The organism is Embleya sp. NPDC025285, assembly GCF_055558835.1.
Map to the genome: position 1 here is coordinate 1 of NZ_JBVHLU010000034.1, position 101,148 is coordinate 101,148.

The 101,148-nt window shown below is 72.1% G+C and carries 93 protein-coding genes, 1 pseudogene and 1 riboswitch; of the genes and pseudogenes, 36 read left to right on the forward strand and 58 right to left on the reverse strand.

Features of this window, described 5'->3' with window-relative positions:
- Nucleotides 1–72 precede the first annotated feature (72 nt).
- Nucleotides 73–1,347 carry an ATP-binding protein gene (locus ACZ4FV_RS23170; RefSeq protein ID WP_395858640.1) on the reverse strand — a complete coding sequence of 425 codons (1,275 nt, stop codon included), beginning with the start codon at nucleotides 1,345–1,347 and terminating at the stop codon, nucleotides 73–75.
- 254 nt (nucleotides 1,348–1,601) lie between these two features.
- On the opposite strand from ACZ4FV_RS23170, the gene ACZ4FV_RS23175 reads away from it, so the two are divergent.
- Nucleotides 1,602–2,474, forward strand: a complete 873-nt coding sequence (locus ACZ4FV_RS23175; RefSeq protein ID WP_395858641.1) for an aldo/keto reductase — start codon at nucleotides 1,602–1,604, stop codon at nucleotides 2,472–2,474.
- A gap of 221 nt (nucleotides 2,475–2,695) precedes the next feature.
- Here the strand turns inward: ACZ4FV_RS23175 and ACZ4FV_RS23180 are convergent, their stop codons facing one another.
- The 5 genes from ACZ4FV_RS23180 to ACZ4FV_RS23200 all read right to left on the reverse strand — a co-directional run bounded on the left by ACZ4FV_RS23180 (nucleotide 2,696) and on the right by ACZ4FV_RS23200 (nucleotide 6,897).
- Nucleotides 2,696–3,004 (reverse strand): family 4 glycosyl hydrolase, encoded by a 309-nt coding sequence (locus tag ACZ4FV_RS23180; protein WP_465323187.1) that lies wholly within the window; start codon nucleotides 3,002–3,004, stop codon nucleotides 2,696–2,698.
- A gap of 57 nt (nucleotides 3,005–3,061) precedes the next feature.
- Nucleotides 3,062–3,997: an alcohol dehydrogenase catalytic domain-containing protein gene (locus tag ACZ4FV_RS23185; RefSeq protein WP_465323188.1), complete on the reverse strand. Its 936-nt coding sequence runs from the start codon at nucleotides 3,995–3,997 to the stop codon at nucleotides 3,062–3,064.
- A 123-nt stretch (nucleotides 3,998–4,120) separates the two neighbouring features.
- Nucleotides 4,121–5,020 (reverse strand): SMP-30/gluconolactonase/LRE family protein, encoded by a 900-nt coding sequence (locus ACZ4FV_RS23190; RefSeq protein WP_465323189.1) that lies wholly within the window; start codon nucleotides 5,018–5,020, stop codon nucleotides 4,121–4,123.
- On the reverse strand, nucleotides 5,017–5,868 hold the full coding sequence (locus ACZ4FV_RS23195) for a fumarylacetoacetate hydrolase family protein (RefSeq protein WP_465323190.1): 852 nt from the start codon (nucleotides 5,866–5,868) through the stop codon (nucleotides 5,017–5,019). The genes ACZ4FV_RS23190 and ACZ4FV_RS23195 overlap by 4 nt, the downstream gene beginning before the upstream one ends.
- A gap of 255 nt (nucleotides 5,869–6,123) precedes the next feature.
- On the reverse strand, nucleotides 6,124–6,897 hold the full coding sequence (locus tag ACZ4FV_RS23200; RefSeq protein ID WP_395858646.1) for an IclR family transcriptional regulator: 774 nt from the start codon (nucleotides 6,895–6,897) through the stop codon (nucleotides 6,124–6,126).
- A gap of 115 nt (nucleotides 6,898–7,012) precedes the next feature.
- On the opposite strand from ACZ4FV_RS23200, the gene ACZ4FV_RS23205 reads away from it, so the two are divergent.
- The 3 genes from ACZ4FV_RS23205 to ACZ4FV_RS23215 all read left to right on the forward strand — a co-directional run bounded on the left by ACZ4FV_RS23205 (nucleotide 7,013) and on the right by ACZ4FV_RS23215 (nucleotide 10,419).
- On the forward strand, nucleotides 7,013–7,777 hold the full coding sequence (locus ACZ4FV_RS23205; protein ID WP_395858647.1) for an SDR family NAD(P)-dependent oxidoreductase: 765 nt from the start codon (nucleotides 7,013–7,015) through the stop codon (nucleotides 7,775–7,777).
- Nucleotides 7,778–7,864: 87 nt separating this feature from the next.
- On the forward strand, nucleotides 7,865–9,250 hold the full coding sequence (locus ACZ4FV_RS23210) for an FAD-binding oxidoreductase (RefSeq protein ID WP_465323191.1): 1,386 nt from the start codon (nucleotides 7,865–7,867) through the stop codon (nucleotides 9,248–9,250).
- Nucleotides 9,247–10,419, forward strand: a complete 1,173-nt coding sequence (locus tag ACZ4FV_RS23215; protein ID WP_465323192.1) for a (Fe-S)-binding protein — start codon at nucleotides 9,247–9,249, stop codon at nucleotides 10,417–10,419. Before ACZ4FV_RS23210 ends, ACZ4FV_RS23215 begins: the two co-directional genes overlap by 4 nt.
- A 262-nt stretch (nucleotides 10,420–10,681) precedes the next feature.
- Here ACZ4FV_RS23215 and ACZ4FV_RS23220 read toward each other — a convergent pair whose 3' ends face one another.
- Entirely contained in the window at nucleotides 10,682–11,062 is a 381-nt protein-coding gene (locus ACZ4FV_RS23220) for a TetR/AcrR family transcriptional regulator C-terminal domain-containing protein (protein ID WP_395858650.1), read from the reverse strand.
- Here ACZ4FV_RS23220 and ACZ4FV_RS23225 point away from each other — a divergent pair.
- Nucleotides 11,061–11,336: a hypothetical protein gene (locus tag ACZ4FV_RS23225; RefSeq protein ID WP_402230975.1), complete on the forward strand. Its 276-nt coding sequence runs from the start codon at nucleotides 11,061–11,063 to the stop codon at nucleotides 11,334–11,336. The two genes, ACZ4FV_RS23220 and ACZ4FV_RS23225, sit on opposite strands and share 2 nt — an antisense overlap.
- 131 nt (nucleotides 11,337–11,467) lie before the next feature.
- Here the strand turns inward: ACZ4FV_RS23225 and ACZ4FV_RS23230 are convergent, their stop codons facing one another.
- Nucleotides 11,468–12,691, reverse strand: a complete 1,224-nt coding sequence (locus ACZ4FV_RS23230) for a YncE family protein (protein ID WP_395858652.1) — start codon at nucleotides 12,689–12,691, stop codon at nucleotides 11,468–11,470.
- The gene (locus ACZ4FV_RS23235) at nucleotides 12,691–13,536 is read right to left on the reverse strand and encodes a polysaccharide deacetylase family protein (protein ID WP_395858653.1); all 846 of its coding nucleotides are present in this window, start codon (nucleotides 13,534–13,536) and stop codon (nucleotides 12,691–12,693) included. The genes ACZ4FV_RS23230 and ACZ4FV_RS23235 overlap by 1 nt, the downstream gene beginning before the upstream one ends.
- 267 nt (nucleotides 13,537–13,803) lie before the next feature.
- Here ACZ4FV_RS23235 and ACZ4FV_RS23240 point away from each other — a divergent pair, with 267 nt between their 5' ends.
- Nucleotides 13,804–14,457, forward strand: a complete 654-nt coding sequence (locus ACZ4FV_RS23240) for a Type 1 glutamine amidotransferase-like domain-containing protein (protein WP_465323193.1) — start codon at nucleotides 13,804–13,806, stop codon at nucleotides 14,455–14,457.
- A 114-nt stretch (nucleotides 14,458–14,571) separates the two neighbouring features.
- On the opposite strand, the gene ACZ4FV_RS23245 is transcribed toward ACZ4FV_RS23240, so the two are convergent.
- Nucleotides 14,572–15,600, reverse strand: a complete 1,029-nt coding sequence (locus tag ACZ4FV_RS23245) for a hypothetical protein (protein ID WP_465323194.1) — start codon at nucleotides 15,598–15,600, stop codon at nucleotides 14,572–14,574.
- Nucleotides 15,601–15,971: 371 nt separating this feature from the next.
- Between ACZ4FV_RS23245 and ACZ4FV_RS23250 the strand changes: the two genes are divergently transcribed.
- Entirely contained in the window at nucleotides 15,972–17,288 is a 1,317-nt protein-coding gene (locus ACZ4FV_RS23250; protein WP_465323195.1) for a hypothetical protein, read from the forward strand.
- A gap of 108 nt (nucleotides 17,289–17,396) precedes the next feature.
- Here the strand turns inward: ACZ4FV_RS23250 and ACZ4FV_RS23255 are convergent, their stop codons facing one another.
- On the reverse strand, nucleotides 17,397–19,652 hold the full coding sequence (locus ACZ4FV_RS23255; RefSeq protein WP_465323196.1) for an MMPL family transporter: 2,256 nt from the start codon (nucleotides 19,650–19,652) through the stop codon (nucleotides 17,397–17,399).
- A gap of 102 nt (nucleotides 19,653–19,754) precedes the next feature.
- Here ACZ4FV_RS23255 and ACZ4FV_RS23260 point away from each other — a divergent pair, with 102 nt between their 5' ends.
- Both ACZ4FV_RS23260 and ACZ4FV_RS23265 read left to right on the forward strand, forming a co-directional pair.
- Nucleotides 19,755–20,237 (forward strand): MarR family winged helix-turn-helix transcriptional regulator, encoded by a 483-nt coding sequence (locus ACZ4FV_RS23260; RefSeq protein WP_395858658.1) that lies wholly within the window; start codon nucleotides 19,755–19,757, stop codon nucleotides 20,235–20,237.
- Between the two features lie 286 nt (nucleotides 20,238–20,523).
- Nucleotides 20,524–21,588 carry a glycerophosphodiester phosphodiesterase family protein gene (locus tag ACZ4FV_RS23265; RefSeq protein WP_402230986.1) on the forward strand — a complete coding sequence of 355 codons (1,065 nt, stop codon included), beginning with the start codon at nucleotides 20,524–20,526 and terminating at the stop codon, nucleotides 21,586–21,588.
- A 153-nt stretch (nucleotides 21,589–21,741) separates the two neighbouring features.
- Here ACZ4FV_RS23265 and ACZ4FV_RS23270 read toward each other — a convergent pair whose 3' ends face one another.
- The 5 genes from ACZ4FV_RS23270 to ACZ4FV_RS23290 form a co-directional block, all read right to left on the reverse strand.
- Nucleotides 21,742–22,971 (reverse strand): transglycosylase family protein, encoded by a 1,230-nt coding sequence (locus ACZ4FV_RS23270; RefSeq protein ID WP_395859303.1) that lies wholly within the window; start codon nucleotides 22,969–22,971, stop codon nucleotides 21,742–21,744.
- A 32-nt stretch (nucleotides 22,972–23,003) separates the two neighbouring features.
- A riboswitch (cyclic di-AMP (ydaO/yuaA leader) is annotated at nucleotides 23,004–23,199 on the reverse strand.
- Between the two features lie 345 nt (nucleotides 23,200–23,544).
- Nucleotides 23,545–24,183, reverse strand: coding sequence for a hypothetical protein (locus tag ACZ4FV_RS23275; RefSeq protein ID WP_465323197.1), 639 nt, complete (start codon nucleotides 24,181–24,183; stop codon nucleotides 23,545–23,547).
- 188 nt (nucleotides 24,184–24,371) lie between these two features.
- Nucleotides 24,372–24,866 (reverse strand): DUF1203 domain-containing protein, encoded by a 495-nt coding sequence (locus ACZ4FV_RS23280; RefSeq protein ID WP_402230990.1) that lies wholly within the window; start codon nucleotides 24,864–24,866, stop codon nucleotides 24,372–24,374.
- A 68-nt stretch (nucleotides 24,867–24,934) separates the two neighbouring features.
- The gene (locus tag ACZ4FV_RS23285; RefSeq protein WP_465323214.1) at nucleotides 24,935–26,125 is read right to left on the reverse strand and encodes a glycoside hydrolase family 18 protein; all 1,191 of its coding nucleotides are present in this window, start codon (nucleotides 26,123–26,125) and stop codon (nucleotides 24,935–24,937) included.
- A 289-nt stretch (nucleotides 26,126–26,414) separates the two neighbouring features.
- Nucleotides 26,415–27,281 carry an SCO6745 family protein gene (locus ACZ4FV_RS23290; protein ID WP_395858662.1) on the reverse strand — a complete coding sequence of 289 codons (867 nt, stop codon included), beginning with the start codon at nucleotides 27,279–27,281 and terminating at the stop codon, nucleotides 26,415–26,417.
- Between the two features lie 144 nt (nucleotides 27,282–27,425).
- Here ACZ4FV_RS23290 and ACZ4FV_RS23295 point away from each other — a divergent pair, with 144 nt between their 5' ends.
- From ACZ4FV_RS23295 to ACZ4FV_RS23310, 4 genes are all read left to right on the forward strand, one after another.
- Nucleotides 27,426–28,850: an aminotransferase-like domain-containing protein gene (locus ACZ4FV_RS23295; protein ID WP_402230995.1), complete on the forward strand. Its 1,425-nt coding sequence runs from the start codon at nucleotides 27,426–27,428 to the stop codon at nucleotides 28,848–28,850.
- A gap of 99 nt (nucleotides 28,851–28,949) precedes the next feature.
- Nucleotides 28,950–29,939 (forward strand): aldo/keto reductase, encoded by a 990-nt coding sequence (locus ACZ4FV_RS23300; RefSeq protein WP_465323215.1) that lies wholly within the window; start codon nucleotides 28,950–28,952, stop codon nucleotides 29,937–29,939.
- Between the two features lie 188 nt (nucleotides 29,940–30,127).
- A complete protein-coding gene (locus ACZ4FV_RS23305) occupies nucleotides 30,128–30,820 on the forward strand; it encodes a TetR/AcrR family transcriptional regulator (protein WP_402230998.1) in 693 nt (230 codons plus the stop codon).
- 157 nt (nucleotides 30,821–30,977) lie between these two features.
- The gene (locus ACZ4FV_RS23310; protein ID WP_395858665.1) at nucleotides 30,978–32,507 is read left to right on the forward strand and encodes an MFS transporter; all 1,530 of its coding nucleotides are present in this window, start codon (nucleotides 30,978–30,980) and stop codon (nucleotides 32,505–32,507) included.
- A gap of 98 nt (nucleotides 32,508–32,605) precedes the next feature.
- On the opposite strand, the gene ACZ4FV_RS23315 is transcribed toward ACZ4FV_RS23310, so the two are convergent.
- The 3 genes from ACZ4FV_RS23315 to ACZ4FV_RS23325 all read right to left on the reverse strand — a co-directional run bounded on the left by ACZ4FV_RS23315 (nucleotide 32,606) and on the right by ACZ4FV_RS23325 (nucleotide 36,466).
- Complete coding sequence (locus ACZ4FV_RS23315) at nucleotides 32,606–34,255, reverse strand: alpha/beta fold hydrolase (RefSeq protein ID WP_402231001.1); 1,650 nt, start codon at nucleotides 34,253–34,255, stop codon at nucleotides 32,606–32,608.
- A gap of 201 nt (nucleotides 34,256–34,456) precedes the next feature.
- On the reverse strand, nucleotides 34,457–35,251 hold the full coding sequence (locus ACZ4FV_RS23320) for an SDR family NAD(P)-dependent oxidoreductase (RefSeq protein WP_395858667.1): 795 nt from the start codon (nucleotides 35,249–35,251) through the stop codon (nucleotides 34,457–34,459).
- A 180-nt stretch (nucleotides 35,252–35,431) separates the two neighbouring features.
- The gene (locus ACZ4FV_RS23325; protein WP_402231005.1) at nucleotides 35,432–36,466 is read right to left on the reverse strand and encodes an LLM class flavin-dependent oxidoreductase; all 1,035 of its coding nucleotides are present in this window, start codon (nucleotides 36,464–36,466) and stop codon (nucleotides 35,432–35,434) included.
- A 189-nt stretch (nucleotides 36,467–36,655) separates the two neighbouring features.
- Between ACZ4FV_RS23325 and ACZ4FV_RS23330 the strand changes: the two genes are divergently transcribed.
- On the forward strand, nucleotides 36,656–37,546 hold the full coding sequence (locus tag ACZ4FV_RS23330; protein WP_395858670.1) for a Gfo/Idh/MocA family protein: 891 nt from the start codon (nucleotides 36,656–36,658) through the stop codon (nucleotides 37,544–37,546).
- 31 nt (nucleotides 37,547–37,577) lie between these two features.
- Here the strand turns inward: ACZ4FV_RS23330 and ACZ4FV_RS23335 are convergent, their stop codons facing one another.
- Entirely contained in the window at nucleotides 37,578–38,423 is an 846-nt protein-coding gene (locus ACZ4FV_RS23335; protein WP_395858671.1) for an SAM-dependent methyltransferase, read from the reverse strand.
- Between the two features lie 178 nt (nucleotides 38,424–38,601).
- Nucleotides 38,602–38,883 carry a type B 50S ribosomal protein L31 gene (locus tag ACZ4FV_RS23340; RefSeq protein WP_395858672.1) on the reverse strand — a complete coding sequence of 94 codons (282 nt, stop codon included), beginning with the start codon at nucleotides 38,881–38,883 and terminating at the stop codon, nucleotides 38,602–38,604.
- A 177-nt stretch (nucleotides 38,884–39,060) separates the two neighbouring features.
- On the opposite strand from ACZ4FV_RS23340, the gene ACZ4FV_RS23345 reads away from it, so the two are divergent.
- Nucleotides 39,061–39,858: a maleylpyruvate isomerase family mycothiol-dependent enzyme gene (locus tag ACZ4FV_RS23345; protein ID WP_395858673.1), complete on the forward strand. Its 798-nt coding sequence runs from the start codon at nucleotides 39,061–39,063 to the stop codon at nucleotides 39,856–39,858.
- Between the two features lie 89 nt (nucleotides 39,859–39,947).
- On the opposite strand, the gene ACZ4FV_RS23350 is transcribed toward ACZ4FV_RS23345, so the two are convergent.
- The 4 genes from ACZ4FV_RS23350 to ACZ4FV_RS23365 form a co-directional block, all read right to left on the reverse strand.
- A complete protein-coding gene (locus ACZ4FV_RS23350) occupies nucleotides 39,948–40,589 on the reverse strand; it encodes an SGNH/GDSL hydrolase family protein (RefSeq protein WP_402231011.1) in 642 nt (213 codons plus the stop codon).
- A gap of 126 nt (nucleotides 40,590–40,715) precedes the next feature.
- Nucleotides 40,716–42,827: a HelD family protein gene (locus ACZ4FV_RS23355; RefSeq protein ID WP_465323198.1), complete on the reverse strand. Its 2,112-nt coding sequence runs from the start codon at nucleotides 42,825–42,827 to the stop codon at nucleotides 40,716–40,718.
- Between the two features lie 33 nt (nucleotides 42,828–42,860).
- Nucleotides 42,861–43,496: a TetR family transcriptional regulator gene (locus tag ACZ4FV_RS23360; protein WP_465323199.1), complete on the reverse strand. Its 636-nt coding sequence runs from the start codon at nucleotides 43,494–43,496 to the stop codon at nucleotides 42,861–42,863.
- Between the two features lie 107 nt (nucleotides 43,497–43,603).
- A complete protein-coding gene (locus ACZ4FV_RS23365; RefSeq protein WP_395858678.1) occupies nucleotides 43,604–44,239 on the reverse strand; it encodes a hypothetical protein in 636 nt (211 codons plus the stop codon).
- Nucleotides 44,240–44,587: 348 nt separating this feature from the next.
- Here ACZ4FV_RS23365 and ACZ4FV_RS23370 point away from each other — a divergent pair, with 348 nt between their 5' ends.
- The gene (locus tag ACZ4FV_RS23370) at nucleotides 44,588–45,190 is read left to right on the forward strand and encodes an HD domain-containing protein (RefSeq protein ID WP_395858679.1); all 603 of its coding nucleotides are present in this window, start codon (nucleotides 44,588–44,590) and stop codon (nucleotides 45,188–45,190) included.
- A 222-nt stretch (nucleotides 45,191–45,412) separates the two neighbouring features.
- Complete coding sequence (locus ACZ4FV_RS23375) at nucleotides 45,413–45,880, forward strand: pyridoxamine 5'-phosphate oxidase family protein (RefSeq protein WP_395858680.1); 468 nt, start codon at nucleotides 45,413–45,415, stop codon at nucleotides 45,878–45,880.
- An 86-nt stretch (nucleotides 45,881–45,966) separates the two neighbouring features.
- Here ACZ4FV_RS23375 and ACZ4FV_RS23380 read toward each other — a convergent pair whose 3' ends face one another.
- The 9 genes from ACZ4FV_RS23380 to ACZ4FV_RS23420 form a co-directional block, all read right to left on the reverse strand.
- A complete protein-coding gene (locus ACZ4FV_RS23380) occupies nucleotides 45,967–46,848 on the reverse strand; it encodes an LLM class flavin-dependent oxidoreductase (protein WP_402231017.1) in 882 nt (293 codons plus the stop codon).
- A 202-nt stretch (nucleotides 46,849–47,050) separates the two neighbouring features.
- Nucleotides 47,051–49,141 carry a fibronectin type III domain-containing protein gene (locus tag ACZ4FV_RS23385; RefSeq protein WP_402231020.1) on the reverse strand — a complete coding sequence of 697 codons (2,091 nt, stop codon included), beginning with the start codon at nucleotides 49,139–49,141 and terminating at the stop codon, nucleotides 47,051–47,053.
- A gap of 150 nt (nucleotides 49,142–49,291) precedes the next feature.
- A complete protein-coding gene (locus ACZ4FV_RS23390) occupies nucleotides 49,292–51,250 on the reverse strand; it encodes a fibronectin type III domain-containing protein (protein WP_395858683.1) in 1,959 nt (652 codons plus the stop codon).
- 232 nt (nucleotides 51,251–51,482) lie between these two features.
- Nucleotides 51,483–52,304, reverse strand: a complete 822-nt coding sequence (locus ACZ4FV_RS23395) for an ABC transporter ATP-binding protein (protein ID WP_395858684.1) — start codon at nucleotides 52,302–52,304, stop codon at nucleotides 51,483–51,485.
- Complete coding sequence (locus ACZ4FV_RS23400; protein WP_465323200.1) at nucleotides 52,301–53,311, reverse strand: ABC transporter ATP-binding protein; 1,011 nt, start codon at nucleotides 53,309–53,311, stop codon at nucleotides 52,301–52,303. The genes ACZ4FV_RS23395 and ACZ4FV_RS23400 overlap by 4 nt, the downstream gene beginning before the upstream one ends.
- Nucleotides 53,311–54,189, reverse strand: a complete 879-nt coding sequence (locus ACZ4FV_RS23405) for an ABC transporter permease (protein ID WP_331770766.1) — start codon at nucleotides 54,187–54,189, stop codon at nucleotides 53,311–53,313. Before ACZ4FV_RS23405 ends, ACZ4FV_RS23400 begins: the two co-directional genes overlap by 1 nt.
- Nucleotides 54,186–55,136 carry an ABC transporter permease gene (locus ACZ4FV_RS23410; protein WP_395858686.1) on the reverse strand — a complete coding sequence of 317 codons (951 nt, stop codon included), beginning with the start codon at nucleotides 55,134–55,136 and terminating at the stop codon, nucleotides 54,186–54,188. The genes ACZ4FV_RS23405 and ACZ4FV_RS23410 overlap by 4 nt, the downstream gene beginning before the upstream one ends.
- Before the next feature lie 43 nt (nucleotides 55,137–55,179).
- Nucleotides 55,180–56,826 (reverse strand): ABC transporter substrate-binding protein, encoded by a 1,647-nt coding sequence (locus ACZ4FV_RS23415; RefSeq protein WP_395858687.1) that lies wholly within the window; start codon nucleotides 56,824–56,826, stop codon nucleotides 55,180–55,182.
- A gap of 162 nt (nucleotides 56,827–56,988) precedes the next feature.
- A complete protein-coding gene (locus ACZ4FV_RS23420) occupies nucleotides 56,989–58,134 on the reverse strand; it encodes a C45 family autoproteolytic acyltransferase/hydolase (protein ID WP_395858688.1) in 1,146 nt (381 codons plus the stop codon).
- Between the two features lie 200 nt (nucleotides 58,135–58,334).
- Here ACZ4FV_RS23420 and ACZ4FV_RS23425 point away from each other — a divergent pair, with 200 nt between their 5' ends.
- Entirely contained in the window at nucleotides 58,335–59,264 is a 930-nt protein-coding gene (locus tag ACZ4FV_RS23425; protein WP_395858689.1) for a MurR/RpiR family transcriptional regulator, read from the forward strand.
- Between the two features lie 242 nt (nucleotides 59,265–59,506).
- Here ACZ4FV_RS23425 and ACZ4FV_RS23430 read toward each other — a convergent pair whose 3' ends face one another.
- Nucleotides 59,507–59,839, reverse strand: a complete 333-nt coding sequence (locus ACZ4FV_RS23430) for a hypothetical protein (RefSeq protein ID WP_402231028.1) — start codon at nucleotides 59,837–59,839, stop codon at nucleotides 59,507–59,509.
- 372 nt (nucleotides 59,840–60,211) lie between these two features.
- On the opposite strand from ACZ4FV_RS23430, the gene ACZ4FV_RS23435 reads away from it, so the two are divergent.
- Nucleotides 60,212–60,724, forward strand: coding sequence for a VOC family protein (locus ACZ4FV_RS23435; protein ID WP_395858698.1), 513 nt, complete (start codon nucleotides 60,212–60,214; stop codon nucleotides 60,722–60,724).
- 106 nt (nucleotides 60,725–60,830) lie between these two features.
- Here ACZ4FV_RS23435 and ACZ4FV_RS23440 read toward each other — a convergent pair whose 3' ends face one another.
- From ACZ4FV_RS23440 to ACZ4FV_RS23455, 4 genes are all read right to left on the reverse strand, one after another.
- Nucleotides 60,831–61,397, reverse strand: coding sequence for a dihydrofolate reductase family protein (locus tag ACZ4FV_RS23440; protein ID WP_395858699.1), 567 nt, complete (start codon nucleotides 61,395–61,397; stop codon nucleotides 60,831–60,833).
- Between the two features lie 172 nt (nucleotides 61,398–61,569).
- Nucleotides 61,570–62,820 (reverse strand): RNA polymerase sigma factor, encoded by a 1,251-nt coding sequence (locus ACZ4FV_RS23445; protein WP_465323201.1) that lies wholly within the window; start codon nucleotides 62,818–62,820, stop codon nucleotides 61,570–61,572.
- The gene (locus tag ACZ4FV_RS23450; RefSeq protein ID WP_331770782.1) at nucleotides 62,817–63,179 is read right to left on the reverse strand and encodes a YciI family protein; all 363 of its coding nucleotides are present in this window, start codon (nucleotides 63,177–63,179) and stop codon (nucleotides 62,817–62,819) included. The genes ACZ4FV_RS23445 and ACZ4FV_RS23450 overlap by 4 nt, the downstream gene beginning before the upstream one ends.
- 399 nt (nucleotides 63,180–63,578) lie before the next feature.
- On the reverse strand, nucleotides 63,579–64,826 hold the full coding sequence (locus tag ACZ4FV_RS23455) for an MFS transporter (protein WP_395858701.1): 1,248 nt from the start codon (nucleotides 64,824–64,826) through the stop codon (nucleotides 63,579–63,581).
- An 88-nt stretch (nucleotides 64,827–64,914) separates the two neighbouring features.
- Between ACZ4FV_RS23455 and ACZ4FV_RS23460 the strand changes: the two genes are divergently transcribed.
- Nucleotides 64,915–65,922 (forward strand): ArsR/SmtB family transcription factor, encoded by a 1,008-nt coding sequence (locus ACZ4FV_RS23460; RefSeq protein WP_395858702.1) that lies wholly within the window; start codon nucleotides 64,915–64,917, stop codon nucleotides 65,920–65,922.
- On the opposite strand, the gene ACZ4FV_RS23465 is transcribed toward ACZ4FV_RS23460, so the two are convergent.
- On the reverse strand, nucleotides 65,912–66,724 hold the full coding sequence (locus tag ACZ4FV_RS23465; RefSeq protein ID WP_465323202.1) for an SGNH/GDSL hydrolase family protein: 813 nt from the start codon (nucleotides 66,722–66,724) through the stop codon (nucleotides 65,912–65,914). The genes ACZ4FV_RS23460 and ACZ4FV_RS23465 overlap by 11 nt on opposite strands.
- Before the next feature lie 137 nt (nucleotides 66,725–66,861).
- On the reverse strand, nucleotides 66,862–67,860 hold the full coding sequence (locus ACZ4FV_RS23470) for a GlxA family transcriptional regulator (RefSeq protein ID WP_395858704.1): 999 nt from the start codon (nucleotides 67,858–67,860) through the stop codon (nucleotides 66,862–66,864).
- A gap of 156 nt (nucleotides 67,861–68,016) precedes the next feature.
- Here ACZ4FV_RS23470 and ACZ4FV_RS23475 point away from each other — a divergent pair, with 156 nt between their 5' ends.
- Together ACZ4FV_RS23475 and ACZ4FV_RS23480 are read left to right on the forward strand one after the other, a co-directional pair.
- A complete protein-coding gene (locus ACZ4FV_RS23475; protein WP_465323203.1) occupies nucleotides 68,017–68,952 on the forward strand; it encodes an NADP-dependent oxidoreductase in 936 nt (311 codons plus the stop codon).
- 218 nt (nucleotides 68,953–69,170) lie between these two features.
- Nucleotides 69,171–69,713, forward strand: a complete 543-nt coding sequence (locus ACZ4FV_RS23480; RefSeq protein WP_395858706.1) for a YqeB family protein — start codon at nucleotides 69,171–69,173, stop codon at nucleotides 69,711–69,713.
- 32 nt (nucleotides 69,714–69,745) lie between these two features.
- Here ACZ4FV_RS23480 and ACZ4FV_RS23485 read toward each other — a convergent pair whose 3' ends face one another.
- Nucleotides 69,746–70,537, reverse strand: coding sequence for an SDR family NAD(P)-dependent oxidoreductase (locus tag ACZ4FV_RS23485; RefSeq protein ID WP_402231047.1), 792 nt, complete (start codon nucleotides 70,535–70,537; stop codon nucleotides 69,746–69,748).
- A gap of 219 nt (nucleotides 70,538–70,756) precedes the next feature.
- Between ACZ4FV_RS23485 and ACZ4FV_RS23490 the strand changes: the two genes are divergently transcribed.
- The 3 genes from ACZ4FV_RS23490 to ACZ4FV_RS23500 all read left to right on the forward strand — a co-directional run bounded on the left by ACZ4FV_RS23490 (nucleotide 70,757) and on the right by ACZ4FV_RS23500 (nucleotide 75,309).
- Nucleotides 70,757–72,307 carry an alkaline phosphatase D family protein gene (locus ACZ4FV_RS23490; protein ID WP_465323204.1) on the forward strand — a complete coding sequence of 517 codons (1,551 nt, stop codon included), beginning with the start codon at nucleotides 70,757–70,759 and terminating at the stop codon, nucleotides 72,305–72,307.
- A gap of 340 nt (nucleotides 72,308–72,647) precedes the next feature.
- Nucleotides 72,648–74,276: an ABC transporter substrate-binding protein gene (locus tag ACZ4FV_RS23495; RefSeq protein WP_402231052.1), complete on the forward strand. Its 1,629-nt coding sequence runs from the start codon at nucleotides 72,648–72,650 to the stop codon at nucleotides 74,274–74,276.
- A gap of 85 nt (nucleotides 74,277–74,361) precedes the next feature.
- Nucleotides 74,362–75,309, forward strand: a complete 948-nt coding sequence (locus ACZ4FV_RS23500) for a MerR family transcriptional regulator (protein ID WP_395858710.1) — start codon at nucleotides 74,362–74,364, stop codon at nucleotides 75,307–75,309.
- Nucleotides 75,310–75,489: 180 nt separating this feature from the next.
- On the opposite strand, the gene ACZ4FV_RS23505 is transcribed toward ACZ4FV_RS23500, so the two are convergent.
- Nucleotides 75,490–77,622 (reverse strand): MMPL family transporter, encoded by a 2,133-nt coding sequence (locus ACZ4FV_RS23505; RefSeq protein ID WP_395858711.1) that lies wholly within the window; start codon nucleotides 77,620–77,622, stop codon nucleotides 75,490–75,492.
- A gap of 309 nt (nucleotides 77,623–77,931) precedes the next feature.
- A complete protein-coding gene (locus ACZ4FV_RS23510) occupies nucleotides 77,932–78,657 on the reverse strand; it encodes a TetR/AcrR family transcriptional regulator C-terminal domain-containing protein (RefSeq protein WP_465323205.1) in 726 nt (241 codons plus the stop codon).
- Nucleotides 78,658–78,919: 262 nt separating this feature from the next.
- On the opposite strand from ACZ4FV_RS23510, the gene ACZ4FV_RS23515 reads away from it, so the two are divergent.
- Nucleotides 78,920–79,357 carry a hypothetical protein gene (locus ACZ4FV_RS23515; protein ID WP_465323206.1) on the forward strand — a complete coding sequence of 146 codons (438 nt, stop codon included), beginning with the start codon at nucleotides 78,920–78,922 and terminating at the stop codon, nucleotides 79,355–79,357.
- 164 nt (nucleotides 79,358–79,521) lie between these two features.
- Nucleotides 79,522–79,968: a hypothetical protein gene (locus ACZ4FV_RS23520; protein WP_465323207.1), complete on the forward strand. Its 447-nt coding sequence runs from the start codon at nucleotides 79,522–79,524 to the stop codon at nucleotides 79,966–79,968.
- Between the two features lie 69 nt (nucleotides 79,969–80,037).
- On the opposite strand, the gene tsaA is transcribed toward ACZ4FV_RS23520, so the two are convergent.
- Both tsaA and trpS read right to left on the reverse strand, forming a co-directional pair.
- On the reverse strand, nucleotides 80,038–80,454 hold the full coding sequence (gene tsaA, locus ACZ4FV_RS23525; RefSeq protein ID WP_395858715.1) for a tRNA (N6-threonylcarbamoyladenosine(37)-N6)-methyltransferase TrmO: 417 nt from the start codon (nucleotides 80,452–80,454) through the stop codon (nucleotides 80,038–80,040).
- A gap of 104 nt (nucleotides 80,455–80,558) precedes the next feature.
- Nucleotides 80,559–81,611, reverse strand: a complete 1,053-nt coding sequence (trpS, locus tag ACZ4FV_RS23530) for a tryptophan--tRNA ligase (protein WP_465323216.1) — start codon at nucleotides 81,609–81,611, stop codon at nucleotides 80,559–80,561.
- 950 nt (nucleotides 81,612–82,561) lie between these two features.
- Between trpS and ACZ4FV_RS23535 the strand changes: the two genes are divergently transcribed.
- Nucleotides 82,562–83,407 carry a serine/threonine protein kinase gene (locus tag ACZ4FV_RS23535; RefSeq protein WP_395858716.1) on the forward strand — a complete coding sequence of 282 codons (846 nt, stop codon included), beginning with the start codon at nucleotides 82,562–82,564 and terminating at the stop codon, nucleotides 83,405–83,407.
- 74 nt (nucleotides 83,408–83,481) lie between these two features.
- On the opposite strand, the gene ACZ4FV_RS23540 is transcribed toward ACZ4FV_RS23535, so the two are convergent.
- The gene (locus ACZ4FV_RS23540; protein WP_465323208.1) at nucleotides 83,482–84,666 is read right to left on the reverse strand and encodes an ROK family transcriptional regulator; all 1,185 of its coding nucleotides are present in this window, start codon (nucleotides 84,664–84,666) and stop codon (nucleotides 83,482–83,484) included.
- Nucleotides 84,667–84,725: 59 nt separating this feature from the next.
- Between ACZ4FV_RS23540 and ACZ4FV_RS23545 the strand changes: the two genes are divergently transcribed.
- A complete protein-coding gene (locus ACZ4FV_RS23545) occupies nucleotides 84,726–86,225 on the forward strand; it encodes an MFS transporter (RefSeq protein WP_465323209.1) in 1,500 nt (499 codons plus the stop codon).
- Nucleotides 86,226–86,285: 60 nt separating this feature from the next.
- On the opposite strand, the gene ACZ4FV_RS23550 is transcribed toward ACZ4FV_RS23545, so the two are convergent.
- A complete protein-coding gene (locus ACZ4FV_RS23550; protein WP_395858719.1) occupies nucleotides 86,286–86,981 on the reverse strand; it encodes a type 1 glutamine amidotransferase domain-containing protein in 696 nt (231 codons plus the stop codon).
- Nucleotides 86,982–87,261: 280 nt separating this feature from the next.
- Here ACZ4FV_RS23550 and ACZ4FV_RS23555 point away from each other — a divergent pair, with 280 nt between their 5' ends.
- A complete protein-coding gene (locus ACZ4FV_RS23555) occupies nucleotides 87,262–88,236 on the forward strand; it encodes a LysR family transcriptional regulator (RefSeq protein ID WP_402231065.1) in 975 nt (324 codons plus the stop codon).
- Nucleotides 88,237–88,269: 33 nt separating this feature from the next.
- On the opposite strand, the gene ACZ4FV_RS23560 is transcribed toward ACZ4FV_RS23555, so the two are convergent.
- A complete protein-coding gene (locus ACZ4FV_RS23560) occupies nucleotides 88,270–89,322 on the reverse strand; it encodes a 2-dehydropantoate 2-reductase (RefSeq protein ID WP_395858721.1) in 1,053 nt (350 codons plus the stop codon).
- 680 nt (nucleotides 89,323–90,002) lie between these two features.
- On the opposite strand from ACZ4FV_RS23560, the gene ACZ4FV_RS23565 reads away from it, so the two are divergent.
- Both ACZ4FV_RS23565 and ACZ4FV_RS23570 read left to right on the forward strand, forming a co-directional pair.
- Nucleotides 90,003–90,767, forward strand: coding sequence for an SDR family NAD(P)-dependent oxidoreductase (locus tag ACZ4FV_RS23565; RefSeq protein ID WP_395858722.1), 765 nt, complete (start codon nucleotides 90,003–90,005; stop codon nucleotides 90,765–90,767).
- Between the two features lie 112 nt (nucleotides 90,768–90,879).
- Nucleotides 90,880–91,245: a MerR family transcriptional regulator gene (locus ACZ4FV_RS23570; RefSeq protein WP_402231069.1), complete on the forward strand. Its 366-nt coding sequence runs from the start codon at nucleotides 90,880–90,882 to the stop codon at nucleotides 91,243–91,245.
- A 313-nt stretch (nucleotides 91,246–91,558) separates the two neighbouring features.
- Here the strand turns inward: ACZ4FV_RS23570 and ACZ4FV_RS23575 are convergent, their stop codons facing one another.
- On the reverse strand, nucleotides 91,559–92,395 hold the full coding sequence (locus ACZ4FV_RS23575; protein ID WP_402231071.1) for a hypothetical protein: 837 nt from the start codon (nucleotides 92,393–92,395) through the stop codon (nucleotides 91,559–91,561).
- 243 nt (nucleotides 92,396–92,638) lie between these two features.
- Nucleotides 92,639–93,465: pseudogene (locus tag ACZ4FV_RS23580) on the reverse strand (DMT family transporter).
- Nucleotides 93,466–93,509: 44 nt separating this feature from the next.
- Here ACZ4FV_RS23580 and ACZ4FV_RS23585 point away from each other — a divergent pair.
- Complete coding sequence (locus tag ACZ4FV_RS23585) at nucleotides 93,510–93,812, forward strand: hypothetical protein (protein WP_465323210.1); 303 nt, start codon at nucleotides 93,510–93,512, stop codon at nucleotides 93,810–93,812.
- A 41-nt stretch (nucleotides 93,813–93,853) separates the two neighbouring features.
- Here the strand turns inward: ACZ4FV_RS23585 and ACZ4FV_RS23590 are convergent, their stop codons facing one another.
- The 3 genes from ACZ4FV_RS23590 to ACZ4FV_RS23600 all read right to left on the reverse strand — a co-directional run bounded on the left by ACZ4FV_RS23590 (nucleotide 93,854) and on the right by ACZ4FV_RS23600 (nucleotide 96,724).
- Nucleotides 93,854–94,429 carry a GNAT family N-acetyltransferase gene (locus ACZ4FV_RS23590; protein WP_465323211.1) on the reverse strand — a complete coding sequence of 192 codons (576 nt, stop codon included), beginning with the start codon at nucleotides 94,427–94,429 and terminating at the stop codon, nucleotides 93,854–93,856.
- 125 nt (nucleotides 94,430–94,554) lie between these two features.
- Entirely contained in the window at nucleotides 94,555–95,334 is a 780-nt protein-coding gene (locus ACZ4FV_RS23595; protein ID WP_402231078.1) for an SDR family NAD(P)-dependent oxidoreductase, read from the reverse strand.
- A gap of 172 nt (nucleotides 95,335–95,506) precedes the next feature.
- On the reverse strand, nucleotides 95,507–96,724 hold the full coding sequence (locus tag ACZ4FV_RS23600; RefSeq protein ID WP_395858730.1) for an MFS transporter: 1,218 nt from the start codon (nucleotides 96,722–96,724) through the stop codon (nucleotides 95,507–95,509).
- Between the two features lie 64 nt (nucleotides 96,725–96,788).
- Here ACZ4FV_RS23600 and ACZ4FV_RS23605 point away from each other — a divergent pair, with 64 nt between their 5' ends.
- From ACZ4FV_RS23605 to ACZ4FV_RS23615, 3 genes are all read left to right on the forward strand, one after another.
- Nucleotides 96,789–97,175: a MerR family transcriptional regulator gene (locus tag ACZ4FV_RS23605; protein ID WP_331770809.1), complete on the forward strand. Its 387-nt coding sequence runs from the start codon at nucleotides 96,789–96,791 to the stop codon at nucleotides 97,173–97,175.
- A 200-nt stretch (nucleotides 97,176–97,375) separates the two neighbouring features.
- Entirely contained in the window at nucleotides 97,376–98,755 is a 1,380-nt protein-coding gene (gene hisS, locus ACZ4FV_RS23610; RefSeq protein ID WP_402231083.1) for a histidine--tRNA ligase, read from the forward strand.
- Nucleotides 98,756–98,846: 91 nt separating this feature from the next.
- Nucleotides 98,847–99,512: a LysE family translocator gene (locus ACZ4FV_RS23615; protein WP_395858732.1), complete on the forward strand. Its 666-nt coding sequence runs from the start codon at nucleotides 98,847–98,849 to the stop codon at nucleotides 99,510–99,512.
- A gap of 16 nt (nucleotides 99,513–99,528) precedes the next feature.
- On the opposite strand, the gene ACZ4FV_RS23620 is transcribed toward ACZ4FV_RS23615, so the two are convergent.
- From ACZ4FV_RS23620 to ACZ4FV_RS23635, 4 genes are all read right to left on the reverse strand, one after another.
- Nucleotides 99,529–99,879: a GNAT family N-acetyltransferase gene (locus ACZ4FV_RS23620; RefSeq protein ID WP_395858733.1), complete on the reverse strand. Its 351-nt coding sequence runs from the start codon at nucleotides 99,877–99,879 to the stop codon at nucleotides 99,529–99,531.
- 180 nt (nucleotides 99,880–100,059) lie between these two features.
- Nucleotides 100,060–100,308 (reverse strand): hypothetical protein, encoded by a 249-nt coding sequence (locus tag ACZ4FV_RS23625; protein WP_465323212.1) that lies wholly within the window; start codon nucleotides 100,306–100,308, stop codon nucleotides 100,060–100,062.
- Nucleotides 100,309–100,405: 97 nt separating this feature from the next.
- Nucleotides 100,406–100,720 (reverse strand): GNAT family N-acetyltransferase, encoded by a 315-nt coding sequence (locus ACZ4FV_RS23630; RefSeq protein WP_395858735.1) that lies wholly within the window; start codon nucleotides 100,718–100,720, stop codon nucleotides 100,406–100,408.
- 176 nt (nucleotides 100,721–100,896) lie between these two features.
- Nucleotides 100,897–101,052 (reverse strand): hypothetical protein, encoded by a 156-nt coding sequence (locus ACZ4FV_RS23635; RefSeq protein WP_465323213.1) that lies wholly within the window; start codon nucleotides 101,050–101,052, stop codon nucleotides 100,897–100,899.
- Between the last annotated feature and the right edge of the window lie 96 nt (nucleotides 101,053–101,148).

Below are 101,148 nucleotides of genomic sequence, written 5' to 3' on the forward strand. Positions count from 1 at the left end.
TCCCCCTCCCCCTCCCCCCCCCCTCCTCCCCCCCCCCCCCGCCGCCCCCCCCCCCCCCCCCCCCCGAAGCCGTCACACCCGGGCGTGGGTGGTGATGTCCTCCTCGAAGAGCTCGACCATGCTCGCGGTCACCGTGGGGCGGGACTGGGCGAGGGCGTCCAGGTAGTCGTCGGTGCCCGCGCCCGGACCGTCGCCGCCGGCGGCCTCGTCGAACAGGTCGCGTTCGAAGGAGGCCTGGGCGGCGATCCGCGCCGCGTGGCCGATGTCGGCGGGCGTGAGCAACTCGCTCGCCGCCACCAACGCGTCCAGGTCCACGTCCGGACGGGCGGACGCGTACCGGGTCCACATCGCCCGGCGCGCGTCCGCGTCCGGCGTGCCCACCGGGATGATGTAGTCGAACCGGCCGGGCCGCAGGAACGCCGGGTCCAGCGAGCGCACCGAGTTGGTCGCGCAGACCAGCAGCCGGTCGCCGTGTTCGCGGAACGCCGGGATCAGCTTGAGCAGTTCGTTGGTCACCGCGTGCACGGCGCCGGCCCGGGCGTGCCGTACCGGCGCGATCTCCTCGACCTCGTCGATGAACACCACGATGCGCTCCAGCCGGGCCAGCCGCCCGAACGCCTCGCGCAGTGCCGCCGCCAGGTTGCCGCCGTCGGCCAGTCGCGAGGGCAACAACTCCACGAACGGCCAGCCCAGGCGCGAGGCGATGGCCCGGGCGAAGGTGGTCTTGCCGGTTCCGGGCGGGCCGAACAACGCGATCGCGCTGGGCGGTTCCACCCCGTGCCGAAGCGCGCGCTCGGGGTCGGCCAACGGCAGCACCACCCGCCGCTCGATCAGGTTCTTCTCCACCTCCATGCCGGCCACCTTCGACCACAGGTCGCCCGGCAACATCCGCCCGCCGAGCCGGTCCAGGGTCTCCGCCGCGTGGTCGTCGACCGGCTCCACCTTCTCGAAGTAGGCGACCGCCGGGCGCCGTTCGTAGCCCGCGTTGCGCAGGCCCTGCTCCCGCGAGTCCTCCTCGGGCAGCACGTAGGCGATCCGCCGCACCCGCTCCTCGACCAGCCTGCGCTCCAGCGCGAGCAACAGCGTGCTGGTCAGGCCCAGACCGCGCGCGGCGGGCGAGATGGCGATCCGCATCACCCAGGCCCGCCCCTCGGACACCGTGGCCAGCGCCGCCCCGACCACCGCGCCGTCCCGGCGCGCCACCATCGCGGGCTGCCGCGAGGTCAGCGCGTTGATGCACTCCGACAGCGAGAAGACCGACTCCTGGCCGAGGCCGGTCGTGGTGTCGATGAGGTGCACCACCGCTGCGAGGTCCTCCTCGCGGTAGTCCTGTATGAGCCAGACCATGAACAGCTCCATCCGTGGATCGAGTGCCTCGACGAGTGGCAAACAGTAGGGAGGGTAGCGGTGCCGCGAACGCGTCGTTGTGTACAAATAGACACGCGAACTTGGTCACCGTGCGGATGGACATTCCGGCCCGTAGCCGTGACATGCGAGTCGGTGACGCCCAGCGACCGCACCCGCCCCACCGGTGCACAATGGCCACGACCTCGTCCGAACCGTCCGGCCCGCCCGGGCCGCCCGACCCCTACGGAGCACACATGACCGTCTCGTCCGCGTCCGGCCCCGCCCACGCGTCCGGTGTCTTTCCGATCGGCGGCGACCTGCCGGTGCGCCGACTCGGGTTCGGCGCGATGCAGCTCACCGGGGCCGGTGTCTGGGGCGAGCCCAAGGACCGCCGGGAGGCGATCCGGGTATTGCGCCGCGCCGTCGAACTCGGGGTGAACCTGATCGACACCGCCGACTCGTACGGCCCGTTCGTCAGCGAACAGCTCATCCGCGAGGCCCTGCACCCGTACGCCGAGGACGTGGTGATCGCCACCAAGGGCGGCTTCGCCCGCACCGGGCCGGGCGAGTGGCGCGTGCTCGGCCGGCCCGAGTATCTGCGCCAGCAGACCGAACTGAGCCTGCGGCACCTCGGCCTGGACCGGATCGACCTCTACCAGCTGCACCGGATCGACCCGCAGGTCCCGCTCGCGGACCAGCTCGGCGAACTCGGCCGGCTGCGCGAGGAGGGCAAGATCCGACACATCGGCCTGTCCGAGGTCACCGTCGAGCAACTGCGCGAGGCCCGGGAGATCGTCGAGATCGTCTCCGTGCAGAACCTGTACAACCTGGCCGAGCGCAAGGCCGAGGCCGTGCTCGACTACGCGGCGCGGGAGAACATCGCGTTCATCCCGTGGTTCCCGATGGCCACCGGCGAACTCGCCCGCCCGGGCGGACCGTTGGACCAGGCCGCCAAGGAACACGGCGCGGCGCCGTCGCAGTTGGCACTGGCCTGGCTGCTGCACCGCTCCCCGGTGATGTTGCCGATCCCGGGCACCTCCAGCGTCGCGCACCTGGAGGAGAACATCGAGGCGGCCGGGATCGATTTGTCCGACGAGCAGTTCGAGGCGCTGTCGGCCGCGGTCTGAGGACCAACCGTCGGCCCGGGCCGGCCCGGCCGGTGCCGCGTTCCGTCCCGCCGGACGGGACGCCCCCACCCGCGCCGGCCACGAGCGGGTCGGCCGTGACACGACAACGCCTGCCCGGCCCCGAGGTTCCGGGGCCGGGCAGGCGTTGTCGTGTCGTCGAGGGCATCCCGGCCATGGACGGCGGCCGGGATGCCCGTTCGGGGCCTACTGCTGGACGACGGTCAGGTTGGGCACCCAGCTCTCCGGCAGGCTGCCGTGGAAGGCCACCCGCTGCGTGCCGGTGTTTTGATCACGTAGTCGGCGCCGGCCAGCGCCCGGCGGCGGCCCAGGTGCGCCTCGACCCGGGCCCCGACGCCGAGCGATTCGATCATCCAACGGGTCATCCGTTCCGCGGTGTTCAGCCGATCGACGTCGATGTCGTGCAGCACGACGGTCATCTCGTCGGTCAGTTCGGGGTAGGTCAGCAGGTCGGAAAGCAGGTTCTTGGCGAACGTGATGCTGCCGGCTCCGATGAGCACGATCCTTGCCATGTTCGGGTCACCTCGCTGTGGGTGTCGGGTGGGGCGGGAGGTTCGTCACGGGCCGCGTCACGGGCGCAGGATCGCCTTGACCGGGTGGCTGCCACCGCGCATCAGGTCGGTGAAGATCTCCGCGCCCGACTCCAGCGGGTAACTGGCGGTCCAACCCAGGCCCCAGCCGCCGACGAGTTCGGCGGCCCGGGCGAACTCGTCGTCGGTGTAGGCGAACGAGCCCAGCACCCGCTTCTCGGTACGCACCAGCATGGTCGCGTCGAAGCCCGCGCCGGCGTCGGCCAGGCCGAGCCAGATCGCCACCCCGCCCGGGCGCAGCAGCCGTACCGACTGCTCGTGGGTCTCACCGGTGCCGACCGCGTCGAAGACTACGTCGAACTCGCCGGAGAGTTCGCCGCCGACCGTGGCGGCGCCCAACAGGGAGGCCATCCGGCGGCGTTCGGGCGAGCGGTCGGCCACCGCGATGCTCGCGGTGTCCTCGGTCAGCGCGGCCAGCACGCAGACCAGACCGATCGCACCGGCGCCGATCACGCCGACCCGGGCGCCGGGCGCGACGTCGGCCAGCCGCCAGGCGTGGACCGCGTTGGCCGCCGGTTCCACCACCGCGGCCGCCTCCCAGGACATCTCCTCGGGCAGCTTGTGCAGCGCGGAGCGCGGGACGGCGACCCGCTCGGCGAACGCGCCGGGCAGGTGCACGCCGATGATCCGGCGTTCGCGGCAGACCTGACGCAGACCGTCGCGGCACAGGTCGCAGGTGCCGCAGGACAGGATCGGGTTGACCGTCACCGGGACGCCGTCGTCGGTGACACCCGCGAACTCGTGGCCCATCACCAGGGGCGGGACCCGAAAACCCGGGGTGCGCACGCCGTGCAGTTCGCTGCCGCAGATGCCCGCGCTGCGTACGTGGACGAGCACCTCGTCCTCGCCCACCTCGGGTTCGGCGACGTCGTCCATCTCCACGGTCGAGGGGCCGGTGAACACGAGCGCCCTCACCGTCGTGCCCCCTGTGTCGCGCCGTTGCCGGTGCGGTTGCGGTTCACGTGCACTCTCCATCTCACCCTGGGGCGGGCGTCGTGTCGTTCGTGGGTCGCGGCGGTGTGCGCCCGCGACGGGAGGTCAGCCTCGGTAGGGGTGCGCGGGCAGACCGCGGATCCCGGTCCGGAACGCGAACAACCGGCCGCCCAGCGGCTCCCGGTCGTCGGTCGCGGCGGTGGTCACATAGAGCACATCCAGGTCGGCGCCGCCGAACGCGCAGTTCGTGACCCGGCGGGCCGGGACGTACAGGGTCCGGTGCAGTCGGCCGTCGGGGGTGTACCGGCGGACCGCGCCGCCTTCCCACAGGGCGACCCACACACCGCCCTCGGCGTCCACGGCCAGTCCGTCCGGCCAACCGGCCTCGGCGCCGATCTCGGCGAAGGGTCGGCGGTCGGAGACGGTGCCGGTCGTCGGGTCGTAGTCGCAGACGTCGATCCGCCGGGTCCCGGTGTCCACGTAGTAGACGAGTCGCCCGTCCGGGCTCCAGGCGATCCCGTTGGAGTTGGTCACGTCGGCGAACACCCGTACCGGCTCGAGCCGGTGGCCGGTGTCGGTGCTCGGGTCGAGTCGGTAGAGGGCGCCCGCGCCGGGGGTGTCGTCCTCGGCCTTGGTGCCGGCGAAGAACCGGCCCGCCTCGTCACAGGCCCCGTCGTTCATCCGGTTGCCCGGCCGGTCGGCCTCCACCTCGGCGACCACGCGCACCGTGCCGTTTGGGTCGAGTACGGCGAACCCCTCGCGCACCGCCAGGCCGTAGCCGCCGGCCGCGCGCGGGACCACCGCGCTCACCGGTGTGCCGACGTCGTACCAGCCGTGCAGGTCGGTGTCGGGCACCAGGTAGTGGATCCGGCCCGCCGGGATGTCCACCCACAGGAGGCGGGCGGTGTGCGGGTCCCAGCACGGGCTCTCGCCGAGCACCGCCGCCGGCGGCGACAGCAGGGTCGCCCCCGCCCCCGCGCCGGGGACGGAACCACCGACGATCACCGACGGCCCGGCAACGCGTCGACGTCGACGACCGGGTTGACCAGCACCCCGATGCCCTCGACCTCGGTCTCCAACACGTCACCCGGCACCAGCCTGCGCGGCGGGTTCATGAACGCGCCGCACCCCCACGGGGTTCCGGTGAGCACCAGGTCGCCGGGTTCGAGGGTGAAGGCCCGCGAGCAGTAGGACAACAACTCGGCGATGCCGAAGACCATCTCGGCGGTCGAGGAGTCCTGCACCGTCTCGCCGTTGACCCGGGTGCGCAGCACCAGCGCCTGCGGATCGGCGATTTCGTCGGGGGTGACCAGAACCGGCCCGAGCGGGCAGAAGGTGTCCAGGCTCTTGCCGCGCACCCACTGGCCGTCGGCGAACTGGAGATCGCGTGCCGAGACGTCGTTGGCGACGGTGTAGCCGGCGATGCCGGCCATCGCCTCGTCCTTGTCCGCGTGCCGCAGCGTGCGGCCGATCACCACGCCGAGCTCGACCTCCCAGTCGACCTTCCCGGTCAGTTCGGCGTCGATCACGATCGCCTCCCCGGTGCCGATCACGCTGGACGGGAACTTGGCGAACACCAGTGGGCTCTCCGGCGGTTGCACCCCGGCCTCGCGAATGTGGTCCAGGTAGTTCAGCCCGATCGCGACGATCTTCCCGGGCCGCAACGGGGCCAGCCGCCGGCCGGCCTCGATCTCTTCCGTCGCGCCGAGCGCCGCGTCGCGCAGCGCCTCGGGACCGGCCGCGACCAGCGCGCCGAGCGTGCCGTCGCCGGGCCCGTCGAGTCGGTACAGCCCGCCCTCACGCTCGACGATGGCCACCGGCCGACCCTCGTACTCGACTGTCGCCAGTCTCATTCCCACTCCCCCGTCATTCGCCGTTCCGTCTAGCGGAATGCAATTCCAAGTGGCGTGGTGAGTAAAACAACGGGCCGTCGAAGATGTCAAGAGACCCCCGAACCGGCAACTCTCCGGTTCGGGGGTCTCGGGTAATTCGCTTACTGTGCAGGGAATTCAGATCACACTGCGTGTCGCTTCCGGGCACTTCGAGACGCGCCCGGGTCGAACATTCCAGCCCGCCCGGCGTTCGACGACACTCGGCCGCACGCCGTCCTAGCCGGCGGCGCCGGCCCATTCCGCCACGCGCGAGCGCAGCGCCTCGGCCAGCTCGGCCATCCGCGCCGAGGTCATCCGCGACTTCAGTCCGGTCACACTGATCGCGGCCGCAGGCGCCGACCGCCCCAGAAACAGCGGCACCGCCACGCACCGCAGGCCCAGTTCGTTCTCCTCCAGGTCGGTCGCGTACCCGCGGCCGCGCACCTCCTCGAGTTCGGCGGCCAGCTTGGGCACCGAGGTGAGCGTGTGCCGGGTCGCCGCGCGCAGCGGCAGCCGCGGCGTCGCCCAGGCCCGCAGCGCCTCGTCGGTCGGGTACGTCCAGGCCAGCAACGCCTTGCCGACTCCCGTACTGTGCGCGGGATTTCGGCCGCCGATCACGGACGAGAGCTTGATCGCGCCGGACGCCTCGACCTTGTCCAGATAGACCACCTCACCGGCGTCCAGGATGGCCACGTGCACCGTCTCGTCCATCAGCCTGCGCAGGTCCGCCAGCAGCGGATGCACCATCGAGCGCAGATCTATGTCGTCGTGGAAGCGGAACGCGGTCGCCAGCAACTGGCTCCCGATGAAGTACGGGCCGTTGGGCTCGGGCTGGGAGGCGAAACCCCGGTGCTTGAGCGCACCGAGCAGGCGGTGCAGCGTGCTCTTGGGTACGTCCAGGTCCCCCGCGAGCTCCTCCAACGTGATGCCTCGGGGCATTTCCCCCATACGCATCAGGATCCGCAGTGCTCGATCCACGCTGATCACGGGCGAATCGCTGTTGCCGGTCAAGGTCCCCCCTAGGGACGAGTCGGTAATGGGATGGCGTTCCGTCTGATGGAATGATAGACCGTATCGCGTAACGCTGATACCGTCCCGGCTCATCGGAGCCCACGGAGGAGAAGCGATGCGCGGACTCATCGGTAAGCGGGTACTGGTCAGCGGCGGCAGCAGCGGGATCGGCCTCGCGGCCGCCCGGCGCTTCCTCGACGAGGGTTGTCGCGTCTTCGTCAGCGGCCTGGACCCCGCCGAGGTCCAGGCGGCCGTCACCGCGCTTCACCCGTACGGCGACATCACCGGTCAGGCCTTCGACGTCAGCCACGAACCGGACGTGAGCGCCCTGGTCACCGCCGCCGTGGACGCCCTCGGCGGCATCGACGTGCTCGCGAACAACGCCGGCATCGCGTGGCGCGAACCCTTCCTGGAGATCACCCCCGAGCACTTCGACCGCATGCTCGCGGTCAACCTGCGCGGCATGTTCCTGGTCGCCCAGGCCGTCGGCCGGCACATGGTCGACCGCGGCGGCGGGGTGATCGTCAACATGTCGTCCACGAACGGGATCGCCGGCGAGGAGGACTACGCGCACTACAACGCCTCCAAGGGAGGTGTCCTCCTGCTCGGCAAGACCATGGCGGTGGAACTGGGTCGACACGGGATCCGGGTGAACACGTTGTGCCCGGGATACATCCGTACACCACTGAACGCCTCGATCGCCGGCGCGATGGGCGATGACGACTTCGAGAGCGACTACATCGCCAACCGGATCCCGTTGGGGCGCGCGGGCCTGGCCGAGGAGGTCGCCGCCGCGTACGCGTTCCTCGCCTCCGACGACGCGGCCTTCGTGCACGGCGCGGAACTGGTCGTCGACGGCGGCCAACTCGCGGTCATGTGACGGGAATCGCCCCTGCCTGCCCCCGCCTGCCCACCTGCCCGACCGCCTGCCGGATCCACCTGCCGCACCCGAGGGAGAGCACGTCGCATGCCCCTGTCCACGGACCTGATCGACCGCCTGGGCGCGATCGTCGGCGCCGAACACGTCCGGCACGCCGTCGGTGATCTCGTGCCCTACGCGCGCGACGCCACGCCGCTGTTCGACCGGCTCCCGGACGCCGTGGTCTTTCCCGCCGACACCGCCGAGGTGGCCGCCGTACTGCGCCTGGCGAGCGACCACCGCATCCCGGTCGTCCCCCGGGGCGCGGGCTCCAACCTGTGCGCGGCCACCGTCGCCCTGGACGGCGGCATCGTCCTGGTCACCACCCGGATGAACCGGATCCGCGAGATCAGCCCCGCCGAACTGCTCGCCGTGGTCGAACCCGGCGTCACCACGGCCGCACTGGCGAGCGCGGTCGCCGAGCACGCCCTGCTGTTCCCACCCGACCCGGGCAGCCGCACGGTCTCCACCGTCGGCGGCAACGTGGCCACCTGCGCGGGCGGGCTGCGCGGGCTCAAGTACGGGGTGACTCGCAACTACGTACTGGGCCTGCAGGCGGTGCTGCCCACCGGCGAGGTGATCCGCACCGGCGGCCGACTCTGGAAGGACGTGGCCGGCTACGACCTGACCCGGCTGCTCACCGGCTCGGAGGGCACCCTCGCGGTGATCACCGAGATCACCATGGCACTGCTGCCCGCGCCCGCCGACACGGGCACCGGCATCGCCTACTTCCCCGACCTGGCGCACGCGGGCCGCGCGGTCGCCGACATCCTCTCCGCCGGCATCGTCCCGGCGACCCTGGAATTCCTGGACCGGCGCTGCATCGGCGCGGTCGAGGACTTCGCCCACCTGGGGCTGCGCCGGGACGCGGGCGCGCTGTTGCTGTTCGGCGACGACGGCGCGCCGGACGCGGTACGTCACGACCTGGCCCGGATGGCCGACCTGTGCGACCGGGCCGGCGCCACCGAGTGGACCCTGGCCGAGGACGTGGCCGGCGCCGAGGCGCTGCTCACCGCGCGCCGCTGTTCACTGCCCGCGTTGTCCCGGCTCGGCTCGCTCACCATCCTGGAGGACGCCACCGTGCCCCGGCCCCGGATCGCCGAGATGGTCGACCGGATCGACGCCATCGCGGACCGGCACACGGTCACCATCGCCACCTTCGGTCACGCCGGCGACGGCAACCTGCACCCGACCTGTGTGGTGGCCGACCCGAACGACACCGAGTCGATCGAACGCGCCCACGCCGCGTTCGACGACATCTTCCGCACCGCGATCGAACTGGGTGGCACGATCACCGGCGAACACGGCGTCGGTGCGGCCAAGTTGCCCCACCTGCGGGCCCAACTGGGGGATGCCCAGACGGATCTGCTGCGCCGGATCAAGACCGCCTTCGATCCCGCCCACATCCTCAATCCCGGAAAGCTCGGCTCATGACCGGTGTGTTCGATCCCGAGGAACTCTCCCGCTGCATCTCTTGCGGCTTCTGCCTGCCCGCGTGCCCGACGTACGCCGAGACCGGCGACGAGGCGTCCTCGCCGCGCGGCCGGATCAACCTGATGCGGGCACTGGAGACCGGTCGGCTGGACGCCGACGACCCGACCCTGCTCGAACAGTCCTCGGCCTGTCTGGGCTGCCGGGCCTGCGAACCGGTCTGCCCGGCGGGCGTGCCGTACGGCTCGCTGCTCGAACAGTGGCGCGAACACCAGTGGCGCGGCCGGCGTCGACCGCCGTTGGCCCGGCTGCTGACGGTCGTGGTGAGCATGCCGGCGGTGGTAAGGGCGATGGGATGGGGGCGGTTCGTATTGCCGTCGGGCCGAGGACCCGGGCGATCGAAGCCGACGACGCCGGCCCCCACCGTGACGACCGACGCGCCGGCTCCCGGTCTCGATGGCGGCACGACCACGAGTACCGCCACGAGTACCGGCGCCGGTGCCTCGCTCATGCTGGGCTGTTTCGAGCGGGCCCTGTTCCCGAAGGTGGCCCGCGCCGCGCGCACCCTGCTGCCCGGTCTGGCGGTACCCGACGGCCAGGGCTGCTGTGGTGCTCTGCACGCGCACAACGGCGAGCTGCACAAGGGCCGCGCACTCGCCCGCCGGCTGGGCGAACGGCTGCCCGGCCGGATCGTCACCACCTCCGGCGGTTGCGCCGCGCACCTGGCCGACGTACTCGGCCGGGACCGGGTCACCGAACTCTCCGAGGCGATCGACCCGGCCACGCTCACCGAGGGCGGGCCGTCCGGGCGTCGGATCAAGGTCACCCTCCAGGACTCGTGCCACCTGCGCAACGGTCTGGGCGTGTGGCGGGGGCCGCGCGAACTCCTCTCCCGGGTAGCCGACTTCGTGGAAACCCCGGGCGCCGCCGAATGTTGCGGCGCGGCCGGCACATACGCGCTGCTGCGGCCGGCCGAGTCCCGCCGGATCCTGGACCGCAAGCTGACCGCGATCGAGGCGACCGGCGCCGACGTCGTGGTCGCGGTCAATCCCGGCTGCCTGCGCCAACTCCGCACCGGCCTGCGCCGCCGCAAGTCGCGGGTGCGCGCGGTCCATCTCGCCGAGTTCCTCACCGAGTTCCGCGTGGACGACGGGAGTGCGGGACCGGGCTGAGCCCGAAAGCCGCAGGGCCCGGGACGAGTTCGGCGCATGCGACTCCACACGGGGGGAGCCGCGTGCGCCGTGCCCGGCCCGGGCCCCGTCCCACTCGGCAGGCGCGGGCGACACCCGAGCGCGGCGCGGCCGGACGTGCCCGGCGGCGGGCACGCGTCCCCGGGGCCGGGCCGCGTCGTTGCGCGAGTCGACCACGACCACGGCCACGCCGGGACCGCCGGCCGGGTGTCCCGGCCCTCGCCGCCGGGACACGGGCCACACCTCAGGTCGCGGAGGGCGCGTCCGACGCGGCGTCGGAAGATGTCGTGATGCCGTCGAGGACGTAGGCCAGGCCGCTGGTGAAGGTGGCGTCCCAGTCGTCCTGGAGCATGTAGTCGTTTGCGCTGAGCGTCGGGTATCGGTCGCTCAGGTCGTGCAGTTGCCGCTGGGCAGCCTCGCGGTCCTCGACGGACAACGCGAAGCCGGCCCGGGCCACCGTCGCGCCCATGAGGTGGTTGTACAGCGCCCAGGTCGCCGAGTTCAGCCGGCGGCCGGTGAAGCCGGCTCGGACCAGGGCCGCCTGGAGGAACTCCATGCGGGCGAGCACGTTCGGGCCCAGGGTGGGTCGCTGCAGGAGCGCGGCCGACCACGGATGCCGCAACATGGTCGCCCGCCAGTCCAGGACCGCCGCGGCGACCTTCAACGCCGGTCAACAGGTGGGCGGAGCGCTCGGCACGGCGTTGTTCAACACCGTCGCCACCAGCGTCACCGCGAGCTATCTGCGCACCCACGAAGGCGGGCCGGACACGATCACGGCGGGCACCGTGCACGGATTCGGCGTGGCCCTGCTCGTGGCCACGGGCATCATGCTGGGCGCCGCCGCGGTGGCGGCCGTACTGATCGACACGCGCTCGACCCGGGACGTCCGTTCGTCCTGAACGGCCTCGGACCGGGCGACCCGGATCTCGCCGAGCGCGGGTCGGGCCGCCCGGCCCGCCCGAGTCGGCGATGAGCGGGCGGCGGGGAGTCGCACCCCGCCGCCCGTCTCGGCACGGCACCGCGTCCTCGGTCAGCGGAAGACGCCGGTGTGGCCGAGCGAGTAGCGGCCGGGTTGCGGGTAGACACACAGCCCGTGCGGGCCGGCGCCGACGGGCACACGGGCGAGCAGATGGCCGTCGGTGGTGTCGATCGCGTACACCTCGGAGTCGTAGCGCCCGCTGAGCCACAACACCTTGCCGTCCGCGGAGACGCCGCCCATGTCCGGGCTGCCGCCGCCGGGCAGGTGCCACTTGGCGGTCAACGCGCCGGTGGCGAAGTCGAGCACCGAGATCGAGCCCTCACCTCGGTTGGAGATGTACAGGCTCTTGGAATCGCGGCTCGGGTACAGCCCGTGCGCGCCCTTGCCGGTGCGCAGCCTGGTCGGCTTGCCGAAGGTGTCGCCGTCGAGCACCCACAGGCCGTCGGCCATCATGTCGGCGATGTACCAGGTGCGGCCGTCCGGGGAGATCTTGACGTCCTGGGGCATCGCACCGGACATCGGGATCTTCTGTTTGGCCAGCAGCTTCATCTCGGCGGTGTCGATCTTGAGCAGCTCGCCGGAGAACTCGCAGGAGACGATGAAGTACTTGCCGTCGGGCGAGAAGTCCGCGTGGTTGACCCCCGCGCACTCGCTGGGAATGGCCTTGACCACGGCCATCGTGTGCGCGTCGCGGAAGACCACCTGGCGGTCCATCGAGGCCATCACGACCGCGTACTTGCCGTCCGGCGTGAAGTAGAGGTTGTACGGGTCCTCCACCGGAACCGGCGTGCCGACCTTGCCGGTGGCCGGGTCCAGCGGAGTCAGTGTGTCGCCCAGGTCGTTGTTCACCCACAGGGTCTTCAGGTCCCAGGAGGGCACCACGTGTTGCGGCTGGTGGCCGACCTTGATCGTCTCGATCACCTTGTAGGTGGTCGGGTCGATCACGCTGACCGTGTTCGACTCGGTGTTGGGTACGTACACCCGGGACGGGAAGTCCTTGACCACGTCCGCGAGCATGCCGGGGCGGTCGGCCGCGTACAGGTCGTTCGGGTCCAGCGGCGGCGGCATGCCGGGCAGCAGATTCGCGCTCTCCGCCACCGGTACGGCGGGAGCGGGTGCGGGGTCGACGGGGGCGATCGAGGACTTGACCGGTTCGGGTTTCGCCGCGTCGTTCGTGGCGGACCCGCACGCGGCGGACGCCACCAGGCAACAGCCCGCCAGGAACAGCGAGGTCCGGCCGGGGCGGCGGCGGGAGGGGAAGGGATGAGTGGTCATCAGGTGACGAGCTCCGACATCGTGACCGCCCGCAGTCCGCGGGTCCGTAGGCCGTCGAGGATTGCGGGCATCGCGGCTACGGTGCCCGGGTGTCCGAAGTGCAGGCTGACCACCGAGCCCGGCCGAACCTCGTTCAGCACGGTGCGGGTGACGGTGGCGGCGCCGGGATCGGTGAAGTCGAGTGAGTCCAGGTCGTAGCCCAGGCAGTGCGCGTATCCCACGCGGCGGGCTTGGGCGACGACGGTGGGGGTGCAGTCCTTGGCCTGGGAGGGCCGGAACCAGCGCCCGATCGAGCCGGTGAGCCGGTTGAGCCGGTCGGCGCAGTCGGCGATCTCGGCGTAGGTGCGATCGGCGGACATCGACGAGATGTCGCCGTGGTGCATGGTGTGGTTGCCCAGTTCGTGGCCGCCGGTCAGCACGCGCTGGGCCATCCGCGGCTGTTCGTCGAGCCAGGAGCCCACCGCGAGCACGGTGCCGCGTGCCCCGGCCGCCTCCATCAGGCCGAGCAGCGAGTCGGCGGTCTCCGCACTGCCCTGCCCGTGGAAGGTCAGCGCCACCTGGGGCCGATCCGGTGGACCCGAGCCGATCTCGAACGGCAGACCGGCAGGCAGCGGCGGCTGCTCCCGGCCCGCTCCGACGCCGGCGGCGGCACTCGGGGCACCGGAAACGGCGGCGGACGTCGGGTTGTTGCCGCCGCCGGCCGACGTGGACGCCGGAGCGGACGCGGGTGTCGACGCGCGGGGGGACCCGTCGCCGCACCCGCTCGCCGCCGCGCCGGCGGCAGCGCCCAGCGCGGCGGCCCGGGCGAGCCGGCGAAGCATGCTTCGGCGATCCAGAGGCGTCACGCCGGCGACCTTACGGGCTGCGACCGCAAGAGAGCGGTATGCGTACGCTCGGCCACGCTGCGTGTCGTGTCACGTTCGCTGTGTGATTCCCGGCGATTGCCGAGGACGGGGTCGCATGCCGATCGACCCGCGCGGGTGAACCCCGAACCGCGTGCGCCACCCCGATGGAGCAGTGTCGCGACCGCCGGAGTGCTCCGGTGTCGACCGGCGCACCGTCTCGAGGTACCGCCCGGCGGACCCGGTCTCCGGTCGCGGTATTAGGGTCCGATGATGCGGATGTATCTCTCCTCGTTCCGATTCGGCGAACACCCCGACCGTCTGCTCGCGTTGCTCGACCCGCCGGCGGGCGCTCGGATCGCGGTGATCGCCAACGCGACCGACGATCGGCCGGCCGGCGTCCGCGCGGCCGGCGTCGACCAGGAAGTCGCCGGCCTCCGCGCCCTGGGACTGCGGCCGAGCGAACTCGACCTGCGCACGTTCTTCGACCGCCCGTTCGCCGAAGTCGGCGCCGTGCTCGCCGACTTCGCGGCGGTCTGGGTACGCGGCGGCAACGTGTTCGTGCTGCGCCACGCGCTTGCCCGCAGCGGCGCGGACCGCGTCCTCCTCGACCTGCTGCGCCGCGACGCGCTGGTGTACGCCGGGTACAGCGCCGGCGCGTGCGTGCTCGCACCGAGCCTGCGCGGCCTCGAACGGTGCGACGACGCGGACGCGGTCACCGCGCTGCACGGGGAACCCGCCCCCTGGGACGGGTTGGCCGTCCTCGACCACGCCGTCGTGCCGCACATCGACTCGCCCGGCCACCCGGAGGCGGAGCTGCTCGCGGCCGTCGTGGCCGACTATCGTGCCCACGGCGTGCCGCACCGCACGCTGCGCGACGGACAGGCCCTGCTGATCGACGGGGCGCGGGCCACCGTCTGCTGAGCCGGGACTCGAGGCCGGCGCCGGGCCGGACGTACGCGCGGTGTACGTGTGCTCGGCCGCACGTGCGGTCCCCCGGCCCGCGCCCGGTCGGACCTGCGCCGACCCGACATGCGTTCAGTCCGCCCTGGGCGGCACCGCCTCCCCGTAGGCCCGCAGGATGGTCAGGGCCGCGATGGTCAGGCCCGGCCGGGCCTCCGCCCGAACGGTGGGCGACCACTCGGCCCAGCGCAACGGCCAACCGCCGTCTTCCTCCTGGGCTTGGACCAGCGCCCGTAGGCCGACCCGCAGTTCGGCATCGGTGAACCAGTCCCGGGCCAGGCTGTCCGGGTACGGCGCGAAGTCGTGTGGCAGGTGATACTCGCCGACCGCGTAGCCCGGCGCGAGCCGGACCTGTTCCGGATGGGCCGGGTCGAGCAGCACGAGCCGCTGCTCCCGCACCAGTTCGCCCAGCCGCGCGGCCTGGTGCCGGGCCCACGCTCGATCCGGTGTGCCGTCGAGGAAGGTGACGGCCGCCTCCACCTCGTAGGGATGGGTGGTGGCCAGAGTCTCGACGGCGGTCCGGCAGAACTGTGTCGCGCTCGGGAGCCACGGGTGCTCGACGCCGGCGCGAAGCAGCGCCCCGACGATCCAGCCGGTCGGGATCAGGCCCGCGGTCGGCGGGTCCGGCACCACCAGCCACGGCGGGTGCGGATAGTCGCGCAGGCCGGCGAACGCCGGCGCCACCCCGCCCGCCGCGGTCGCCACGCTCGCCAGCCAGTCGCAGAGTCGGGCCGTCTCCGCACTGCGCAGCGCGCCGGTCTCGGCCAGGATCGGCATCGCGGTGCGCAGCGTGGCCGGTTGCGGAAGGGGACCGCGCACGTCCGGTTCCAAGCCGTACGCGAAGCCGCCGTCGGGGCTCCGGTAGGCGTACAACGCGGCCAGCACTCCGGCCCGTTCGTCGTCCACCTTGCCGCTCCCGCGCCCGGCGCCCGTGCGGTCCCTCGCTCTGTCGTGCTCGGCCCCGTCGTGCTCGGCCCCGTCGTGCTCGGCCTTGCCGTCCTTTGTGCCGAACAGGTATGCGAAACGGCGTTGTTCCAGCACCCGTCCCGACGTCCACAGGAAACGTTCGGCCCGCTCGAGCATGTCTCGGGTGATCCAGTCCATGACTCGACGCTAGGCCGCCGAGCGCGCTCGGTCTTGAACGAATCGGACACCGGGCGTGCCGCGGCCGGGGGCGTGCCGTGGCACCGATTGCGTGGCCGGGGCGTGTCGGGGCGTCGGACCGACGGTGACGGTTGGAGGAATTTGCCCGCCCGGGGGTTGGCCCGCGCACCGCCGGCCGACCACGGTGGACGGGTCAGCCTCACCGATGTGCTTCGGGGGATGCTCGTGTTCGCTGGTTCTCGTACCCATGGCCTGCGCCGATCCGTGATCGGTGCCGCCGTACTCGCCGCCTCGGCCGCACTGGTCGGCCCGGTCCGTCCGCGCAGGCCGCCGAGGCGGACCGATCGGCGGGCGCGCACGGCACCTTCGGGGTGCACCGCGACGGCCGCCCGGTGGTGGTGCCGTTCCGCACCGGACGCGACGGCGAGGCCCTGGTGACGCTCACCGTCGCGGCACCGGGCCTCGACTGGGGTACGCCGGGCAAGGAGTCGGCGGTGCTGCAACTGCTCGTCGACGGGCGGCCCGCCGGTGACGTGGTGGTCTTCGGCGCCACGCCCACCGAGCGTAGCTTCGCCCTCGGCGCGCTGCGCAGGGGCCGGCACAAACTGACGCTGAGCTATGCGGCCGATCGCTCGTCGCCGGCCGGATCGGTGGTCCGGGTCTCCCGGCTGCGCACCGAGACCATCGCCACGACGGACCGCGAGCACGCCGTGGCCGCGAACGCGCCCGTGTTGTACGGCCGCGGCATCCCGGGTGTGCCCGGCGGGGCGACCGGCCCGTTCCAGAACGCGGTCTCCGACACGCCGGTGTCGGCCTGGTACCAGGAGACCCCGGCGGCGACCGCCGGGAACCGGGTGCTGACCTACACGATCGTGTGGAGCAACGAGGACGGCGGCACCTCGACACCGGCGCTGATGGCCCGCTGGGGCCGCACCACCGACATCGAGTGGGCCTACCGCGTCGAGGTGGACGGCCGAGGCAAGGCGGTGCCGGGCACCGCGTACTTCCAGTCGCCCGACCACGGCACGAAGTTGTTCGCCGGCCGCTACGAGGACGGCCACCCGCTGCTGCAGACGTGCACGCTGAACAACAACCTGTGCGACGTCGTGGACAACCCGATGCGGTTCGCGCCGGCGGCGGTCGAGCGGCTGGTCGATCCGAAGAAGACCGCGCGCGAGGAGATGGTGGACCGGCACCCGTGGGTGTATCAGGTGATGACCGACGAGGTGCGCCGCGAGGGCCGGGTCGTCGCCGACCCGCCGGCGGACACCACGACGCTGATCGCCGACCCCCGGGACTACCTGTACGCGGTGGTCCGCAAGACCACCTCGGCACCGCCGCCCGGCGCGGCCGGCTGGGCCGGTGTCGCGCTCGGTGTGCGGATCAAGGGCGACCCGACCCTGTACCGCTCGGACCGCGGGCGGGTGGACTGGTCGCTGCAGCGCGACGATCCGGCGGCGACCACGGTACGACTCCCGCACGGGACGCGGGCGTCGGACATCGTCGAGGTGGTGGCGATCCGAACGGTGGCGGGTGTCGACCCGGGCACCACGGTCACGGTGAACGGGGTCAATCGGGCGTTCCTGCTGGGCGAGGACGACCGACCCGGGCGGGCAGTGCCGGTCCGTCCCGAGAAGCCGGTCACGTTGACCGCGGCGGCGCCGGAGGCGGTGCTGTACCGCCGATGAGCCGGTCGGCATCGGGCACCGGCCGGGCTTGATGGGGTGTTCTCAAGCCGCGGTCGGAAATCGGGCGCCGGGAGGGCCGGAATCGGCCCCGCCCGGCGCCCGGTCCGTTCAGGGTGTGGGCACCGGCACGCGCGGCTCCGGCACGGTCGGCGGCTCGACCGGACCGCCCTCGGAGAGTCCGAAGCGATCGTGCAGCCGGCGCAGCGGCCCGGGCGCCCACCAGGTGGCCCGGCCGGTGAGGGCCAACACCGCCGGCGCGAGCAGGCTGCGCACCACGAACGCGTCGACCAGGACGGCCAGCGCGAGTCCGCCGCCGAGCATCATCGTGTTGGTCACCCGCGAGGTGCCGATCGCGAACATCACCACCGCCAGGACACACGCCGCGGCGGTGATGATGCCGCCGGTGCGCGCCAGTCCGGTGGCGACCGCGCCCCGGTGGTCGCCGGTGCGGTCGTGCTCCTCCTTGATCCGGGAGATCAGGAACACGCCGTAGTCCATGGACAGTCCGAACGCGATGCAGAACATCAGCACCGGCAGCGCGGTCTCGATCGACCCGGTCGGGGTGAAGTCGAGCAGGCCGGACAGGTGGCCGTCCTGGATCACCCACACCACCGCGCCGAACATCGCGGTCAGGCTCAGCGCGGCGAACACGATCGCCAGGATCGGCAGGACCACGCTGCCGGTGAGCAGGAAGACCAGGACGAACGTGGTGAGCAGGATCAGGCCGCCGGCGAGCCACAGTCGGCTGCCGATCGCGTGCTTGGCGTCGACCAACTCGGCGCTCTGTCCGCCGACCAGGGCCGGGCCGGGCGCGGGCACGGCCCGCACCTCGCGCACCAGATCCTGACCGGCGGCGGAGAGGTCCTCGACGGCGGGCACCACCGAGATGTACGCGCTGCCGGCGGCTCGCCGACCGGCCTCGGCCGGACCCGGGGCCGCGCTGCGGGCACCGTGCTCGAAGGTGCCTGCGGGCCCGACCACGCGGGCCACACCGTCGATCGCGGACAGTCGGGCACTGTAGTCGGCGGTGCCGTCGGGTTGCCGCGCCGCGCCCACCACGATCTCGATCGCGCCGGTGGGGCGTCCGTCCACCTGGTCCCGGATCACCTGTTGGACCTGCCGGGATTCGGCCGACTTCGGCAGTTGGCGATCGTCGCCGGTGCCGAACTGCACGCCCAGGAAAGGCAGTCCGAGCGCGACCAGAACGCCGGTGGTGAGGACGGCGACGATCGGCGCCCGGCGCATGATCGCCTGGGAGATCCGATACCAGCGGCTCTCCGGCTGCGCGTGCGGCGCGGCCGGGCGCACGGGCCGCGCCCGGCCGACGAGTCGGCGCAGCGGCACGCGCAGGTCGCCCCTGTCCACCCGGTCGCCGAGCAGGACCAGCGAGGCGGGCAGGATCACCAGCGCGCCGAACGCGGCGAGCAGTACGACCGGGATTCCGGCGTACGCGAACGAGCGCAGGAAGTACTGCGGGAAGACGAGCATCGCGGCCAGGGAGACGGCGAGGGTGAGTGCGGAGAAGACCACGGTGCGCCCGGCGGTGTTCAGCATCACCGTCACGGCGCGGATCGGCGGGGCGCCGGCGGCGAGTTCCTCGCGGTAGCGGCGGACCACGAACAGGCCGTAGTCGACGGCCAGGCCCAGGCCCAGCACGGTGGTCAGGTTCTGCGCGAACACCGAGACGTCGGTGACCGAGGAGACCATGCGCAGCACCGCGTTGGTGCCGACCATGGCCAGGATGCCGACGCCCAGTGGCAGCAGCGCGGCGACCAGGCTGCCGAAGACCAGGATCAGGATCAGCAGGGTGATCGGCAGCGCGATCAGTTCGGCGCGGACCAGGTCCTCGGAGATGGTCTTCTGCATGTCGTGGCGCACCGCGACGCTGCCGCCGAGTTCGACCTTCAGCGCGCCTCGGGTGCCTCGGTAGTCGGCGGCCAGGCGTTCGAACGTGTCGGAGGCGGCGGTCTCCTCACCCCGGACGTGGGCCAGGACGAGTCCGTGTCGGCCGTCGGCGGTGCGCAGGGTCGGTGCGCCGCCGTTCCAATAGGAGACCACCCCGGCGACATCGGGTTCGGCGCCGAGTCGGTCGGTCAACTCCTTTGCCTGGAGCGCGACTTCAGGTGCGTCAAGGGGGCGGTCGGCGCCGACCAGGAGGACCAGGTTGGGGCGGCTGCCGGGGAAGTCGCGGTCGAGGGCGGTCGCGGCACGGGCCGAGGCCGAGTTCGGGTCGACGGCGCCGCCGCCGAGCAGGTGGTCGCCGACGCCGCGGCCGAGCAGTCCGGCGCCGATCAGCAGGAACAGGGCCGTGATCAACAAGAGCCGGGGCCGGGCGGTGGTCAGGCGGGCCAGGGCAGCGAACATCGCCGAACCCTTCCGTAGAGTCGATGGATCGTATGTGGAACATACGATATGCAAAGCCTTTCGTCTAGATGACATATGTTCGCGGACCGCTAACATGTGGACATGACGGACCGACCCAACACCGGGCGGCCGCCGATGGGAGCACGGACCGGGTACCGGCTGGTCAAGCTGGCCGATCTCCTGTTGGCGCTCGCCGATCAGACGCTTTCCTCGCTGGGCGTCAAGACCAAGCACGTGCATGTGCTGGAGACCCTGCTGACCTACGAGTCGTTGTCCCAGCAGGACGTCAGCCGACTGCTCGGGATCGACCCCAACGTCCTGGTCGGCGTGCTCGACGACCTGGAGGAGCGCGGCTTCGCCGAGCGTCGGCGCAACCCGCACGACCGACGGCGGCACGTCATCCAGGTCACCGCCTCCGGACGCGAACTGGTCGCGGAGAGCACCCGGTTGCTGAGCGCGGCCGAGGACGCGTTCTTCGCCGCCGTCTCGGCCGAGGACCGGCGGATCGTGCACGACGCGTCCGGCCGGCTGCTGGCCGCGCATCGTCCCGGGTGGTCCGACGACGGATCCGACGCGAGCTGCTGAGCGGCCGCTTCGGTGCGGCGCCTGGATCGAGGCGCCCGCCGGGCGACTGCGGTTCCACTCGGGCCCGGGTTCGGATGCGAGCCCGGGCCCGGTCCGGATGCGAGCCCGGGCCGGTCCGAGTTCCGGCTCGGGCCCGGATTCGCGCTCGCGTCGGGGTACTTCGCCACTTCTTCGTCTCTTCTTCGCCCGACCGCCATGATCCGACTCCCCGCGCATCACTTCGCGCGGGCCAGGGTGTGGGCGTCGACGGTCGATCGTCGTCGACCGGAGCGAGAAGGAGACGTCCATGTCCGGATGGAAGACCGTCACGGCCGCGATCCTGGCCGGGGCCGCCGTTGTCGCCGCCCCGGGAATGGCCGCCGCCGCGGATCGTCACGGTGGCCACCACCGCAAGTCCTTCGACCTCCAAGCGCACCGAGGCGGTCTCGGGCTGACCGTGGAGAGCACGCTCGCGTCCTTCGCCAAGGGTCTGGACCTGGGGGTGTCCACGCTCGAACTGGACGTCCAGATCACCGAGGACGGCCGGGCCGTGGTCACCCACGACCGCAAGGTCGACGGACGCAAGTGCGCGGACACCAAGCCGGTACGCGCCGGCGACCCGGAGTTCCCCTACGTCGGCAAGTACGTCAACACGCTCAGCCTGGCGCAGGTCCGCACGCTGGACTGCGGATCGCGGCAGTTCCCCGGCTTCCCCGCGCAGACCACCTCGCCCGGAGCCCGAATGCCGCTGCTCACCGAGGTGTTCGACCTGGTCAACCACCGGCACGCGCGCGGCGTGAAGCTCAACGTGGAGACCAAGGTCGAGGCCGGCGCGCCGCAGGAGACCGCGCCGCGCGAGCAGTTCGTACAGGTCGTGGCGCGCGAGGTGCGCCGGGCCGGGCTGTTGCGCCAGGTCACCGTGCAGAGCTTCGACTGGGGCGCGCTCAAGCGCATGCGGCAGGTCGAACCGCGCCTGCCGCTGGTCGCGTTGACCAACTACGACTTCCTCCAGGTCGGCAAGCCCGGCGCCTCGCCCTGGCTGGGCGGCCTGGACATCGACGACTTCGACGGCGATCCGCTGCGCGCGATCTCCTCGTTCGGCGCCGGCACGTTCTCGCCCGTGCACGGCTTCCCGCAGGACGGCAAGGTCACCGACCCGAACTACCGTCCCTACGTGACCCGCGACATGGTCGCCCGGGCACACGCGTCGGGCATCAAGGTCGTGCCGTGGACCGTCGACGACCCGGCGACCATGGCCAAGCTGATGGACGACGGCGTGGACGGTCTGATCACCGACTACCCTGACCGGCTGCGGGAGTTGATGGCCGCACGTGGGCTGTCGCTGCCCAAGCGCTACCCGGCGCGCGGCTGATCGGCGCGATCCGCCGGAGACTTCGGCGTCCGCAGGGGTGGGGACGCCGAAAAGGGCCGGGCCCGTCGACACTCGGTCGACGGGCCCGGCCCTGGTACGGCTACCGCGTTGGTGTGGCTATCGCGGTGTGGTTACCGCCTGATGACGCTCGGCTCAGAGGTTGACGCCGTGCGCGCGCAGGTAGGTGACCGGGTTGATGCCGCTGCCGTAGTTCGGCGTGGTGCGGATCTCGAAGTGCAGGTGCGGGCCGGTCACGTTGCCGGTCGCGCCGGAGAGGCCGATCTGCTGACCGGTGCTCACCGTGGCGCCGACACGCACGCCGATGCTGGACAGGTGGGCGTACTGCGAGTACTTGCCGTCCGCGTGCTTGATCACGATCTCGTTGCCGTAGGCGCCGCCGTTGCCGGCCTTGACCACGGTGCCCGAGGTGATCGCCTTCACCGAGGTGCCGGTGGCGGCCACGAAGTCCTGGCCGGTGTGGCTGCCGCTGGACCACAGCTTGCCGCCGGTGCCGAACGCGGTGCCCAGGCCGCCCTTCACGGGAGCGACGTAACCGGACGCGTTGGCCGTGGTGGACTCGGCCTTGGCCGAGGACTCCTTGGCCGCGACCGGGGCCTTCTCCTTGACCTCGACCTTCGGCGCGACCTTCACGGACGCCGTGGTCTTGGTCTCGGTCTTCGGCGCGGCCGGAGCGGTCTCGGTCTTGGTGCTGCCGGACTCGGTCGAGGCCGAGGCCTTACCGGAGAGCGAGAGCTTCTGACCGATCTGGATGACGTTCGGGTTGCCACCGATCACCGAGCGGTTGTCGGCGTACAGCTTGTGCCAGCCGCCCTCGACATCCTTGGCGGCGGCGATCTTGGAGAGCGTGTCGCCCTTGACCACGGAGTACGAGGTGCTGGTCGACGCGGACTTCGCGGCGGCCGCCGGGACGACCTCGATCTTCGGGGCCGGAGCGGACTCGGCCGGCTTCTCGGCGGCCTTCGGGGTGACCTTGACCGTGGACTTGGTGCCGGGCGAGACGGCCGGCGCGGCGCTGCCCTTGGTCAGGCCCGCCGGGCCGGAGGTGTTCGGCCAGGCGCCGGGACCCTGTACGGCGAGAACCTTCTCGGCGATGGCGATCTGCTGGTCCTTGGTGGCCAGGTCGGCACGCGGGGCGTACTGCTGACCGCCGAACTCGTTCCAGGTGCTGATGGTGAACTGCAGACCACCGTAGAAACCGTTGCCGGTGTTGATGTGCCAGTTGCCCGAGCTCTCGAGCATGGCGACCTTGTCCCAGGTGGAGACGGAGGCGGCGTTGGCGGTGGCGAGACCGGTGACCAGCGGGGCGGCGACGATCGCGCCGGCCATGCCGAGGGTCAGCGCGAGACGCGTCTTCTTGGGCATGCGGGCAGGGGTGATGAACGACTGCACGAAGATTTTTCCTTCTCCCACGCCTACGAAGTGAGCTGTCGGATTCGGGCTGGAGAGTCTCGCCCGGCCGTGTTCGGCCCTCCTGAGGAAGGGACGGGCACGGCTTCACCCCAAGCCGTCGTCATGGGCGTCCGTGTCACGGACGCCCGGGACGGCATTCCACTTGGTTCCCCCGCTCCTGCCTTTCGGGTTTCGTACCGTGGCCTCGCTCCGGCGGCAGGATTCGGCGAACCGGGAGACCATTTCGCCGAGCACCGGACCGGTGTGGCGAAGCACCAAACTACGCACACCCTCGACTCGGATCCAAACATCACGTTTCGCCGAAACAGAAGAATCAGGGCGGAAGGGTGGAATATCGGGACCTAAAGTCCCGAGAAGCGTACGCATTGTGCCCGAATTGATGACATATAGTGGGTATTCGATTACTCAGGGCAGGAATCGTGAAAAGACGGTTTACGGTGCGTACGACCTCCTGACCATCGGTACCCGGCATGTGACGTGCACCATAGAGAGGGTCGATGGCCGCCCGATATGTACCGCTATCGGTCAGCCGAAAACCAGAGATGCCCCGGTGGCGGCGCCCAAGAGCGCACCAGCCACGGCTTGCGCGACGGTGTGGTGACGCAGTGCGACACGCGACCAGCACACGACGCCGACCGCGAGATAACCGGTCGACCACCACGGTCCGCCCGCGACGGCGAGCAACGCGACGATGCCGGACGCGACCGCGCAGTCGACGCTGATCTTCCACGCCGCGTTCACCACCAGCAGCACCACCGTCATGCCCCACAGCGCGAACATCGCGAACACCAGCCGGGACGGCGCGCCGGCGCCGAGCATGACCGCCGCGCCGATGCCGATCGAGGCCAGGATCACCGCGAAGATGCGCGGACGCTGCCGGCGGTCCACCACGTGCCGGTCGCCCCAGGTACCGCGGCGACGCTCCCACTCGATGTACCCGGCCGGAACGATGCCCGCGCACAGTGCCGCGAACAGACCCCATCCGGCGCCGGTCCACGAGTGGGCGACGAGCGCACCGAAACCGGACAGTCCGGCAAGGATGGTGTTGCGCGGCTGGAGGATGTCGGTGACCACCTGGGCGGCGCCCCGGACACGGCCCGGACCGGGAGCGGCGGTGTGCGCCGCGACCGGGGCCGACGGGCTCCGCACGACTGCGTTGTCCATCCGTGTACGGTAGCGATCGGCTCGGAGCCGCCCGCGCGCGGGCCGGTACGGAATCCGGCCCGACATGGTGATCGTCCCGGGCGTGGCCGAGACCGGCGCGACGGTGTCGCCGCCCCGGTGGACGCGCCGGCGCCGGGCGCTCGCCCCCGGCGCCGGGGGCGAGCGCCACCGGGGATCCGGTCGTGGGATCAGCGGTCGGGGGTGGACGGGCGGACGATGGTGGACATGTAGCAGCCGTAGGTGATGTTGCGGCAGTGGATCTCGGTCACCTCGGGGTCGGCGAGGATCTCGGCGAGGGCGGGCTCGGGGTTGTCGGTGTCGTGGAGGCGTGAGGTGGGGTGGATCCGTCCCCGGGCGTCGTAGGCGCGAAAGACCTGGGGCCGGGCCCGCCACTGGGGCGGGTAGGCGTCGGTGCTCGGGCCGGGGCAGGCGTCGGCGTGCGCGAAGACCGGGCCGATCTCGCGGTACGGGCTCGCCGGGAGCGGCGGTTCGTAGCCGAACAACATGAGCCGCTCGCCCGGCTCGGCGTCGCGCAGGCAGCAGCGCAACGGTTCGCCGCCGCCGGCCGTGTGCGCTTCGACCGGGTGGCCGGAGACGTCCAGGCCGGTGGCCCGGACCGAGGCGAGGAGCTCGGCGGGGATCGCTCGGACGACGAAGGTGCGGGTATCCGCGGAGGTGGTCATGCCTCCAGCGTGGACGCGGCCGGGACACGGTGCCGGCGGCAATCGGACACCTCGTTCGGCACCCGGCCTCACCCGGCTCGACCGTCGAGACGACACCAATCCCGGCGGTAGGACGCCCAGTCCGTGTCGGTCGCGGCGAAGTCGACGTACAGTGCGACGCCGAAGTTCGGTCGGCGCGGGTCGTGTCTGGTCAGGCCCAGGCGGACACCGCGCACCGCCGCCGCGACCGTCTCGGCCGAGCCGTGATGACCCCAACTGTTCGCGTAGTAGGCGGGCAGGCCCATCAGCAGGTCGACCCCGGCCGGCGTCGCCTCCAGGGCGAGCTCGGTCTGCTGCGCGACGTAGCCGCCGTACAGCGACTCCAGCGGCATCGCGGTGTCATAGGACATCAGCGCGATCTGGTCGACCCGCCGCGCGACCTGGCCGAAGTATCGCTGCGACCACCACTTGGGGTGATCGCGCAGCGCTTGGAAGACGCTGTGCAGGGACGGCAGCGGATCGATCTGCGCGGCGGCGACCGACAGCGGGACGCCGCGCGCACGGGTCAGCGCGTGGGTGGCGGTGAGCACGGTCAGGAAGTCCTCGTTCCCGGACCACACCGGTTCCAGATCGAGGTGCACGCCCTCGAAGCCGGCGTCCAGGATCTGCGCGGCCGACGCGGTGATCGCCGCGCGCACCGGCGGGCGCTCCAGCCGCAGCCCGGGCCCGCCGTGCGAGACGATGTCGCCGAGCCAGGCCTGCACCCGTACGCCGGGCAGTTCGCGGTGGACCGCGTCCACCAGTTGCCGCGCCCCGGGGTGGGCGGAGGGCGGCAGCGTGCCGTCGTGTTCCAGGGGCCCGGCGTGCACGTACAGGTCGTGGATGCCGGTGCCCCGCAACCGCTGTGCCAGTGCGGCCAGTTCGGCCGCCCCCTTGCGTCCGTCCACCCATGCGTGGCCGAGCCAGATCGCGTCCCGGCCGCGGGTGCGGGCCTGGTCCGACGGATCGCCCGCGTACTCCAGCCGCAGCGCCAGCGCGGCCGCGCCCACCGGCAGCAGCGGCAGACTCACCAGGATCAGCAGGATCACGGTGATCCGCCGCTGGCGACTCCACGACCGCCACCGTCGCCGCAGCCGGCCCCCACGCGGTGGCGGGGGGACGTCGGGCTCCGCCGCGGGAGCGTCGCGCTCGGCGGCGTCGCCGACCCCGCCCTCAGCCGCAGCGTGTGCACCGACCTCCGCGGGCTCGTCCGGGCCTGGCGCGGTGCTCTCCTCGGCAATCCGCCCCGGTTCGGCGATGGCGATACGGATCTCCCCCCTGTGTCGTGGCTCTCGGGCCCGGGTCGGGGGCCGGCGAACCGCTCGGTCGTGGCCGGCGGGCCGCACATGACCGCGGACGGGTGTCCGGGCCGGCGACCCGGGTCGCCGGCCCGGGAGATCTGCGTCGACTCCCCCTGCTACGGACGCGCTCGGGTACGGAACCGTTCCACTCGGCGGTGATGCCTCCCGGCGATCGGCCCGTCCCGTTCCATGCGCGGGTTCGACGCGGTCCGGGAATAGGGGTGCGTGGTCATGGGCGGGGTGCCCCGATCGGGTTGGGTACCGGGATCAGGCCGCTGTCCACGAGGTGTCGGCCCAGCGGCGCGGCCAGCCGGATGGCCTCCTCGACCCCGGCCTCGCCCAGTAGCGTGACGGGGTCGGCGGCGAGTCGATCGGTGGCGTGTTCCACGTCGCGGCGCAGCGCCCCGCCGCTCCTGGTCAGTCGCGAGTCGCGGTCCAGCAGGCCCTTGGCGACCAGGCGGCGGCGCGCCTGTTCCCACTGCGCGTCGCTCCAGCCCCGGGTGCTCTGCAGCAGTTCGCGCGGGACGTTGCCGGTGGCGGCGTGGGTCAGGCCCGCCTCGATGCCGGTCAGGCCGGCGTGCGCGACCGCGATCACATGGCCGTCGCCGCGGTGTTCGCGCAGGACCGTACTCGCCAACCACAACCGGCCGGCCACCCCGTCCGGGCGCCGCACACCCGCCCACGCCGCGGCGAGCGCGCGTCCTTCGTACCCGCAGCCCTCGACCGCGCGTTCCAGCAGGTCGACCAGGTCCTCCAGGTGCCGTTCGCCCACCGCCGGCAGGCTTCGGGCCAGCGCCGTCTCGACCGCGCCGATCCGGGTGTCGAGCATCTTCTCCGGCGTCGTGTACGCCCACGCGTCGGGCAGCGCACGGGCCACCCGGCCGGGTGCGAACGCGAAGCACAGCGCGCTCGCCTCGGGGGCGCGGACCGCGCCGAGCGGGGCGAGCCGACCCGCGAAGTAGCCCATCCACCACCCGATCAGCCCGAGCGCGCGGGCCGCCTCGGCCGGTTCCGGCGCGAAGTACACGACGGCGTGGACGGGTTCGATCGCCTCCCAGAAGCGTCTGGCGAGGGTGGGGGCGGGAGCGGCCGACACGATGGGCACCTTTCACCGGGCGACGGGGAGCGGGGGCGGCGGTCGACGATCGGGCGTGGCAGGCCACGAACCACGAGCCACGAGCCGGCCCCGTCGACGAGCCTGCCCGTTGTCCCACTCCCGGAACAGTGCCAATCTGGGTGAATGGACCAGGATCCGAGCTGGTGGGTACGCGTCGCGCTGGAGGACTGGCACACCCGCGCGGGACCGCGCCATCGACGGATCGCCGAGTCGCTGGCCGAGGCGATCGAGCGCGGCCTCGCCGGCCCGGGCGCGCGGCTGCCCGCCGAGCGCCCGTTGGCGCACGCCCTGGGGGTCGGCCGCGGCACCGTCGTGCGCGGCTACGAGACGCTCGCCGAGGCCGGCCTGGTGGAGCGGCGCCAGGGCGCGGGCACGTTCGTGTGTCCCCGGCCCGGGTGGACGCATCCGCCCACCCCGGTCGCGGCCCCGGTCCGGCGGCGCCTGGTCGCCGACGCCGACGTGCTCGACCTGTCCCTGTCGGTACCCGCCGGGACCGGGCATCTGCCGCCCGCGGACGGCGCGTTCGTGTTGTCTCAGGACGACGGGCACGGCCTGCCCCCGGACGGCCTGCCCGAACTGCGCGCGGCCTTGGCCGACCACCTCACCACGCACCTGGGCCTGCCGACCACACCCGACCGGTTGATCGTCACCGCCGGTGCCCGGCACGCGCTGTCCCTGGTGCTCGCGGCGCTGGTGTCACCGGGACGGGCGGTCCTGACCGGCTGCCCGGGCACGCCCGGCCTGGCCGCGGCGGTGACGGCGGCCGGGGGTCGGCCGATCGGTGTCGGTGTGGACGCCCTGGGTCTGGACGTGGCCGCCGTGGACCGGGCCGCCGCCCGGCTGCACGCACCGGTGATCCTGGCCGCCTCGGCCGCGCACGACCCGACCGGCGCTCCGCTGGCCGAGCTCCGCCGCCGCGCCCTGCTCACGGTGCGGCGCGCCCGGGACGCGGTGCTGGTGGAGGACCTGACCCAGGCCGGACTGGGCCTGGGACCGGACCGTGCCCCTCCCGTACCGCCGGCCGCGGCCGACGACGACACGGTGATCGCGTTCGGCTCGCTGTCCAAGATGTTCTGGGCCGGCCTGCGGGTGGGCTGGCTGCGCGCGCCGGACGCGCTGCGCGGCCGGCTGACCCGGACCCGCGCGACCGGCGCGGCGGCGAGCGTACCCGCGCAGGTGCTCGCCGCCCGCCTGCTGCGAGCCGCCGACGCGCACTGGCAGGAGGAACTGCGTCGAGCGCTGACCGAACGCCGCGATCTGCTGCTGGACCTGCTGGCCGGTCAGTTGCCGGCCTGGCGGGTGCAGGCGCCGCGGGCCGGGCTGTCGGTGTGGGCGGACCTGCCGGTCGCGGACAGTACGACGTTCGCGCACCTGGCCGCGCGGTACGGCGTGCTGGTCCTGCCCGGCGCCGACGCGTGCGTGGACGGCCGACACCATCGCGGCGTGCGGTTGTCCTTCGCCGAGTCGGCGGCCACCCTCGAGTCGGCCGTCGACCGGCTGACCGCCGCGTGGGAGGAGCACACCCGTCGACTGGCGGCGAGTCGCTGACGGGCACCGACCCCTTCGTCGGCCGGCGTGGTGAATCCCATGGGTTCCGGCCTGCTCGGGCCGGGCAGCGACAAGGACATGACCTCTTCCGCCTCCGCCATGCCGTACACCGAACTGGGCCGCACCGGCCTGACCGTGGGTCGCATCGTGCTCGGCACGATGAACTTCGGGCCCGCCACCGACGAACGCGACAGTGGCGAGATCATGGACGCCGCGCTCGACGCGGGCATCAACCTGTTCGACACCGCGAACGTGTACGGGCGCTCCCAACTGACCGGCGCCGGCGCCCGGGGGGACACCGAGGAACTCGTCGGCCGCTGGCTGGCCGGGGGCGACCGGCGCGAACGGGTCGTGCTGGCCACGAAGGTCTACGGCAGTTGGGGCGACTGGCCCAACTCGGGCGGGCTCAGCGCCCGGCACATCCGCCGGGCCTGCGAGGACAGCCTGCGCCGCCTGGGCACCGACCACATCGACGTCTACCAGATGCACCACATCGATCGCCGGGTCCCGTGGGAGGAGATCTGGCAGGCGATGGACCTGCTGGTCACGCAGGGCAAGGTGCTCTACGTCGGGTCGTCGAACTTCGCCGGCTGGCACATCGCGCAGGCCCAGGAGGCGGCGGCCCGCCGATCCTCGCTGGGTCTGGTCAGCGAGCAGTGCCTGTACAACCTGGCCGAGCGGGCCGCCGAGGCCGAGGTGCTGCCGGCGGCGCGGGCCTACGGCCTCGGGGTCATCCCGTGGTCGCCGCTGCACGGCGGCGTACTGGGCGGGGTGCTGGAGAAGGAGCGCGCGGGCAGTCGGCACCGCTCCGCCGGGGACCGGGCGGCGGGCGAGGTGGCCGAGCGGCGCGAGCAGATCCAGGCGTATGAGGACCTGTGCGGCAAGATCGGTACGCCGCCGGGGGAGGTCGCGCTGGCCTGGCTGCTCACCCGCCCCGGGGTGACCGGCCCGATCGTGGGCCCGCGCACACGAGACCAATTGGACTCGGCGCTGCGGGCCACGAGCGTCGAGTTGAGCCCGGAGACACTCGCCGAACTGGACCGGATCTTCCCCGGCCCGGGACCCGCGCCGGAGTCTTTCGCCTGGTAGCGGGCCGGTCGCCGACCGGGTGCCGGGCCCACCGTCACCCGGTCGCAAGCGGGTGGAATGAGATGTGACCCAGGTCACATCATCGATCGAAATATCCGGGGACTTCCTGTCCGTTTAACCCAGCGAATCAACAATCGGGGAATCACTCCCCGGTTATCGCTCGGGTACCGACAGGAAGGAGCCGGATCATGGGCAGCACCGTCATTGCCACCGACGTCGCCGAGGACCGTGGCCCGCGACTTCGTGCGGACGCCCGGCGAAACCGCGAGCGGATCGTCGCCGCGGCACGCGAGATGTTCGTCGAGCACGGCGCCGAGGTGCCGTTCGACGAGGTCGCCCGCCGCGCGGGAGTCGGCAACGCGACCCTGTACCGCCACTTCGCCGACCGCAACGAGCTCGCGCAGCGGGTGATCCTCTCCGTCCTGGAACGGATCACCGAGCGGGGCGAGCTGGCCCTGGCCGAGGAGCCGGAGGCCTTCACGGCCCTGCGGCGCTTCGCGCACGGCGCGACGGAGGAGCGGATCGGGGCTCTGTGCACGCTCATGTCCGCCGGAGTGGACAAGACGCACCCCGAGATGGTCGCCGCCCGGGCACGGTTGGAGCACTTGGTCGAGACGCTGATGGAGCGCTCTCGTACCGAGGGCCGGCTGCGTACCGACGTCGGCTCGGGCGATCTGCTGATGGCGATCACCCAGCTCACCCGACCGCTGCCCGGGATGGGCGGCTGCGTGGTGAACGACCGGTTCGTGCACCGTCACCTGGACGTGCTGCTCGACGGTCTGAGCACCCCCGACCCCACCCCGCTGTCCGGCACCGCCGTGGCACTGGGGGACATCGAACGGCTTGCCGCCGAACACGAGGGGCGGCCTTCCGGGCACTGACGCGCCCCACCGACTTCCCGAACCTTCGCAGCACCTCGTGACCGCGTAACGACCACGAACACCTCACCGTCGCCCCGCCGTTTCCGCGCGGGCGAGGGAGCACCGTCCACCCTCGCGACGTCCGTCGTCGCATCGCACCCCCCAAGTGAGTACCCCCATGTCTGCAACCGCCCCGCCCAAGACCACCGTGCCCGATCCCAGGCGCTGGAAAGCGCTCCTGTTCATCGCCATCGCCCAGTTGATGGTCGTCCTCGACGGCACCATCGTGAACATCGCGCTGCCGTCCGCCCAGACCGACCTGGGCATCTCCGACGGCAACCGGCAATGGGTGATCACCGCGTACGCCCTCGCGTTCGGTGGGCTGCTGCTCTTCGGCGGCCGGATCGCCGACCTGTGGGGTCGACGCCGCACCTTCATCGTCGGCCTGACCGGTTTCGCCGCCGCGTCCGCGCTCGGCGGCATAGCCGCGAGCACCGGCATGCTGCTCGGCGCCCGGGCGCTCCAGGGCGCGTTCGGCGCGCTGCTCGCCCCGTCCGCGTTGTCCCTGCTCGCGGTGATGTTCACCGACGCCAAGGAACGCGCCAAGGCGTTCGGCATCTTCGGCGCGATCGCCGGTGGTGGCGGCGCGGTGGGCCTGATCCTGGGCGGCGTGCTCACCGAGTACCTGAACTGGCGCTGGACCTTCTTCGTCAACATCCCGTTCGCCGCGGTCGCCGCGGCCGGTGCCGTACTGGTCATCAGTGAGCCCGCCGGGACCCGCAACCGCTCGCCGCTGGACATCCCCGGCGTGGTGCTGTCCTCGGTCGGCCTGGGCACCCTGGTCTACGCCTTCACCCGCGCCGAGAGCCACGGTTGGACCTCGGGCAGCACGGTGGGCCTGTTCATCGCCGCGGCCGTCCTGCTCGCGTCGTTCGTCTTCGTGGAGAGCCGGGTCAAGGCCCCGCTCCTGCCGCTGCGGGTGATCGCCGAGCGCAACCGGGCCGGCATCTACCTCTCGCTCGGCCTGGCCATCATCGCGATGTTCGGCATGTTCCTGTTCCTCACCTACTACCTCCAGATCGTCAAGGACTTCTCGCCGGTGATGACCGGCCTGGCGTTCCTGCCGATGATCGCGGGCATGATCACCGGCTCGACCCAGATCGGCGCGCGCCTGATGACCCGGGTCCCGGCCCGGCTGCTGATGGGCCCCGGCTTCCTGACCGCCGGTGTCGGCATGCTGCTGCTCACCCGGATCGAGGTCGGCAGTTCGTACGTCGGGCTGATCCTGCCCGCGCAGATCCTGCTCGGCCTGGGCATGGGCACGGCGTTCATGCCGGCGATGAGCCTGGCCACCCACGGCGTCCAGCCGCGGGACGCGGGTGTCGCCTCGGCGATGATCAACACCTCGCAGCAGGTCGGCGGCGCGATCGGCACGGCGCTGCTGAACACCATCGCGGCGAGCGCGACCACGGCCTACGTGGCCTCGCACACGGCCGGTTCGGCCGGCCTGGAGCAGCTCAAGATGCAGGCCATGGTGCACGGCTACGCCACCGCCATCTGGTGGGCGGTCGGCATCCTGGCGCTGGCCTCGGCGATCGCCTTCACGTTCATCACCGTCGGGCACGGCGACAGCACGGTGGTCGCCTCGAACGACAAGGACGCGGACACCGACGCGGACGAGTTGCCGGTTCCGGTGCTCGTGCACTGACCGCACGATCGGTGCCGCCGGGTCTTCCGGACCTCACGGCACCTCGGTCGCGGGCCCCATCGCCGTCGGCGGTGGGGCCCGCGCCGTGTCCGGGACCGCTATCCGGGTCCGGGCGGCCGAGGGTCGCGGCCCGGACGCGGGGGTTGCGGACCGGCCGCGCCGACCGGGTGCACGACGTCGTCCAGCGGGAGCGGCAGTGCCTCGCAGACCACCGTGCCCGGCCGGGCGCCGCGCGCGAGGTAGGCGTTGACCCGGGCGTCGACACACGCGTTGCCGCTGTCGTAGGCGATGTGGTTGCCCGCGTCCCGGACGAAGATCATCGGCTGGTGCGACTCGGCGGCGGCGATCAGCGCGCCGTCGGCGGGCGTCGCCGGGTCGAGCTGGTTCTGCACCATCAACATCCGGGGCAGCGTGGCCGCGTTCGGCACGACCGGGTGCGCGGTCGCGAACGGGTAGAAGGCACAAGGCTGTTCGGTGGCGAGCGAGCCGGCCAACGGATAGCGCGCGCCGAGCCGGTCACCCTCGGCGACCCAGCGGGCCGGGTCCCGCGGCCACCGGGCGTCGCCGCACCGGATCGCCCAGTGCGCTCCGCTGTCCGGCATGCCGACCGGCACCCTGGGCGCGGCGAGCAGGTCCACCGCCCGGGTCGGATCGCCGCGCAGCGTGACCAGCAGTTCGGCCCACCGCGGCCAACCGTCGGAGTTGTACAGCACGGTCGCCTGCGTGGCGTCCAGCGCCGTACCGCGCCCCTGCCCGGCGACGGCGGCGCGCAACTCCTCGTACGCGGCGCCCGCGGCCTCCGGGGTGTCGCCGAACCCGTACCGGTCGTGGTGGCGGGCGAGCCAGGGCAGGAACTGCACGTCGAAGCGGCGCCGGAAGCCGCGGGCCCACGACTCGACGAAGACCTCCTCCGGCGTGGACAACCAGTTCATGCTCGAATCGAGCACGAAGCGGTCCACCCGATCGCGGAACGCGGCCGCGTACCACACGCCCAGCCAGGTGCCGTAGGAGAAGCCGAGGTAGTCGATGCGGCGCTCGCCGAGCACGGCTCGGATCAGGTCCAGGTCCCGCGCGGTCTGATCGGTGGTCACATACGGGGCGAACGCCGCGTCCGCGCAGGCCTGTCCGACCAGGCGCGCGTTCGCGAGCTGCCGTGCGACGTTGGCCGGCGAGCGGTCGCGGGCGTCGGCGACCGAGTCGTATCGCGTCCAGTCCACGTCGCAGTCCAGGCTCGTGGAGGGCGCGACTCCCCGGGGCGCGAAGCCGATGATGTCGTGGGTCCGCAACAACTCGGGCTGGGACCGGGCGATCCGGGTCGCCGACGCCGAGCCGTCGATGCCGGGGCCGCCGGGGTTGACCAGGAGCACGCCGCGCCGCGCCGATCCGCCGGTGCTCGCCACCCGGGTCACCCGCACGGTGATCGTGCCCTTGCTCCGGTCGTACCAGTCCAGCGGCGCGCGCACGTCCGCGCAGGAAGTGACCGGGTGGTCCCGCCAGTCGGGATCGCGCGGGCCGGGCGAGGTGTACCAGTCGCACACCCGCCAGTGCGGACGCTGCGCGCCGAGGGAGCCGTACGGGTTGACCGCGCCCGCGTTCGCGTCGGCACCGGAGGCGGCCTGTGCGTCGGTGCCGACGAGGGTGCCGGCGACGCCGGCGAGCAGCGCCGCGCACGAAACGGCGATCCGCAGGCCGCGTCGGGGGGTGGTGCGGCGCCGGGCCGGCGGGAGCCGGGGGTCGGGGGACTGCATGGGGCTCCAGTCGAGCGGGGCCGAGAGCCGGGCCACAGGGGAGGTGGGTTGCCCCGCCGCGGCCGGGGGTGCCGGGGGTGGGATGGGGGTGGGGCGGGGGACGCCGGAAGTGTGCCGGGGGTGCCGGGGATCTGCGGTGGGGGTACCGCCGTGTTGTCCGGGAGGCCGGGTTCGCTCGGGCCCGACCCGGCCCGGCCTCGCTCAGGGGAGGATCGCGTCCACGTACCCGCCGTCCACCCGCAACGCACCGCCCGTGGTCGCCGACGCGAAGTCCGAGCTGAGGTAGACCACCATGTGCGCGATCTCCTCGGGCTCGATCAACCGCTGGATAAGCGACTGGGGGCGGTGGCGCCGCATGAACTCGCGCTGTGCCTGTGGCCACGGCAGCGCCGGGTCGACCAACTCGTAGACGAAGTCCTCGACTCCGCCGGTGTGGGTCGGCCCGGCGATCACCGAGTTGACCGTCACCCCGCTACCGGCCGCCTCTTTGGCGAATCCGCGCGACACCGCGAGCAACGCCGTCTTGGACATGCCGTATTGGATCATCTCCGCCGGGATGACCACCGCCGAGTCGCTGGCGATGTTCTGGATCCGCCCCCAGCCGCGCTCGCGCATCCCGGGCAGGTGGGCGCGGATCATCCGCACCGCGGTGAGCACATTCACCTCGAAGTAGCGCCGCCACTCGGCGTCGTCGATCTCCAGCGCGGGCCGGGCTCCGAAGATGCCGAGGTTGTTCACCAGGATGTCCACGTCCGGCGCCGCCGCCGATACCCGCGCGGCCCCCTCGTCGGTGGCGATGTCCCCCGGCGCCGCCCGGAACTCCCCGCCGGGCACCTCGCCGCGCATGCGCTCCACCGCCGCGTCCACGGACTCGGGGGTGCGCCCGTTCACGGCGACCCGGGCCCCGGCCCGGGCCAACCCCACCGCGATCGCCGCCCCGATCCCCTGGGTCGACCCGGTGACCAACGCGCTCTTCCCGGCAAGATCGATCAACACGCTGCGAACCCTTCGTCCGACACCCATCCCCGACCACGTCCAGTAGATCATTCGAGCGACCGGTTCGGAGTCGGCGACGGGCCGACCATCACGAGGGATCCGCGGATGCCGCGCCGTGCCACGAGCGCCGTGGGCACTCCCACCCGCTGCCGGGCGGGTGACAGCGCCGCCCGGCCGGCGTCACCGGAACGCCGGGATCACCTCCTTGCCGAACAGTGCGATCATCGAGGCCAGTTCGTCGAAGGAGCCGCGCGTGGACGTCGGGCCGGTGTCGCCCGGCAGGCCCGCGCCGAAGGCGGCGTGGATGTGGTCGCTGCCGGTACGGTCGCGGTAGTCGGCGATCTGGGCGATCACGTCCTCGGGGCCACCCCACAACAGCCGGTCCCGGGCGATTTCCTCGGCGGGGACGTGTTCGCCGGCGTCCAGGCGGTGGAACAACTCGCGCTCCGTGGCGTCCTCGGCCGATTCGCGCCAGTGCTCGAGCAGGCCGCCGACGTACGCGGGCAGCACCTCCTCGGCGACGGTACGGCGGTCCTTGCCGAGCCACGCGTACCGGCGCAGCACCCAGTCGGGTCGCCGGGCGTGCCGCGCGCACGCCGCCCGGTAGACCGCCAGGCAGGATCGTGCCTTGGCCAGGGACTGGACCGGGCCGCACAACCACGCGTCACCCAGGCGCGCGGCGCGCTCGACGGCGGCGTCCGCGACGCCCGCCACCCACAGCGGGATGCCCTCCTGCACCGGGCGCGGGTACACGGTCAGTTCGGGGAAGTCGTGGAAGCGGCCCCGATAGGCGACGTTCTCCCGGGTCCAGACCAGACGGAGGATCTCCAACGCCTCCTCCATCCGCGCACCCCGGGTGCGGAACTCGGATCCGTGCGCCGCGTACTCCAGCGGCCACCAGCCCAGTCCGACGCCGAGGGTGACCCGTCCGCCCGAGATCTCGTCGATCGTGGCGACCTGTTCGGCGACCCGCAGGGGATGGTGCACCGGGAGTTGGAAGATGCCGGTGCCCACCCGCAGGACGTCCGTCCGGGCGGCCACGGCGGCCAGCAGCGTGAGCGGGTCGCTCATGTTGCCCGGCATGAAATGGTGGTGGCCGACGGTGGCGGTGTCGAAACCGGCCTCCTCGGCGATCCGGGCCAGCGCGAACGTGCGGTGATAGGGCTGCGCGTGACCGGGATCGCGCAGCACGGGCAGGGACATGGAGAACCTCATGCGCACGACCTCATCCGAAGAGCCTCATGCGGGCGGAAGCTAGCAGCGACCTCGCGAGCTCTCCAGAGCCATGACACCGTCCGTCGTTCGATACCCGAGTGGCGCGGTCGCACGACGCGAACCGCCCGGTACGCTCGGCCGGCGGGAAGCGCCGCGGGCGCGGGCAGCACGACACCGGAGGCGAAGACGATGAGCGAGCAGGTCGCGGTGGGTCTGGTCGGGGCCGGACCGTGGGCGAGGCTGGTGCACGCGCCGGTGTTCGCGGCCGGGCCGGAGACCCGGCTCGCCGCGGTGTGGGCACGCCGGCCGGAGGCGGCCCGGGAACTCGCCGAGTCCTACGACGCCCGGGCGTGCGCGGAGTTCGACGAGTTGCTCGACGCGTGCGAGGCGGTGGTCTTCGCGATCGCCCCCGAGGCCCAACCCCCGCTCGCCGAGCGCGCGGCGCGGGCGGGCAAGGCGGTGCTGCTGGAGAAGCCGATCGCGGCCGACCCGGACACCGCACGCCGCCTGGCCGATGTGATCGACACGGCCGGGGTCGGCTCGATGGTCGCGCTGAGCGCACGATACGCGCCGCGTGTACGGGAGTTCCTGGCCCACCTGGAGAGCGCCGAGACGCCGTGGCGCACGGGCAGGTTGACCTGCGTCACCGGCGCGTTCCTCGGCGGTCCGTTCGCGGCGTCGCCGTGGCGACAGGCGCGCGGCGCGATCCTGGACGTGGGGCCGCACGCGTTCGACCTGATGAGCGTCGCGCTGGGCGACATCGTGGACCTGCGGGCCGACTCCGCGGGCGCGGGCTGGGCGGCGCTTCAGCTCGTCCACGCCGGCGGCGCGGTGTCCCAACTGGTGTTGTGCTGCTCGGCCGAAGGCGGTCACCGCTACGACGTGGACGTATACGGATCGGCCGGGGCCGCCACGCTGGACCTGTCCACGGCGATCGACGGGTCCGCCTTCGCGGTGCTGCGCGCGGAGTTCGCGAGCCTGGTCCGCGACGGCGGCCGGCACGTGTGCGATGTTCGTCGCGGACTGTACCTCCAGGAGATCGTCGCCCGCGCCGAACAACAACTCGCCGCGGCACGCTGAGTCGCGCGCCGCGACGCTCCGCCCCGGCGGATCAGGCCGTCGGCTTGCGGCCGATGCCACCGGCCATCAGCTTCTGACCGACCGTCAGCGGCTCCTCGACCGATTCCTCGGGCTGCCACAGCGGCAGGAAGACCACGCCCGGCTCGACCGGTTCGAGGCCGTCGAAGTACGCGGAGATCTCCTCGATGGTCCGGAATCGTCCCGAACCCAGGTCGGTGAGCAGCGCCTTCTCCAGCGCGACCGCGTCCGGGCTGGACGCGCAGAAGTGCGTGAGGAAGAGGAAACTGCCGGGCGGCAGCGCCTTCTTGTAGGCCTCCACGATCGCCTCGGGGCCCTCGTCGTCGTTGAGGTGGTGCACGACACCGACGAGCATCAGGCCGATCGGCTGGTCGAAGTCGATCAGCGCGAGCACGTCCGGGTGGGACAAAATCTCGGCGGGCTCGCGCAGGTCGGCGGTGACCACGGTGGTCCGGTCGTTCTCCGCGAGCAGCGCCCGGCCGTGCGCGAGCACGATCGGGTCCTTGTCCACGTAGACCACACGGGCCTCGGGCGAGTGCTCCTGCGCCACCTGGTGGGTGTTCTGCACGGTGGGCAGGCCGGATCCCAGGTCGAGGAACTGACGGATGCCCTGCTCCGCCATGTACCGGACCCCGCGCCCGAGTATCGCCCGGTTGTACCGGCCGACATCGCCTATCTCCGGGACGATCGCCAGCGACGCCTCGGCGATCGCCCGGTCCACCGGGTAGTTGTCCTTGCCGCCGAGCACCGCGTCGTAGACCCGCGCGATGCTGGGCGTGGAGATGTCGATGCCGACCGGTCGCCAGTCGTCGTCCGATCCGACCGGAGAGTTGCCCGCCGCTTGCGAGTCGTCTGCCATGAAAGGCTCCAACCATGGGGTGAGTGATGACCAGTTCCCGTTGACGGCAAGCCTATTGGTGCCGGACTCGGTTTGTTGGCCGGGGCAAGGACCAACGCCCACCCTCCCCCGTCACTCCGGAATGTCCTCGAACTCCCGTGCGAATAAAGCGAGATGACGGGAGATCAACACGCCCGGATCACCGCGATTCGCCCCCCGCGTCGGTATCCTCGCTCCCCTGGCCGCCGTAGCGGCGCTCGAATTTGGCGATCGCCCCTTCGGGGTCCACCGGGCGGGCATTGCCGGTGTAGAACGGATGGCTCTTCGAGGAGATCTCCACGTCGACGACGGGGTAGGTGTTCCCGTCGTCCCACTCGATCGTCTCCTCGCTGACCGCCGTGGACTTGGTGAGAAAGGCGTATCCGGCGGACCTGTCCCGAAAGACCACCGGACCGTACGACGGGTGCTTGTCCTGCTGCATCGCTGCTCCTCGGCTGGATCTCGATAGGCCACCGACCCGACGCGCGCCACACACGCGCTCTCTTCCGACGGCCTCGCCAACACCCTCGCGAACAATCCCCGCCCCCGCGAGACCACACACCCGTCCGGCTGAACGGAACCACCTGTCCGGCAACGCGAACCACCCGATAATCGAGGCATGGATCGCATCAGCCATTTCCGTCGTGAGGTCCGCGCGTTCGAGGCCGCCGCGCGACGATGCCTCGACGGCGGGGACGCGCCCGTCGTGCCGTCCTGTCCGGAGTGGACCATGTCCGATCTGGTCGTCCACCTCGGGGGTGTACATCGCTTCGTGACGCGGGTCGTCGACGCGCGGCTGGGCGAACCGCCGGATGTCTCCGACGTCGGCATCTTCGCGCTGCCCGAGGACCGCGCCGGTTGGCCGGACCCGGTGGGGCCCACGCCCACGTGGGGACCGCTCGCGCCCGGGCTGGTCGACTGGTTCGCCGCCGGGGCGGACGAGTTGGCTCGGGCGTTCGCGCGGACCGCGGCCGAGGAGCGGGTCTGGACCTGGTCCGACGAGCAGACCGTCGGCTTCTGGCTGCGCGTGCAGACCATCGAGGCCGCCGTGCACCGCTGGGACGCCGAGAACACGGTCGGGCCCGCGGCGCCGATGCACGCCGAGTTGGCGGCGGACGCCGTGGGTCAGCACTTCGAGGTGATGATCCCGGCCCGGCGAGCCCGAGTGGCGGCCGCGGCCGGGTCCGGGGAGCGCCTGCGGCTGCGGCGGATCGACGGTCCGGGCGTCTGGGCGGCGCGCTTCGCCGGCGATCGGGTCCTGCTCGGCGACACCGACCGACCCTGCGATGTCGAACTGGCCGGCACCGCCTCCGACTTGATGCTCTTCGTGTGGGGACGCCTCGCGGCGGACCGGCTGGAGATCACCGGCGACCGCGACGTGCTCGACCGCTACTCGACCCTCGTCCCCTCCGTGTAGGGCGGCGTCGACCCCGTCTCCGCCGGGAGCCCTCCGGCGTAGCCGCGCGTCGCCCGACGGCGCGGCGCGGGCCGACCCGGGCCCGGTGCTCAGTCGTCCGGCGGCGGGGCGTCCGTCGAGGCGTCCAGGACCCTGGGGAAGGGGCGCGGGTAGTGCACGCCGAGGTGGAATCGGTCGGCGAGGACGTCGGCGAACGCCGCCGCGATCCGGTACTCGCCGGCCGGGTTCGGGTGCAGGCCGTCGCCGGTGTGGTCGGCCGCGACGAATTCGGCGTCGGTGCGGGCCACCACGACCGGGGACTCGTCGGTGTTCAGGTCGGCCGCGATGGCGTCGATGCGGGCGTTGAAGCTCGCCGCGCGGGCGGCGAACTCCGGATCCGGGCCCGCCTGGTGGGTGGGCAGGACGTGGCCGAGCACGATCCGCAGGCTCGGCCCGGCTCGGCGGGCCTCGGTGATGAAGTCGCGCAGCTTGGCCTCGAAGGCGGCCGGCTCGATCGGGGGTCGGCGCAGGTCGTCGACACTCATCAGGACCAGGAGGTAGTCGGGTCGGTACTCGGCCACCTCGGCCCCGATGTCGCCGAGCGGATCCTTGGAGCCGACCAGGTCCAGGCGCACGTCGTGGGCGCGCAGGTGGCGCCACAGCCGGTAGCGCCAGGTCCGGTCGCCGCTGCCGACGTGACCGATCGAATCACCGGCGATCATCACCGGGACCTCGTGCCTCGCACCCGTCATCGTGCCTCCCGGGTCGATCCACCGGCCGCGTCCGGGCACCGGTCCTCCCCCAAACGGTAGGTTCGACTGCCCCGGGCCGCCCGCCCGACTACCGCGAACGGGTGGTGAGCGCCCGGGCCCGTCCCGTCATCCGACCGCCGTGCGCAGTACGTCCGGCAGCGGCCGGCTGTGCACGATGTGCAATCGGGACACCGCCCTGGTCAGCACCACGTACAGGCGGCCCGCGCCCCGCGCCTCGGCGGCCACGATCGCGGCCGGTTCGACCGCCACCACGTGGTCGTACTCCAGGCCCTTGGCCAGCGTCGCGGGCAGGACGGTCACCCGTACCTCGCCGGTGGGATCCGGCGTGTCGGCCGTGCCGGTGGCGATGCCCGCCTCGGCCAGCGCCGCGCGCAGCGGTTCGGTGCCCGCGCCGTCCGCGATCACCCCGATCGAGCCCTCGTGGGCGAGTGCGGCGCGCACCGCGGCGACCGTCGCGGCGACCGGGTCGGCCACCTCGTGCACGGTCAGCGCGCCGTCCTCGCGCAACGATCGGGCCGCGGGTACGTCCACGTCCAGGCTCGCGAGCAGACGGTTCGCCAGCGCGACGATCACCGCGGGCACCCGGAAGCCCACGGTCAGCGGGGCCACCTCGGCGTCGGGTCGACCCAGGTGGGCGAGCAGTTCGGGCCAGGTACGGGCCGACCACGGCGTGGTGCCCTGGGCCAGATCGCCGAGCACGGTGACCGAACCGAAGCCGATCCGGCGGGCCAACGCGCGGCACTGCATCGGGGACAGGTCCTGGGCCTCGTCGATCACCACGTGGCCGTAGCCGGCCGGGCGCTCGATCAGCCCGGCGACCTCGTCGAGCAGCACCAGGTCGGCGGCCGACCAGCGGGCACTGCGCCACGAACGCGGCGGCTTCGCCCAGCCGATCACGCGCTGCTCGTCGGCGGTGAGGATGCCGTCCGCCGCGGCGGCCAGCGCGTCCGGGTCGGCGAGGATCCCGGCCAGGACCTGTTCCGGGCCGGTCTGCGGCCAGCACCGGTCGACGAAGCCGCCGACCGCCTTGGATCGGCCCATTCGGCGCAGCCAATCACCGGTCGGCGGGCCGGAGTTGCGCTCGGCCTGGCGTTGCAGCACGGCCACCGCGCGGGCCCGGACCCGCTCCCGGCCGACCTGGTAGGGGGTGTCCTCGGCGCGTACCCCCTCGACGATCTCGGCCAGCTCCTCCAGGGTGATCCGCCGTCGATAGGAGCCGTCCGGTACGGCGACCGGTTCGCCGGGCGGGGCGATCCGCGCGTAGAGCGCACGACGCAGCACGCCGGCCATCCGGGCGTCGTGCTTGACCAGTTCGGCGGCCGGTTCGTCCCGGGCCCGGATCGGGTGTCGGCCGACCTCGTCGTCGATGGTGGCCTGGCGGATGCCGGTCTCGCCGAGGGCGGGCAGCACCTCGGCGATGTAGTGCAGGAAGGCCCGGTTGGGGCCGACGATCAGCAGGCCGCCGCGTTGCAGGCGTTGCGGGTGGGTGTAGAGGAGGTAGGCCGCGCGGTGCAGGCCGACGGCGGTCTTGCCGGTGCCGGGGGCGCCCTGGACGCAGATGGAGGCGGTCAGGTCGCGGCGGACCAGGTCGTCCTGCTCGGGCTGGATGGTGGCGACGATGTCGCGCATGGGGCCGACCCGGGGCCGGCCGATTTCGCCGGCCAGGATCGCGCCGGGGACGCCGGGTGCGCTCGCGCCGGGTGCGGGCCGGGCGTCGAGGTGTTCGTCCTCCAGGCTGGTCAGGTCCTCGGCGGCGCCCGTGCTCCACGGCGCCCAGCCGAACCGGCGGCGGACCGCGACGCCCTGCGGGTCGCGGGCGCTCGCCCGGTAGAAGGCCCGGGAGATCGGCGCGCGCCAGTCGACCACCAGCGGCGGGGCGGCCAGGTCGGTGGTGATCCGGCGCCGGCCGATGTGGTAGCGGCGACCGCGGTGCTCGCCCGCCGCCGCCGTCCCGGCGAAGTCGAGTCGGCCGAAGAACAGCGGGGTCTGCGCGAGTTCGCCCATCTCCTTGGCGCGGCTGCGCAGCGTGTAGCCCAGCGCCTCGGCGTCCGCGCCGGACGCGGAGACGTCGGCACCGGTGACGACGTGTTCGGCGGCGCCCGCGACCATCGCGGCCATCGCCTCGCGGCAGACCTCGTGGTAGTCGCGTTCCCGACCGAGTTCGGCATCGAGTGCGGCATCGAGTGCGGCATCGAGTGCGGCATCGAGTGACGTCATACCGACCAGGGTAATGCAACTCGGTTAAATATGTTACCGAGTAACGCTTCCGTAGCGGGTCAGCCCCGCCTCCAGTTGGTCGAAGGCCCGTTCCGCGGTCGCGCCGGCCACCGCGCGCAGGTCCGCCGCGCGCTCGCCCGCCGCGATCCGCCGCCAGTTCTCCCGAGCCAGGATCCGTTGCACCGCGATGATCTGGCCGGCCGCCAGGCGCGCCTCGACCTCGTCCGGGCCGCCCAGCGCGGCGGCCAGCGCCTCCTCGGCGCCCTCGGTGTACGCGAACACGCGGGCGAGCAGCGCGGGGGTTCCGTACAGCAGTCGGTGGAAGGCCAGTACCTGCGGGTCGTCGCTGAGTCCGGTCACCGGATCGTGCCGATCCAGCCCGGCCAGGAAGTGGCGGCGCAGCGCCGTCAGCGCGGAGACGTCCTCGGGTCGCCCGGCCACCACCCGGCCGGCCTCGTCCCGGTGGTCGGCGAACCGATGCAGCACCAGGTCCTCCTTGGTCGGGAAGTACCGGAACAGCGTCGGTTTGGAGACCTCCGCGGCCTCGGCGACCTCGGCCACCGACACCGCGTCGAAGCCCCTGGCCAGGAACAATCCGATCGCGACGTCGGAGATGTTCGCCGCCATCCGCAACCGCTTCCGCTCCCGCAGCCCCATCTCACCGCTCATGCGCGGCACCTTACGGGAGACCGCCGCGGTGGGCGTCGGGTGCTGCGCCGGGCGACGTGCACTCCTCCGGGGTCCGGGGCACCATCGCCGGCCGGGCCCGCGACGACCTATGCCGCGTCCACGACCCCGATCTCGCGCGCGTGCAGTCCGGCGAACACCACGTCCGCCACCGACCGCGAACCGCATCCGTCGATGTCGACCACGATCGCGTGCCGGGGATCTGCCTCGAGCGCGAGCGCGACGTGCGCCTCCGCGACCCGTTCGAGCGCGCCCCGGCGGGTGAGCCAGCCCCGGTCGTCGGCGGACAGCACCTGCTGCGCGGACAACCGGTCGCGCAGCGTGCGGGCCGACCCGGTGAGGTGGACGGTGACGGTCGGCTGCTCCAACACGGCCCGGTACTCGGCGACCTGGGCACTGAGCCGGGTCCCGTCGGCGCGGTAGATCGCCGCACCGTCGGCGGCGACTCCGGCCGCCCAGGTGTGCACGACCACCGGCCCGGCCGGCCGCTGCCGCTTGACGAGCGCGTCGGCCCGGAGCAGCCCGGCCAGGCCCAGGCCGTAGCCGGGTCGGGCATCCAGGCGGATCGATTCGGCGCGCCCGGCGATCGGCGTACAACCGAGCGCGGTGCCGAGGGTGTCCGCCAGCGCGGCGCCGCCGGCTCCGGGCGGTCCCTCGATCGCGATGAACGTGTGGTGGTCGGTGCGCCCGGCGGGAGCGCGCCCTGCGAGCGTGGTCGGGGTCATCGCGGTGTCCTGGTTCGCTGGGATGGCCGTCGGTCGCGGACGGACCCGCCCGAGCGTGCGAGCACGTCGCCGGCCGTCGCCCCTCCACGTTGCCCGATCCCGGGATGCCCCCGCAGGATCGACCGGGCGAACATCAGGCAACCACGAGGGTACCCGTCGGGGCGGCCGAACATCGAACTCGCGCTGCGTGAAGCCACGTTCACACGGGCACACGGCGCATTCCGGGACCGTTCCCGGCACGGCGCCGAGCCCCCGACGGGACGGCCGGTCGCGCCGCGGGCAGTTGCCGCCACGCGGGCCCGCCGCCCATGGGGACAAACCCGACGGCCTCTCGGTTAGGCTCCCCGAATGGCACAACTTCCGACGGTCGCCGAGATCACCGCACTGCACAAGGCCTACGCACCGAGCCGGGCGATCTTCGAGAAGGTGCACACGCACTGCCACATCGTCTGGCGGATCGCCGATCACCTGACGGCCGGCCCCGGCGGCGCGGACGTGGACCGCGATCTGGTCCGGGCCGGGTGTCTGCTGCACGACATCGGGGTCTACCGCCTCTACGACGAGAACGGCCGACTGGACGGCGCCAACTACGTGCGCCACGGGCTGCTCGGTGCGGAGATCCTGCGCAAGGAGGGCCTGGACGACTCGCTGCACCGCTTCTGCTCGTGCCACACGGGTGTCGGATTGACCCGACACGACGTGGTGAGCCAACAGTTGCCGATCCCGGTCGACGACTACGTCGCGGAGTCCGCCGAGGAGCGGCTGGTGATGTACGCGGACAAGTTCCACAGCAAGTCGAATCCGCCGCGCTTCCTGCGCCCCGACACGTTCGCGGCCAGGATCCGCCGCTTCGGGGACGACAAGGTGGTCACGTTCGAGGCGCTGAAGGCGGAGTTCGGTACGCCCGAACTCGACGCGCTCGCGACCGAGTTCGGCCACCGGGTGAGCTGAGCGCGGCGGGTCGGGGCCTGGCGGGTCGGGGCCTGGCGGGCGGGACGCGGGTCGGATCGCATCTGCGGCGTGGCGCTGCCGGGGCGTCCGGAGTGCCGACCTTCACGGGTCCGTATCCGGCATGATCGATCGCCGGAAGATCCGTTCGCGACAATCACTCGCGACGATCACTCGCGAGAACCGCCCGACAGCCGAGAGCACCGATCCGGAGGCACCGTCATCGTGACCCCACCGCCACCCTCCGCCCGTACCGCCGAGCAGCGCAAGCAGGACACCCTCGATCGGCTCGAGAACGACGTCGACGCGTGGGTGGCCACCGCCGACGCGCAGACCGGAACGCCGTACCTGGTACCGCTGTCCTTCCTGTGGGAGGGCGAAACGCTGCTGATGGCCACCGCCTCGGCGAGCCCCACCGCTCGCAACCTGCTGGCCGGCGGCACCCTGCGGCTCGGTATCGGACCCACTCGGGACGTAGTGCTGATCGAGGCCACCGCCGAGGCGTTCCCGGCGGCGGACATCGCCGACGACCTCGGCGACACGTTCGCCGCCAGGATCGGTTTCGATCCGCGTGTACTCACCACGTCCTACCACTACTTCCGGGTCCGTCCGCGTCTGGTCCAGGCCTGGCGCGAGGCCAACGAGATCAAGGGCCGCGACCTCCTGCGCGACGGCACCTGGCTCGTTCCGTAGCCGGCACCGCCGCGGGCACCCACCGGCCGGAGTGCTCCCGCCGGTGGGATCCCGGCACTTCGCGGTCCGTGCGTCCGGGGCGTGTCCTAGGACTCCAACGCCTCGCGCGTGCGCTCGAGTTCGTCGGGGTCCGCCGTGGTGGGGACCAGGAAGAGTTCGTCGAAACCGGCCTCGCGGACGGTGTCGACGGCCTTGCGCAGCGCCTCGGGCGTGTACGCGGTGACGTTCTCGGCGACGGCCTCGCCGATCTGCTCACCGAAGACCTTCAGATAGTCGAACGCGTAGGCGCGCAGCCGGGATTCGGCGTCGGTACCCAGGGCGTACCACAGGCTCGTGGACAGGTGTGGTCGGTCGGTGCGGCCCGCGTCGCGCCACGCGCCCCGGACCCGCTCGGCGACGTCGCGCAGCGTGTCGGGATCCGGTGCCGCCACGGCGGAGCCGTCGTCGACGCCGGCGGCCCAACGCGCCGCCCGGGCGGTCGCCATCGGGCCCATGGCCCCGGCGACCAGCGGCGGTCCGCCCGCCTGGATCGGGGGCGGTCCGACCGGTTCCAGGTCGGGTGCGGGCGGCTCGCCGGCCCAGATCGAGCGCATCGTCGCGACCTGGTCGTCCATGCGTTGCCAACGCCGCTCGAACGGGGCGCCGACCGCGCGGTAGTCCTGTTCACGACCGCCGACCCCGATCCCGACGGTCAGTCGTCCCGCGCTCAGTCGGTCCACCGAGGCCAGGTCCTTGGCCATCCGGACCGCGTTGTGCGACGGCAGGATCACGATCGTGGTCCACAGCCGGACCCGCTCCGTCAGCGCGGCGGCCGCGGCGAGTTGCACGGTGAGCGAGTGGCTGGTGTAGGTGATGCGCTCCGGTACCGCGAGGCTCGACCACGGACCCTCGTCGATGCCGCGACACCAGCGCAGTACCTCGTCGCGTCCGTGGGGCAGCATGGTCGGCAGGGTCATCGCTATGTCCATGCCGCCGGATGGTGCCGCATCGGGTCGACGGGAACAATGGCCGGCGCGCCGGACGCGGGGTGGACCGGCCCGCCGCCGGTCTCTCGTGGGTGCCGGCGGCGGGGGTCGCTTCGGGAGACTCGGCTGCCGGGGGACGGCGGCAGCCGAGTCGCATCGGGTGGATCGGGCCGGGGCACGCCCCAGCGGCGGAACCGTGCTCCGGTCAGCTACCGAAGTAGTTGTCGAAGTTGCGGGAGAACTCGAGGTTGTTGAATCGGTCCCAGTTGATCGACCAGCTCATCAGCCCGCGCAGGTTCGGCCGTACGCCGCCGCGTGGCGTGTAGCTTCCGCAGTTGCTGCCCTTGGTCAGGCAGTCGAGTGCCTTGTTCACCTCGGTGGTGGACACCCAGCCGTTGCCCGCCTGGACCGAGGCCGGCATGCCGATCGCGACCTGTTCGGGCCGCAGTGCCGGGAACACGTTGTTGGTGTTGCCCGCGACCGGGAAGCCGGCGAGCAGCATGTCCGTCATCGCGATGTGGAAGTCGGCACCGCCCATGCTGTGGTACTGGTTGTCCAGGCCCATGATCGAGCCGGAGTTGTAGTCCTGGACGTGCAGCAGGGTCAGGTCGTCGCGCAGGGCGTAGATGACCGGCAGGTAGGAACCACAGCGCGGGTCCTGGCCGCCCCACTGTCCCGACCCGTAGTACTGGTAACCCATCTGCACGAAGAACGTCTCGGGCGCCATGGTGAGCACGAATCGGCTGCCGTACTTGGCCTTGAGCGTCTTGACCGCCGAGATCAGGTTGACGATCACCGGTGTGGTCGGGTTCTTGAAGTCGGTGTCGCCGGTGTTCAGCGACAGCGAGTGGCCCTCGAAGTCGATGTCCAGGCCGTCCAGTCCGTATTCGTCGATGATCCTGCCGACCGATTCGACGAACTTGTCCCGCGCGGCGGTGGTGGACAGTTGCACCTGGCCGTTCTGCCCGCCGATCGAGATCAGCACCTTCTTGCCGGCCGCCTGCTTGGCCCTGATGGCGGCCTTGAAGTCGGCGTCGCTCTCCACGCTCGGGCACTCGGTGACCGGGCAGCGCACGAACCGGATGTCGCCGGAGGTGACCGACGTCGGCTCGCCGAAGGACAGGTTGATCACGTCCCAACTCGCGGGTACGTCGGCCATTTTCGTGTAGCCCGCCCCGTTGGCGAAGCTCGCGTGCAGGTAGCCGACCAGCGCGTGCGGGGGCAGTTGGCCGCCTCCGCCGTCGGTGCCGGTGGTCGCCGTGACGGCCGCCGACTTGGCCGACTCGCCCGCCGAGTTGGTCGCGCTGACCTGGAAGTTGTAGGCGGTGGCCGGGGTGAGTCCGGTCACCGTGGCACTGGGCCCGGTCGCCGTCTGGGCCAACGTGCCGTTGCGGTAGACGTTGTAGCCGGTCGCGCCGGGCACCGCGGTCCACGACAGCGGCACGGTCGTGGCGGTCGGCGTACCGGCGGCCAGGCCGGTGGGGGTGGCCGGGACCACGACGACGCCGGAGGTGGTCGCGCTCACGGTCGCCGACTTGGCCGATTCGCCGGCCGAATTGGTGGCGCTGACCTGGAAGCCGTACGTCGTCGCCTGGGTCAGGCCGGTGACGGTCGCGCTCGTGCCGGTGACCGTCTGGGCCAACACCCCGTCGCGGTAGACCTTGTAGCCGGTCGCGCCGGGCACCGCGGTCCACGACAGCGGCACGCTGGAGGCGGTCGGCGTGCCCGCCGCGAGCCCGGTGGGCACCGCCGGGATCTGGGTGCCGCCGCCGGGGCCGGTCAGGGCCAGGTCGTCGGCGTAGTAGGCGCCGGTGCCGTACCAGCCATGCGTGTACAGGGTCACCGACGTGGTGTTGGGGCCGGTGCGGAACGTGGTGGTCAGCCGGGTCCAGTCCGGCGCGGAGCCGGTCCAGGTGGCCGGGTCGGTGGTGCCGGTGCCACTCGCGCCGATGTATACGTAACTGCCGCGTACCCAGCCGGAGATCACGTAGTCGGAGGAGGGTTGCACGGTGACGGTCTGGACGCAGCGCGCGTTGTCGCTGCCGGCCGGGGTCGCCTTCAGGGCGGAAGTGCCGCCGTGCACTGGGGTGCTGACGGTGGCTCCGCTGCCGGCGCTACAGGTCCAGTCGGACATGCCGGACTCGAAGCCGCCGTTGCGGACGAGTTCGGCGGCATCGACCGCGTCGGCGGTGCCGCCGGCGGCGGTGAGCATGGCGGCGGTCAACAGGGCGGTGCTTGCCGCGGCCACGAGGGGGCGCAGCCGTTTGGGGGGACGAACGCTGGTGGATCCGGACATGGGAATCCTCGCGTGGTCGGAACGGGACTGGGCGGGGCGGGACCGAGCGTGGTTGAGCTGAGCCGGGCCGGCCGAGCGGGGGCCGGCCCGGGCCGAGCGGGATGGGGCCGCGCCCGGGCCGGTCGCGTGGTCCGGCCCGGGCGCGACGCGCTACGGGAGCGTGTCGAGGTGCGGGCCGACCGTGTTGGAGAACTGGTTGCCGTTCAGGGCGTCCCAGTTGGTCGACCAGGTCATCGCACCGCGCAGACCCGGGTAGGTCTTGCTCGGCTTGAACGTGCCGCAGCCGGTGCCCTTGGTCAGGCAGTCGAGCGCGTTGTTGACCACGCTCGGGGGCACGTAGCCGGATCCGGCGCCGCGCGGCGACGCGGGCAGACCGAGGCCGACCTGCGAGGGGGCCAGGCCGCCTTCGAGCTGGATGCAGGCGAGGCCGGTCATGAAGTCGACCGTGCCCTGGCTGTACACCTTGCCGTCACAGCCGAGCATCGCGCCGCTGTTGTAGTACTGGGTGTTGACGACGGTCAGGATGTCCTTGATCGCCAGCGCGGTCTTGAAGTACTCGGTGCCGGTGGACTGCATGTCCAGCGTCTGCGGCGCCATGGTGATCACCAGGCCCGCGCCGACCTTGCCGGACAGCGAGCGCAGCGCCTGGGTCATGTAGGTGGAGTTGATGCCGTTCTCCAGGTCGATGTCCACACCGTCGAACCCGTAGTTCTGGATCAGTGTGTACAACGTGTTGGCGAAGTTGGTCGCCGACGCGGAGCTGTTGACCGAGACGGTGCCCTTCTCGCCGCCGACCGAGATGATCACCTTTTTGCCGGCCGCCTTCTTGGCCGCGATGTCGGCCTTGAACGCCGCCTCGGAGTAGTTCAGCGCCGGGTCCAGGGTGAACGAGACGCCGCCCGGGGTGCCGGTGGCGTCCGCGAAGGAGACGGCGATGATGTCGTACTCGGCGGGCACCTGGGCGATGGTCTGCACGGTCGCGCCGTTGTTGAAGTTCTGCCAGTAGCCGGTGAGTACGTGCTTGGGCAGTTGGCCGCCGCCCCCGCCGCCGGTGGTGGTCGCGGTCACCGCGGCCGACTTGGCCGACTCGCCCGCCGCGTTGGTCGCGCTGACCTGGAAGCTGTAGGAGGTGGACGCGGTCAGACCGCCGGCGGTCGCGCCGGTCCCGGTCACGGACTGCACTTTGGTGCCGTCCTGATAGAGGTTGTAACCGGTGGCACCGGGAACGGAGTTCCACGACAGCGGGACGCTGGAGGCGGTCGGCGCGCCGGCCGCGAGGCCGGTGGGGGTGGCCGGGATCTGGGTGCCGCCGCCGGTGGTGGTCGCGGTGACCGTCGCCGACTTGGCCGACTCGCCCGCCGAGTTGGTCGCGCTGACCTGGAAGCCGTACGCGGTCGAGGGGGTCAACCCGGTGATGTTCGCGGTGGTCCCGGTCACCGACTGCACCTTGGTGCCGTTCTGGTACACGTTGTAACCGGTGGCGCCGGGAACGGGGTTCCACGACAGCGGCACGCTCGACGAGGTCGGCGCGCCGGCGGCCAGGCCGGTGGGCACCGCCGGGATCTGGGTGCTGCCGCCGGGGCCGGAGAGCACGATGTCGTCGGCGAAGTAGGCCGGTTGGCCGTACCAGCCGTGCGTGTAGACGGTGACCGAGGTGGTCGAGGCGCCGGTGCGGAACGTGGTGGTGAGTTGCTGATACGTTCCGGCACCCGGCGTCCAGGTGGACGGGTCGGTGGTGCCGGTGCCCGTTGCCCCCAGGTACACGTAGCTGCCCTGGACCCAGGCGCTCAGCGTGTAGGCCGAGTTGGGCAGCACCGTGACCGTCTGTGCGCAACGGGCGTTGTCGGAGCCCGCCGGAGTGGCCTTGAGCGCGCCGGTGCCGGCATGCGTCGGAGTGCTCACCGAGGCCCCGGAACCGGCCGAACAGGTCCAGCCGGCGAGGCCGTTCTCGAAGCCGGGGTTGCTCACCAGGTTGTCCGCGGCCTGCGCGCTGCCGGCGACCGCGACGGTCAGTCCGGCGCCGGCCAGGGTGAGCGCCGCGAGTGCGGCGAGGGTGGGGTGTCCGCGGCGAGGGGACTTCGCTCGCGGAACGTGCGAAACGCGTGCCACTACTGCCTCCGTGCGTGGAGAAGCGATGTAGGTGGAAGTCGTGCGACCGCGTGCGCGTCAGCCCGCCCTGCGCGCTAATGGTCTAGGCCAAAGTGGTCCAGACCAATAGAGCGTGTCAAGGTTTTCCCCGCGATCCGACTCCGTTTACCTCGCCGTCCCCAACCGGTTACGCTCCGCAGCGGTCCGATTCCCGTCCCCACGCCCGTTTTTCACCGCTCTCCGCGCACCCTGCTCACACGGTGAGTGCCTTGCGCAATCCGGCCACCGAGGCCGGGTCCCAGCCCGGACGCGGGGCGGATCCGACCAGGAGGCGGGTGTACGCGTGGCGCGGGTCGGTCAGGATGTCGGCGGTGGGTCCCTGTTCCACCGCGACCCCCCGATACAGCACCAGGATGTCGTCGGTGACCTGCTGAACCACCGCGAGATCGTGACTGACGAAGACCAACGCGACGTTCGTCTCCTTGCGCAGTTCGGTGAGCAGGTGCAGGATCTGCGCCTGGATCGACACGTCCAGCGCGGAGACCGCCTCGTCCAGCACCAGCACCCTGGGCCGGGCCGCCAACGCCCGGGCGATGGACAACCGTTGCCGCTGCCCGCCGCTGAGTCGGTGCGGCCGGGCGTCGGCCTCGCGGGTGCCCAGACCGACCTGGTCCAGCAGTTCGCGCACTCGTCGATCGCGATCCGCCTCGCCGTGCAGCCGCAGGACGCCGGCCACGCACTGGGCGGCGGTGAGCCTGGGGTCCAGCGAGACGTACGGGTCCTGGAAGACCATCTGGATCTCCCGGGCCCGACGCAGTCGTTCCGGACCGCCCTTGGCCCGCGCCGCTCGCGGGCGCCCGTCCACCGCGATGGTGCCCGCGTCCGGACGGATCAGCCCGACCAGCATCCGCGCGATCGTGGTCTTGCCCGAACCGGACTCGCCGACCAGGCCGAGCGAGCCGCCCGGCGGCACGGTGAAGGAGATGTCGGACGCCGCGACCGTGCGCTCTGCGCGCCGACCCGGGAGCGCGAACTCGCGGCACAGGCCGTGTACTTCAAGAGCAGGGGTGGTCATCCGAGCACCTTCTCCGCGGGGTGGTCCAGGTCGGTGCGGCGGCACGTCACCCGGCCGCCGTCGGGAAGTTCGCGGGCGACCGGCCGCCAGGTCTCGCACGCGGTCTCCGCCACCGGACAACGCGCCACGAACGGGCAGCCGGGGAAGGCGTCGTCCAGCGACGGCGGCCGGCCGGGGATGGGCCGGATCGGGCGCGGGTCGCCCAGCTCGGGCGTGCAGGCCAACAGACCGGCGGTGTACGGGTGACGCGGATCCTCGAACAGGCTCGCGGCGGTGCGCTCCTCGACCACGCGCCCCGCGTACATCACGTACACCCGGTCGCAGTAGGCCGCCGCCAGGTGCAGGTCGTGCGTGATGAACAGCAGACCCAGGCCGCGCCCGGTCCGGTGCTCGCGCAGGATGGCCAGGATCTCGGCCTGCGTGGTCACGTCCAGCGCGCTGGTCGCCTCGTCCGCGAGCAGCAGTTCCGGATCGCCCGCGAGCGCCGCCGCGATCACCACCCGCTGGAGCATCCCGCCGGACAGTTCGTGCGGGAACTGCCGCAACCGCTCGGCCGGGCGCACGATGCCGACCGCCTCCAGCAGGCGCAGCGCCTCGGCATACGCCTGCGCCTTCGGCCGGTCCAGGGTGTGGATCAGTCGTTCGGTCAGGAAGTCGCCGATCCGGCGCACCGGGTTGAGCGAGGAGCGCGGGTCCTGGTGCACCATAGCCACCCGATGGGCCCGCAGTTCGCGCAGTTCGCCGGTGTCGAGGGTGAGCGCGTCACGCCCGGCCACGTCCACCCGGCCGTGGACGTGCGCGTCGCGCGGGAGCATCCGCAACACTGCCTTGGCGGTGGTGGACTTGCCCGATCCGGACTCGCCGACCAGGCCGACCACCTCGCCCCGGCGCACCCGCAGGTCCACCCCGTCCAGCACCGGGCGTCGCGCGCCCGTGCCCGGGAGTTCGACCGTCAGGTCCCGGATCTCCAGCAGTTCGTCCACCGCGTCCGTCTTGTTTTCGACCATCAACGTTCCCTCACCCCCAGGCGGTCGGAGATCCGCACGCCGACGACATTGAAGGCCACCACGACCAGGGCGATCGCGGTGCCGGGCACCAGGGCAGGCCACAACGCGCCCTGCACCAGCGCGGCCTGCCCCTCCTTGACCATCAGGCCCCATTCCGAGCTCGGCGGCTGGGCGCCGAAGCCCAGGTAGCTGAGCGTGGCCATGCCCATCAGTACCTGACCGAACATCAGCACCAGGTAGCCGATCAGCGACGGCGCCAGGTTGGGCACCAACCGCCGTACGCAGATCGCGAATCCGCCCATGCCCTGCACCCGGTAGGCGTCGATGTACGGTTTGGCCCGCTCGGCCAGCGCGATGCTGCGGGTGTACTTCGCCACCACCGGCGAATAGGCCAGCGCGAGCGCGATCACCGCGGTGGTCAGCCCGTCGCCGAACACCGACACGATCAGGATCACGAACAACAGCCCGGGAAAGGCGAACATCACGTCGGTGACGCGCGAGACGAACGCGTCCACCCAGCCGCCGTGCCACGCGGCCAGCGTGCCCAGCGCGATGCCGATCACCGACGCGAGCGCGAGCAGCGCCAGCGGCGCCACCAGGCTCGGCCCGGCGCCGTGCAGCACCCGCGAGAGCAGGTCCCGCCCGGACTGGTCGGTGCCCAACACGTGCGCGCCGTCCGGCACCGCGAGCGAGGCGTTCAGGTCGATCGCGTCCGGTTCGTACGGCGCCACCAGCGGCGCCAGGACCGCCGCCAACGCGGTCAGCAGCAGGAATCCGGCCGCGATCCGGAACGAGATCGGCCAAGTCCGCTTTCTGGGACGGGCCGGCTTCGAGGGCGCCGCCGGGACGGGCCGCGCGCCGGCTTGGAGAAGAGTCATGCGGCGCTTCCTTCGAGGCGCACCCGCGGATCGATCAGCGGGTGGACGAGGTCGACGAGCGTGGTGACGAGCATGTACGCGAGCACCATGAGCAGCAGCACGGCCTGGGTGACCGGGAAGTCGTGCGTGTTGATCGCCTGGACCAGCAGCGAGCCCATCCCGCTGATCCCGAACGCGGTCTCCACCACCACGGTGCCCGCGAACAGGCTCGCGGTGATCAGGCCGCACATGGTGACCACCGGCGCCAGCGCGTTGCGCAGCACATGTCGACGGATCACCTTGAACTCGGACAGGCCCGCCGCACGGGCCACGGTGACATGGTCCTGCGCGTACTGCTCCAGCATGCTCTGCCGGGTCACCCGGCTGACCACGGCGAGTTCGCCCAGCGCGAGCGAGAGCGCCGGCAGCGTGAGGTGGTAGAGCCGGTCGCCGAAGCCCTCACCGGCGCCGGTGACCGGGAACCAGCCCAACTGCACGCCGAGGAAGGCGACCAGGGCCAGGGCCTTGACGAACTTGGGGATGGACGCGAGCAGCGTGGTGACGGCGACGATGATCGAGTCGACCCGCCCGCCGCGCACCGCGGACAACACGCCGAGGGCGATCCCGACCACCACGAACAGCACGGCGGAATAGCAGACCAGGAACAGCGTGGTGGGCACGCGCGAGGACACCAGGTCCGCAACCTGGTCGTGGTACTGCATCGAGCGGCCGAGGTCGCCGTGCAGGACGCCGCCGATCCAGTCCCCGTACTGCACCCACAGCGGGTCGTCGAGGTGGTAGGCGGCCCGGACGGCGGCCAGTTTCTCGGGCGTCGCGTCCTCCTGTCCGCCGACCAGGAACGCGGCCGGATCGCCGGGGGCGGCGTAGATCGCGCCGAAGATCACGAAGGACGCGGCGAACAGGGTGACGAGCAGCCCAAGGGTGATGCGCAGGGCGCGGGCGGGCATGGTGGTGACACCTCCGAAGGCGACGGGAACGGGCTTGGTGGGATCAGCCCTTGGCGCCGAGGTCGGCCAGCCACGGGTAGGCGACGTTGGCCATCGAGGCCGGCGCGCCGGTCAGCTTGGCGCTGGTGATCAGCACGTTGGGCACCTGGACCAGCGACAACCACACCGCGTCCGCGGTGAACCGGCGCTCGGCCTCCACCAGCAGCTTGGCCCGGGCCGCGTCGTCGGTGGTACGCAGTGCCTCGTTGACGACCTTGTCGTACTCGGGCGAGCTGAAGCCGACCCAGTTGTTGTTCGAGCCGGTGAGCGCGTTGTCGTAGAAGCCGGCCGGGTCGGCCTTGGAGATGTACCAGTCGTCGGCGAACATGTCGACGCTCTTGCGCAGCGCCTGGTCGGTGTACAGCGAGGTGAAGTCCGCGCCCGACATGGTCTTGATCTCGGCCTTGAGGCCGATTCTGCGGGCGGCGTCCACCACCGCGTTGGCGATCAGGTTGCGGGTGGGCGTGCCGTCGTTGGCGACCACCAGGGTCGGCGCGGCGGGGCCGACCTCGGCGATCAGCTTCTTCGCCGCGTCCAGGTCGGCGGCGGTGGGCTGCGCCGGAGCGCCTTGCAGTGCGTCGTAGCCGGCCTGGAAGGTGGCCTTCTCGTAGCCCCACGCGCCCGGTCCCAGCGGGGTCTTCCACGGCGTGGCGAGTCCGGCGAAGGCGGCCTTGGCGATGCCCTGGCGGTCCAGCGCGAGCGAGAGCGCGCGCCGCACGCGCGGGTCCTTCATCCCGCCGCGCTCGGTGGGGATCAGCGTCCAGGCACGTGAGGAGGAGCCGTAGGAGACGGTGAGCGCGCCGTTGCCGGCCAGCGGCGGCACCGCGCTCATCGTGGTGAGGTAGGTGCCGTCGGCGGCGCCGGTGGTCATGCTGTTGACCATGGCGTTCTCGTCCGCCCAACCGAAGGTGGCCGAACGCACCAGCGGCTTGCGGGACTTGTCCCAGTAGGCGTCGTAGCGCTCCAGGGTGATCCGGCTGCCGGCCTTCCACTCCTTGAGCGTGTACGGCCCCGAGCAGGCGTCGGTGCGCCCGGGCGTGCCGTAGTCCTTGCCCGCGGGCTCGGCCTGCTCGCGGTCGAGCACGATGCCCGCGTTGCCCGCCAGCGCCTTGGTGAACAGCGCGTCGGGCTCCTTGAGCCGCACGGTGACCTCGGCGTCGCCGGTGCGCTCGATGGACTGCACGCGCTCGAACTCGTCCGACTCGTTGTTGCCGTCGGCCGCGTGCCGGCGCAGGCTCCACACCACGTCGTCGGCGGTCATCGGCGAACCGTCGTGGAAGGTGACGCCGGCGCGCAGCTTGAGCACGAGCGTCGTGGGGTCGGTGTAGATGCCCGAGTCGGCCAGGTGCGGGCGCATGCTCAGATCGGGCTGGGTCTGGAACAGTCGTTCGCAGACGTTGGCGAGCACCGCGTTGGAGTCGCTGTCGGATCTGACGTCCAGGTCCAGTGACTTGGGTTCCTTGGCCAGCAGCCATTTGACGTTGTCCACCGCGCCGGCGGCCTTGGCGGTGGTGTCGGTCAGCGCGAGGTCGGCGGGCTTGCCGGGGGCGCCGGCCGCGTTGTTGCCGCCGGCGTTCTTGGCGGAACAGGCGGTGGTCAGGCCGAGCAGGGCGGCCAGTCCGAGCGCGGTGAGGGTGCGAGTGCGGGACATGCGACTCTCCGGGGGATGCGGGGGGAGGGTGGGGTGGGGCGCCGGGGCGGGCGTGCTTCGGGCGCGGCCCGGGACGGGTGTGGGCTTCGGGCGCCACGGGAGCCGGTGGCTTCCGGGCGCTGTCGGGGCGGGTGGCCTCCGGGCGCCGCCGGGGCGGGGCCTTCAGGCGCCGCCGGGTCCGTCGTGCAGGTTCCAGGGCAGGAGTTCGTATTCGTGGTCGCACGGGGTGCCGGCGGTGACGCGGTATTCGCCCGTGGTCAGGTCGACGCAACTGGAGAGCAGCGTCGCCCACTGCCGGACCGCCGGTCGGGCCGGATCCGGGTGGGTGCACAACGATTCGGGGTAGCCGAGGTGGTCGGACATCGCGGCGTGGATCAGCTTGCGGGTCTCGGCCGGGTCGCCGGCGTCCCGGCAGCGCCGCAGTCCGGCCTCGGCGCGCGGTACGCGAAGCAGCGAATCCGGAGCCGAGGGACGGTAGCTCGCGGCCAGTTGCGCCGGCATGAAGGCCTGGTAGTGGTTGCCGTGCACGAGCAGGCCGTCGGTGGGGTACATCCAGCCGTTCGCGCCGGGGGTGGTCTCGATGTCGATCGCGAAACCCTCGCGGTGGGTGAGCAGGGCGTTGCTGGCGATGTGCGCGCGGGTGCGGAAGAGCACGTCGAGCGCCTCGGCCGGGTTGGCGCAGTCCAGCACCCGGCGGCGGATCAGCGTCTGCGGGATGCCGACGGCGTGGTCGAAGCGCCCGCCGAGGCCGTTGGCGTTGAGCGCGATGCCGGCCGAGTTGGCACCCTGCCGGCCGATCTGGCCCGCCTCGACCTGCATCACCACGGTGGGCTTGCCGGGCTGCACGACACGCACGACCATGACCGTCTCGCGCACGCCGTAGCGCCAGTCCCAGTTCTGGCCCGCGTACACGTGGCCGTCACCGGAGGCCTGGTCGAGCAACGCGAAGGAGGTGCAGCCGTCGGGATTCTCCGCCGGCGCGGGTACTCCCATCTCGGCGAAGGTGTCGTCGTAGATGATCTCGCCTCGGGCGTTGAGCGCGAGGATGTCGAGCAGGTCGAGGCCGGCGCCCTCGGCGATCCCGGCCATCTCCTCGACCAGGTCGGGGGCGAAGGCGCGGGAGGGGGCGAGCCAGTGTTCGGCCCGCTCGGTGACCTGGCGCCAGGTCAGGCCACCGGCCGCGCCGAAGGCCTCGGTGTAGTAGTCGACGGCGGTACGAATCAGCGCGCTCGCCCCTTCGCCGTACTGGCGACCGCGGGTTCGAGGCTCGCCGGCGATCTCGATGGTGGGAAGGGACACGCCACTCACGTCGTCTCCTGGGGTGCTGGGGGTTCGGCAGCGTTGCGGGTGCTGCACGCTGTCCTGGGGTCCGCGAGTCCGGTGACGATCGCCGCGACGCGTGTCGTGACACGTGTCGTAACGCTCGTCGCACTGCTCGTCGCACCACGTGTCGTAATGTTCATTACGAGTTCGCGGTAACATGTATTGCACGTTGCATGAGGAGAGTAATGGTTGATACCGGGGAGTCAAGAGGCGTGAGCGAACAACAACCGCAGAATCCGGCGCTGGCTCGGCTCCGGGCGGCGATCCGCGATCAGTGGGCCGACCTGTCGCCGGCCGAGCGGAACGTGGCCCGCTATCTGACCAACTGCTCCCCCGAGCAGGTGCTCTTCGCCAGCGCGCAGGACCTGGGCGCGAGCATCGGCGTCAGCAACGCCACGGTGGTGCGCACTCTGCAACGACTGGGCCTGGGCGGACTCTCCGCGCTCAAGCGCGACATCGCCGCCGACTTCAGCACGGACGTGGCCCCCGAGGTCAGGCTCCGGCAGCGGATCAGCCAGGTCGGCCAGGACCTCGACGGAATCCGGGCCCGGGTCTACGACGAGGCGATCGAGCGACTGGAGCACGGCCGGGCCAACCTCGACGCGGACGCCTTCCGGCTGGCCACCCAGTTGCTCGCCGACGCGAGCGAGGTGCTCGCGTACGGCGTCGGCGCCTCCGAACTGGCCGGCCGCCACCTCGCGCTCAAGCTCAACCGGATGGGCCGCCGGGCCCGCTTCGTCGGCACCACGGGCTTCGGACTGGCCGACGAACTACTCACGCTGCGCCACGCGGATGTGGTGGTGATGTTCGTCCCGGGCCGCTTCCTGCGCGACATGGAGGTGCTCCTGGACCACGCCCGGGTGGTCGGCGCCCGCATCGTGGTGGTCACCGACGAACTGGTCGAACGCCTGGCCGACACCGCGGACGCGGTCCTGTACGCGCCGCACACCCCGACCGGCATAACCGCCGAGTCACTGTCCGCGATCGTGCTCAGCGACGCGCTGCTGCTGGCGGTCGCCTCGTTGGACGAGACCCGCTCGGTCGAGCACTCCCATCAACTGACGGCCCTGCGGGCGCAGTTGCTGGAGCCGAAGGAGGGCCGGCCCCGGCGCTGAGGCGGGGCTTCGGCCGGGGCCGGCGCTTCGGCGGGGGCCGGCATCCCGAGCGAGAAGGCGCCGGCCGCCGAGCCCCCAGCGCTACCGCACCACCCGCTGCGCCACCCACGTACGCGTAGCGGCCCACCGCGCCAACCGCGCGGGCCCACAACCACGCGGCCGGCCACAGCGAAGTCGCACGCCGATCCGGCAGACGCGTCCCGGGTGAGCCGTCTGCTTGCTTCGAACCGCGGTGGTCATTCTCAATCGGCCGTCGAGGCGGGTCCGGCGTTCTCGACCGGCGGGGCGGACGTGGTGGCACGGGGGTCCGGGCGGCGACGATGTACGACGACCAGGATGTCGGCCCAGGCGATCAGGGCCGCGGTCGCGCAGAGGGCCGCGGCAAGGATCCACAACGCTCGGGCGGCGGCCAAGTCGATGTCGGCGGCCACGGCGCACAGCGTGGCGGCCACGATGAAGACGGGTAGCGCGATTCCGGCCCAGGCCAGGCGCGGGGCCAACGGGACGGTCCCGACGGGTGGTCGGGGGCCGCCGGAATCCTGACCCGGTGTCGGGCGGGCGGCTGAGGCAGTCATGATCGAAACCTACCCAGGGGTGCGACAACCACGCGCCGGCGCCTCCCCCCGATCCACCGCCGACCGGTGGCAGGTGGCGGGCGGAGGGCGGTGGCTACAGGGTTCCGGCGCACCGCCGGCAGGACCGGTGGGTGTTCGCCGGAAGCGTCGGCCGCTATCGGGTCGGGTCCCCGCAGTCCAGCACCTCGGCGATCACCCGGAAGGTCTCGTGCCCGCCGGCGGGCCGCCCTGAGTTCGGGCGACTCGAGGAAGCGACGTCGGGTGCGGCGGGCGCGCCGTTGTCGTCGTCGACGCGGTGTCGGGACGGCCGTGTTCTCGATATCGTGCATGGTGCACCGAAGTTGCTCACCGTCGGGCGAACAGGAGCACGGCATGGCCGTACCGGTAGCGCTGAACCACCTCGCCTACCAGACCCGCGATCTGGTCGCGACACACCGCTTCTGGACCGAGGCGGTCGGTGCCGAACTCGTGGGCGCGGTCCGCGAAGAGTCCCGGACAACCAGCAGCGGCGAGGTCACCGCGCCCTTCCTGCACGTCTTCTACGCGCTCGCGAGCGGTGAGTGCATCGCGTTCTTCGACGTGGCGAAGGCGTACGCGCCCGTGCCCGACGGTCTCGAATGGTGGACCCGGCACGTCGCGCTCGCCGTGGACTCCGTCGCCGAAGTCGACGCGATGGCCGAGCAGATCCGTCGACACGGGGTCGAGGTCCGGGGCCCGATCGACCACGAAGGCGTCTGGTACTCGGTGTACTGCTTCGACCCCAACGGCGTGCACCTGGAAATCACCCACCAGTCCCGCCCGTTGACCGAACAGGACGCCGCCGAGGCCCGAACCGCCTTGGACGGCTGGCTCGCCGACCGCGCGGCCGGCAATCTTCCGGGCTGAGGGCTGAGGACTGGGGGCCGAGGACTGGGGGCCGAGGACTGGGGGCCGCGGCCCGCCGGCTCCCGGGCCGAACCGCCGGGGGCCGCCGCCGAAACGGGAACGACCGCTACTCGCCCACTCGTTCGTAGCGCAGCAGGACGGTGCGCGCGTCGAACGTCCGCGACTCGACCAGCGCCAGCGGGTGCCGGGTCTCGTCGGCTCGGAAGACCGGCTTGCCGCCGCCGAGGATCACCGGGTGCACGAAGACCAGGTATTCGTCGATCTCGCCGAGCCCGGTGAGCGCGTTGGCCAGTCCGGCCCCGCCGGTGAGCAGGATGTCCTTGCCGGGCTCCCGCTTGAGCGCGGCGATGTCCTCGGCGAGGTTCGCGCCGATCACCTCGGCGCCCCACTCGGCCCGCTCCAGCGTGGCCGAGACGACGACCTTCCGGGTCGCCCGCCAGACCGGCGCGAACCGCAGGTCGTGCGGGTCGGTGGAGATCGTCTCGACGTTCGGCCAGTAGCCGGCCATCATCTCCCACACGACCCGGCCGTACAGGAACGTGTCGACCCCCGCGTTCAGCGTCTGCCCGAAGTCGGACAGCTCCGGGCCCATCACCGGCCAGTCGAATTCGCCCTTGGGGCCCTCGATGTAACCGTCGAGCGACTGGTGGACCATGTAGAGGATCTTGCGCATGTCGGGCTCCCGCAGTGTCGGTCTTCGGTGTTCTCACGGAGAGGTCGGAGCCGGGTCGCGGTCCTCGACACCTCCCGGCGGATTCCCGGGAAAAGTTTTCGAACCCCTGCACGAACGGGTGCACGGGCGGGCGAAGGTGCCCCGTGCCCGGGTACCCCGCCGGTCATCGGGATCACCCCTCGCCGGTCATCCGCGCCGCGCGTATCTCCAGGTAGCGCCGCTCCGGCAGGCTGGTGGTCCGGCGGGCAGCCGTGCGGTACGCCTCCCGGGCCGCTTCGCCGTCGCCCGCCAGTTCGAGCAGATGGCCGCGGACCGCCCAGAAACGGTGGTGGCCGGTCATCCGCTCGTCCTCGGCCAGTGTGTCGAGCAGATCCAGGCCGGCTCGGGGGCCGTGCACCATCGCCGCCGCGACGCTCTGGTTGAGGATGACCATCGGGCCCGGCGACAGGTGCGCGAGCAGTCGGTACAGCGCGAGGATCTGCGGCCAGTCCGTATCGTCGGCGTGCGCCGCCTCCGCGTGCACCGCGGCGATCGCGGCCTGCACCTGGTACGGCCCCGGCGGTCCCCACGTGAGCGCGTCGGTGACCAACTCGGTGCCCTCGCGGATCGCCTCCGCGTTCCAGCGGCTCCGGTCCTGCTCGGCCAGCGGGATCAGTCCGCCGTCCCGGGCGGTACGCGCGGCCCGGCGGGCATCGGTCAGCAACATCAGCGCGAGCAAGCCGGACACCTCGCCGTCGTCCGGCCGCAACCGGCGCACCGCGCGGGTCAGCCGGATCGCCTCGCCGGTCAGGTCGGTGCGCAGCAGATCGGGGCCCGAGCCGGCGGTGTAGCCCTCGTTGAAGATCAGATAGAGCACGTGCAGCACCGCGCCCAGGCGCTCGATCGACTCGGGCCCGACCGCACCGCCGAACCGACCGCCGGCGGCCTTGATCCGCTGTTTGGCCCGACTGATGCGCTGCGCCATGGTGGACTCGGGCACCAGGAACGCGTCGGCGATCTGCGCGGTGGTCAGGCCGCCGACCGCGCGCAGCGTCAAGGCGACCTGCGAGGCCCCCGTCAGCGCGGGGTGACAACACAAGAACAGCAGGGTCAGCGTGTCGTCGCGGTTGCCGGGCGCGTCGTCGTCGGGTGCGGGCGAGACGTGCTCGTCGGCCGGGGCTCGCGCGGCGAGCCGCTCCTCGCGGTTGCGCCGCGCCCGCTCGCTGCGCCAGTGGTCGATCAGCCGCCGGTCGGCCACGGTGAGCAGCCAGCCCCAGGGACTGTCCGGGATCCCCTCCTCGGGCCACTGCACGGTGGCGGCCAGCAGCGCCTCCTGGACCGCGTCCTCGCAGGCGTCGAACTGGCCGTGCCGGCGGACGAGCACGCCGAGGACCTGCGGGGTCAGTTCCCGCAGCAGGCCCTCGACGTGCGCGTCCGGGCTCACATCTCCGTCCCGGAATCCGTCATCACCGGGCGTACCTCCATCGCCCAGTACCGGGCGTCCGGCCAGCGTGCGGCGATCTCGACGGCTCGCTCGGTGCTCTCGCACTCGACCAGCAGATAGCCGGCGAAGTGCTCCTTGGCCTCGACGAACGGGCCATCGGTGACCGCCGGTACACCGTCACGGACCCGGACCGTCCGGGTCTGCGCCGGATCGGCGAGCGCCTCGCCGCCGAGCAGTTCCCCGGACGCGGTCAGCTCCGCCATCAGGGCGTCGACCTCGCCGAACAACTCGGTGCGCTCCGCCTCGGAGAGTTCCTCCACGAATCCCGGGCGGTTGTGGATCAGCAGCATGAACTTCATCGGGTGCCTCCTGGTCGCTCTGGTCTGTTCGGGTCGGCCCACACGGTGCACACGATCCACGCGGTCCGCGCCCCCGCTCGGTCCGATCCGGGCGGCGGCCCGATCGGGGGTGCTCGGGATCGGTCTCCCGAATCCCCCCGGCGGGCCACTCGCAACCGGGTCGGAGCCGGCCGACGGTTCTCGACATCCCGGCGCACAGAATGTCGGATCGATGCGCCGAGGACGCTCGCGCCCTCCCGGAACCTCCGGAGTTGCGCCCTCCCGGACCCCTCCGGGGTTCCCCGAACGACCACCTCCCACGCCGCCCCCGGATGCCCCCCGAACGCACCGGGCTCCGGCCGAAGGCCGGACCCGGGATCCTCATCGACCCGGGTCCCGATCGGGAGTGGGGTCCGGGGGTCAGGCGACCCGACCCGGTTCGGCCACCGGAGCCGGTATCACCGCCCGCGCGACCCGGCCCGGCAACAGCACCCGGTGAATCGCCAGCGTGCCGGCGATCGACGCCGCCCCGACCAGCACGATCACATGAGCCGGTTCCAGCACCCCGGCCAGTGCTCCGGCGCCCGCCATCGTGAGGCCCTGGAGGGTCATCGTGCCGGTCATCGCCAGACCCATCGCCTGGCCGGTGCCGGCCTTCGGGACGGCCTCCAGGAAGCGGCGTTGCAGGCCGAGTTGGTAGGACAGACCCGCGCTGGACAGGACGAACAGGCCGGCACTCACCCACAGCGGCGGACCCACGGCGAAGAACAGCAGCGGGACGCCGAGTTGCAGGGCGAGCCACAGCGCCAGGCGCTCGCGGCGGGCCGGGCGTACGAAGCGCCCCACCACCAGGTCGCCGAGCAACATCCCGGTGGCGGCCGAGCCGTACAGGACACCGGCGTGACCGGGGGAGTACGGGACGACCACGCCCTCGGCGGCGACGGCCAGGTTGGCCGGGATCCACTGGGCCAGCAGCAGGCCGCGCACCGTGCGATCGCCGAGCAGTTCGCGATTGACCCGCAGCGTCGCGCGCACCGTGCCCTCGGCCCGGGTCGACCCGGTGCGCTCGGTGCGCGGCCCCGGCGCCAGGCCCAGGCGCACGACCACGGCGGAAGCCAGCGCGGTCGCCGCCGCGAACAGCAGCGCGCCGCTCGACCCGACCAGCGCGAGCAGCAGGCCGCCGACCGCGAAGCCGAGCACCTGCGTCGCGCCGGCGGTCATCCCGAACACCGAGCGCCCCAGTACGTAGGCGTCGCCGTGCAGCAGTTCGGGCAGTGTGCGCTGGCGCGCGGCGCCCGCGACCGGGCTGACCAGTCCGACGCTCGCGAGCAGCAACAGGACCGTCCACACCGGCAGTACGTCGAGCGCGAGCACCAGCGCGAGCGCGCAGCGGATCAGGTCGTACCCGGCCATCGCCGCGCGCACCGGCACCCGGTCGGTGAGCGACAGCAGCAGCGCACCGCCGAGCGCCTGCGGAACGAACCCGGCGACGTACGCGAGCGCGGACAGCGCCGGCGACCCGGTCCGTTCGTAGACGAGCACCGCGAGCGCGAGCATCCGCACGGTGTCGCCGATCAGCAGCAGGACATAGGAACCGAACAGCACCCGGAAGGCGCCCACCGCGAAGACCTCGCGGTAGGTCGCCGGTTTGACGTCGTCGCCGATCATGGGGGCGAGCGTGCCGCGCCACGCCGCGCGCCGGCCAACCTTTCGGGCAGCACCGAAACCTGGCAGGCTGCCGAGTGGGAGGCCAGGCATGCTCAGGATCGAGGTCGGGCCGGCCGACGTGGCCCGCAGCAGGTTCGGCATCTCCCCGCTGGGCGAGACGGTGATGGTGCTGCGGACGTTGTCGGGAAACCATCAGGCCGGGCCGCTGCGGCCGTGGATCGAGCGGCTGCGGCCGGCGTACGAGCGACTGCGGCGGGAGCTGCCGGCGGTCGCGGCGATGACGACGCTGTATCGGCGCGGCGCCTACAACGCGGACTTCCTGCACCCGCCGCCCTCGGGGACCCCGGCCGGGATCGGGGACGAGCTCGCCGCGGTGCGGGCCACGTCGGCGGCCCGCGCCCACGGCGAGATCGCGCGCAACCTGGAAGGGTTGCGCCCGCCCTCGGCCTCGGTCCGGGCGCTGCTCGACTCCCCCGACGTGGTCGCCCGATTGGCGGACGCGATCGAGGCCGCGTGGACGACGCTGCTGGAGCCGCGGTGGCCGGCGCTGCGCGCGGTGTTGGAGCGCGATCTGGTGCGTACCGCCGGGCGGTTGGCGGCGTACGGCTGGGGTGCGGCGCTGAGCGATCTCTCGCCGCGGCTGCGGTGGCGCGACGAGGGCGTGATCGAGGTGACCGGCCACGCGGCCGACACGGTGAAGCTCGACGGCGCCGGACTGCTGTTCGTCCCGTCGGCGTTCGGTGCGTTCATCGCCTACGTGGAGCCGCCGTGGCCGTACGCCATCGTGTATCCGGCGCGCGGCGTGGCCGAACTCCTGGGTGCTCCGGCCCGCGCCGACGACGCCGCGCTGGCCGATCTGCTGGGCACCACGCGGGCGATGATCCTGCGCGCGCTGGCCACCCGGGCCACCACCACCCAGCTCGCGGCCCGGCTCGGCCTCGGCCTGGGAACGGTCGGCGACCACCTGGCCGTGCTGCGCCGCGCCGATCTGATCACCGGCATCCGGGTGGGCCGCTCGGTGCACTACCAACAGACCGCCCTCGGCGAGGTGTTGGCCGCGGGTTCGGACCGACCCGGCGGGACACTCAGCCGGTGATCGCCACCAGGCTCGGGAGGTATCCCCGGGATTGCCCCGTGACGGTCGGGTGGTACGACTCGTCGACCGGCAACGTCAGCCCGTGCAGCCACTCCTGCGCGCCGCACACCCCGTGCCCCGCGAACCGATCCCGGACGTCCGCGAAATCGGCGCCGCCGGCCGCCGCGCGACCCGCCGTGGTCTCCACCAAGGTGTCGGCCGCCTGGTCCAGCACGCGTCGCTTGCTCTCGCTCAACCCCAGGAGGCAGGTGCCGAGTTCGAACAGGCGCGGATAGCCCAGCACCACGAGCCGTGCGTTCGGCGCCTGCCGGCGGATCCGCGCGTAGGTGTCGTCCAGGTCCGCGGGAAGCCGGTCGCGCGTGTACGCCATCGACCGGGCCACCGCGTCCGAGCAGTCCCGGTCCCCGCCCAGGACGCAGGTCCTGATCGTCTCGGCGAAGCCGACGTCGTTGCCGCCCGCGCTGATCGTCACGAGCGTGGTGTCGCCGTCCAACACGGACAGTTGCCGTGCGCGCACCTCCGCCGTGGTCGCCCCGGAGCACGCGACGAAGTCGAACGCGGCCGCCGCGTGCGCCTGTTGCCACAGCGCGGGGTAGGCGTTCGCGCTGCGCTTGCAATCGCCGCCGCCCGCGAGGTAGCCGCCCGCGCCGACGCCCGAGCTGTACGAGTCGCCCAGTGCCGCGTAACCGCCCTCGGGCGCCGTGACGGCGGCGGGTGCCGCGGCCGAGGGCGCGGCGATCCCCGCGAGCGCGAGGGTCGCGGCGGCGGCGAGGGAGACGGCGACACGGGACGGCGACGGCACGAGTGGATCTCCTCCGGAACGTATGCACGTTGTCGGAGGTATCGGCCGCCCGGTCGGCCGACTTGATCCCGGTCACCCGTCGGAAGGACGCCCCGACCACCCCGCTCGCGGTCGGGGCGACGCGGGCGGACGGTCCCTCACCCGCGTGCGGGCACCTGATCGGCGGGCGCCCGGTCGTGGGTGCGGAAGGTCTGGCGGTAGGTCATCGGCGGCACCCCGATGGTGGCGACCAGGTGTTGACGCAGCGAGGCGCCGGTGCCGAAGCCGGCCCGGTCGGCGATCCGGTCCACGGTCAGGTCGGTGGTCTCCAGGAGCCGCCGCGCGTGCTCGACGCGTTGCCGGGTCAACCACTGGCCCGGCGTCATGCCCACCTCGTCCCGGAAACGCCGGGTGAAGGTGCGTACGCTCATCCGCGCGTGGTCCGCCAACTCGGCCAACGACAGCGGGCGGTGCAGGTGTTCGAGCGCCCATTCCCGGGTCGCCGAGGTGGCCGCCGAGGACGGCTCCGGCACCGGGCGTTCGATGAACTGCGCCTGGCCGCCCTCGCGCCACGGCGGCACCACGCAGCGCCGTGCGACCCGGTTGGCCACCTCGCTGCCGTGGTCGCGGCGCAGCAGGTGCATGCACAGGTCGATGCCGGCGACCACGCCGGCGGCGGTGAGGATGTCGCCGTCGTCGACGAACAGCACGTCCGGGTCGAGGTCGACCCGGGGGAAACGCTTGCGGAACCGGTCGGCCTCGTTCCAGTGCGTGGTCGCCGGGCGACCGTCCAGCAGGCCGGCGGCGGCGAGCACGTAGGACGCGGTGCAGATGGACACGATCCGCACTCCCGGGCGCAGCCCGGCCAGGGCCCGGCCCAGCGGTTCGGGGAGCCAGTCCGGTTCGGCGTTCTCGTCCACGCCGCACACGAAGGGCGGCAGTACCAGTGTGTCCGCGGTCGCCAGTGCCTCGATCCCGTGCTCGACGGCGATGGTGAAGTCGGCGCTGGTGCGCACCGGTCGGCCGTCGAGGCTGCACGTGATCACCTCGTACAGCGGTTCCCCGTCGGTGCCGGTGGCGGTGCCGAAGATCCGGACCGGGATGCCCAGTTCGAAGGGATAGACGTTTTCCAGGGCCAGGACCACGACGCGATGCATGGCCTGATCCTTGCACATATTGGCCATCGGGCCACTCGATGGGCTCCGGCAGCCCCGACAGGGTTGGTCCCACGCCGGGCGCGGAGAACCGGCGAACGGTCCCGGTCACCGCGCCGGGCACGATCGACCCGAACACGGCAGGGGAATGTGATGACGATGCGCGCCATTCGACAGGAGACGTTGGGCGGACCCGAGGTGCTGAGGGTGGCCGAGGTGGAGCGCCCGTCGCCCGGGCCGGCCGAGGTCCTGGTCCGGGTGCACGCGGCCGGGGTGAATCCGACCGACTACTGGCACCGGGCGAGCGGCGGGCTGATCGGCGACACTCCCGTCCCGCTGGGCTGGGACGTATCGGGCGTGGTCGAGGAGGTCGGCCTGGGCGTCAGCGTCTTCCGGCCCGGCGACGAGGTGTTCGGGATGCCCCGACTGCCGCTGCCGGCCGGTGCCTACGCCGAGTTCGTCACGTCCCCGGCGCGCCACCTGGCCCGCAAGCCGGCCGGCCTGTCGCACGTGCAGGCCGCGGCGCTGCCGCTGGCCGCGCTCACCGCGTGGCAGTCGCTGGTGGACGCGGCCGGTGTACGCCCCGGTCAACGGGTGCTGATCCACGCCGCGGCGGGTGGCGTGGGCCACCTCGCGGTCCAGATCGCCAAGGCGCGCGGCGCGTACGTGATCGGCACCGCCCGCGCGGCCAAGCACGAGTTGGTGCGCGGGCTCGGCGCGGACGAGGTGATCGACTACACGGCCGTCGACTTCGCCGAGACGGTACGCGACGTGGACGTGGTGCTGGACACGATCGGCGGCGAGTACGGGCCGCGCTCGCTGCGCACGCTGCGGCCGGGCGGCTTGGTGGTCTCGCTGGCGTCGCCGGCGGAGGTGGGCCTGGTGCCGGTCGCGGAGGCGGCGGGGCTGCGCGCGGGGTTCACCATCGTGGAGCCGGATCAGGGTGGGCTCAAGGAGATCGCGGCGCTGGTCGAGGCGGGTCTGCTGCGGCCGGTGATCGACGCGGTGCTGCCGCTGGAGCAGGTGGGCAAGGCGCACGAACTGGGCGAGGGCGGGCGCACTGCGGGAAAGATCGTGCTGAGCGTGGTGGAGTAGTCGGGCCACCGGGGCCGAGCCGATCGGCCCCCACGCACGCCGCACCCCGCTCGGCGCGGGGCCGCCGGGCGACGTGCGCGGCGGTTCGGCTCGGCGCTCTCGACATAAGTCTGCGTGTGATCGACCTTCGGCCGCTGCGGGCGCCGACCGGGTCTCCCTAGCATCGAGGTGGAGGCGGACCGATCCGGCCGCCCACCGGGAAAAGGGAAGGGCACGCCATGGCCGAGGAGCGATCCGCCCACACGGGCGGGTGGGCGGCGCAGGCCGCCGAGAGGCGCACGGTCCTGGGCTACTCGCGCGCGGATCGGGTGGCGATCTTCGGCGGGCTACCGGCGCTCGGACTGTTGCTCGGGTTCGTACTGCCGCCGCTGGCGCGGTTGGCGCTTGAACTGCCGGTCCTGCCGATGCGCTCGGTCGTGCGCCTCGTCGGCACGGCGGAGCAGCCGTCGCAGGTCGCCATTGGCGCGGCCCTCGGCTTGATCCTGGGCCTGGGCGTCGCGTTCGTCGCCGTCGCCGAGTCGACCCGCTTCACCCTCACCGACACCCGGGTCCTGCTCGAGCACAACGACCGGACCACCACGATCGAGCGGACCGGGATAGGCGCGGTCCGGCCCGACGGCAAGCGGGTGGTCCTGTTCGACCACGACGCCCACCCGCTCGGCGGGGGCCTGCCGCGGGTCGGACGGCGTGCGGTGGCCCGGGCGTTCCGAGCACACGGTTACCCCTGGCGCGAGCACGGCACCACCGACGAACCCGGGTAGCGCGTGCCTGGGACGTGTCTTCGATCCCCCGGTCAGCGCGGTGTCAGACGGTCGCGCATCGCGCGCAGGAAGGCGTTCGGGTCGGCGTTCTTGGTCCGCGCCGTCTCGGCGTCCCCGGCGGTGGCGTAGGTGACGAACGCGTCGTCGCCCACGCAGTCCAGGAGTGCGGCGGCCACCTGCTCCGGCGTCGCGGCGCTCCTCGGGTCGGCCGGGAACGGCGGGTCGTTGCCCTCGCGTTCGGTGCTGAACTCGGTGAGCGTGGTACCGGGCACGAACAAGTGCGCGGCCACGCCGGTGCCGGCCAGTTCCAGATAGAGCGCCTCGGTCCACAGTTCGAGGGCCGCCTTGGAGGCGGCGTAGGCGCCGACGCCGTAGCTGAACATGTGCACGCCCATCGACGACACGTTGACCACGTGTCCGGTGCCGCGGGCCAACATCGCGGGCAGCAGCGCGGCGGTCAGCCGGACCGGCGCCTCGTAGTTGACCGTCATCACCTCGCGCAGATCCTCACCGGACAACTTCGCGCTGCGCCGCCGCTTGGGGATGCCGGCGTTGTTCACCAGGATGTCCACCCCGCCGAGTTCCCGCTCCACCGTCGCCGCGAAGTCCGGGAGGGCCTCCAACGCGGCCAGGTCCAACGGCCACATCCGCGAGTCGGGGCTGTCCTCGCGAAGGTCGGCCAGCGCCCGCGTCAGCCGATCGGTCCGGCGCGCGCACAGCCCGACCACCGCGCCCTCGCGAGCGAACGCGCGTGCGGTCGCCGCGCCGATCCCGGAGGACGCGCCGGTCACGAGCACCCGCTGTCCGTCGAACCGTGCGCCCATGCCGTGGCCCACCCTTCGTCACGGCCGGCCACCCGCCGCGGCCGGCGCCCGCGTGGAACGGATCATCGGCGCAGCGGCCGACGGAAACAAGAGACCCTTCGCCCGGGCCGCCGCCCGCGCGCCGGACCGCTCGGTCGCCCCCGGCCCGCCGACCAGACTTGACGAGCCGGCAAGCCGGCGTTCGCCGGTACGTCGCCCGGCGCCACTACACACATGTCCATGACCTCAGTGGACAGAAGGACCCTCCTGCGCACCGGTTCCGTCGTCGGCGCGGGCCTGGCGATCGCCCCGGTTATGGGCGCGGCCTCGGCCTCGACGTCGGACGCGCCCGCGTACGTGGCCTCCGGCCGGCCGAGCCTGAGCCACGGTGTGCAGAGCGGCGACGCCACCGCGTCCTCGGCGATCGTGTGGGGCCGCGCCGATCGGCCGGGTCGGCTGATCGTCGAGTACGGCACCCGGCCCGACCTGCGCGACGCGCACCGTGTGCGGGGTCCGTGGCTGACTGCGGCCGGTGACCTCACCGGCCGGGTTCGTCTGCGCGACCTGCCGGCGGGGCGGCGGATCCACTACCGTGTCCGGGTCGAGGGCGAGCGCGGCGCGGCGGGCGAGGCGGTGACCGGTTCGCTGCTCACCGCGCCGAGCGAGCGCAGCCGTTCCGGCGTGCGGTTCGTGTGGTCCGGCGACACCGTCGGCCAGGGCTGGGGAAGCAACCCGGACATCGGCGGCATGACCATCTTCGAGCAGATGCGCCGCCTGCGTCCGGACTTCTTCCTCAACAGCGGCGACACGGTCTATTCGGACGGCCCGCTGGTGGAGAGCGTCCCACTGCCCGACGGCCGGATCTGGCACAACGTGGTCACCCCGGAGAAGTCCAAGGTCGCCGAGTCGCTGACCGAGTACCGGGGCCAGTTCGCCTACAACCTGCTCGACCGCAACTACCGGGCGTTCGCCGCCGAGGTCGCCCAGATCGTCCAGTGGGACGACCACGAGGTGCGCAACAACTGGTACCCGGGCCAGATCCTGGACGACGCGCGCTACACCGAGAAGCGCGTCGACGTGCTCGCCGCACGCGCCAGGCAGGCGTTCCGCGAGTGGGTACCGATCGGTGACGACCGGGTCTACCGCAAGCTCTCCTACGGCCGGCACCTGGACGTGTTCGTCCTGGACATGCGCACCTACAAGGACCCCAACGGCGACAACCGCTACGCCGACCCCGAGCGCGGGCTGCTCGGCGACCGGCAGCGGCGGTGGCTGATCGAGGGCCTGTCGCAGAGCCGGGCCACCTGGAAGGTGATCGCCAACGACCTGCCGCTGGGCCTGGTGGTGCCGGACGGCGCCGCCGCGCAGGAGGGCGTCGCGCAGGGCGACCCGGGCAAGCCGCTGGGTCGGGAGATGGAGTTCGCCACGATCCTGCGCACCGCGCAACGACGCGGCGTGCGCGGCATCGTCTTCCTGACCGCCGACGTGCACTACACCGCGGCGCACCACTACGACCCCGCGCGGGCGGCGTTCAAGGACTTCGACCCGTTCTGGGAGTTCGTCTCGGGTCCGTTGAACGCGGGCGCGTTCGGCCCCAACGCGCTGGACGGCACGTTCGGCCCGAAGGCCGAGTTCGTGCACGCGCCGCCGCGCGCGAACTACTCGCCGCTGGAAGGCTTCCAGCACTTCGGCGAGGTCGAGATCGACGGCCCCTCGGGCGATCTGACGATCAATCTGCGCGACGGCGCCTCCACCGTGCTGTGGAGCAAGACCCTGCGGCCGGTGCGCTGACACCCGCGGCGCCGCGCATCCGGCACCTGGCACCTGGCACCTGGCACCGGGCACCGGGCACCGGGCACCCGACAGACATCAGGCACCCGACCTCGGCACACCGCCCGGAAGCCCTCGCACGGACGAGGGCTTCCGGGCGCGGTCGATCAACCGGACCAGGCGATAAGGAACTTGCCCGCGAGCACCGTCGGGGCCCCGCCGAGACCGCGCCGGAGCCGCGCCGGGCGAAACATCCATCAGTACCCGAAAAAGCGCGACAAAGATCGTTCACGGCTTCGATTATGCTCCGCCACCGGTTGCCCCTCGGGGGTCGACGCACAGATCGAAGCGAGGCACAGACATGGACACGAAACGCGTTATACCGGGCCCCGACGCCCCGGCCCGGGGCCCCGCCGGCGGGCGCGCCTTCCGTACCGTGATCCCCGCCGTCGCCGCGTGCCTGCTGCTGGGCGCGTGCGGCGGCGGCGAGGACAAGGCGGCCAAGGACACGGACACCTCCACGGTCATGCCCAAGAGTGGTGGGACGCTGACCGTGGCGATGGCGAGCGACATGCGCTCGATGGACCCGTTCGGCGCGCTGAGCAACTCCTATACCGACAACACCCGGCTCAACGCGGTCTACGACTCGCTCTTCTGGCACGAGGCGAAGACCGGCAAGGTGATGCCGCAAATCGGCGAGAGCCTGACTCCGGACCCGGGCAACGCCTCGTGGACGCTCAAGCTCAAGCCGAACGTCAAGTTCTCCGACGGCACGCCCTACGACGCGGCGGCGGTGAAGTTCACCTGGGACGAGCACGCCGCGCCCGCGCGCAAGTCGTACCAGGCGGGCACGATCCAGGCGGTCAAGGCCACCGAGGTGGTCGACCCCACCACGCTCAAGATCACGCTGAGCGGCCCGAACGCCAACTTCGACCACATCGTCGCGTCCAATCTGTCCTTCATCGTCTCGCCCACCGCGTACCGCAAGGACCCGGCCGGCTTCGCCCGCAACCCGGTCGGCGCCGGTCCGTACACGTTCAAGGAGTGGACCAACGGCGACCACATGACGTTCGTCAAGAACCCGGGCTACTGGCAGGGCGCGGCCAAGCCGTACGCGGACACCGTGGTGTTCAAGATCATCCAGGACAGCACGCAGGCGCTGGAGACGGTCTACTCCGGCGGCGCCGACCTGAAGGTCTCGGTCAACGCGGAGGACCCGGTCAAGGCCAAGCAGAAGGGCCTGGAGACCAAGGTCGTCACGATCATCGGCGGCGAGTCGCTCTACTTCAACAACAAGCGTGCTCCGTTCGACGACGTCCGGGCCCGCCGCGCGGTGCAGCTCGCGCTGGACGCGAACGAGGTGAACAAGATCTCCTTCAGCGGCAACGGCACGCCCACGCACAGCATCTTCCCGCCGGACAGCCCGCTGGTGGAGCCGGGTACCGAGACCGTTCAGCGCACCGACCGTGCGGAGGCGCAGCGGCTGCTGAACGAGTTGGCGGCCGAGGGTAAGCCGCTGGACTTCACGTACTCGATCCCGCAGAACGCGAACGCGCAGCGGACCGCCGAGTACATCATGACCTCGCTCCAGGGCCTGAAGAACATCGGCGTCAAGATCGCGCCGATGCCCATCGCCGCGTTCCAGACCGACATCGTGATCAACAAGAACTACCAGGCCGCGATGTTCAGCTACTACCTCTCGGACGCCGAACCCGGGCTGTACGTGAACCTGTACAGCACCAGCCCGAACAACTACCTGCTGTACGCCAACCCCACCGTGGACCAGAACCTGGACAAGGCCCGGACCACCAACGACCCGGCCCAGCGCAAGGCCGCGTACACGGCGGTCGCCGCGCAGCTCAAGCAGGACGCGCCACTGTGGACGTACCAGTCGTCCGTGGTCACCGGGTTCCACCGGTCGACGGTGGTGGGCATGGTGCTCACCAACGACGGCATGGTGCTGATGGACCGGATCGGGCTCAAGGGCTGATCAGGGCCGCTCCCCGGGCCGCGAACTCGTAGGCTCGGGCTCCGGACTTGAGTCTCCACCCGGTGGAGACGGCACGGTGAGGGACATGGACGGCGCGACCCTGTATTCGATCGGCGACCTGGCGCGGCGGACCGGCCTGTCGGTTCGCACGATCCGGTTCTACGCGGACGCGGGTGTCGTGCCGCCCACTCAACGAAGTCCCGCCGGCTACCGGCTGTACGACCTCGACGCGCTGGTCCGCCTCGAACTCGTACGCACGCTGCGCGACCTCGACATCGATCTGGAGACCATTCGTCGCGTGTTGGCGCGCGAGGTCACCGTCGGCGAGGTCGCGCGGGCGCACGCGAACGCGGTGGACACGCAGATCCGCACCCTACGGCTGCGTCGGGCCGTGCTGCGCGCGGTGGCTCGGCGGGGATCGAGTCCCGAGGAGTTGGAACTGATGCACAAGCTCGCGAAACTGTCCGACGAGGAGCGCCGGAAGATCGTCACCGACTTCCTCGACGCGACCTTCGCCGACCTGGACGTCGACCCGGATTTCCTGGCCAAGATGCGCTGCGGATTGCCGAACCTGCCCGACGACCCGACCTCCGAGCAGCTCGAGGCGTGGGTCGAGCTCGGCGAGTTGGTCGCCGATCCCGACTTCCGCGCGTCGATTCGGCGGATGGCCGAGTACCAGGCGCAGGCGCGCGGCCGCGGCGACGACGTCGCGCCGGACGCGCACGAGCGGCTGACCGCCATCACCCGCGAACTGGTCGAGGCGGCCCGTACGGCCGGCGTCGAGCCGACCTCGCCCGAGGCTGAACCGGTGGTCGCCGACCTGCTCGCGCGGTACGCCGGCACGTTCGGTCGCACTCCCGACGCGGCCTTCGTCGCCTGGCTGGTCGAGCGCTTCGAGATCGGCACCGACCCGCGCGCCGAACGCTATTGGCAGTTGCTGGGCGTGATGAACGGATGGCCGTCCTGGCCGAGCATGACGCCGGTCTTCACCTGGTTCCTCGCCGCGCTCCGCGCCCGGAACGGCACCGCCTAGTCCCCGGCACGCCGCGGGCGGCGCAGGTTCGCGGCGTTCGGCCTCACCGTGGGCGGACCCGCGCGTTGCCTGCCCGGGCGCGACGGATTCCCCGTACGAACACGAAGAGGGTGGTGGGCGAATGCGATCCGCCCACCACCCTCGATCATCCGGTGCCGGTGGAACCGGCCCCGCGATGGATCAGCTCACCAGGACGCCTTCCCGGTCGCCGTCGCCGCCGGCCTTCGGCTCGTCCTCCTCGTCCGGGCGCTGCGCGAGCTTGCTCGGCCACCAGATCTTGCGGCCGATGTCCAGACCCAGCGCGGTGACCAGGACCGAGCGCACGATGAAGGTGTCCAGCAATACGCCCAGCGCGACGGTGAAGCCCATCTCGGCGAACGAGACGATCGGCAGCGTGCCGAGCACCGCGAACGTGGCGGCCAGCACCAGGCCGGCCGAGGTGATCACACCACCGGTCGCGGACAGCCCGATCAGCACGCCGCGCCGGGTCCCGTGCCTCTTCGACTCCTCGTGCACCCGACTCATCAGGAACACGTTGTAGTCGATGCCCAGCGCCACCAGGAACACGAACACGAACAGCGGGAAGCTCACGTCCGTGCCCTTGAAGCCGAACAGGTGCTCGAAGAGGAACACGCTGATACCCAGGGCCGCGGCGAAGGACAACACCACGGTGGCGATCAGCACCAGCGGTGCGATCACCGCCCGCAGCAGCAGGCCGAGCACGATCAGCACCACGAGGAGGATGAGCGGGATGATCACCTTGTCGTCGTGCTCGGACGCCTTGGCGATGTCCATCTGGGTCGCCGTGCCGCCGCCGACCTTGGCCGCGCCGTCCGGTACCGCGTGCATCGCGGTGCGGACCCGGTTGACGGTCGCCTTGGCCGCCGCCGAGTCGGGCGAGTCGCTCATCACGCCCTCGATCTGCACCCGCCCGTTCGCCGCGCCGGTCTGGCGCACGCCGTTGGGGGCGATCCCGGGGGTCGCCTGAAGCGTCTGCATCAGCGTCGCCCCGGCCGACTCCCGGCCGATCACCACGATCGGGTCGCCGGAGCCCGCCGGGAAGTAGCGCTCGGAGACCTCCTGGCCGCTGATCGACTGAGGCTTGTTGGTGAACGAGTCCTTGTTGGCGATGCCGTCGCCGTTGAGGTTGGTCAGACCGATGGTCATCACGCCGAGGATGACCGCGGTCACGATCCACACCACACGCGGACCGCGGGCGATCTGCCGGCCGACCTTGGCCCAGATGCCGTTCTCGTCGTGCGTGACGGCGTCCGGCTCGTACGCCGGGCGGATCGGCCAGAACACCCAGCGGCCGACGATCACCAGCAGCGCGGGCAGCAGCGTGGTCATCGCGACCAAGGCGACCAGCACACCGAGCGCGCAGACCGGCCCCAGGCCCTTGGTGGACTGCATCTCGGCGGCCATCAGGCACAACATGCCGACGCCGACCGTCGCGGCGCTGGCCACGATCGCCGGACCGGCGCGAAGCAGCGCGGCCGCCATCGCGTCGTGCCGGTCCTCGTACCGGTGCAGCTCCTCGCGATAGCGCGCGATCAGCAACAACGCGTAGTCGGTGCCGGCGCCGAAGATCAACACGGTCAGGATGGCCGCGCTCTGCCCGTTGACGACCAGACCGGCCTTGGTGAACAGGTACACCACGGCCTGCGCCATGAACAGCGCCGCGACCGCCGAGATCACCGGGAGCAGCCACAACACCGGGCTGCGGTAGGTGAACAGCAGGATCAGGACGACCACGCCCAGCGTCGCGTACAGCAGCGTCCCGTCGATGCCCTCGAACGCGGAGGCCTGGTCCGAACCGAGTCCGGCCGGGCCGGTGACGTACGACTTCAGGCCCTCCGGATTGTCCTTCAGGGCTTCCTTGAGTTGATCGACCGCGTCACCGAGGTCGTTCCAGCCGCCGTCCTTGACGGTGATCGGGACCAGGGTCTGCGCGGCCTTGTTCAGCGGATCGAACGTCGGCTGCTCGACCTGGCTCGTGACACCCTTGGCGGTGCCGAACTTGGCCTGGTCCTCGGCTATCGCCTTCGTGTCGTCCGGCGTCAGACCGGACTCCCGCTCGTAGACCACGACGGCGGGAACCGTCGTGTCCGGACGGAAGTCCTTCTGTTCGTGAATGACCTTCGTGGATTCGGCCTCGGCGGGCAGCCAGGACGAGACCTCGTTGTTCTGAGCGTCGGTCAGCTTGCTCGAGAGCGGCATTGCCACGACGAGCAACACCACCCACAAGGCCAGCACGACCCACTTGGATCGACGCCCGCACGGCAACGCCGCAAGCGCCTTGATCCGGTTCATGTTTCCCCCAGCTGATGGGCTGATTCCAAGGAAGCAGCGGTCGATCGACAACATGGAGTCAGCTCGACGCCGGGTTTGACGGCCGGTGATCGAGACTGTCCACGACACCGTCCGGAGCCAACCGGACGGTGTCGAAATAGTTGTGTTGCATACAGGAGTTCAGACTGCGCGGCGCCCCGAAACTCATCGCTTGCCGACAGCCCGACGGCGGATTGTCCTGGATGGATGGCACTACCGTCCACCCAATACCGCCCAGTTGGGCACAGGGCGGGTTAATTCCTGGTGAACTCGCCGAATTAGAGGCGTGATTCACCGTCGAATCATGACGGAGTGGGCACGCGAGCCTACCGTCCGGTCCTCGTGGCTCGTCGTCAGGTCTTGCCGGTCGAGTCGGTCGAGTCGGTTGGTTGGTTCCGGCGAACCGGTCGGGTCGGTTGGGTCCGGGTCGGCCCTCGTCGTCCGGGGCAGCATGGCCGGGCCGTCCAGAAAACGTTCGAGGACGAACTCGAAGCGTGCGTCGATGCCCGGCCCGGTGAGTTCACGCGCGGTCGCCACCAGGTTCGGGTAGGTGTCCGCGGGCAATGCCTCGATGGTGTCGCCGATCGCGCCCACCGCCTCGCCGATCGGCACTCCGGCGGCGGCCGCGGCCGAGACCGGCCGCTGTTCGCTGTACACGAACCCGGTCACCGGGGTGCTCAGGCCGTAGGTGATGTACGCCGCGTCCTGCCGGTCGAACCCGGCGCGATCCAGCATGGCGAGTTGATGCTCCATCACCGCGGCCATCCCGGGACCGGTCGGGAAACGACCGATCAGTACCCGTACCGAATCCCGTCTCCGGTTCAGGAACGCGCGGAACGCCCAGGCCAGTTCGCCCAGTTCGATCCGCCAGTCGCCGCGCAGCGGCGGCAACGCGGAGACGCCGAGCCCGACCAGCCCATCGGCGAGCAGGTCGAGCAATTCCTCCTTGTCCTTGTCCCGCACGTGCCAGTACAACGACGGTGCCCGCACGCCGAGTTCGGCCGCCACCGAGCGCATCGACAACGCCTCCAGGACGTCGCGCGCCGCCCGCCGGCGCCCGGCCCTTGCCCGTCATGCCCACTCCCTGTCGTCGACCCCCGCGGGCGTCACCGCCGAACCGTCGGGTCGATCGTCGCGCGGATTCAGGTCATTCTCCTTCCTCATTCGGGCCGCCGCCGCTCCCGGATCCGCATCGATCCTCTTGCGTCGGCGCCCGACGAAGTGCAATCCAACACCGTTAGACGGCAACTAACAGCGTTAGGGAGCGGGCTGGGCCAGTGTGTTCTGGATCAACGTGCCGATCGGCGTCGCCGGAATCCTGGTCGGCGCCGTGGTCCTGCCCGAATTCGCCGAGCGTCGCGGCCGGTTCGATGTGCCGGGGCTCGTCCTGGGCGTGCCGGCCATCGGCGCGCTGGTGTTCGCGCTGATCGAGGGCCCGACCCAGGGCTGGGGCTCGGTCCGGGTGCTCGCCGCAGCCACGCGGGCCGCCGGTGCGCTGATCGCCTTCGTGTTGGTGGAACTGCGGGTCCCCCAACCGATGCTCGACGTCGGCTTCCTGCGCGACCGGGTGATCGGCGCCGCGGTGTGGGGCGGATCGCGGTGGGCTTCGGGATGTTCGGCGCGCTGTTCTTCCTCGGCCTGTACATGTAGGACGCGCTCGGCTACTCGCCGACCCGGGCGGGCTTCGCGTCCCTGCCGTCGACCCTGGCGATCATGATCGCGGCGCCGATCTCCGGGCACCTGGCCGGCCGGATCGGCCCGCGTGTACCGCTCGCGTCCGGACTGGCGCTGTGCGCGGTCGCGCTCGGTGGGCTCTCGTTCTAGGGCAAGGACGTCTCCTATCTCGAATTCTTCTGGGTACTGCCGTTCCTCGGCGCGGGCATGGGCCTGTGCTTCACGCCGATCTCGGTCGCGGTGATGTCCCGCGTCGAACCGGCCCGCGCCGGCATGGCCTCCGCAGTCACCAACACCGCCCGCGAACTGGGCGGTGTGGTCGGCATCGCCGCCCTCGGCGCGGTGCTCACCGCGCGGTTGTCGAGCCGACTGACCGAGCTGTTGGCCGACGCGCGGGTCCCGGCGGACGACGCGCGCCGCATCGTCGACGCCGGCACGTCGGGTGCCGGCGGCGGGCTCGGGCACCTGGGCGACACGCCGGCGGTCGTGCGCGACGCCACGACGACCGCGTTCATGGACGGCCTGCACCTGGCGCTGTGGACGGGCTCGGCGATGCTGCTGGTATCCGCGGTGCTGGTGGCGTACCTGATGCGGGATCGGCCGAAGCGGCCGGCCGCGAAGGACCCGGCCCGGATCGCGAACCTCGTCGGCTGACCGCATGCCGGCCGGGTACGCGGTGCAGGACCCCGTCCCGGCGGGTACGCCGGGGGTGTGTCGGCGTCCTCAGCGTTCGGATGTCGGGCCCAGGACGGGCTTGAGGTCCAGGATCGGAGTGCCGTCGATCGCCTCCAGGTTGCGTACGTGCACCCTGAGGCCCTCCACCCGCACGATCACGATCCGGTGCAGCCCGATCGGGTTCGGCCGGTCCGGTGAGCGGGTGCTGAACACGCCGGTGGCCGGCCGCTCCCGGTCGCCGCGCGGATGCACGGTCAGTACGTCCCGGGCGGCGCGGTCCAGCCAGGTCAGCAGCACCGCCTCGTCGCCCGCGCGCAGGTCGCCGAGTCCCGCGCGCACCTCCTCCGCGAACACCAACCACGCGTCCGGCGCCCCCTCGTCCGCCTGCCGGGGCGCCGAACGCCGGTCCACGAGCACCGATTCGACCCTGCCGATGGGTCGCACCGCGTACGAATCCCGGATCACCGGGACCACCTCCTCATCCTCCACACCGACCGGTGACCCGCCGAGCACGCGGCCGGCGGGTCACCGTCGGTGTGCATCGGTCGTATCCGTGGGACGGCCTGTGCTCAGTAGAGGCTCATCATCGCCTCGCGCACCTCGCGCAACGTCGCCCGGCCCACCGTGTCCGCGCGTTCGTTGCCCGCGCGCAGGATGCGGCGGACCTGGGCCGGGTCGCGCGCGTACTCGGCGCGGCGGACCCGGATCGGAGCCAGGAACTCGTTCACCGCCTCGGTGACCGTCCGCTTGAGCGCGGCGGCGCCCGCCGTACCGATCTCCTCCGCCACTCGACGCGGATCGCGGCCCTGGCAGAGCGCGGCCAGCAGGACCAGGCCGGACACCTCCGGGCGAGCCTCCGGGTCGTAGGTGATGTGCCGGTCGGCGTCGGTCCTGGCCCCGCGGATCAGTTTCGCCGTCTCGTCCGCCGTCGCCGCCAGTTCGATCGCGTTGCCCCGGCTCTTGCTCATCTTGGTGCCGTCGGTGCCGAGCAGCAGCGGCGCGGCCGACAACAGCGCCTCGGGTTCGGGGAAGACGGGACGCCCACCGGCCGGGTAACGGTCGTTGAAGCGGCGGGCGATGGTGCGGGTCAGCTCCAAGTGCGGCAGCTGGTCCTGGCCGACCGGGACCAGATTGCCCTTGCAGAACAGGATGTCGGCCGCCTGGTGCGCGGGATAGGTGAACATCAGCCCGCTCACCGCCGCCTGCCGCGAGTGCGCGATCTCGTCCTTGACCGTCGGATTGCGGCCCAGCTCCGCGACCGAGACCAGGCTCAGGAAGGGCAGCAGCAGTTGGTTGAGAGCCGGGATGGCGCTGTGCGTGAAGATCGTGGTCCGGTCCGAGTCGATCCCGACCGCCAGGTAGTCGAGCAGCAGCCCGTCGACGTGCTCCATCAGCCGGTCGGCCACGTCGCGGTCGGTGAGCACCTGGTAATCGGCGATGACCAGGTATTGCTCGACACCCAGATTCTGCAGGCGCACCCGATTGTGCAGGGTGCCGAAGTAGTGGCCCAGATGCAGCCGTCCGGTCGGGCGGTCCCCGGTGAGCACTCGAAAGCGCCCCGGTTCGCGACGAATCCGCTCTTCTACAACGGCACTTCGAGCCTGCGCGGCGTTCGTGCCCATCGGGTCGATCGGGTCGATCGGATCGATCGGGACAGTAGGGGCGGTGGGCACTGCCGACTCGGTCGGGAGGACCGAAACGGAGGTGTGCATCGTGGTGTTCGGCGTGCCGGTCATGATCTGTCTCCTGGTCTGTGGGCGGATCGCCGTCCCGACGGCACCCATCCCTGATCCAGGGCACAAAAAAGGGCCGTCCGTCCGAACGACCCTGGTCATGCACGAATGGTGGTCGCCCCTAAGTGGAGCGCCACCAACTCTGACCCGCTGTAAACCGCATCCCCCAACCATACCCCGCCCCCCACACACCCGCGGGCAACTCCCCGGGTCCCCAACCGACGCAACGACGACCGCCCGCTGTCGGAGGCGCATCGGCGGCCCCTCGCCCGTCAAGCGGTATCGGGCGTCGGCAAGCGCGGCTCGACGTGGCGAACCTCGTTGCAGTGTGCCGAACCTCGTTTCAGGGAGCCTGACTTCGGTCCCCGCTCGTTCACAGCGGCGGGTGGGGCAGCGGAGTTGGTGGTTGTGTCCGATAATCGTCTGTCGGCCCGGGAACCACCCGAACCGATCCGAGAGCGCTGTGGAGAACCTTTGGGGAGGTATCCATCCGCGGCACGGCGGACGAGGCGGATGTGGCGGGCCCACCGCGCTCCGCCTCCTCGGGCCGATCCGGCATGGAAACCGAGGCCGCGAGACGGTGCGAGGTCGCTCCGGGGAGCGGCCGCGCAATTGCCGCGCTTGCTGACACAGTCCCCCGAATTCGTGTTCCTTTCCGCCTTCCTGGCACCCCTGGCAGGCCCCTCATCTGCGGGGCTTCCACCGAAAACGCCCCATCGCCCTTCCCGAGGGCGCTACCGTCGCCTACAAGGACCCGATGCCCACAGGCTCGATCCGTCTCCACGCTGCCGACACCCGGGCGGCGGGTCCGGAACACCCGCCAGGAAAGGCCCACCGCCGTGCCGCACCCATTGCTCGACGCCATCGACACCGCGCAGGACCCTGCCGACTTCCTGCGCTCGATCGGGACCGTGCACACCACGTTCGGCGACCAGGACTCCGGCGCGGTCTCCTACGGCGTGCACGCCGAGGGGAACTGGTTCGTCAAGACCGGCCCCAACCCCGCGTCCGCGCTCAGCCTGCGCCGCGCGATCGACCTGCACGCGCACGTACGACACCCGGCGATCGTGCCGGTGCTGCACACGTTCAACGCCAATGGTGTTCCGGTGACGGTGGGGCCGTGGCGCACGGGCGAGGTGCTGTACCACTCGACGGTCAAGCGCGCGGGCAAGCAGTTGCGCACCGGTGCGGCCTCGCCGCTCGCCCGCTTCCGGGCGCTGCCGTTGGACGACGTACACGCCGCCCTGGACGCGATCCTCGACGCACACCGGCTGATCGACGCGGCCGGCTATGTGGGCGTGGACTGGTACGACGGGTGCGTGTTGTACGACTTCGACGCGCGTCGCGTGCACCTGATCGACCTGGACGAATACCGCAGCGCGCCGTTCGTGCTCGACTGCGCGCGGCTGTCCGGGTCCACCCGGTACATGCCGCCCGAGCACAGTAGGCGCGGCGCGCTGGTCACCCGCACCGGCACCGTGTTCCTGCTCGGCCGCACGCTGCGCCTGCTGCTGGACGCGGGCGACGAGGAACGCGCGTGGCGCGGCACGCTGGCGCAACTCGCCGTGGTCGAGCGGGCGACCCGACGCGACCCGGCCGAGCGCTACCCGAACGTCACCGAACTCTTCGACGCGTGGTGCGCGGTCGCGCCCGCCGGTCTGCTCTCCGGCTCCCACCGGGTGTGAGTACGCGAGCCCCGGACGCCTCGGGCACGTCCGGCACTTCGGGCGCCCACCGGAAGGCGTGACATCCGGCGGACTCAGCGCCGAGGTCGGCCGAACAGGTCGTCGCGCGCCTCGTCGAGGGCGGTCAGCACGGCACCGTCCAGAATCGCGTTGCCGGGCACCGTGCCCGCCAGTACCCGGGTGGTCAGCGGAGTCGCCTCGGCGAGTGCGGCCTCCACCCGATCGGCCAGCACCGTGCCGCCGGCCCGTCCGGTCTCGCCGCCCAGCACCACGCAACCCGGGTCGAGGATGACCGCCAGCGCGGCGACCCCGAGCACCACCCGGCCGGTGAGTTCGTCCAGGAACGCCGCACCCGCCTCCGCCTGCCGCGTCGAACCCTCCTGCTCGGCCGCCGCCCGGACGCATTCCACGGCATTGCCGGTGAAGCCGTGTCGGGCGGCCAGTTCCTCGATCGCGACACCGGAGACCAGCGTGTGGAAACCGCCCTTGCAGTCGGTGCGCGAGGGCAGGTGATCGGTGCCCGGGACCGGGAGGAAGCCCAGTTCACCGCTGCCGCCCGACGCTCCCCGACGCAGCCGCCCGTCCAGCATCACGCCGGCGCCGATGCCCTGACCGAGCCAGACCAGCACGAACGTGTCCAGACCTTGGGCCGCGCCCAGGCGCTGTTCGGCGATGGCGGCGAGGTTGACCTCGTTCTCCAGGACCACTCGCCCGCGCTCGCGCAGCGCGGTCACCAGGAGGGCGTGCCAGCCCGGCAGGAAGTCGGCCGAGCGCTGGTTGCCGGAGACCGGGTCGATCAGGCCGGGAGCGCCGATCCCGAAGGTGTGCAGGGTGTCGGCGCCGGCCCGGGTCGCCGCGTCGTCGAGCAGTTCGAGCACATCGGCGAGGGCTTGTACGGGATCGCGATCCGGCGGTATCGCCAGCGCGCCGGTCGCGACGGTCCGGCCGGCCAGGTCGGCGACGGCCACCTCCACCCCGCCCACACGCACGTCCAGGCCGGCGATGTGGGCGCGCTCGGCGACGATGCCGTACAGCCGCGCGTTCGGGCCGCGCTGTCGCTCGCCCGCCTCGCCGACTAGGTGGATCAGGCCCGCGCCGCCGAGGCGTTCGACCAGATCCGCGACCGTGGGCCGGGACAGTCCGGTGAGGGTCTTGAGCTGGGAGGCGGTCAACGGGCCGTGCTCGATCAGCAGATCGAGCGCCAGGCGGTCGTTGATCGCACGGGCGGTGCTCGGCGTCGCGGTGTGGGCGGCTGTCATGGATAGCGATCCTCGCAGACTCTTTCTTTCAGGAACCCTGCCTGATAATTTATCGCACCATGACGCAGACTTCCATGTCGCCGAACACCGCCGGCCTGCCCTCGACCCCGCCTTCGCAGAAGCCCGCGCAGGCGAGTTCGCAGACGCCTGCGCCGGCAACCTCACCGACACCGCCGCGATCGCCGTCGCACACGCCCGACGTCTCGCCGCTCGCCTCCTCCGCCCCGCCGCCCACGGCAACGGAGGCACCACCGCCACCGCCCGATCCGTCCACCACCGAGGTCGCCGAGGCCGGTCGGGCCCGGATCGCGGCAAGCCTGATCTTCGCCGTGCACGGTGCGGTCGGCGGCGGCTTCGCGTCCCGCCTGCCCTGGCTTCAGGACCACCTCGATCTGAGCCCGGGCCAATTGGGACTCGCGCTGGCCGCGCCCGCCGTCGGTGCCTCGCTGGCGATGCCGTTGGCCGCGTCGCTGGTGCACCGACACGGCGGCCGGACCGCGCTGCGCTGCCTGATCGCGCTGTGGTGCGCGGTGCCGCTGCTGCCCGCTTCCGCGCCGGGTCTGCCGTGGCTGTGCGCGGCGTTGCTGGTGTTCGGCGTGGGCGCGGGCATGTCCGACGTGGCGATGAACACGCAAGGACTCGTGGTCGAACGGCGGCTCGGTCGCTCGACGCTCCCGCTGCTGCACGGAATGTGGAGCGCGGGCGCGCTGATCGGCGCCGGCCTGGGCGCGGCCGCCGCGTTCGCCGGGCTCGACGCCCGCGTACACCTCGCCATCCTGGCCCTGCTGCTCGCGTCGGCGGGTTGGTTCGCCGGCCGCAACCTGCTCGACGCGCGTCCCACCGCCGGCGCGAAGGCCCCGCCACGCTTCGCGCTGCCGTCCCGCCCGGTGCTCGTGATCGGCGCGGTCGGCTTCTGCGCGATCTTCGCCGAGGGCGCCGGGATGAACTGGAGCGCGGTACACCTCAGGGAGGTCGCGGACGCCTCCCCCGGTGTCGCGGCCCTCGCCTACACCGGCTTCGCCTGCACGATGGCCATCGCCCGGCTGGCCTCCGGCACGGTCGTGGACCGGTTCGGGGTGACCCGTACGGTCCGGGCCGGCGCGGTGCTGGCCACGATCGGCGCGATCCTGGTGGCGACCGCGCACTCCCCCCTGCCCGCCGCGCTCGGCTTCGCGCTGCTCGGCGTCGGCGTGTCCGCCGTCCTCCCGCTGACCTTCGCGGCGGCCGGGCGGATCGGTGACGACCCGAGTCAGTCCATCGCGGGCGTGGCCACGGTCACCTACACGTCCGGCCTGATCGCCCCCGCCCTCGTCGGCGGCATCGCCGACCGCGCGTCGCTGAGCGCCTCGTTCGCGGTGGTCGCCGTGCTCACCGCGATCCTGATCCCGGCCGCCCGCATGCTCGGTCCCACGGCCGCCCCGCGCGGCACGGACACCGGGCCGGCCGGCCCGGGCGACGCACCCTCCGCTCCGGGCAACCTGGCGCCGCCCGCCCTGGTCGGCACGTCCACGTCGGGCGCGGTGACCTCGGTGTCACCCCTTCCGACGGACGGCCGGTGACACCCGAGCACGGAACCGACCGGCGCCGCCGCACGTGGGCGGCGCCGGTCGGCGCTCGGGTCAGCCCAGGGCCTTGACCAGTTCGGCGGCCAACGGGGCGGAGGAGGAGGGGTTCTGGCCGGTGTACAGGTTGCGGTCGACGACCACGTAGGGCGCCCAGGGAGTGCCCTCGCGGAAATCGACTCCCAGTTCGGTCAGGCGGTCCTGGAGCAGCCACTCGGCCCGGTCCGCGAAGTCGGCCTGGGTCTCCTCGGCGTTGGTGAACGCGGTCAGCCGGTAGCCGGCGAACGGCGAGGTGCCGTCGGCGCGCTTCGCGGCGAGCAGCGCGGCCGGCCCATGGCAGACCACCCCCAGCGGCTTGCCCGAGTCGAGAGCCGCGGTGAGCAGCGCACCGGAGGTCGCGTCCACCGCGAGATCCTCCATCGGCCCGTGGCCGCCGGGGTAGAAGACGGCGGCGTAGTCGGCGAGGTCGACGTCGGCCAGGTCGATCGGCGTGCGCAGCGCGGTGAACCGCTCCAGCGCGGAGGTCACCGCGGCCACCCCGTCGGGGCCGCCGTTCACCTCGGGCGCCAGGCTCGCCCGGTCGACGGTGGGTTCCACGCCACCCGGGGTGGCGACCACGACCTCGTGGCCGGCCGCAGTGAACGCCTCGAACGGGGCGGCTGCCTCCTCGGCCCAGAAGCCGGTCGGGTGCCGCGTGCCGTCGGCGAGCGTCCAGTGGTCGGAACCGGTGAGCACGAACAGGATCTTCGCCATGAGTCTCTCTCCATTCGGCGCCGCCGAGCGGGTCCGCTCGGGAGCCATCATGTGATCGCTTCGTCGGTGTGTGGGTGCGTCGCGGCGTCGGATCGTCGCGGCGTTCGGATCGTCGGATGTTCGCCGTCGAATCCACCCGGTCGGTCGTCGCGGCCGGTGCGGCGACCCCGGTGCGTCGCGTCGGTGCGGCGCCCTCGGTGCGACCCGCCGTCGGTGGCGTCGCGCCGTCGGACTCGAACCTAGATCGCCGACCCATCGGGATTCAAATAGGCTCTCCACCATGAGCCATGAAGATTCCGATGGGTTGCCTTCGGACACCGGGTCGGCGTCGATACCGGACCCGGTCGCGCGCGGCCCGCTGGATCTGACCCTGCTGCGCACCTTCCTGGCGGTGCACCGCGCCGGCTCGTTCACCGGCGCCGCACGCGTCCTCGGCCTGTCCCAGCCCACGGTCACCACCCAGATCCGCGCGCTCGAGCGCCGACTGGGCCGGGCGCTCTTCGAGCGGTTGCCCAGGGGCGTGGCCGCCACACCGATCGCGGACGACCTGGCGATCCGGGTCGCGGACCCGCTGGACGCGCTGGCCGAGGTCGCCGAGCGGGACCGGTTCGGCGCGGACACTCCCGCGGAGCCGGTGCACCTGGCCGGTCCCGCCGAGATCCTGTGTGTGCGCGCGTTGCCCGCGCTCGCGCCGCTGATCGAGCGCGGCGTGTTGTTGCGGATCACCACCGGAATGACCGACGACCTGCTCGACGGACTCCGCGCCGGTCGACACGACCTGGTCCTGGCCACGATCCGGCCGCGCGGACGCACGCTGGCGGCCGTACCGCTGATGGACGAGGAGTTCGTGTTGGTCGCGGCGCCGACCTGGGCCGAGCGGATCGGGCCGGATCGAGTCGCCGCCGAGGGCCCGGTCGCGCTGCGCGGCGTACCGGTGATCAGCTACGCCGAGGACCTGCCGATCGCCCGCCGCTACTGGCGTCACGTGTTCGGCACCCGGCTCACCGAACGAGCCGCCATCACGGTCCCGGACCTGCGCGGCGTGCTGACCGCGGTGGTCGCCGGCGCGGGCCTGACCGTACTCCCCCGCTACCTGTGCGCGGCGGAACTCGCCTCCGGCGCGCTGGTCCCGCTGCTCACGCCCGACGACCCACCCATCAACACCGGCTTTCTGGTCCGCCGCGCGGGCACCGCGGACCACCCGCACCTGACCATGGTCCACGAACATCTGGTCCGGGCGGCCCGCACGTGGTGACACCGCCGACCCCCACGGGCGCGGACACCCGGGTCAGCCGGCGGCGACCGCCGTGGTGAGTTCGGCCAGCAGGTCCGGACCGCTCCACTGTCGGGCCTGCCCCGCCGGCGCGGCCTCCGCCTCGCGGATCAGTTCGATCATGCGCGCGTTGGCGGGCGCGGTCAGCCCGTTGCGTTCGGCGATCGCCAATATCTCGCCCTGCACACTGTCGACCTCGGTCCGCCGGCCCCGCTGCAGGTCCTCCCACATCGACGACCGGGCCTTCGCGTCGATGCGCAGCGTCGAACCCGCCAGCCGGCGGAACAGCGGATCGGGCAGCGCGAGCAGTTGCCGATTGCGCGCGGCGGACGCGGGCCCGAGCTTGGCCGGCCGGATGCCCTCCGCCCGGAACGCCGCCAGCGCCTCGCCCTGGCACAGCGCCAGGCAGGTGCGGTAGTCGCGTTGACCGAGTTGATCGCGCAGCGGCAGTCCGGACAGCGCGTTGACCGCGTTGTTCAGGTTCATCAGCAGCTTCGCGTGTTGCACCTCGGGCATGTCCTCGCGCACCTGCACCGGGATGCCGGCCTCGACCAACACGTCCACGAGCGGGATCACCCGGGGGTTCGCGTCGATCATCAACGCGCCTGACGTGCCCTGATGGAAGACGGCGGGCTCGGTGCGCAGCACGTTGTACGGGACCATGCCGGCCAACACCGTGTGCCCGGGCAACGCGGCCCGCAGTACGGCCGGATTGCGGACGCCGTTCTGCAGGCTGACCACGATCGCGGCCGGATCGAGCCGCCCGGCCAGGGCCCGCCCGGCCTCTTCGGTCGCCGCCGACTTGACGGTGACCAGTACGAAGTCGGTGCCTGCCACCGCGTCCGGCGACTCGGCCAGGGTCAACAGCTCCGGCGCGACCACGGTCGGCGGGCGGCCCGCGCCGGTCACGGTCAACCCGTCCGCCAGCGCGTCCAGCACGGACGGCCGGCCGATCAGCGTGACATCGGCGAACGCGGCGAGCCGACCACCGAGCTGGCAGCCGACACTGCCGGCACCGAAGACCGCGACCCGGGGCCGGGTCCGCGAACGTGGAGCGGGTTGGGACATGTACAGCCTCCGCCTACGGATGAATCAGCCATCGAACCGATCCGCAAGCCTACGTCCCCACCCGCACCCACGTTCGATGCCTCCGGCCCCGACCACCCGCGCCCGCCGCGCGCGGCGGCAACGCAGGAACGGCAGCGCCGCACGCAGGTCGAGGCGGGTGAGGTCGCGGTCGGCCGGGCGCTCTGCCCGGGCGACGCGGTTGTGCACGGCGCGGTTGTGCACGGCGCGGTGATGCACGGTGTCGATGTGTACGTGCGGGTCACGTGCGGTGCGGGTCCGGGAGCCGTTGTGGTCGAGGAACATCCGCGGGCTCTCCGGCAGGGCGCCGGACGCCGCACAGGCCCGGATCCCCCGGCCGCAAGGCAACGTCGTGGGCGGGACGCACCGGGGAAATCGGCGACGGGGGAGCGCGCTTCGAGCTCGCGGTCGGCACCGCCGACTTCGGCAACGGTACCGCCGCCGTGCACCGGCGGCGGGCGTCCTGCCGTGGGTCGGACGGTGGCGGGCGAGACCTCGGTCGACTCGAGCAGTGCCGTCACCGAGGAGCCGACCTCGAGGTCGAGTCCGGTCGCGGCGTCCGCGGTGATCGCGGCGGTTCGCGCTGGTCGCGAGACCGAACGGCGTGGCCCGGGCTCGGCTGCTTGACCCTGTCGTTGGCGGCAGGGTTGGAGCATCACGGCATGAACTCGAACGACAACGACTCCCGCCCCGCCCGCGTCGTCCTGGTCACCGGTGCCGGCACCGGGATCGGACGGGCCACCGCACGAGCCTTCGCCGCCGAGGGCGCCTGGGTGATCGCGGTGGGGCGCCGGGCCGAGCCGCTCGGCGAGACCGCGGACGGGTACGAGCGCATCACGCCGCTGGCCGCCGACATCACCGCCGAGGGCGAGCCGGAGCGGATCGTGCGTACCGTCGCCGAGACCCACGGGCGGCTCGATGTGCTCGTCAACAACGCGGGCATCGTGGGCACCGGCAATCTGGGCACGTACACGCGCGAGATGATCGACCCGCTGCTCGCCACCAATCTGGTCGCGCCGGTGCTGCTGACCCAGGCCGCACTGCCGGTGCTGGAGAGCTCCGGCGGGATGATCGTCAACATCACCACCTCGGTCGGGCAGCGCGCGTGGCCGGGGAATTCGTTGTACGCGGCGAGCAAGTCCGCCCTCGAACTGCTCACCCGCAGTTGGGCGGTCGAGCTGGCTCCGCGCGGCGTGCGGGTCGTCGCGGTCGCACCCGGCGCGATCACCACGCCGATCGCCGACCACCAGGGCTGGAGCCCCGAACGACGCGCCGCGATCCGCGCCTGGCAACTCGCCCACACCCCGCTGGGCCGGATCGGCGACCCCGAGGAGGTCGCCTGGGCCGTCACGGCTCTGACCGCACCGGGCGCGTCCTTCGTCACGGGCGTGATCCTGCCCGTCGACGGGGGTGCGGTGATCTCCTAGTCGGCGGCGGTTCGAGGCGGGGGCGGCGGGTGGGCGCTCACTCCCCGCACCGTGCCGGGTGGGATGCGCGGCGCGCGCTCGTGATAGGTGTGGTTGCAGCGGAGGTGTCCGGATGCGGATCGGTGAACTGGCGAAGGCGACCGGCGCGACGCCGCGTGCGTTGCGCCACTACGAGCAGGCGGGGCTGATCGAGTCGGCCCGGTCGGCGAACGGCTATCGGGTCTACGACGAGCGCGACGTGGCCCGGGTCCGCTCGATCCGTGACCTGCTCGGCGTCGGTCTCACCCTGGACGACGTACGCGCCTTCCTGCCCTGCCTGGACGTCGTCGCCCGCCCGCCGTCCGCCGCCGCCGTGCGGATCGCGCTGGACCGACTGGCCGTACTGGACGCCCGCATCGCGGCCCAGACCGAGGCCCGGAACAACCTGGCGACGGCACTGCGCCGAGCCGGCGTCGACCGCATCCGCCCGGTGGCCTGACCCGGCCGAGAGGATCGCGCGACACCCCTGCGACCGGGTACCAACCGGCATCCCCGGGGCTGGGTCGCCCGAGGGACCGGGAAGCCGGGGCGGACCGGGCCGAGCGGCCCCGCGAGCCGCCGGCAAAGCGTCGGTGTCAGCCCCCGCACGAGGGCTCCGGGCACGGAAGCCCTCGTGCGGGGAGATCAGGGCGCCGGGGGGCGGCGCCGGACGGGGCCTCGGCACGGGGACTGCCGCCTGAGGAAGCCGTGCCTCGGAGGCTTTCGGTGCGCCGAGCTTCGGGCCGGCTCGCGCGTGGCCGGATTCGAGCCGTTCAGCGTCGGATCGCCGTCGCCGTGGTGTCGATCACCGGGCGGTCGCCGAGTGGCGCGGCCAGGGTCGTCGTCACCGTGCGGGCAACCTCGTTCAGGGGGCAGGCCGCGTCCTTCGCACCGGGCGTGGCCGCTCGCGCCCGTGCGACGACCTCCACCGCGACCACGTCGGGACGTTGGGTGCTCTCCACCCGGTAGTCCGCGCCGCACCGGCCCGGCACGTCGGGCGCGCCGGCGAACCGCAGGGTCAGTTCGCGCCCGTCGGCCGAGACGGTGACCAGGTCGGGCGCCGGACCCGAGACCCCGGCCCGGCGCGGCGACGGATCCGTCGCCACCGCGATCCGCACGGCGCGAACCGTCGTATCCGCGAAGGCCAGTTCCCATCCGGGCACGGTCGCCCGACCCCACGTGGTGTCCACCTCCAGCGTCACCGCCGTGACCGAGGTCACGGTCGGCACCGCCGTGCTCCCGCGGTCGCACCCGCCGTCGCGTCGGCCCGGCATGCTCCTTTCCCCGTACGCCCGTTCCGGCGGCAGCAACGTGCGGTGCACGACCGTCCCGTCCGCCCAGCGGATTTCCGCGTCGCGGGACCGGGCGGGGAGCAACTCCGGTGCCACGGCGATGCATCCGCCGACCGGGGATGGCTCGAGGCCACCCCGGTCCGGTTCCCGGTCCCCGACCTGGTCCCGGTAGCCGCCGGTCACCGTGAAGGGGCGCGGTGCGTCCATCCGCCGCTCCCGGATCCATCGATGCGCCGCCTGGGCCGTCCTGGCCCGGGCGCCCGCCTCCTGGGCGCCCGGTGCGGCGGGCGCGTACAGCAGGGACGCGGGGTCGCTCATCACACGCGGTTCGCCGCCACCATCGCCGGCACCGCACCCGGCCACCAGCAACACCCCCGCAAGAGCCGAGGCTACCGACGCGGGCCCGCCGCCCCGTCCTGCTTCCGCTCCGAACACGCGCCCCACCTCACGTCGCCCCTCACACCCGCGCGCCGAACGGCGCAACGCGGATGTGACGCACCGTCGCCCCGACCGGTTCCGCCGAACCCGCCCGGAACCGGCTCGCGTTCGGGCCGCGATGGGTCAAGGGCGCGCGGTCCTGGTCCGCTGGGTCAGCAGGATGCAGGCGAGCACGCCGAGCGCGGCCATCGGCATCGCGGGCGTCAACGATTCGCCCGGGATCAGCACCGCCCAGCCCAACGTCGGCAACAGCTGGGCGAGTTGCAGCCGACTCGCGGCCGGCACGCCGATCGCCGCCATGCCCCGGCACCACACGACGAAGCCGAGGAACTGCGATACCGCCGCGAGATACAGCAGCCCGCTCACCCCGCGGGTATCGAGGTGTACCGGCTCGATGGCCAACCCCGACACCGAGATCAGCGCGGTGACCGGCGCCGCCGCCACGCCCCACGCGATCACCTGCCATCCCGGGCATGTGCCGGGCCAGTCGGCCGCCTTCCGCGTAGCCGGCCGCACACAACACCAGCGCGCCGAACAGGTACACATCCGCGAGCCCGATGCCGCCGCTGCTCTGCCGCACGGCGAACGCGAACACCACGACCGCGCCCGCGACCGCCGCCGCCCAGAACGTCCGGCTCGACCGCTCGCCGGTGCGCAGCACCGAGCAGACCGTGGTGGCAAGCGGCAGCAGGCCGATCACGCCGCCGAGTGCGCCGTCGACGAGGTCTGCGACGCGGGCGTGGTGGGCAGCGGGAAGCCGAGCACGCACCCGACCGCGACCACGGCGAGGGCGAACCGGTCCACCCGAGTGGGCAGCGGTGCCCGCACGACCAGCAGGGCGGCCCCGGCGAACCCGGCCGCGAGCAGACCGCGCAGACCGGTGACCGTCCACGGGCCGAATCCGTCCAGCGCCCCACGGTCGCCGGGAAGCGCACGCCTGGCCGCGCCACCTGCGCACGCTGGGCGCCGCGCCGCGCTGGGCGATCGGCGGCAGGTGGTGGCCGGCGCGCCGGCCCGGCTGTCGCCCGAGTTGCTGCCGGAGCGACTGCCGTACGGCGGCCACCACTTCTGGCTGCGGCTGCCAGACGGCCGGGACGTACGGGAGCTCACCTCGGCCGCGCTGCGAGCCGGTGTCGCGGTGGCCCCCGGGCACGCGTACTTCACCGCCGAGCCGCCCGCGCCACACCTGCGGGTCGGCTACGCCTGCGCCGAGGGCCCCGAGCGACTGGTCGAGGGCATCGAGCGCCTCCATCGCGCCCTCATCTCAACCGACCGATCCGGGCCCCGGCCGAACTGACGGAAGGTCGCGGCCTCGCAGCCGTCACGGCCCCACGGCGGTCAGGATCCCAGGATGTGGTCGGCCGGTACCTCGAAGATGATCTCCAGGCCGTCCTCCTCGTCCATCTGTTCGCCCGTCTCGACGAATCCGAAGCCCTGGATGGTCGCGAGCGACGCGGCGTTGTCCGGTGAGATGGTGACCCGGACGGTGGACACGTCGGGTTCGTGCGCCGCGCGCTCCAGCAGCGACGCGAGCATCGCGCGGGCATATCCTCGGCGGCGCGCCTCGGGCACCACGGTGTAGCCGATCTCCACCATGCCCGACTCGTCCGGTGGCCCGTGGAAACCGGCATAGCCGACCACCGCGCCGTCCGGTTCGGACACCGCGGCCCGGGCGAGCCACGGAGCGCTCTCGGGTTCGGCCGTCACCTGGTCGAAGCGGCGACGCCAGAGGCCGCGCGCCCGGTCGGACACGAAGAACTCGGGGAGGTCCAGGCCGGTTTGCCGGCGGGCCTCGGCCAGGTCGCCTGCCACCAGCGCGCCGAGGGGTCGACCGAGCAGGTAGACCCAGCGAACCTGCCGCTCCGAGGGGGCGGACGACGGGCGCGCGGCGGAGGTATCGAGAGGATCTGTCATCCCGGGATCATCGGCGACAACCGACCGGTCGTCCACACCATTTCCGGGGTGTCGGGGTGTCGGGGAGGCGCCCGGTCGTCGTAGCCGGGCCGGCGGTGCACCGGCCGGCCCGGCTACTCCGCGTGTCAGTGGACCGAGAGCCCACCGTCCACGAAGATCGACTGGCCGGTCACGTAGCCCGATCCCGGGCTCGCCAGGAACAGCGCCGCAGCCTCGAAGTCCTCGGCCAGGCCATTGCGTCCGACCATCGTGCGCGCGGCCAGCGCGGCCGACTTCTCCGGGTCGGAGGCCAGCCTCGCGTTGAGCGGGGTCATCACGAACCCGGGCACGAGCGTGTTGCTGGTGACCCCGTACTGCGACCAGGCCTCCGCCTGGGATCGGGCCAGCGACTCCAGGCCGCCCTTGGATACGCCGTAGGCGCCGCTCTGGACGAACGCGCGATGCGCCTGCTGCGAGGAGACGTGAATGATGCGCCCGTAGCCGCGCTCGGCCATGCCGGGCCCGAACCGCTGCCCCAGCAGGTAGGGCGCCTCCAGGTTCACCGCCATCGTGGCGGCCCACACGTCGTCGCCGAGTTCGTTCATCGGCGGACGCAGGTTGATCCCGGCGGAGTTGACCAGGATGTCGGGCTCGCCGTACACCTCGGCCGCCGTGTCGGCCGCCGTGCGCACGGCGTCCCTGCTGCCCAGATCGGCGCTCACCCAGGCCGCCTTGCCACCCAGGGCGGTCAACTCGTCGACGGTGGCCGCGAGTTCCACCTCGCGTCGGGCAATGATCACCACGCTCGCCCCGGCCCGCGCCAGCGCCCGGGTGATCGCTCGGCCGATGCCGGAACTCCCACCGGTCACCACGGCGACCCGACCCTCCAGCGAGAACAGTTCGGAAAGGTATGCGTGCGTGCTCATGACGGAACCCTAGACGGACCGCGGCCGGCCGCATCGCCGGCAATCGCGCCGCGCCACCGATCCACCTCGCCCACCACCTCGCCCTACCACGCCTCGAGTCGCCACCGGGCGCCCCCCCCGCATCGCCCCGGGGCCCGCGTCGCCCCGCGTCGCCGCGTCTCGCCTCGGGTGGTCAGGAAGCCGCGCTCGGGCGCCGGGCCGGGAACCCGTGCGAGCGGGCGGTGAGGACCACCACGAGTACGGGTACCAGCAGGACCAGCACGCTCCAGGGGAAGGAGCCGGTGCCGACCAGGTCCAGCAGGATCGCTCCGGCCACGCCGCCACCGGCCATCGCCGCGTTCCACAGCGTGACCAGCATCGCCTGCGCGGCGTCCGCGTCGGCGCCGCCCGCGTCGCCGACGGCGGTCTGTAGGAGAGTGGGCACGCCGCCCCAGCCGAGCCCCCACAGCACGACCGCGCCGTAGACCAGGACATGACTGTCCGAGAACACCGCCAGCACGGCCGCCGCCGCGCCGAACGACAACGTGGCCGCGATGGTGAGCGCCCGCAGTCGTTGGTGGATCAACACGCCCACCAGCCAGATGCTCACCAGCGACGCGCCGCCGAAGGCGAGCAGCACCACGTCGGTGGAGCCGCCCATGTCGAGCCGGTCCAGGTAGGAGGCAATGTAGGTGTAGAGGATGGTGTGCGCCAGGACGAAGACCAGGGTGACGAACAGGACCGGGGCCACGCCGGGGATGGCCAGTGTGCGCAGCAGGGGCGTTCGTTCCTCCGGTCGTTGTCCGGGGTGTTCGGGGACGGTCGCGACGATCCAGCCGATCAGGATCAGGGCGAGCACGGTCATCAACGAGAAGGTGACCCGCCAGCCGAACTCGTCGCCGAGGAACGTCCCCGCCGGCACCCCCAGCGACAGCGCGATCGGAATACCCGCCATTACGATCGCGATCGCCTTGCCCTGAAGATGCGCGGGTGCCATCCGGCGGGCGTACCCGGCCAGCAACGCCCAGGCCACGCCCGCCGCCACGCCGGCGACAAAGCGGGCCACCATGGTCAGCGGGTAGTTGCCGGAGACGGCGGTGACCGTGTTGGCCGCCGCGAAGCCGGCCATCGCGGCGAGCAGCAACCGCTTGCGGCGCCACCCGGCGGTCGCCCTGGAGAGCGGGATCGCGGTAAGCGCGGTGCCGACCGCGTAGATCGTCACCGACTGTCCCATCGCGGACTCGCCGACCCCCAGGTCGGAACTCATCGCGGGCAGGACGCCCGCCGGCAGGGTCTCGGTCAGGCTGGTCACGAAGACCGCCGTGGCCAGTGCCAACAGCGCCGCCATCGGCAACTTGCGGTCGTCGGTTTCCGTGTGGGAGGGGCCTGGTGCCGTACTTTGACTTGTCATGCCGCGTATGCTCGAACCCTCACATTGATGTGAAGGTCAAGCGACGAGACGTGAGGTGGATCACATGCGTATCGGAGAGTTGTCCGAGCGCACCGGCACCCCCCGCCGACTACTGCGCTACTACGAGGAGCAGGGCCTGATCGTCGCGAACCGCTCGCCCAACGGCTATCGGGACTACGACGAGTTCTTCGTCGACCGGGTGCTGCAGATCAGGGGCCTGCTCGACGCCGGTCTGCCGACCCGGATCATCAAACAGATCCTGCCCTGCCTCGACAAGCCTCGCATCATCCATTTCCCGGACGCGACACCGGAGATGATCGCCACCCTGGAGCACGAACGCGATCGCATGACCGAACGCGTCAACTGCCTCATCCGCAACCGGGACGCGATCGCCGAATACCTCGACGTGGTACGCGAAGGCCTTCCCCAGCCAACCACCACCTCCTCCTGACCCCCGTCGACCGACGGTCGCGGCCCATGAATTGCCTTGCCCAACCCCGGTCGGTCCTGTGAGGGTTACCGAACCCGAATCTCGAACCCGAATCTCGAATCGGAATCTCGAATCGGAATCCGGAGCCCGGATTCGAGGCCGGATCCCGACCTCGGATCCGAACCCCGGATTCGCGCCCCCGACCGGAAATGGTGTCCATCGTGCGCGCTGACCCGCCACTGCGTCCGACTCCGCTGAGCGGCTTTCCGGAATGGCTTCCGGAGGTCCGTCTGGTCGAGACGCGGTGGCTCGACCACATTCGGCACACGTTCGAGTCGTACGGTTTCACCTCCGTCGAGACGCCCGCCGTGGAGGCGCTCGACGTCCTGCTCAAGAAGGGTGAGACCTCGCAGGAGGTGTACACGCTGCACCGACTCCAAGCGGACCCGGGCGACGACAGCGATGCCCGTCTCGGCCTGCACTTCGACCTCACCGTGCCGTTCGCGCGTTATACCGCGCAGAATTTCAACGACCTGGTCTTCCCGTTCAAGCGCTATCAGATCCAGCGCGTCTGGCGCGGCGAGCGCCCGCAGGCCGGCCGATACCGGGAATTCGTGCAATGCGATATCGACGTGATCAACGTCGACCGGGTTCCGCTGTACTTCGATGCCGAAATGCCGCGCATCGCACACGAAATCCTCACCGCGTTGCGGATCGGCCCGTTCACGATCCACCTCAACAACCGCAAGATCCTCGAGGGCTTCTACGCCGGGCTCGGGATTGCGGACCCGGTGGCCGCGATCCGCATCGTCGACCGGCTGGACAAGGTGGGCCTCGGCCGGGTCGGCGACCTGCTCGCCGGCGAACTCGGCCTGGACGCCGTCCAGGTGGCGAACTGCCTGAAGTTGGCCGGGATTCGCGGCACCGACGCGTCGGTGGTGACCGAGGTCCGCGCGCTGGGCGTCGAACACTCGTTGCTCGACGAAGGGCTCACGGAACTGGCTTTCGTACTGGACGCGTTGGCCGACCTGTCGCCCGGCTCGGTCGTCGCTGACCTGTCCATCGCACGCGGCCTCGACTACTACACGGGCACGGTGTACGAGGCCAAGTTCGTCGAATTCCCGGATTACGGCAGCATCTGCTCGGGTGGCCGCTACGACAACCTCGCCGGGTCGTTCATCCGGCGCGCCCTGCCCGGCGTGGGCATCTCCATCGGCCTCACCCGGATCTTCGCCAAGCTGGTCGCCGAGGGCCGGCTGCCGATCGGACCGAAGTGCCCCACCCAGGTGCTGGTCGCGGTGCTCGACGCCGAGTCGTTCGCGCTGTCGGTGCGGACCGCCGCGACGCTGCGCGCTCGCGGAATCCGCACCGAGGTCTACCACCAGCCGGACAAGCTGCAGAAGCAACTGCGGTACGCGCTGCGCAAGGGCATCGCATACGTGTGGTTCCCCTGGGCCGAGGCGAACGCGGGCGCGGGCGCGGACCGCGGCGAAACGCATCGGGTGAAGGAACTCGCCTCCGGCGAGCAGGTCGTGGCCGACCCGCGTGGTTGGCTGCCGGTCGAGCCGGCCGAGCAGGTCGAGCCGGTCACCGCACGGTAGTGCCGGTTCGGCGGCCGGTGGCGGGCGCCGGACCGGGCCGTCCGCCCGAATTCGATGGCATCGAGGACTGGTGGAGGGCCAGGATGCGGGCATGACGCACACTCTTCTGGCGTTCCTCGGCGCCTGCACCCTCATCGCGGCAAGTCCCGGGCCGAGTTCGGTGCTGATCATCCGACATTCGTTGCAGAGCCGTAGGGCCGGTTTCCTGGCGGTGCTCGGCAACGAGACCGGGGTCTTCGTCTGGGGCCTCGCCGCGGCCTTCGGGTTGACCGGTCTGCTGGCCGCCTCCCAACTCGCCTACGACATCATGCGCATCGTCGGCGCCGTCGTCCTGGTGGGCTTCGGCGTCCAGGCCATCCGCGCGGCCCGCCGGGACGGCCTGACCGGATTCACCGCGGCCGGCTCGACCGACGCCGGTGCCCGGGCGGGGGCCGAGGCGGGCGCCGAGCGCGAGCCGGGCAGCGGCCGACGCGCCTACCGTGCCGCGCTGACCCTGAACCTGGCCAACCCCAAGGCCGCCGTCTTCGCGATGTCCTTCCTCCCCCAGTTCGTCCCGCACGGCGCGCCGCAGTTGCCCACGATGGTGGCGCTGGCCGCGATCTGGGCGGTGTACGAGATCGGCTACTACGGCCTGTACGTCTGGTTCGTCGGCCGGATGCGCACCGTGCTGAGCCGTGCCAAGGTCCGGCGCAGGTTGGAACAGACATCCGGCGGGGTCATGGTCGCGCTGGGCATCCGGATGGCCGTCGAGTCGTGAGCCGACGCCGGCGGGATCACAGGCCGAACGCGTCGCGGCGGTCCTCCGGGACCAGGTCGACGTACTCCGGGTGCTTGGCGATCCAGTCCCGGATGAACGAGCAGTAGGGCAGCACCGCGAGACCCCGCTCCCGGACCGCGTCCAGTGCCGCGCGCGCGAGCCGACCGCCCAGACCCCGGCCGCCGAACCGCGGGTCGATCTCGGTGTGCGTGAAGGCGACCTCGTCGCCGCTGACGAAGTAGTCCGCGAAGCCCGCGAGTTCGGTGGCCCGCAGCGGCGGAGCCACGGACGCTCCGGGGGCGGCCTCGACACCGACGAATATCTCGTAGCGGGACTGCGCCGGGTTGTCCGTCACACGCGTTTCCATGCTGCTGCCTCCTGGGTCACGATCGGGACTTGCGGCCCGGGCATTCCTGTCCACACGTACGCACGTCGATCCCACCGCCGACCGTGCCCGCGCACCCCACCGTATCCGGCCGACACATCGCCCGGATCGCCCCGGCACCACCCGCCCGAACCGCGTGCCGCCCGCCGCACGTGCTGCGGATCACGCCGGAGCTTCGTCGACGTACACCTTGGTTCCGTCGGCGAATATCCGGTATTCGCGCGCGCCCTCTTCCTCCTCGTCGACGTACACCTTGGTACCGTCCGCGTACACCTTGTACACGCGCCCGTTCTCGCCGCCGACCGCGGGCAGCCCCGCCGCGTGCAACTCCGCGACCGCCTTCCGGACCCCTTCGGCGATCAACTCGTCGAACCGCTCCGGTCCGATCTCGTCCCGCAAGGATTTCGTCATCGACCCCTCCCGACGTCGGGCGACGGCCCGGATCGAACCGCGGCGTTCACACGCCAAGATTGCCAGGACGGCCCCGACCCCGACACCCCCGGCCGGGTCACAGGCCCAGCGTGGGCCGATGCCACTCGGGAACCAGGTCGAGGTACTCCGGGTGCTCGATCATCCAGGCCCGCAGATAGGCGCAGTTGGGCACCACGCCGACCTTGCGCTCGCGGGCGACGTCCAGCGCGGACCGGACCAGCACGTCGCCCAAACCGCGCTCCGCGAAGCGCGGATCGACCTCGGTGTGGATGAACGCGATCAGATCGTCGCCGAGGAAGTACTCGGCGAACCCGGCGAGCTCGGCGGGCTCGCCGCCCGCATGGATCTCGAAGCGGGACTGCGCCGGGTTGTCGACCACGCGCGTTTGCATGCTGCCTCCTGGTCCGGGACCGGGACGTACGACCCGGATCCTCACCGTATCGACCGCCAGGAGCCCGCCCGCGACCCGTGGGCCTCCCGACCGGCCCGGGTCGGCTCGGGTCGGCCCGGGTCGGCAACCCGGATCGGCCCGGCGGTCCCGGCTCGGGGTCCGGCTCAGGACCCGGCTCAGGAGGCGAACGTGGTGGCGCGTGCGACCTTCTCCCACGTGTCGATCTCGGACCGCACGCTGTCGAGGTGCCCGACGACCGCGTCCACCGCGTCCGCGCCCAGCGGCAGCCGCAGCGGCGTGACCTCGGCGGCGAGCGCGGCCAGGATGCTCATCGTGTGGTTCCCCTCGGCATCGGGGGGGGGGGGGGGGGGGGGGGGGGGGGGTGTGCGGGGGGGGGCCCTTCGCCTCGGGGGGAGGGGGTGCGCACG

Coding starts and splice junctions, on each gene's coding strand:
- ACZ4FV_RS23170 (WP_395858640.1), bottom strand. CDS start 1,347: ATGGTCTGGCTCATACAGGACTACCGCGAGGAGGACCTCGCAGCGGTG.
- ACZ4FV_RS23175 (WP_395858641.1), top strand. CDS start 1,602: ATGACCGTCTCGTCCGCGTCCGGCCCCGCCCACGCGTCCGGTGTCTTT.
- ACZ4FV_RS23180 (WP_465323187.1), bottom strand. CDS start 3,004: ATGGCAAGGATCGTGCTCATCGGAGCCGGCAGCATCACGTTCGCCAAG.
- ACZ4FV_RS23195 (WP_465323190.1), bottom strand. CDS start 5,868: ATGAGACTGGCGACAGTCGAGTACGAGGGTCGGCCGGTGGCCATCGTC.
- ACZ4FV_RS23205 (WP_395858647.1), top strand. CDS start 7,013: ATGCGCGGACTCATCGGTAAGCGGGTACTGGTCAGCGGCGGCAGCAGC.
- ACZ4FV_RS23210 (WP_465323191.1), top strand. CDS start 7,865: ATGCCCCTGTCCACGGACCTGATCGACCGCCTGGGCGCGATCGTCGGC.
- ACZ4FV_RS23215 (WP_465323192.1), top strand. CDS start 9,247: ATGACCGGTGTGTTCGATCCCGAGGAACTCTCCCGCTGCATCTCTTGC.
- ACZ4FV_RS23225 (WP_402230975.1), top strand. CDS start 11,061: ATGGTCGCCCGCCAGTCCAGGACCGCCGCGGCGACCTTCAACGCCGGT.
- ACZ4FV_RS23220 (WP_395858650.1), bottom strand. CDS start 11,062: ATGTTGCGGCATCCGTGGTCGGCCGCGCTCCTGCAGCGACCCACCCTG.
- ACZ4FV_RS23230 (WP_395858652.1), bottom strand. CDS start 12,691: ATGACCACTCATCCCTTCCCCTCCCGCCGCCGCCCCGGCCGGACCTCG.
- ACZ4FV_RS23240 (WP_465323193.1), top strand. CDS start 13,804: ATGATGCGGATGTATCTCTCCTCGTTCCGATTCGGCGAACACCCCGAC.
- ACZ4FV_RS23245 (WP_465323194.1), bottom strand. CDS start 15,600: ATGGACTGGATCACCCGAGACATGCTCGAGCGGGCCGAACGTTTCCTG.
- ACZ4FV_RS23255 (WP_465323196.1), bottom strand. CDS start 19,652: ATGTTCGCTGCCCTGGCCCGCCTGACCACCGCCCGGCCCCGGCTCTTG.
- ACZ4FV_RS23260 (WP_395858658.1), top strand. CDS start 19,755: ATGACGGACCGACCCAACACCGGGCGGCCGCCGATGGGAGCACGGACC.
- ACZ4FV_RS23265 (WP_402230986.1), top strand. CDS start 20,524: ATGTCCGGATGGAAGACCGTCACGGCCGCGATCCTGGCCGGGGCCGCC.
- ACZ4FV_RS23270 (WP_395859303.1), bottom strand. CDS start 22,971: ATGCCCAAGAAGACGCGTCTCGCGCTGACCCTCGGCATGGCCGGCGCG.
- ACZ4FV_RS23275 (WP_465323197.1), bottom strand. CDS start 24,183: ATGGACAACGCAGTCGTGCGGAGCCCGTCGGCCCCGGTCGCGGCGCAC.
- ACZ4FV_RS23280 (WP_402230990.1), bottom strand. CDS start 24,866: ATGACCACCTCCGCGGATACCCGCACCTTCGTCGTCCGAGCGATCCCC.
- ACZ4FV_RS23295 (WP_402230995.1), top strand. CDS start 27,426: ATGGACCAGGATCCGAGCTGGTGGGTACGCGTCGCGCTGGAGGACTGG.
- ACZ4FV_RS23300 (WP_465323215.1), top strand. CDS start 28,950: ATGCCGTACACCGAACTGGGCCGCACCGGCCTGACCGTGGGTCGCATC.
- ACZ4FV_RS23305 (WP_402230998.1), top strand. CDS start 30,128: ATGGGCAGCACCGTCATTGCCACCGACGTCGCCGAGGACCGTGGCCCG.
- ACZ4FV_RS23310 (WP_395858665.1), top strand. CDS start 30,978: ATGTCTGCAACCGCCCCGCCCAAGACCACCGTGCCCGATCCCAGGCGC.
- ACZ4FV_RS23315 (WP_402231001.1), bottom strand. CDS start 34,255: ATGCAGTCCCCCGACCCCCGGCTCCCGCCGGCCCGGCGCCGCACCACC.
- ACZ4FV_RS23325 (WP_402231005.1), bottom strand. CDS start 36,466: ATGAGGTTCTCCATGTCCCTGCCCGTGCTGCGCGATCCCGGTCACGCG.
- ACZ4FV_RS23330 (WP_395858670.1), top strand. CDS start 36,656: ATGAGCGAGCAGGTCGCGGTGGGTCTGGTCGGGGCCGGACCGTGGGCG.
- ACZ4FV_RS23335 (WP_395858671.1), bottom strand. CDS start 38,423: ATGGCAGACGACTCGCAAGCGGCGGGCAACTCTCCGGTCGGATCGGAC.
- ACZ4FV_RS23340 (WP_395858672.1), bottom strand. CDS start 38,883: ATGCAGCAGGACAAGCACCCGTCGTACGGTCCGGTGGTCTTTCGGGAC.
- ACZ4FV_RS23345 (WP_395858673.1), top strand. CDS start 39,061: ATGGATCGCATCAGCCATTTCCGTCGTGAGGTCCGCGCGTTCGAGGCC.
- ACZ4FV_RS23350 (WP_402231011.1), bottom strand. CDS start 40,589: ATGACGGGTGCGAGGCACGAGGTCCCGGTGATGATCGCCGGTGATTCG.
- ACZ4FV_RS23355 (WP_465323198.1), bottom strand. CDS start 42,827: ATGACGTCACTCGATGCCGCACTCGATGCCGCACTCGATGCCGCACTC.
- ACZ4FV_RS23360 (WP_465323199.1), bottom strand. CDS start 43,496: ATGAGCGGTGAGATGGGGCTGCGGGAGCGGAAGCGGTTGCGGATGGCG.
- ACZ4FV_RS23365 (WP_395858678.1), bottom strand. CDS start 44,239: ATGACCCCGACCACGCTCGCAGGGCGCGCTCCCGCCGGGCGCACCGAC.
- ACZ4FV_RS23370 (WP_395858679.1), top strand. CDS start 44,588: ATGGCACAACTTCCGACGGTCGCCGAGATCACCGCACTGCACAAGGCC.
- ACZ4FV_RS23380 (WP_402231017.1), bottom strand. CDS start 46,848: ATGGACATAGCGATGACCCTGCCGACCATGCTGCCCCACGGACGCGAC.
- ACZ4FV_RS23385 (WP_402231020.1), bottom strand. CDS start 49,141: ATGTCCGGATCCACCAGCGTTCGTCCCCCCAAACGGCTGCGCCCCCTC.
- ACZ4FV_RS23395 (WP_395858684.1), bottom strand. CDS start 52,304: ATGACCACCCCTGCTCTTGAAGTACACGGCCTGTGCCGCGAGTTCGCG.
- ACZ4FV_RS23400 (WP_465323200.1), bottom strand. CDS start 53,311: ATGGTCGAAAACAAGACGGACGCGGTGGACGAACTGCTGGAGATCCGG.
- ACZ4FV_RS23405 (WP_331770766.1), bottom strand. CDS start 54,189: ATGACTCTTCTCCAAGCCGGCGCGCGGCCCGTCCCGGCGGCGCCCTCG.
- ACZ4FV_RS23410 (WP_395858686.1), bottom strand. CDS start 55,136: ATGCCCGCCCGCGCCCTGCGCATCACCCTTGGGCTGCTCGTCACCCTG.
- ACZ4FV_RS23415 (WP_395858687.1), bottom strand. CDS start 56,826: ATGTCCCGCACTCGCACCCTCACCGCGCTCGGACTGGCCGCCCTGCTC.
- ACZ4FV_RS23425 (WP_395858689.1), top strand. CDS start 58,335: ATGGTTGATACCGGGGAGTCAAGAGGCGTGAGCGAACAACAACCGCAG.
- ACZ4FV_RS23430 (WP_402231028.1), bottom strand. CDS start 59,839: ATGACTGCCTCAGCCGCCCGCCCGACACCGGGTCAGGATTCCGGCGGC.
- ACZ4FV_RS23435 (WP_395858698.1), top strand. CDS start 60,212: ATGGCCGTACCGGTAGCGCTGAACCACCTCGCCTACCAGACCCGCGAT.
- ACZ4FV_RS23440 (WP_395858699.1), bottom strand. CDS start 61,397: ATGCGCAAGATCCTCTACATGGTCCACCAGTCGCTCGACGGTTACATC.
- ACZ4FV_RS23450 (WP_331770782.1), bottom strand. CDS start 63,179: ATGAAGTTCATGCTGCTGATCCACAACCGCCCGGGATTCGTGGAGGAA.
- ACZ4FV_RS23455 (WP_395858701.1), bottom strand. CDS start 64,826: ATGATCGGCGACGACGTCAAACCGGCGACCTACCGCGAGGTCTTCGCG.
- ACZ4FV_RS23460 (WP_395858702.1), top strand. CDS start 64,915: ATGCTCAGGATCGAGGTCGGGCCGGCCGACGTGGCCCGCAGCAGGTTC.
- ACZ4FV_RS23470 (WP_395858704.1), bottom strand. CDS start 67,860: ATGCATCGCGTCGTGGTCCTGGCCCTGGAAAACGTCTATCCCTTCGAA.
- ACZ4FV_RS23475 (WP_465323203.1), top strand. CDS start 68,017: ATGCGCGCCATTCGACAGGAGACGTTGGGCGGACCCGAGGTGCTGAGG.
- ACZ4FV_RS23480 (WP_395858706.1), top strand. CDS start 69,171: ATGGCCGAGGAGCGATCCGCCCACACGGGCGGGTGGGCGGCGCAGGCC.
- ACZ4FV_RS23485 (WP_402231047.1), bottom strand. CDS start 70,537: ATGGGCGCACGGTTCGACGGACAGCGGGTGCTCGTGACCGGCGCGTCC.
- ACZ4FV_RS23490 (WP_465323204.1), top strand. CDS start 70,757: ATGACCTCAGTGGACAGAAGGACCCTCCTGCGCACCGGTTCCGTCGTC.
- ACZ4FV_RS23495 (WP_402231052.1), top strand. CDS start 72,648: ATGGACACGAAACGCGTTATACCGGGCCCCGACGCCCCGGCCCGGGGC.
- ACZ4FV_RS23500 (WP_395858710.1), top strand. CDS start 74,362: ATGGACGGCGCGACCCTGTATTCGATCGGCGACCTGGCGCGGCGGACC.
- ACZ4FV_RS23505 (WP_395858711.1), bottom strand. CDS start 77,622: ATGAACCGGATCAAGGCGCTTGCGGCGTTGCCGTGCGGGCGTCGATCC.
- ACZ4FV_RS23510 (WP_465323205.1), bottom strand. CDS start 78,657: ATGCGCTCGGTGGCGGCCGAACTCGGCGTGCGGGCACCGTCGTTGTAC.
- ACZ4FV_RS23520 (WP_465323207.1), top strand. CDS start 79,522: ATGGGCCTGTGCTTCACGCCGATCTCGGTCGCGGTGATGTCCCGCGTC.
- trpS (WP_465323216.1), bottom strand. CDS start 81,611: ATGGGCACGAACGCCGCGCAGGCTCGAAGTGCCGTTGTAGAAGAGCGG.
- ACZ4FV_RS23540 (WP_465323208.1), bottom strand. CDS start 84,666: ATGACAGCCGCCCACACCGCGACGCCGAGCACCGCCCGTGCGATCAAC.
- ACZ4FV_RS23545 (WP_465323209.1), top strand. CDS start 84,726: ATGACGCAGACTTCCATGTCGCCGAACACCGCCGGCCTGCCCTCGACC.
- ACZ4FV_RS23550 (WP_395858719.1), bottom strand. CDS start 86,981: ATGGCGAAGATCCTGTTCGTGCTCACCGGTTCCGACCACTGGACGCTC.
- ACZ4FV_RS23555 (WP_402231065.1), top strand. CDS start 87,262: ATGAGCCATGAAGATTCCGATGGGTTGCCTTCGGACACCGGGTCGGCG.
- ACZ4FV_RS23560 (WP_395858721.1), bottom strand. CDS start 89,322: ATGTCCCAACCCGCTCCACGTTCGCGGACCCGGCCCCGGGTCGCGGTC.
- ACZ4FV_RS23565 (WP_395858722.1), top strand. CDS start 90,003: ATGAACTCGAACGACAACGACTCCCGCCCCGCCCGCGTCGTCCTGGTC.
- ACZ4FV_RS23570 (WP_402231069.1), top strand. CDS start 90,880: ATGCGGATCGGTGAACTGGCGAAGGCGACCGGCGCGACGCCGCGTGCG.
- ACZ4FV_RS23575 (WP_402231071.1), bottom strand. CDS start 92,395: ATGAGCGACCCCGCGTCCCTGCTGTACGCGCCCGCCGCACCGGGCGCC.
- ACZ4FV_RS23590 (WP_465323211.1), bottom strand. CDS start 94,429: ATGACAGATCCTCTCGATACCTCCGCCGCGCGCCCGTCGTCCGCCCCC.
- ACZ4FV_RS23595 (WP_402231078.1), bottom strand. CDS start 95,334: ATGAGCACGCACGCATACCTTTCCGAACTGTTCTCGCTGGAGGGTCGG.
- ACZ4FV_RS23600 (WP_395858730.1), bottom strand. CDS start 96,724: ATGACAAGTCAAAGTACGGCACCAGGCCCCTCCCACACGGAAACCGAC.
- ACZ4FV_RS23605 (WP_331770809.1), top strand. CDS start 96,789: ATGCGTATCGGAGAGTTGTCCGAGCGCACCGGCACCCCCCGCCGACTA.
- ACZ4FV_RS23615 (WP_395858732.1), top strand. CDS start 98,847: ATGACGCACACTCTTCTGGCGTTCCTCGGCGCCTGCACCCTCATCGCG.
- ACZ4FV_RS23620 (WP_395858733.1), bottom strand. CDS start 99,879: ATGGAAACGCGTGTGACGGACAACCCGGCGCAGTCCCGCTACGAGATA.
- ACZ4FV_RS23625 (WP_465323212.1), bottom strand. CDS start 100,308: ATGACGAAATCCTTGCGGGACGAGATCGGACCGGAGCGGTTCGACGAG.
- ACZ4FV_RS23630 (WP_395858735.1), bottom strand. CDS start 100,720: ATGCAAACGCGCGTGGTCGACAACCCGGCGCAGTCCCGCTTCGAGATC.
- ACZ4FV_RS23635 (WP_465323213.1), bottom strand. CDS start 101,052: ATGAGCATCCTGGCCGCGCTCGCCGCCGAGGTCACGCCGCTGCGGCTG.